This is a genomic window from Rhodospirillaceae bacterium (genome assembly GCA_016722635.1).
GTDB lineage: Bacteria > Pseudomonadota > Alphaproteobacteria > JAEUKQ01 > JAEUKQ01 > JAEUKQ01.
This window is the reverse complement of record JADKIX010000011.1, coordinates 113227-228569: the sequence shown is the minus strand read 5'-3', so window position 1 is coordinate 228569 and position 115343 is coordinate 113227. Positions and strand designations below refer to the sequence as shown.

Annotated in this window: 109 protein-coding genes, 1 tRNA gene and 1 pseudogene (1 of these 111 running past the window's edge); 49 read left to right on the top strand and 62 right to left on the bottom strand. The window is 45.6% G+C overall.

The annotated features are described in order from the left end of the window. Together IPP67_08465 and IPP67_08460 are read right to left on the bottom strand one after the other, a co-directional pair. Window positions 1-1419 carry the 5' portion of a 2,3-bisphosphoglycerate-independent phosphoglycerate mutase gene (locus IPP67_08465; GenBank protein MBL0339172.1) on the bottom strand. Its footprint begins 123 nt before the window's first position, so the window shows 1419 of its 1542 coding nt (coding positions 1-1419); the start codon lies at window positions 1417-1419; its stop codon lies off the left edge, out of view. Between the two features lie 109 nt (window positions 1420-1528). Continuing rightward, complete coding sequence (locus IPP67_08460; protein ID MBL0339171.1) at window positions 1529-2002, bottom strand: 23S rRNA (pseudouridine(1915)-N(3))-methyltransferase RlmH; 474 nt, start codon at window positions 2000-2002, stop codon at window positions 1529-1531. Between the two features lie 318 nt (window positions 2003-2320). Here IPP67_08460 and mtaB point away from each other — a divergent pair, with 318 nt between their 5' ends. Continuing rightward, window positions 2321-3637: a tRNA (N(6)-L-threonylcarbamoyladenosine(37)-C(2))-methylthiotransferase MtaB gene (gene mtaB, locus IPP67_08455; protein ID MBL0339170.1), complete on the top strand. Its 1317-nt coding sequence runs from the start codon at window positions 2321-2323 to the stop codon at window positions 3635-3637. Further along, window positions 3634-4587 carry a signal recognition particle-docking protein FtsY gene (ftsY, locus tag IPP67_08450; GenBank protein ID MBL0339169.1) on the top strand — a complete coding sequence of 318 codons (954 nt, stop codon included), beginning with the start codon at window positions 3634-3636 and terminating at the stop codon, window positions 4585-4587. The genes mtaB and ftsY overlap by 4 nt, the downstream gene beginning before the upstream one ends. 98 nt (window positions 4588-4685) lie before the next feature. Here the strand turns inward: ftsY and IPP67_08445 are convergent, their stop codons facing one another. The 12 genes from IPP67_08445 to IPP67_08390 all read right to left on the bottom strand — a co-directional run bounded on the left by IPP67_08445 (window position 4686) and on the right by IPP67_08390 (window position 14047). Further along, on the bottom strand, window positions 4686-5027 hold the full coding sequence (locus IPP67_08445) for a hypothetical protein (protein ID MBL0339168.1): 342 nt from the start codon (window positions 5025-5027) through the stop codon (window positions 4686-4688). Window positions 5028-5207: 180 nt separating this feature from the next. Further along, on the bottom strand, window positions 5208-5603 hold the full coding sequence (locus IPP67_08440) for a hypothetical protein (GenBank protein ID MBL0339167.1): 396 nt from the start codon (window positions 5601-5603) through the stop codon (window positions 5208-5210). 26 nt (window positions 5604-5629) lie between these two features. Then, complete coding sequence (cydX, locus tag IPP67_08435; GenBank protein ID MBL0339166.1) at window positions 5630-5779, bottom strand: cytochrome bd-I oxidase subunit CydX; 150 nt, start codon at window positions 5777-5779, stop codon at window positions 5630-5632. 73 nt (window positions 5780-5852) lie between these two features. Continuing rightward, window positions 5853-6980 (bottom strand): cytochrome d ubiquinol oxidase subunit II, encoded by a 1128-nt coding sequence (cydB, locus tag IPP67_08430; protein ID MBL0339165.1) that lies wholly within the window; start codon window positions 6978-6980, stop codon window positions 5853-5855. A 7-nt stretch (window positions 6981-6987) separates the two neighbouring features. Next, window positions 6988-8541 carry a cytochrome ubiquinol oxidase subunit I gene (locus tag IPP67_08425; protein MBL0339164.1) on the bottom strand — a complete coding sequence of 518 codons (1554 nt, stop codon included), beginning with the start codon at window positions 8539-8541 and terminating at the stop codon, window positions 6988-6990. Next, window positions 8538-8738 (bottom strand): hypothetical protein, encoded by a 201-nt coding sequence (locus tag IPP67_08420; GenBank protein MBL0339163.1) that lies wholly within the window; start codon window positions 8736-8738, stop codon window positions 8538-8540. The genes IPP67_08425 and IPP67_08420 overlap by 4 nt, the downstream gene beginning before the upstream one ends. A gap of 232 nt (window positions 8739-8970) precedes the next feature. Further along, a complete protein-coding gene (locus IPP67_08415; protein MBL0339162.1) occupies window positions 8971-9174 on the bottom strand; it encodes a cold-shock protein in 204 nt (67 codons plus the stop codon). 269 nt (window positions 9175-9443) lie between these two features. Next, window positions 9444-10430, bottom strand: a complete 987-nt coding sequence (locus IPP67_08410) for a fumarylacetoacetate hydrolase family protein (GenBank protein MBL0339161.1) — start codon at window positions 10428-10430, stop codon at window positions 9444-9446. 21 nt (window positions 10431-10451) lie between these two features. Next, window positions 10452-11579: a homogentisate 1,2-dioxygenase gene (locus tag IPP67_08405; protein MBL0339160.1), complete on the bottom strand. Its 1128-nt coding sequence runs from the start codon at window positions 11577-11579 to the stop codon at window positions 10452-10454. Window positions 11580-11674: 95 nt separating this feature from the next. Next, window positions 11675-12055, bottom strand: a complete 381-nt coding sequence (locus IPP67_08400) for a VOC family protein (protein MBL0339159.1) — start codon at window positions 12053-12055, stop codon at window positions 11675-11677. Window positions 12056-12201: 146 nt separating this feature from the next. Continuing rightward, window positions 12202-13356 (bottom strand): 23S rRNA (adenine(2503)-C(2))-methyltransferase RlmN, encoded by a 1155-nt coding sequence (gene rlmN / locus IPP67_08395; GenBank protein MBL0339158.1) that lies wholly within the window; start codon window positions 13354-13356, stop codon window positions 12202-12204. A 142-nt stretch (window positions 13357-13498) separates the two neighbouring features. Continuing rightward, window positions 13499-14047 carry an invasion associated locus B family protein gene (locus IPP67_08390; protein MBL0339157.1) on the bottom strand — a complete coding sequence of 183 codons (549 nt, stop codon included), beginning with the start codon at window positions 14045-14047 and terminating at the stop codon, window positions 13499-13501. A gap of 250 nt (window positions 14048-14297) precedes the next feature. Between IPP67_08390 and IPP67_08385 the strand changes: the two genes are divergently transcribed. Next, window positions 14298-15308 carry an asparaginase gene (locus tag IPP67_08385; protein ID MBL0339156.1) on the top strand — a complete coding sequence of 337 codons (1011 nt, stop codon included), beginning with the start codon at window positions 14298-14300 and terminating at the stop codon, window positions 15306-15308. Window positions 15309-15568: 260 nt separating this feature from the next. Continuing rightward, window positions 15569-16135 carry a methyltransferase gene (locus tag IPP67_08380; GenBank protein MBL0339155.1) on the top strand — a complete coding sequence of 189 codons (567 nt, stop codon included), beginning with the start codon at window positions 15569-15571 and terminating at the stop codon, window positions 16133-16135. Window positions 16136-16185: 50 nt separating this feature from the next. Here the strand turns inward: IPP67_08380 and IPP67_08375 are convergent, their stop codons facing one another. After that, window positions 16186-17553 (bottom strand): TldD/PmbA family protein, encoded by a 1368-nt coding sequence (locus tag IPP67_08375; protein ID MBL0339154.1) that lies wholly within the window; start codon window positions 17551-17553, stop codon window positions 16186-16188. 199 nt (window positions 17554-17752) lie between these two features. Here IPP67_08375 and IPP67_08370 point away from each other — a divergent pair, with 199 nt between their 5' ends. Continuing rightward, entirely contained in the window at window positions 17753-18421 is a 669-nt protein-coding gene (locus IPP67_08370) for a pyrimidine 5'-nucleotidase (GenBank protein MBL0339153.1), read from the top strand. Next, the gene (locus IPP67_08365; protein MBL0339152.1) at window positions 18418-18975 is read left to right on the top strand and encodes a hypothetical protein; all 558 of its coding nucleotides are present in this window, start codon (window positions 18418-18420) and stop codon (window positions 18973-18975) included. Before IPP67_08370 ends, IPP67_08365 begins: the two co-directional genes overlap by 4 nt. A gap of 52 nt (window positions 18976-19027) precedes the next feature. On the opposite strand, the gene IPP67_08360 is transcribed toward IPP67_08365, so the two are convergent. Further along, a complete protein-coding gene (locus IPP67_08360; protein MBL0339151.1) occupies window positions 19028-20239 on the bottom strand; it encodes a phosphoglycerate kinase in 1212 nt (403 codons plus the stop codon). 91 nt (window positions 20240-20330) lie between these two features. Here IPP67_08360 and IPP67_08355 point away from each other — a divergent pair, with 91 nt between their 5' ends. Then, window positions 20331-21131, top strand: coding sequence for an SDR family NAD(P)-dependent oxidoreductase (locus tag IPP67_08355; protein MBL0339150.1), 801 nt, complete (start codon window positions 20331-20333; stop codon window positions 21129-21131). 33 nt (window positions 21132-21164) lie between these two features. On the opposite strand, the gene IPP67_08350 is transcribed toward IPP67_08355, so the two are convergent. The 7 genes from IPP67_08350 to IPP67_08320 all read right to left on the bottom strand — a co-directional run bounded on the left by IPP67_08350 (window position 21165) and on the right by IPP67_08320 (window position 25208). Next, window positions 21165-21659, bottom strand: coding sequence for a hypothetical protein (locus tag IPP67_08350; protein ID MBL0339149.1), 495 nt, complete (start codon window positions 21657-21659; stop codon window positions 21165-21167). A gap of 4 nt (window positions 21660-21663) precedes the next feature. Further along, complete coding sequence (locus tag IPP67_08345) at window positions 21664-22146, bottom strand: hypothetical protein (GenBank protein ID MBL0339148.1); 483 nt, start codon at window positions 22144-22146, stop codon at window positions 21664-21666. A 110-nt stretch (window positions 22147-22256) separates the two neighbouring features. After that, window positions 22257-22484, bottom strand: coding sequence for a F0F1 ATP synthase subunit C (locus tag IPP67_08340; GenBank protein ID MBL0339147.1), 228 nt, complete (start codon window positions 22482-22484; stop codon window positions 22257-22259). Between the two features lie 55 nt (window positions 22485-22539). Further along, window positions 22540-23292 carry a F0F1 ATP synthase subunit A gene (locus IPP67_08335; protein MBL0339146.1) on the bottom strand — a complete coding sequence of 251 codons (753 nt, stop codon included), beginning with the start codon at window positions 23290-23292 and terminating at the stop codon, window positions 22540-22542. Window positions 23293-23347: 55 nt separating this feature from the next. Then, window positions 23348-23665 (bottom strand): AtpZ/AtpI family protein, encoded by a 318-nt coding sequence (locus IPP67_08330; protein MBL0339145.1) that lies wholly within the window; start codon window positions 23663-23665, stop codon window positions 23348-23350. Window positions 23666-23931: 266 nt separating this feature from the next. Then, a complete protein-coding gene (locus IPP67_08325; protein ID MBL0339144.1) occupies window positions 23932-24612 on the bottom strand; it encodes a DsbA family protein in 681 nt (226 codons plus the stop codon). Window positions 24613-24686: 74 nt separating this feature from the next. Further along, entirely contained in the window at window positions 24687-25208 is a 522-nt protein-coding gene (locus IPP67_08320) for a DUF721 domain-containing protein (GenBank protein MBL0339143.1), read from the bottom strand. A 202-nt stretch (window positions 25209-25410) separates the two neighbouring features. Between IPP67_08320 and mutY the strand changes: the two genes are divergently transcribed. Then, a complete protein-coding gene (gene mutY, locus IPP67_08315; protein MBL0339142.1) occupies window positions 25411-26520 on the top strand; it encodes an A/G-specific adenine glycosylase in 1110 nt (369 codons plus the stop codon). Here the strand turns inward: mutY and IPP67_08310 are convergent, their stop codons facing one another. From IPP67_08310 to IPP67_08285, 6 genes are all read right to left on the bottom strand, one after another. Then, window positions 26521-27162 carry a ribonuclease HII gene (locus tag IPP67_08310; protein ID MBL0339141.1) on the bottom strand — a complete coding sequence of 214 codons (642 nt, stop codon included), beginning with the start codon at window positions 27160-27162 and terminating at the stop codon, window positions 26521-26523. A 22-nt stretch (window positions 27163-27184) separates the two neighbouring features. Next, window positions 27185-28255 carry a PA0069 family radical SAM protein gene (locus IPP67_08305; GenBank protein ID MBL0339140.1) on the bottom strand — a complete coding sequence of 357 codons (1071 nt, stop codon included), beginning with the start codon at window positions 28253-28255 and terminating at the stop codon, window positions 27185-27187. A 44-nt stretch (window positions 28256-28299) separates the two neighbouring features. Further along, entirely contained in the window at window positions 28300-29334 is a 1035-nt protein-coding gene (locus IPP67_08300) for a phosphotransferase (protein MBL0339139.1), read from the bottom strand. A 29-nt stretch (window positions 29335-29363) separates the two neighbouring features. Further along, window positions 29364-29894: a molybdenum cofactor biosynthesis protein gene (locus IPP67_08295; GenBank protein MBL0339138.1), complete on the bottom strand. Its 531-nt coding sequence runs from the start codon at window positions 29892-29894 to the stop codon at window positions 29364-29366. Window positions 29895-29897: 3 nt separating this feature from the next. Continuing rightward, window positions 29898-31457, bottom strand: coding sequence for a lytic transglycosylase domain-containing protein (locus IPP67_08290; protein MBL0339137.1), 1560 nt, complete (start codon window positions 31455-31457; stop codon window positions 29898-29900). A 350-nt stretch (window positions 31458-31807) separates the two neighbouring features. Continuing rightward, window positions 31808-32533, bottom strand: a complete 726-nt coding sequence (locus tag IPP67_08285) for a uracil-DNA glycosylase (GenBank protein ID MBL0339136.1) — start codon at window positions 32531-32533, stop codon at window positions 31808-31810. A gap of 302 nt (window positions 32534-32835) precedes the next feature. Between IPP67_08285 and IPP67_08280 the strand changes: the two genes are divergently transcribed. The 3 genes from IPP67_08280 to IPP67_08270 all read left to right on the top strand — a co-directional run bounded on the left by IPP67_08280 (window position 32836) and on the right by IPP67_08270 (window position 35576). Then, complete coding sequence (locus tag IPP67_08280) at window positions 32836-34482, top strand: electron transfer flavoprotein-ubiquinone oxidoreductase (GenBank protein MBL0339135.1); 1647 nt, start codon at window positions 32836-32838, stop codon at window positions 34480-34482. A gap of 167 nt (window positions 34483-34649) precedes the next feature. Beyond that, entirely contained in the window at window positions 34650-34775 is a 126-nt protein-coding gene (gene rpmJ / locus IPP67_08275) for a 50S ribosomal protein L36 (GenBank protein MBL0339134.1), read from the top strand. Between the two features lie 249 nt (window positions 34776-35024). After that, window positions 35025-35576 (top strand): tetratricopeptide repeat protein, encoded by a 552-nt coding sequence (locus IPP67_08270; protein ID MBL0339133.1) that lies wholly within the window; start codon window positions 35025-35027, stop codon window positions 35574-35576. Window positions 35577-35620: 44 nt separating this feature from the next. On the opposite strand, the gene IPP67_08265 is transcribed toward IPP67_08270, so the two are convergent. The 4 genes from IPP67_08265 to IPP67_08250 form a co-directional block, all read right to left on the bottom strand. Further along, window positions 35621-36613: a membrane dipeptidase gene (locus IPP67_08265; protein ID MBL0339132.1), complete on the bottom strand. Its 993-nt coding sequence runs from the start codon at window positions 36611-36613 to the stop codon at window positions 35621-35623. Next, a protein-coding gene (gene prfB / locus IPP67_08260; GenBank protein MBL0339131.1) for a peptide chain release factor 2 occupies window positions 36610-37720 on the bottom strand; the annotation gives its coding sequence in 2 pieces (ribosomal slippage) (window positions 36610-37650 and window positions 37652-37720; 1110 coding nt in all). The genes IPP67_08265 and prfB overlap by 4 nt, the downstream gene beginning before the upstream one ends. An 82-nt stretch (window positions 37721-37802) precedes the next feature. Then, a complete protein-coding gene (locus IPP67_08255; protein MBL0339130.1) occupies window positions 37803-40280 on the bottom strand; it encodes a penicillin-binding protein 1A in 2478 nt (825 codons plus the stop codon). A gap of 65 nt (window positions 40281-40345) precedes the next feature. After that, window positions 40346-41728: an N-acetylmuramoyl-L-alanine amidase gene (locus IPP67_08250; protein MBL0339129.1), complete on the bottom strand. Its 1383-nt coding sequence runs from the start codon at window positions 41726-41728 to the stop codon at window positions 40346-40348. Window positions 41729-42259: 531 nt separating this feature from the next. On the opposite strand from IPP67_08250, the gene IPP67_08245 reads away from it, so the two are divergent. From IPP67_08245 to IPP67_08230, 4 genes are all read left to right on the top strand, one after another. After that, window positions 42260-45067 (top strand): ribonuclease E/G, encoded by a 2808-nt coding sequence (locus IPP67_08245; protein MBL0339128.1) that lies wholly within the window; start codon window positions 42260-42262, stop codon window positions 45065-45067. Between the two features lie 41 nt (window positions 45068-45108). Beyond that, a complete protein-coding gene (locus IPP67_08240; GenBank protein MBL0339127.1) occupies window positions 45109-46578 on the top strand; it encodes an AMP nucleosidase in 1470 nt (489 codons plus the stop codon). Between the two features lie 143 nt (window positions 46579-46721). Further along, window positions 46722-48011, top strand: coding sequence for an MFS transporter (locus tag IPP67_08235; GenBank protein MBL0339126.1), 1290 nt, complete (start codon window positions 46722-46724; stop codon window positions 48009-48011). Between the two features lie 86 nt (window positions 48012-48097). Next, complete coding sequence (locus IPP67_08230; GenBank protein ID MBL0339125.1) at window positions 48098-49600, top strand: aldehyde dehydrogenase family protein; 1503 nt, start codon at window positions 48098-48100, stop codon at window positions 49598-49600. 428 nt (window positions 49601-50028) lie between these two features. Here the strand turns inward: IPP67_08230 and IPP67_08225 are convergent, their stop codons facing one another. Next, on the bottom strand, window positions 50029-51783 hold the full coding sequence (locus tag IPP67_08225; protein MBL0339124.1) for an ABC transporter ATP-binding protein: 1755 nt from the start codon (window positions 51781-51783) through the stop codon (window positions 50029-50031). A 326-nt stretch (window positions 51784-52109) separates the two neighbouring features. Here IPP67_08225 and IPP67_08220 point away from each other — a divergent pair, with 326 nt between their 5' ends. The 3 genes from IPP67_08220 (at window position 52110) to pgeF (ending at window position 54745) form a co-directional block, all read left to right on the top strand. After that, on the top strand, window positions 52110-52922 hold the full coding sequence (locus IPP67_08220) for a prolipoprotein diacylglyceryl transferase (protein MBL0339123.1): 813 nt from the start codon (window positions 52110-52112) through the stop codon (window positions 52920-52922). Between the two features lie 61 nt (window positions 52923-52983). Beyond that, complete coding sequence (locus IPP67_08215; GenBank protein MBL0339122.1) at window positions 52984-54003, top strand: SAM-dependent methyltransferase; 1020 nt, start codon at window positions 52984-52986, stop codon at window positions 54001-54003. Then, window positions 53987-54745, top strand: coding sequence for a peptidoglycan editing factor PgeF (pgeF, locus tag IPP67_08210; protein MBL0339121.1), 759 nt, complete (start codon window positions 53987-53989; stop codon window positions 54743-54745). The genes IPP67_08215 and pgeF overlap by 17 nt, the downstream gene beginning before the upstream one ends. Before the next feature lie 62 nt (window positions 54746-54807). On the opposite strand, the gene bcp is transcribed toward pgeF, so the two are convergent. Beyond that, window positions 54808-55269 carry a thioredoxin-dependent thiol peroxidase gene (gene bcp, locus IPP67_08205; GenBank protein ID MBL0339120.1) on the bottom strand — a complete coding sequence of 154 codons (462 nt, stop codon included), beginning with the start codon at window positions 55267-55269 and terminating at the stop codon, window positions 54808-54810. Window positions 55270-55618: 349 nt separating this feature from the next. On the opposite strand from bcp, the gene IPP67_08200 reads away from it, so the two are divergent. After that, entirely contained in the window at window positions 55619-58753 is a 3135-nt protein-coding gene (locus tag IPP67_08200) for an AsmA-like C-terminal domain-containing protein (protein ID MBL0339119.1), read from the top strand. 68 nt (window positions 58754-58821) lie between these two features. On the opposite strand, the gene IPP67_08195 is transcribed toward IPP67_08200, so the two are convergent. Further along, a complete protein-coding gene (locus IPP67_08195) occupies window positions 58822-60087 on the bottom strand; it encodes a tyrosine--tRNA ligase (protein ID MBL0339118.1) in 1266 nt (421 codons plus the stop codon). 183 nt (window positions 60088-60270) lie between these two features. On the opposite strand from IPP67_08195, the gene IPP67_08190 reads away from it, so the two are divergent. From IPP67_08190 to IPP67_08180, 3 genes are all read left to right on the top strand, one after another. Continuing rightward, window positions 60271-61368: an anhydro-N-acetylmuramic acid kinase gene (locus IPP67_08190; GenBank protein MBL0339117.1), complete on the top strand. Its 1098-nt coding sequence runs from the start codon at window positions 60271-60273 to the stop codon at window positions 61366-61368. Between the two features lie 72 nt (window positions 61369-61440). Next, window positions 61441-62130, top strand: coding sequence for a ComF family protein (locus IPP67_08185; GenBank protein MBL0339116.1), 690 nt, complete (start codon window positions 61441-61443; stop codon window positions 62128-62130). 122 nt (window positions 62131-62252) lie between these two features. Next, window positions 62253-63947: an exodeoxyribonuclease VII large subunit gene (locus tag IPP67_08180; GenBank protein MBL0339115.1), complete on the top strand. Its 1695-nt coding sequence runs from the start codon at window positions 62253-62255 to the stop codon at window positions 63945-63947. An 86-nt stretch (window positions 63948-64033) separates the two neighbouring features. On the opposite strand, the gene IPP67_08175 is transcribed toward IPP67_08180, so the two are convergent. Continuing rightward, a complete protein-coding gene (locus IPP67_08175; protein MBL0339114.1) occupies window positions 64034-64324 on the bottom strand; it encodes a hypothetical protein in 291 nt (96 codons plus the stop codon). Between the two features lie 153 nt (window positions 64325-64477). Continuing rightward, complete coding sequence (locus IPP67_08170) at window positions 64478-66283, bottom strand: long-chain fatty acid--CoA ligase (protein ID MBL0339113.1); 1806 nt, start codon at window positions 66281-66283, stop codon at window positions 64478-64480. Window positions 66284-66410: 127 nt separating this feature from the next. Between IPP67_08170 and IPP67_08165 the strand changes: the two genes are divergently transcribed. Genes IPP67_08165 through IPP67_08155 form a run of 3 tightly spaced genes read left to right on the top strand, consistent with a single transcriptional unit; the run spans window position 66411 to window position 70123 of the window. Next, window positions 66411-68219 carry a M3 family oligoendopeptidase gene (locus IPP67_08165; protein MBL0339112.1) on the top strand — a complete coding sequence of 603 codons (1809 nt, stop codon included), beginning with the start codon at window positions 66411-66413 and terminating at the stop codon, window positions 68217-68219. Next, complete coding sequence (locus IPP67_08160; protein ID MBL0339111.1) at window positions 68212-69555, top strand: AarF/ABC1/UbiB kinase family protein; 1344 nt, start codon at window positions 68212-68214, stop codon at window positions 69553-69555. The genes IPP67_08165 and IPP67_08160 overlap by 8 nt, the downstream gene beginning before the upstream one ends. A 46-nt stretch (window positions 69556-69601) precedes the next feature. Then, window positions 69602-70123 (top strand): N-acetyltransferase, encoded by a 522-nt coding sequence (locus IPP67_08155; GenBank protein ID MBL0339110.1) that lies wholly within the window; start codon window positions 69602-69604, stop codon window positions 70121-70123. A gap of 75 nt (window positions 70124-70198) precedes the next feature. On the opposite strand, the gene IPP67_08150 is transcribed toward IPP67_08155, so the two are convergent. Continuing rightward, window positions 70199-71695, bottom strand: a complete 1497-nt coding sequence (locus tag IPP67_08150) for a CoA-acylating methylmalonate-semialdehyde dehydrogenase (GenBank protein MBL0339109.1) — start codon at window positions 71693-71695, stop codon at window positions 70199-70201. 25 nt (window positions 71696-71720) lie between these two features. Further along, entirely contained in the window at window positions 71721-73817 is a 2097-nt protein-coding gene (locus IPP67_08145; GenBank protein MBL0339108.1) for an LPS-assembly protein LptD, read from the bottom strand. A 366-nt stretch (window positions 73818-74183) separates the two neighbouring features. On the opposite strand from IPP67_08145, the gene IPP67_08140 reads away from it, so the two are divergent. Together IPP67_08140 and IPP67_08135 are read left to right on the top strand one after the other, a co-directional pair. Continuing rightward, entirely contained in the window at window positions 74184-74798 is a 615-nt protein-coding gene (locus tag IPP67_08140; GenBank protein MBL0339107.1) for a HupE/UreJ family protein, read from the top strand. 38 nt (window positions 74799-74836) lie between these two features. Next, window positions 74837-76129 (top strand): nucleotide sugar dehydrogenase, encoded by a 1293-nt coding sequence (locus tag IPP67_08135; protein MBL0339106.1) that lies wholly within the window; start codon window positions 74837-74839, stop codon window positions 76127-76129. Between the two features lie 131 nt (window positions 76130-76260). Here the strand turns inward: IPP67_08135 and IPP67_08130 are convergent, their stop codons facing one another. Further along, a complete protein-coding gene (locus IPP67_08130; GenBank protein ID MBL0339105.1) occupies window positions 76261-76773 on the bottom strand; it encodes an adenine phosphoribosyltransferase in 513 nt (170 codons plus the stop codon). A 123-nt stretch (window positions 76774-76896) separates the two neighbouring features. Here IPP67_08130 and IPP67_08125 point away from each other — a divergent pair, with 123 nt between their 5' ends. The 5 genes from IPP67_08125 (at window position 76897) to IPP67_08105 (ending at window position 81573) form a co-directional block, all read left to right on the top strand. Continuing rightward, complete coding sequence (locus IPP67_08125; protein ID MBL0339104.1) at window positions 76897-78063, top strand: MlaE family lipid ABC transporter permease subunit; 1167 nt, start codon at window positions 76897-76899, stop codon at window positions 78061-78063. A gap of 25 nt (window positions 78064-78088) precedes the next feature. Then, the gene (locus tag IPP67_08120; protein MBL0339103.1) at window positions 78089-78853 is read left to right on the top strand and encodes an ATP-binding cassette domain-containing protein; all 765 of its coding nucleotides are present in this window, start codon (window positions 78089-78091) and stop codon (window positions 78851-78853) included. 41 nt (window positions 78854-78894) lie between these two features. Next, the gene (locus IPP67_08115; GenBank protein ID MBL0339102.1) at window positions 78895-79719 is read left to right on the top strand and encodes an MCE family protein; all 825 of its coding nucleotides are present in this window, start codon (window positions 78895-78897) and stop codon (window positions 79717-79719) included. A 20-nt stretch (window positions 79720-79739) separates the two neighbouring features. Then, window positions 79740-80366 (top strand): membrane integrity-associated transporter subunit PqiC, encoded by a 627-nt coding sequence (locus tag IPP67_08110; protein MBL0339101.1) that lies wholly within the window; start codon window positions 79740-79742, stop codon window positions 80364-80366. 178 nt (window positions 80367-80544) lie between these two features. Then, window positions 80545-81573, top strand: coding sequence for a Tat pathway signal protein (locus tag IPP67_08105; protein ID MBL0339100.1), 1029 nt, complete (start codon window positions 80545-80547; stop codon window positions 81571-81573). 80 nt (window positions 81574-81653) lie between these two features. On the opposite strand, the gene IPP67_08100 is transcribed toward IPP67_08105, so the two are convergent. After that, a tRNA-Pro gene (locus IPP67_08100) sits at window positions 81654-81730 on the bottom strand. 147 nt (window positions 81731-81877) lie between these two features. Beyond that, window positions 81878-82906, bottom strand: a complete 1029-nt coding sequence (locus tag IPP67_08095; protein MBL0339099.1) for a polyprenyl synthetase family protein — start codon at window positions 82904-82906, stop codon at window positions 81878-81880. Between the two features lie 114 nt (window positions 82907-83020). Here IPP67_08095 and IPP67_08090 point away from each other — a divergent pair, with 114 nt between their 5' ends. After that, window positions 83021-83797: a methyltransferase gene (locus IPP67_08090; GenBank protein MBL0339098.1), complete on the top strand. Its 777-nt coding sequence runs from the start codon at window positions 83021-83023 to the stop codon at window positions 83795-83797. 113 nt (window positions 83798-83910) lie between these two features. Beyond that, window positions 83911-84735: a S49 family peptidase gene (locus tag IPP67_08085; protein ID MBL0339097.1), complete on the top strand. Its 825-nt coding sequence runs from the start codon at window positions 83911-83913 to the stop codon at window positions 84733-84735. 61 nt (window positions 84736-84796) lie between these two features. On the opposite strand, the gene IPP67_08080 is transcribed toward IPP67_08085, so the two are convergent. The 6 genes from IPP67_08080 to IPP67_08055 form a co-directional block, all read right to left on the bottom strand. Further along, the gene (locus IPP67_08080) at window positions 84797-85483 is read right to left on the bottom strand and encodes an orotate phosphoribosyltransferase (GenBank protein ID MBL0339096.1); all 687 of its coding nucleotides are present in this window, start codon (window positions 85481-85483) and stop codon (window positions 84797-84799) included. A gap of 84 nt (window positions 85484-85567) precedes the next feature. Then, on the bottom strand, window positions 85568-86227 hold the full coding sequence (locus IPP67_08075) for an ATP-binding cassette domain-containing protein (protein ID MBL0339095.1): 660 nt from the start codon (window positions 86225-86227) through the stop codon (window positions 85568-85570). Continuing rightward, window positions 86224-88032, bottom strand: a complete 1809-nt coding sequence (locus IPP67_08070) for a branched-chain amino acid ABC transporter ATP-binding protein/permease (GenBank protein ID MBL0339094.1) — start codon at window positions 88030-88032, stop codon at window positions 86224-86226. Before IPP67_08070 ends, IPP67_08075 begins: the two co-directional genes overlap by 4 nt. Next, the gene (locus tag IPP67_08065; protein MBL0339093.1) at window positions 88032-88907 is read right to left on the bottom strand and encodes a branched-chain amino acid ABC transporter permease; all 876 of its coding nucleotides are present in this window, start codon (window positions 88905-88907) and stop codon (window positions 88032-88034) included. The genes IPP67_08070 and IPP67_08065 overlap by 1 nt, the downstream gene beginning before the upstream one ends. Window positions 88908-88949: 42 nt before the next feature. Next, window positions 88950-89678 (bottom strand): ABC transporter substrate-binding protein, encoded by a 729-nt coding sequence (locus IPP67_08060; protein MBL0339092.1) that lies wholly within the window; start codon window positions 89676-89678, stop codon window positions 88950-88952. After that, window positions 89657-90181 (bottom strand): ABC transporter substrate-binding protein, encoded by a 525-nt coding sequence (locus IPP67_08055; protein MBL0339091.1) that lies wholly within the window; start codon window positions 90179-90181, stop codon window positions 89657-89659. Before IPP67_08055 ends, IPP67_08060 begins: the two co-directional genes overlap by 22 nt. A gap of 447 nt (window positions 90182-90628) precedes the next feature. On the opposite strand from IPP67_08055, the gene IPP67_08050 reads away from it, so the two are divergent. Beyond that, window positions 90629-91663, top strand: coding sequence for a patatin-like phospholipase family protein (locus IPP67_08050; protein MBL0339090.1), 1035 nt, complete (start codon window positions 90629-90631; stop codon window positions 91661-91663). Window positions 91664-91833: 170 nt separating this feature from the next. Here IPP67_08050 and IPP67_08045 read toward each other — a convergent pair whose 3' ends face one another. From IPP67_08045 to IPP67_08025, 5 genes are read right to left on the bottom strand one after another with little or no spacing between them, the layout of a single operon-like run. Then, on the bottom strand, window positions 91834-92223 hold the full coding sequence (locus tag IPP67_08045) for a PaaI family thioesterase (GenBank protein ID MBL0339089.1): 390 nt from the start codon (window positions 92221-92223) through the stop codon (window positions 91834-91836). 41 nt (window positions 92224-92264) lie between these two features. Further along, on the bottom strand, window positions 92265-93365 hold the full coding sequence (lptG, locus tag IPP67_08040) for an LPS export ABC transporter permease LptG (protein MBL0339088.1): 1101 nt from the start codon (window positions 93363-93365) through the stop codon (window positions 92265-92267). A 13-nt stretch (window positions 93366-93378) separates the two neighbouring features. After that, window positions 93379-94620 (bottom strand): LptF/LptG family permease, encoded by a 1242-nt coding sequence (locus tag IPP67_08035; GenBank protein MBL0339087.1) that lies wholly within the window; start codon window positions 94618-94620, stop codon window positions 93379-93381. A 2-nt stretch (window positions 94621-94622) separates the two neighbouring features. Then, the gene (locus IPP67_08030) at window positions 94623-95051 is read right to left on the bottom strand and encodes an HIT family protein (protein ID MBL0339086.1); all 429 of its coding nucleotides are present in this window, start codon (window positions 95049-95051) and stop codon (window positions 94623-94625) included. 54 nt (window positions 95052-95105) lie between these two features. Beyond that, entirely contained in the window at window positions 95106-96026 is a 921-nt protein-coding gene (locus IPP67_08025; protein ID MBL0339085.1) for a metallophosphoesterase, read from the bottom strand. A gap of 560 nt (window positions 96027-96586) precedes the next feature. Between IPP67_08025 and IPP67_08020 the strand changes: the two genes are divergently transcribed. The 5 genes from IPP67_08020 (at window position 96587) to IPP67_08000 (ending at window position 101389) form a co-directional block, all read left to right on the top strand. Continuing rightward, window positions 96587-97711, top strand: coding sequence for a CDP-alcohol phosphatidyltransferase family protein (locus tag IPP67_08020; protein ID MBL0339084.1), 1125 nt, complete (start codon window positions 96587-96589; stop codon window positions 97709-97711). After that, entirely contained in the window at window positions 97708-98691 is a 984-nt protein-coding gene (locus IPP67_08015; protein MBL0339083.1) for an acylglycerol kinase family protein, read from the top strand. Before IPP67_08020 ends, IPP67_08015 begins: the two co-directional genes overlap by 4 nt. Further along, window positions 98681-99697 carry a hypothetical protein gene (locus IPP67_08010; GenBank protein ID MBL0339082.1) on the top strand — a complete coding sequence of 339 codons (1017 nt, stop codon included), beginning with the start codon at window positions 98681-98683 and terminating at the stop codon, window positions 99695-99697. Before IPP67_08015 ends, IPP67_08010 begins: the two co-directional genes overlap by 11 nt. A gap of 221 nt (window positions 99698-99918) precedes the next feature. Continuing rightward, window positions 99919-100152: an acyl carrier protein gene (locus IPP67_08005; protein ID MBL0339081.1), complete on the top strand. Its 234-nt coding sequence runs from the start codon at window positions 99919-99921 to the stop codon at window positions 100150-100152. Window positions 100153-100162: 10 nt separating this feature from the next. Continuing rightward, complete coding sequence (locus tag IPP67_08000) at window positions 100163-101389, top strand: aminotransferase class I/II-fold pyridoxal phosphate-dependent enzyme (GenBank protein ID MBL0339080.1); 1227 nt, start codon at window positions 100163-100165, stop codon at window positions 101387-101389. Window positions 101390-101594: 205 nt separating this feature from the next. Here IPP67_08000 and IPP67_07995 read toward each other — a convergent pair whose 3' ends face one another. Beyond that, window positions 101595-102374 (bottom strand): NAD-dependent epimerase/dehydratase family protein, encoded by a 780-nt coding sequence (locus IPP67_07995; protein MBL0339079.1) that lies wholly within the window; start codon window positions 102372-102374, stop codon window positions 101595-101597. After that, a complete protein-coding gene (locus IPP67_07990; protein ID MBL0339078.1) occupies window positions 102371-104101 on the bottom strand; it encodes a fatty acyl-AMP ligase in 1731 nt (576 codons plus the stop codon). Before IPP67_07990 ends, IPP67_07995 begins: the two co-directional genes overlap by 4 nt. A 283-nt stretch (window positions 104102-104384) precedes the next feature. On the opposite strand from IPP67_07990, the gene IPP67_07985 reads away from it, so the two are divergent. The 4 genes from IPP67_07985 (at window position 104385) to IPP67_07970 (ending at window position 107609) form a co-directional block, all read left to right on the top strand. Then, window positions 104385-105113, top strand: coding sequence for an SEL1-like repeat protein (locus IPP67_07985; protein ID MBL0339077.1), 729 nt, complete (start codon window positions 104385-104387; stop codon window positions 105111-105113). 150 nt (window positions 105114-105263) lie between these two features. Beyond that, on the top strand, window positions 105264-105953 hold the full coding sequence (locus tag IPP67_07980) for an SEL1-like repeat protein (GenBank protein MBL0339076.1): 690 nt from the start codon (window positions 105264-105266) through the stop codon (window positions 105951-105953). Window positions 105954-105981: 28 nt separating this feature from the next. Beyond that, complete coding sequence (locus IPP67_07975) at window positions 105982-106707, top strand: hypothetical protein (protein ID MBL0339075.1); 726 nt, start codon at window positions 105982-105984, stop codon at window positions 106705-106707. A gap of 29 nt (window positions 106708-106736) precedes the next feature. Next, the gene (locus tag IPP67_07970) at window positions 106737-107609 is read left to right on the top strand and encodes an SEL1-like repeat protein (protein MBL0339074.1); all 873 of its coding nucleotides are present in this window, start codon (window positions 106737-106739) and stop codon (window positions 107607-107609) included. Window positions 107610-107638: 29 nt separating this feature from the next. On the opposite strand, the pseudogene IPP67_07965 reads toward IPP67_07970, so the two are convergent. Then, a pseudogene (locus IPP67_07965) lies at window positions 107639-108068 on the bottom strand (RidA family protein). Window positions 108069-108372: 304 nt separating this feature from the next. On the opposite strand from IPP67_07965, the gene IPP67_07960 reads away from it, so the two are divergent. Genes IPP67_07960 through IPP67_07940 form a run of 5 tightly spaced genes read left to right on the top strand, consistent with a single transcriptional unit; the run spans window position 108373 to window position 110409 of the window. Further along, window positions 108373-108744: an NADH:ubiquinone oxidoreductase subunit NDUFA12 gene (locus IPP67_07960; GenBank protein MBL0339073.1), complete on the top strand. Its 372-nt coding sequence runs from the start codon at window positions 108373-108375 to the stop codon at window positions 108742-108744. Between the two features lie 9 nt (window positions 108745-108753). Further along, complete coding sequence (locus IPP67_07955; GenBank protein ID MBL0339072.1) at window positions 108754-109221, top strand: MCE family protein; 468 nt, start codon at window positions 108754-108756, stop codon at window positions 109219-109221. 9 nt (window positions 109222-109230) lie between these two features. Beyond that, the gene (locus IPP67_07950) at window positions 109231-109734 is read left to right on the top strand and encodes an MCE family protein (protein ID MBL0339071.1); all 504 of its coding nucleotides are present in this window, start codon (window positions 109231-109233) and stop codon (window positions 109732-109734) included. Window positions 109735-109793: 59 nt separating this feature from the next. Next, window positions 109794-110000, top strand: a complete 207-nt coding sequence (locus IPP67_07945) for a hypothetical protein (GenBank protein ID MBL0339070.1) — start codon at window positions 109794-109796, stop codon at window positions 109998-110000. A gap of 7 nt (window positions 110001-110007) precedes the next feature. Continuing rightward, window positions 110008-110409: a DUF2155 domain-containing protein gene (locus IPP67_07940; GenBank protein MBL0339069.1), complete on the top strand. Its 402-nt coding sequence runs from the start codon at window positions 110008-110010 to the stop codon at window positions 110407-110409. On the opposite strand, the gene IPP67_07935 is transcribed toward IPP67_07940, so the two are convergent. The 5 genes from IPP67_07935 to IPP67_07915 all read right to left on the bottom strand — a co-directional run bounded on the left by IPP67_07935 (window position 110349) and on the right by IPP67_07915 (window position 115210). Beyond that, window positions 110349-111002, bottom strand: coding sequence for a leucyl/phenylalanyl-tRNA--protein transferase (locus tag IPP67_07935; protein ID MBL0339068.1), 654 nt, complete (start codon window positions 111000-111002; stop codon window positions 110349-110351). The genes IPP67_07940 and IPP67_07935 overlap by 61 nt on opposite strands. 16 nt (window positions 111003-111018) lie before the next feature. Continuing rightward, window positions 111019-112329 carry an acetyl-CoA carboxylase biotin carboxylase subunit gene (gene accC / locus IPP67_07930; protein MBL0339067.1) on the bottom strand — a complete coding sequence of 437 codons (1311 nt, stop codon included), beginning with the start codon at window positions 112327-112329 and terminating at the stop codon, window positions 111019-111021. Window positions 112330-112340: 11 nt separating this feature from the next. Then, complete coding sequence (locus IPP67_07925; protein MBL0339066.1) at window positions 112341-112787, bottom strand: biotin/lipoyl-binding protein; 447 nt, start codon at window positions 112785-112787, stop codon at window positions 112341-112343. Window positions 112788-112923: 136 nt separating this feature from the next. Further along, a complete protein-coding gene (locus IPP67_07920; protein ID MBL0339065.1) occupies window positions 112924-113697 on the bottom strand; it encodes a DsbA family protein in 774 nt (257 codons plus the stop codon). Between the two features lie 145 nt (window positions 113698-113842). Then, on the bottom strand, window positions 113843-115210 hold the full coding sequence (locus IPP67_07915; GenBank protein ID MBL0339064.1) for a M48 family metallopeptidase: 1368 nt from the start codon (window positions 115208-115210) through the stop codon (window positions 113843-113845). Between the last annotated feature and the right edge of the window lie 133 nt (window positions 115211-115343).

Genomic DNA, 115343 nt, shown 5'->3' with positions numbered 1-115343 from the left:
GATTAAAACGACCGGCACCGGATTTAACGTATGGGCCGTATGGGGTTGGCCAGTCTTGGTATCGCTCATCATTTCTGCGTTGCCGTGATCGGCGGTGATTAGCATGGCGCCGTTTAATTTTTCAATCGCGGTTTTGATCCGCCCCAAACAGCGGTCAACGGCCTCCACTGCTAAAATGGTGGCAGCCAAATTGCCGGAATGGCCGACCATATCGGTATTGGCATAATTGACGACCAAAAAATCAAACTTTTTACTTTCAATAGCCTCCACCAACCTGTTTGTCACTTCATAGGCTGACATCTCCGGCTGCAAATCATAGGTGGCCACTTTGGGAGAGGGGATTAAAATCCGTTCCTCCCCCTTGAATAACTTTTCCTCGCCACCGTTAAAAAAGAAAGTGACATGCGGGTATTTTTCCGTTTCGGCAATACGCAGCTGTTTTAAGCCAGCTTTGGCAACCACTTCCCCCAACGTATTGACCAAAGGTTCACTAGGGAAAAGACAGGACATCATTTGGGCTAATTCCTCCGAATATTCGGTCATGCCTAAGGCGGTCGTAAAACGGATTTGGCGTGAGCGCGGGAAAGCCTTGAAGTTCTTGTCCAGGAGGGCCGCTAATATTTGCCGGACGCGGTCGGATCGAAAATTGCCCATCAACACGCCATCGCCGTCTTTCATGCCCTCATAGCCTGCAAGCACGGTCGGTTTAACAAATTCGTCGCTTTCACCACGCTTGTACGCCTCTTCAATGGCTGTCAACCAATGGTCGGCCCGTTGTCCTTGGGCATTGACCATGCATTCATAGGCCAGATTAATGCGCTCCCACCTTTTGTCGCGGTCCATGGCATAGTACCGCCCGCCAATGGTGGCGATCCGGAAAGAATGCAATGATTGAGTGACGGCAATTAATTGCTGCATAAATTCCTGGGCGCTTTTGGGAGGGGTATCGCGCCCGTCGAGAAAGGCATGAAAAGCAATAGGAATACCAGCGTGGCTGATGATTTGCGCCAAAGCCGCCAATTGGTCTTGGTGGGAATGGATGCCGCCCGGTGAGACCAAGCCCATCAAATGGCAAGTTCCACCGTTTTGGCGCAGGTTTTCAATGAATTGTTGTAAAACAGGGTTTCTAGGCAAGCTGCCATCGCGTACTGCTTGATTTATTTTTGGCAAATCCTGCATGATGACCCGGCCTGCCCCCATATTCATATGGCCAACTTCTGAATTTCCCATCTGCCCCTCCGGCAAGCCTACATATAATTCCGAAGCTTCGACCAAGGCATGCGGGTATTTTTCAATGATTTGCCGCCAATTCGGTGCGTTCGCTTGTAAAACAGCGTTATCGGTCCGCTCCTCCCGGTATCCCCAGCCGTCCAAAATGCATAAAACTACTGGGCGGCGCTGTAGGGACTGGGTTTTCATCATATTTTTGACGGTATTAAAAGTTATTTTAGGCATGCGGGTTCTTTCAAAAAAATGTCCCCAATTATATACAGCAAAATTGCTGAAATGAAAACAGGAACAAAATCATCTAGCTTGAGCGGTGATAGGGATGACCGGCCAAAATTTGCTGCGTCCGGTACAGCTGTTCGGAAAGCAACCCCAACACCAATAAATGTGGCCATGTCACTTTGCCGAAAGATAAAGTTAAATGGGCGTTTTTAACGATATCGTGCCGTAAGCCGTGATCACCACCAATTAAAAAAGTGGGGATCAAGGATTGGTTGAAGCATTGCTGGAATTGCCCAGCCAGTTGCAGGCTAGATAGCTGTTGGCCTTTTTCATCCAAGGCAATCCGGTAAGCAAGCGGGGTTTTGGCAAGTAAAGGCAACAATTTTTCCGCCTGGTTGTCCCTCACCTGATCAGGCGTTAGGAAAGAAGCAGCCTTGTCATCCATCTGATGTAATACTATCTGCCATTTCATACGGGCATGAAAATGGTCATATAAGTCCTTTTCCGGGCCTTTTTTCCACTTTCCGACGCTGAAGATGTGAATCTGGGTCATCTAATCCTGGCAAATAAAATGATCTTTTTTTAAACACTTTTCATCATAGGAAAATATCCTGGGAAAAACAGTTTTTTTTCTCCGTTAGTTGCAAATTTGGCCGGAAAAATAGCTGTGTCCATGACCAAACTGGCATTTCATCAGCCATGTAATTTCTGTCAATTGATGGATCATAGGTGATACCGGGTTATTTTTTGAAGTTTATGGTAAGATAAAATTAAGGCAAAATTATGCCACAGCCAATAGCACAAACAAATAAAAGAAAAGACCAACAAAAAACTTAACAACTGTCAAAAGCTTGCGTATATATGAAAGCTTATGAAAAGCGAGGATATTGTGGCCGAGCCGAAAATTGTTACCTTTGGCTGTCGTTTAAACAGTTATGAATCGGGTGTCATGCGCCAGCATTTAAGCAAGCTGCCCGCTGATGATGTCATTGTGATCAACAGCTGCGCGGTGACGGGCGAGGCCGAACGCCAGGTCAAACAAAGCATCCGCAAATTGCGCCGGGAAAATCCAGCCGCCAAAATATTGGTGACGGGATGTGCCGCCCAATTGCACCCGGGTGATTATGCCAACATGCCCGAGGTGAACGGCGTTTTTGGCAACCGCGAGAAACTGGATCCCATCCGGTTGGCTGAGTTTGTAGGGGTAAAACTTCAAGAATTGCCCGTGACACCAACCCCGGTCGCTGTTCAAAACATCATGGAGGTGCGGGAAACCGCCCATCATCTGCTGAGCGGGGTTGACCAGCGCACCCGTGCCTTCCTGCAAATTCAGCAGGGCTGCGATCACCGCTGCACCTTCTGCATCATTCCCTATGCCCGCGGCAACAGCCGCAGCACGCCCGCGGATCAGATCATCCACCAAATCCAGCATTTAATGGAAGCGGGGGTCGGGGAAGTGGTATTGACGGGGGTTGACATCACCTCCTACGGCCCAGATTTGGCCAACCCATTGACCTTGGGCGAGCTGACCCAACAGATTTTGCGGCAGGTGCCGGAACTCAAGCGCCTGCGCTTATCCTCGATCGACCCGATTGAAATGGATTCGGCCTTATGGGAAGCGGTGAAAAGCGAACCCCGGCTGATGCCCCATCTGCATTTAAGCCTGCAGGCGGGCGACACCATGATTTTAAAGCGCATGAAACGCCGCCATTCCGCCGAACAGGCCGTGAAACTGTGTGATGATTTGCGCGGCATGCGATCCGATATCGCCTTGGGGGCGGATATCATTGCCGGATTCCCAACCGAGGATGAGGCGATGTTCCAAAACAGCCTGCGCCATGTGCAGGAATGCGGCATCAGTTTCCTGCATGTGTTCCCTTATTCCTCGCGTACGGGAACGCCAGCTGCTAAAATGCCGCAAGTACCGGTTGAGGTGCGGCGGGAACGGGCAGGGCGTTTGCGGGAAATGGGGGACCTACAGCGGCAATTATTCTTCCAAAGCCAACAGGGCAAAATCCAACAGATATTGGTTGAAAAAACCGAAAGTGATTATGCAACCGGCCACAGCCAACATTTCGCCCCGGTGCGGTTAAGCATGCCCGCCAAAATCGGCAGCATTGTGCAAGCCACCGCCACCGGTTGGCAACCTACCAATTTGCTGGCGGATATCCAAGGGCATGCCGCATGAAAAAAGAAATTGGCAAACGCCTGGGATGGTTCCGAAGGCTTGGCAAGGGGTTGCGCCGCACCTCCACGCGTTTGGTTGACGGCATTTCTGGTGTTTTCACGGGCAAACGTCCACTTGATGCGGCCTCCCTCCAAGATATTGAAGAAACATTGATTGCTGCCGATTTGGGGCCGCAATTGGCCGCTCGTCTGGTGCAGGATTTGGAGCGGTATAAATTCGATAAAGCGGTTGATGCCACTGAGGTTCGCGAGTTTCTAGCAAATGAGGTGGCCAAGATTTTAGAACCCGTGGCTCAAACCTTGCCTTTGGCCGAACATCACCCCAATGTGATCCTGGTGATCGGGGTGAATGGCAGCGGTAAAACCACGACCATCGGCAAATTGGCGGCGCAATTTAAGGAAGACGGGAAAAAGGTTTTAATGGCGGCGGGTGATACGTTCCGCGCCGCGGCGATTGAACAATTGACAGTGTGGAGCCAGCGCGCGGGTGTTGCGATCATCACGCCGATGGCTGGCAGCAGCGATGCTGCGGGGTTGGCGTTTGATGCCCTGACTAAAGCCAAAATGCAGAAAGATGATGTGTTGCTGATCGATACCGCCGGGCGCTTGCATAACAAAGCTGATTTGATGGCGGAGCTGCAGAAAATCATCCGTGTCTTGAAAAAAATTGATCCGCAAGCCCCCCACCAAACTATTTTAGTGCTGGATGCTACCATCGGTCAAAATGCGGTCACCCAGGTGGAAACTTTTAAATCCATTGTTCCCTTAACCGGATTGGTGGTGACCAAGCTGGATGGCACCGCCCGGGGTGGGGTGGTGGTGGCCTTGGCCGAAAAATTCCGCTTGCCCATTTATGCGATTGGCGTGGGTGAGACCATTGACGATTTGCGGCCGTTTGAGGCGAAGAATTTTGCCAATTCCCTGATGGGGCTTGAGGAAGTTGAGGACTGATCCGTGCCCTTTCAAGCCCGCTCATTCAACAGGTGGCAATAAAAAACCCCGGTTCTTTTGCAAGAAACCAGGGTTTTCTTTAACTTAAAGCGCAGGAATTAGTACTTGGATTCCTGTAAGGCGCCCAACAAGGCCAGGATGCCTCCAACCAGGATAATGGTTAACAAATAACTGATGCCATAGCTGACGGCCAAACCAAAATACAAATAGGCCGCGGCCCCGCCGCTGACGACGACCAGCAGGCTGGCGAAGGTTTTGGCTGACTCGCCAAATGTTTTGATGGCCAGATAAACGGAAACCAAACAAGCGACCGGCAACACCCAAACCGAGAAATGAACAGCTGGAAAGCCGTCAATAATGTAATTAATTAACCAAATCAACCCCTTTACTGTGCCGACAATGGCGGTAATAAATGCGATCAACGCCCCAATAATCCGCATAATCTTTCCCTTTCTTATTGCTTTGTATATCAAAAACCCGGAATACCCATTTAAATACTAGGATATATCAGAAATTACAAGGAAATTTATCGAAACTCAATGGGGTAAAGAAAATAACCACAAAGGAAAGGAAATTTTTATAGAATTGAATGGTGCCTTAAGGTGTGCATTATTGCCCGGTTAATTTTTATCGAAAATTCCTGAGATTTTGGTTTCCCAGAATACCCACTCTGTCCAAAGACCTGTTGTTGGACAAAAACCACGAAAAGTGATAAGTTTCTGGTTTATGATAAATTCACAAATATTTTTCAAGAGATATTTGGATAATGAAGGAACTAGAAGCCATTTATGAGCACGGTGATCATAGCTATGCACAATTACCTGATGCCAGTCATATAGTTTCAGATAGCCTTTACCAAGCTGACCTTTTTGATTGCCGCTGTTAAGATAAGAGCCATCCAAATGAATGATCAATTGGCGCAGAGATGGACTGTCTGAAAATTTTTGCTGTAAAATTTGAGCATCTGGAAAGGACAAATGCTCTAGCTCTTCAGGTTGTACTTCATATGAACTCATGTTTTCCTTTAAATGGTTAAATGAGCCTAGGGCTGCAGAAAAATAGAACTACCCTCTTTCTGCTTTTCTTGTTCCTCCTCAATGTCCCTATAGGCTTTCATTTCCAGCCACATGGCGTTCAGGATGGAAAAGCTGCAGGCCAGGCCCAGTCCTAAAATCCAGCTAAAATACCACATGGGTGCCTCCTTTTATAACTTTGTAAAACCGTTGTCTTGATTAATATGATCCCTTGTCATCCTCGCGGATATGTTAAATCGTCACCGGCCCACGCAGCACGCGGAATACCCAGGCGGTATAGGTCAGGACGATTGGTAAAAACACCACCACCGCAATCAGCATCCACCACAAGGTCAAATGCGAGGAAGAGGCATCCCATACCAACAGGCTAGAGGCTGGGTCAAGTGAGGATGGCAGGATAAAGGGGAACATACTAAGCCCCACGGTGCCGATAATGCCCGCAATAGCTAAGCCACTGCAGATAAAACCCAGCCACACGAAGCGCCGCCACAAGGCCATAGCTGCCAACAGTGACCCTAAAATCCCCACTATGGGTGCAGCCATCATCCAAGGATGTAATTGATAATTACCCAGCCAAGCGCCCATTTCCCGTCCCACTGTTTTGGCAAGAGGGTTCGAGGCTGCCTGTGGGTCAATCGCCTGGGTAATTTGATACCCATCCAATCCCCAATATCCCGACAGCATCCATAGTCCCGTTGCCGTAAACAGCAAGGCGCTGAGGATGGCTGCCCATTGGCCTGCCTTGGCGGCGCGATTGCGGACAATTCCGGTGGTTTTAAATTGTAAAAAGGCCGCCCCATGCATGACCAGCATGCCAACGCTAATCAACCCTGCAACCAGGGGAAGCGGGGTTAAAAGAGAGAATAACCCGCCCTCCAGACTTAAGCGCATATCGCCGTCAAAACGGAAAGGCAGCCCCAGTAGCACATTGCCCGTGGCAACGCCAAACAGCAAAGCAGGTAAAAACCCGCCCAGGAAAATCACCCGGTCCCACCATTTCCGCCAAGTGGGGCTCAGCAGTTTGGAGCGGTATTTGAAGCCAACCGGGCGTAAAATCAACGCGCCCAATACCGCCAGCATCGCCAAATAAAGCCCCGAGAAAGCCACCGCATAAACGGCAGGCCAGGCTGCAAAAAGTGCGCCGCCGCCTAAGATAAACCATACTTGGTTGCCTTCCCACACCGGGCCAATGGTATTCAGTAGTACGCGGCGTTCATCATCATTTTTGGCGATAAAAGGCAATAAGGTTGCTACCCCCAAATCAAAGCCGTCCATCACGGCAAAGCCGATCAGTAAAACCCCCAGCAACACCCACCAAATCAAGCGCAAGGTTTCGTAATCGAGTAAAATCGGCATGATGGCCTCCTTAATTAGGGGTGACAGGCAAGGCGGATGGAGGTGCCAGGGTTTGATCCGGCCCCAGGCGCACATATTTAAACATCAGGAATAAATCAACCACCGCCAAGGCCGTATAAAACACGGCAAACCCAACTAAACTGATCCACACCTGGCCGCTGCTGACCGAGGACGCGCCCAGGAAAGTTGGCAGGATCCCCTCAATAATCCAGGGTTGGCGCCCATATTCCGCCACTATCCACCCAAGTTCCGATGCAATCCAAGGCAAGGGTAGGCTGCAGAAGGCCAGGCGTAAAAACCAACGACGCTGAAAATGCCGTTTGGCTGAAAGGTAAAAGGCCACTGTGAATAAGAAAATGAAAAACATCCCCAGTCCTACCATCACCCGAAACGACCAAAACATCACCAGCACATCCGGTACCAGGGTTTTGGCGGCTGTCGCAATATGATCGGGGGTGGCGGTGGTGATGTCGCTTAAAAAGCGCTGCAGCAATAAGGCATAACCCATATCTTGGCCATGTTCTTCAAAATCCTGAAGTGCCGTTTGATTACCGCGGTCTTGCTTTAAAATTTGCAGCGCACGGTAAGCAATCAGGCCTGAGGCAATGCGTTTTTCGCCATGCTGCACCAACTGGTTAATCCCGGGCAGTTCTGTATCAAAAGAGCGGGTCGTAATCAACCCCAGTATCCACGGCACTTTCACTTCAAAATGGGTTTTACCTGTGGCTTGATCCGGCCAACCGAACAGGGTGAATCCGGCAGGCGCCGCCTCCGTATCCCACATCGCCTCAATCGCCGCAATCTTCATCTTTTGATGTTCGGTTGCCACATAGCCGCTTTCATCGCCGAGCACCACAACCGATAGGGCGGATGCCAGGCCGAAACTGGCGGCTACGGTAAAGGAACGTTTGGCAAATTCGGTATGGCGTCCCTTCAGCAAATACCAGCAACTGATCGCCAATACAAAAATCGCCCCCGTCACATAACCTGCGCTGACGGTATGGACGAATTTAGCTTGTGCAACCGGATTAAAAAACACCTCGGACAACGAAGTCAATTCCATCCGCATCGTATCCATGTTAAAGGCGGCACCTACCGGATTTTGCATCCAGCCATTGGCAATCAAAATCCACAGCGCCGAAAAATTAGCGCCAATCGCCATCAGCCAAGTCGCAACTAGGTGCCCCCGTTTGGATAAACGTTTCCAACCAAAGAAAAATAAGCCAATAAAGGTAGATTCTAAGAAAAAAGCCATTAATCCTTCAACCGCCAACGGCACGCCAAAAATATCCCCCACATAGTGGGAATAGTAGGCCCAGTTGGTGCCAAACTGAAATTCCATGGTAATGCCGGTGGCAACACCCATGGCCACGTTAATGCCAAATAAAACGCCCCAGAATTTGGTCATCTGCCGCCAAATTTCCTTGCCCGTCATGACATACACGCTTTCCATGATAGCAAGTAAGATTGACAGCCCCAAAGTCAGCGGTACAAACAGAAAATGATATAGCGCGGTTAAAGCGAATTGAATCCTGGAAAGGTTGACTACTTCCATATCAATCATGGGGCACCTGCGGGGGTTAAAAGGAATTGCTGTTCAACGCGTTCCGGGCTGATCTGGGGGCGATGTTCGCCGCTAAACCACCAAAAGCGCATCACCATTAGGATAGCCATTTTTAAAACTAAAACCACCCATATTTTCCGCCACAATCGTTGCAGGGGGGAAGGGTCGGTTAAGGTATGAAGGTTATTGGGGGTCATTGGATTACCTATCACAAAACCAGCAATGGATCACCAGAATTACCGAATATTCTAGAAAATATAAAAGGATGAATGAGATAGCTGCAAGTAGAAAAAGCAAGTCGGCGGATATATTTTGCCGCAGATAATTAAACCAGGCAAAAGAAAAGCGGCCTTCCGAAAAAGACCGCCCAGTCAATAGAAGCCTGGCCAATAGAAGCCTGGCCAATCGAAGTTGGAAATGTGATGTGAATTAAAGCAATTTCAAAGTTACGGCCGACGTTTTGCCGCGGTTATTAGCTAATTCATAGGTGATTTTCTGACCTTCCGGCAAGGTGCTGATCCCGGATTGCTCTAACGCCGAAATATGCACGAAAACATCTTGCGAGTTGTCTTCGGGTTGGATGAAGCCATAACCTTTTTTGAAATTAAACCATTTAACGGTACCAATTGCCAATGAAGCCTCCTGAATTAAATAACAGTGCCCAAGACCGCAGCCATGAGATCAATTCTATCCGTTGACCGGATAAGAAAAAACGTAACAAAAACAAAGGCTCATCCTCTCAAGGATTTGCCATCACTTCTGATCAGGTTCCCTACCTTTCAAACCGGATAGACCTTGCATTGTAGGATAAAAGCTTTGCCTCCGCAAGCAAAATTCCCCTGCGGCACATCTCATCCATGCAGGTTACCCCGATGATATGCTTAAAAGCGATCTTTAGCCTGTTAAGGAGCAGGGGAATAAGCAACAATTTTTTGATCGATGGCACCGAAAATGGACTGGCCTTGCACATCATACATTTCAATCCGCACCTGGTCACCAAAACGCAAAAACGGTGTGCTTGGTTTGCCTGAAGCGATGGTTTCCAGCACTCTGCGTTCGGCAATACAGGAGGAGCCGACGCTTTGATCTTTATTGGAAACCGTGCCGGAGCCGATGATAGAACCAGCCGCCAACGATCGGGTTTTAGCCGCATGGGCAATCAGTTGGGCGAAATCAAAAGTCATATCCACACCTGCATTCGGCTTGCCAAATAAGCTGTTATTGAGGTAGCTGTAAAGAGGCAGATGCAGTTTTTTTCCGTCCCAGGCTTGGCCCAATTCATCTGGGGTCACTGCCACCGGGGAGAAAGACGAAGAAGGCTTGCTTTGAAAAAAGCCAAAATTCTTGGCAAGTTCCCCGGGGATCAAATTTCGCAGTGACATATCATTGACCAGCAGCAGTAATTGGATATGCTGCGCGGCTTTGGCAGCTTTAACCCCCATCGGCACATCATTGGTGATGACAGCCACTTCTGCCTCAAAATCAATTCCCCAATCCTCCTGGGCCAACCGGACATCTTCACAAGGACCTAAAAACGTATCCGAGCCACCCTGATACATCAAGGGGTCCGTCCAGAAGCTGGTGGGCATATCCGCGCCGCGCGCTTTGCGTACCAATTCAACATGGGTGACATAAGCCGATCCATCCGCCCATTGGAACGCCCGTGGCAAAGGTGACGCGCAGTCTTTGGCCACAAATGGTTGCGCCCCCTTCATTCGTCCTTGATTGAGTTGCTGGGACAGTCTTTGCAAGAGGGGGCTGGCCTTTTGCCAGTCATCCAACGCCTGTTGCAGGGTGGGAATCTCGGAAACAGCATATGATTGCAAATCGGTGCTGACCACGATCAATTGCCCGTCACGCCGGTGGTTTTTAAGGGTTGCCAGTTTCATGTTAATTCACTGTATGTTGCATTAAGATTTTTTCCAGCTATTCACGTAAGCCAAGTTTTCTATATCTCTAGTTGATGCGCCTGTTTCCAGGGCATCACGCGTATCGATCATCACGGCGTATTCGTCGGTTGCCGGTTTTTTCTGCACCAACATATTCTGCAAAGCCTTGGGATGTGGCCCATGCGTGAAGCCGCAGGGATGGAAGGTTATCATACCCGCTTTGATGTTATCACGGCTGAAAAAATCACCGGCATGATAAAACAGCACTTCATCATAATCATCATTATTATGGAAGAAGGGGATCTTAATGGCATCCGGTGCGCTTTCAAAGGGACGTGGTGCAAAGGTGCAAATGACAAAGCGGTTGGCTACAAAAGTGGTATGGGCGGAGGGGGGCAAATGATAGCGGTGGCTTATCAGGGGACGGATATCCGCTACATTGATCCGCACCGGTGCCAAATCACCTTTCCAACCCATCGCGTCCAAGGGGTTGAAGGGATAGGTAACGGTTGAAATCAATTGCTGCCGTTTAATCCGCACTTGCCATTTTTTTTCATCTTGCTGTGCTAGGAAAGCCTCATCAATGGCTGGTACATCCAGCATCGCCGGATCAAAGATAGCATGTGCGCCAACCAAGCCTTTTTCAGGTAACTGATAACTACTGTTGGTGGCTTCAATCAGCAATAATTTTATCCCACTGCCCTGAGGTTCCAGCCGCCACATGGTGCTGCGGGGGATCATCACATAATCGCCAGCCCGGACGCTTAAATGGCCGAAATCACAATATAATTCACCATTACCTTCGTGGATGAACAGCAACTCATCGCCATCACCATTCCGTACCAAATGGTCCATTTTTTGGGATAAATGCCAAAAACGCAGGCGCACATTGGCATTGAATAAAATATCAGGTGCTTGCCACGGGCAGGAAATTGAGCCTGATAATTTATTCAGATCAAAAGCCCTTGGGCGTAGCGGCCCTTCCCAATCAATCCAACCGGTCGGGGGGTGTTTATGATACATATGACTGGCGGGGCCGAAGAAACCTTCTTTGCCGATTTCCCGCTCATAAGAGCCTTCGGGCAAATTCGCATGGGCTTGGCGGGAGGTGGTACCGGCACGTACCGGAAAAGGGATATAATTTTTCATTGATCAACTCAGGAATGAAAGGGGTGAATATAGGGGCGGTTGCTTGACCATCATCCGCCCCTATCTTTAGGGATCAGTATAAGAATAGGTCAGGGTTATTTCTTGATCGCTTCCCATAAACCTATTGTGTTGTCCTCCGTATCTTTAATGCGGGCATAATAGCCAAAATCACCGACATTTTGTTTCGGCAGCACAACTTTACCGCCGCTTTTTGCCACTTTTTTCAAGGTTGCGTCAATCGATTTGACATCGATCACGACCAAGGGGTAAGCGGCGGTTGTATCTCTGGCCATCAGGCCGCCATTGATCTTGCCTGGTTCCTTCGGGCATCCTTTTTGGTCGCCCTCCGCCGTCATGGCCATGACATAGTCCATTCCCGGCACTTCCTGGAATTGCCAACCAAACATGGTTTGATAAAATTTCTTTGCCCGTTCTTTATTATCGAACACTACTTCAAAATGCGAGACTGAATCCATTATTTCCTCCAATTATGCCAATGATTTTTTTGAATATTGACTTAAGATTTTGACATTATAGCACCGGAGAGTGAGAGATCAAACCCAATTCGTATTAAAAATTGGAAAACTTATATTTGGATGTCATAAACATAAGGGCAGTTATATTAATGGGTAACCACAGCGGCTTGCAACGCTTGTTGAACCAGCTGTTCCCGCTTTTGGCGCACGCTATCCGATTTCAGCTGTCCGCAAGCAGCCATGATATCTTCCCCCCTGGGGGTGCGGACAGGGGAGGCATAACCGGCATCAAAAACGATGTGGCTGAAACGCTGGATGGCTTCATCGGTTGAACGTTCAAACGGCGCGCCAGGCCATGGGTTGAAAGGGATCAAATTGACCTTGGCCGGAATGCCGCGGATCAGGCGCACCAATTCCTTTGCCTCAGCTGCCGAGTCATTGACATCCTTCAGCATCACATATTCAAAGGTAATCCGCCGGGCATTGCTGAGGCTTGGATAATTCCGGCAGGCATTCAACAATTCCTTGATAGGATATTTTTTATTGATGGGGACCAAATGATCGCGCAACTCATCATTCACGGCGTGCAACGAAATGGCCAAATTCACATTCAATTCTGCTCCGCACCGTTCAATCAACGGTACAACCCCTGCGGTTGATAAGGTAATGCGCCGCCGCGATAAAGAAATGCCCTCGCCATCCATCACGATCAATAGGGCTTTGGCAACATTTTCATAATTATATAAGGGCTCGCCCATCCCCATCATGACTATATTGGATAACAAACGTCCCTCGGCGGGTGAAGGCCATTCCTGCAATTGGTCGCGAGCATTAAGGATCTGGCCGACGATCTCCGCGGTTGAAAGGTTGCGGACCAGCCGCTGCGTTCCCGTGTGGCAGAATTTACAAGTCAAGGTGCAGCCGACCTGGGATGAAACACATAAGGTGCCTCGGTCTTCCTCCGGGATGTAAACCGATTCAATTTCCTGGCCGTCCGCCATTTTCAGCAACCATTTGCGGGTGCCATCTTTTGAATCCAGGGATCTGCTGACGGCTGGTCTGCTGATAACAAAATGTTGCAGCAGAAGCGTACGCACCTCCTTGGATAGGTTGTTCATCCCGCTAAAATCGGTTAACCCTTGATGATAAATCCAATGCCATAATTGTTTGGCACGAAAAGCGGGTAAGCCAATTGCCGCAACCGCTGCAATCATTTCATCCCGGTTGAGGCCCACCAGATTCACCAACCCATCCGGTGTCCGGGCGGGGGCGAATTGAGCGGCGTGACTGGTTGTACCCATGATATATCCAATAATTAAGGGATGACGGCTTGATGGCAGCCGCTTGCTTTTCATTAACATAGGTATCTTACCATAAAAGAACAGGCCATATCAATATGGCCTGCTACGTAATGAAAAATATAATAGATAAATGTCGATCAGCTTAGCGGTTAACGTTGCAAGCTGTATTGATGGCGGCGTAGGCCTTTGAAAAACCCGTTAACGAAAAAGTATCGCGGGTTTTGGTGTTGCGTGATGAAATGCCTAAAACAGTTAAATTTTTACCTTTGCGCATATTATCCACCAAAATTTTGTCGCCAGCGGCATCTTTCACCCAGGCTTTATCATCTTGGGTAAATAAAATATGCTTAGACCCACCATCCACTTGGATGGTTACTTCACTGCTTAGTTTATAAGGGTAACCCGCAAACATCGTGACGGTATCTATGCTATTGGCCGCGGGTCGGTGAGTGATCATTAAATACACCCGGCCACGGTTGCTGTAGGTGCCTTCAATTGCCTCTGATTTGGTAGCGTCGCTGATCATAAAACAGCCAATTTTGCCATTTTCATCAAAGGAAGCTGCTTGCCAATTGTCAAATTTGCCTAAATCAGTCATCGTCGGTTTGCCTGTTGGTTGCTGCGCAACCACGGCCAAAGAAAACAAAAGAGCAGATAATCCGGCCAGTGATGCGAATCCAAATTTTTTCATAACAGATATACTCCTGGGTTATTCTATTCCTCAAGTCTCAAGGCAAGTCAGGCATCATGTTGATAAAATCAACTCATACCCAATTTAGTCCGATGAGACTAAGGTTTTCTCAAATGATAAAAAACGATAATAAGATTCCGTGGTAAAAGCAACTTGTTCGCAGTATAAATTATTTTATTTTTGCAAACCAGCGCGTTACAATAACCAACGACGCGATAAAGAAACGGAATTTTCTTATAAAGGACGCCGCATGAAAGTTGAGAAGCACAAAACCAGCCATCATCCCTTATCGATTGAAGTGACCCGAGGAGATATGGTTGAAAGCCTGCATCAGGTTGATGCGGCTGTTGTTGATTGGCAAGGTAAATGGGTGAAGGGCTGGGGTGATGTCCATAAGATGGTGTATGCGCGTTCATCCTTGAAGCCGTTGCAAGCAATCCCGTTGGTTGAAAGTGGGGCGGCTGCCCATTATGCCTTGCAGGATAAGGAAATTGCCTTGGCTTGTGCCTCGCATGAAGGGGAAGACATCCATGTGGAAACGGTGGCCAGTTGGTTGCGAAAAATCGACTGTCAGGAAAATGATCTATGTTGTGGCATTCACGCCCCTTATTATCCGGCGGCGGCCGAAAAATTGATCAGGGAAAACCGTAAACCCAGTCCAATGCACAATAATTGCTCCGGCAAACATACAGGATTTTTGTCAACTGCTCGTTTTTATCTGGAACCTTTAAAAGGGTATGTTGATTACAACCATCCCGTTCAGCAACGAATCGTGCAAGTTTTGGAGGACATGACAGGTGTTTCGCTCAAGCAAGCACCCAAAGGCATTGATGGCTGCGGTATCCCCGTTATCGGCATCCCTTTGTTTGAAACGGCTTACGCCATGGCGCGGATGGCTAATCCGGCTGGCTTGCCGCCCGCCCGCCAACAAGCCATCAAAAGGATCGTGCAAGCGATCAAAAAAAATCCCTTGATGATTGGCGGACATGGGCGTTTCTGCAGCATTTTGACTGAGCAGCTGCAAGAACGCGGTTTTGCCAAAGTGGGGGCGGAAGGGGTTTATATTGCTGTGCTACCGCAAAAGGGCTTAGGTATTGCCTTGAAAGCGGCGGATGGGGCCATCAGGGCTGCAGAAATGGCGTTGGTTAAAATTTTGCTGGATTTGCAGATTTTAAATGAGAAAGATATAGAACCGCTTGAAAAATTCATCCATCCAACCATCAAAAACCGCGCAGGCCTTAAAGTCGGTGAGATTAGGTAAGATATTATATATCAAACAAAATGGATACAAGATAACAGGTGATTAAGCCGTTGGTCTTGCAATATCAACAATTCGGTTACGATGATACAGGGATTATCCAAGACATATCAACCTTCGCCAAGCCATTAGAATTTTAGAGGGTTCCAAAGCTTACGCTAGACATTTTGGCAAAGGGCGCTATGGTAAGAAAAATTGGTTCCGATCAATTATTTTTTAAATTATTTTTAGGGTTGTTGGCCCTAACTACAGGAATAGAATAGATGTTTAGAAAATCCGGTCTTTTTTTTAGGCACTGGTTAAAGACACCGAAAAGCGTCGGCGCCATTGTTCCCAGCAGCGACGCGTTGGCGGCCGCCATGGCGCGCGGCGTTCCTAAAAGAGACGGTTATGTAATTGAATTAGGCGGTGGGACAGGGGTTATCACGCAAGGGTTATTAAACAGTGGCATTAAACCAGAAAAATTAATTGTAGTGGAACGTGATCCCTTATTTCACGATTTGCTGGTTAAGCGTTTTCCAAAACTCAACATCATCAAAGGAAATGCCACGGATTTGCAAAGCTTAGTCCGTCCTTTAGGGGTTAATGAGGCGATTGCAATTATTTCCGGACTGCCGTTGATTGGTATGCCGAAACCCGTTCAGCACCAAATCATGAATGAATCGAAGGCGTTGATGGGCGCCGAATCGCCGTTTATCCAATTCACCTACAGTCTTTTCTGCCCGCTGGACCGCGAGGGTTTCAAAATCCACGGCCGCCGCTTAGAGCGGGTTTTCAACAACATTCCGCCAGCATCGGTATGGGCTTATTATAAAAATCCGAGCGCCTAAGGCAATTACCAGGTTCTATCAGCTGCCTAGCATGAAAGCGCCTGGTTTTTTTAACTTCCGGCAACCATTAAACTGTCAACTAGCAGGGTCGGTGAGTTGACGCGGTAAGTAAAGCTTAAATCATTGGCGACGATAAGATTACGGAAGATTTCCTGCAAATTGCCAGCGATGGTCAATTCACTAACGGGATAGGCAATAGATCCGTTTTCAATCCAAAAACCAGTTGCACCCCTACTGTAATCGCCCGTGATCAAATTAACGCCGTCACCGATTAATTCCGTCACATATAACCCGCTTTTTATGCCTTTAATCAGGCTTTCCGGGGTTACGGTTCCAGCTTCCAGATAAAAGTTGCTGATACCCGCGCTAGGCAGGGAAGAGGGGCCGCGCACCGCGTGGCCGTTGGGCATCATTTTTAATTGCCGTGCCGAACGTAGATCCAGGAGCCAATCTGTCAGCACCCCTTTGTCAATCATCGCTTGGGGTTTGCAGGGCAATCCTTCCGCATCAAACGGACGGGAGGCCAAGCCTTTTTCCAGCAACGGGTGATCCATGACCGTAACCGAGCTTGGGAAAATCTGCTGATGCAACTGGTTTTTTAAAAAACTGGTGCCGCGTGCAACGGAAGCGCCATGAATGGCTGCGGCCAAATGTCCTAGAAAGCTGTTGGCGATTCGAGGGTGAAAAATCACTGGCATTTTGCCGGAATTGATCCGTTGTGGATTTAAGCGGCGAACCGCCTGTTCTGCCCCTTTTTGTCCGATACCTGCAGGATCTTTTAAATCTTTGCCAAAAACAGTGGAGCTAAAATCATAATCTCGCTCCATCCCCTGATCGCTTTTGGCGATGACGGCAACACTTAAAGAATGGCGGGTATTGCTGTAGGATTGCTGAAACCCGTTGCTGGCAGCAAAGTGGGTGTTGGATTTGACCCAAGCACTTTCGGCCCCTTCGGAATTATTAATTCCCTGAACAGACAAAGCCGCTTCTTCACAAATTTGGGCGCGCTCCTGAAGCTTGGAAATATCCGGCTCGACCGGGTCAGCCATCAACAAATTGGGTATTTTGGTAATCAACTGGGTGCTTTCGGCAAGCCCGCAATACGGATCTTCGGGTACCAGGTCAACCATGGCTAATCCTTGGTCAATTAGTTTTTTGATGTTAGGGGTCGATATATCTGAAGTTGAAACGATCACCTGGCGCTTACCCTTAAACAAGCGGATCCCCAAATCCATAGCTTCGGCGCGTTCCAGTTTTTCCAGCTTATTCATTCTTTGGCTGTACTGGATGGCGGTTGCCTCCACCAGCAAAAGATCCATATGATCAGCCCCTGATTTTTTACCGTATTCCAAAGCTTCCGATAAAATATTGGGAAAAGACGGGGAGGGAAGATCAGTTTTTTTCGGTAATTTTGTCATGAAATAAAGCCAATTAAAAGAGAGGTGAATAAAAGTTGTCCGGCGATATCCTTGTCTCTAAGATATAACAGATAAATTGGTAGATAGGTTACCATAGTTGACGTCATAAAAGATATATAAGAAGAGACAGTGATGTTTTCTAGGAAAGCCACCCTATTTTATTATCGGTAACAACCTAATTTTCATGTATAAGGTAAAAATGAGTTGGCAAAAAATGAAGTGTTGGATTTTTGACTTGGATAATACGTTATATCCTGCAAATTTGCAGGTTATGCCAAGCATTGCTGGCCGCATCCAAGAGTTTATCAGCCAGCATTTACAAGTGCCTATCGATGAAGCTGTAAAGCTGCAGGATCATTACCGGCAGCAATATGGCACGTCGTTGCGAGGCTTGATGTTGCACCAGAACGTATCCCCCCAGGATTTCTTGGACTATGTGCACCGGGTTGATTTATCGGAACTTGATCCCACCCCCTCCTTACATAAAATTTTGCAGCAATTGCCAGGCCCCAAATATGTTTTTACCAATAGTTCCGCACAACATGCCCAAGATGTTTTAGGAAAGTTAGCAATTGCGGATTGTTTCCAAGGGGTTTTTGATGTGAAACAAGCCAATTTTATCCCCAAACCCCACCCGGAAGCCTATCAAATTTTTCTGAATAAATATAACATTCCCAGTCATCAATCAGTTTTTTTCGAAGATACGGCAATTAACTTGCAACCAGCCGCGGGTCACGGTATGAAAACAGTTCTGATCACTGCGTCCAAAGCGAAGGATAAGATGCCTATCCCCTATGTCCATCATTACATGCCGGATCTAGTGGACGGGTTGCAGGGAATCTTAGAAATGATATCAGGAAAAAAATGAAAAATTATTTAAAGGGATTGCTTTTAATGCTGCAGGGGCGGGCAGAAGGAACGGTGTTTTTTCCGCAAAACTTGATGGCTGCAAAACATTCTTTCCTTTTAGCCTTGTGGCTGATGCCGCTATACATTTATATGATGTACCGGTTGCAGATAGAGGACGGTGCTGTTATCCCTGAGCTTGTTCCCTTTCTGATTATCCAGGCCAGTGTCTATACCCTTTATTGGGTTTTATACCCGCTGGTTGTGTATTATTTGGCAAGATATTTAGATCGCCCAGCCGCTTATCCATCCTATATCATTATGTATAATTGGGTAAAAGCCACACAGATAATATTGCTTTCCTTGTTATGGGCAGTTGGCGAAACCGGTTGGGTGAATGAATCCACTTTTATGGTGTTAAACACTGCCCTAATGGTTATCCTAGTGGTAGCAGAATGGAATATCATCCGTTTTGGCTTGCGGCTGGGCGGCCTCATGCCACTAAATTTCCTGTTCTTAGAGGGTATCATCGGCCTATTAATTGCCGCAGTGGCCGAATCATTGCTACCTAAATAAAAACAGCCGTAACCAATGCTGAATGAGTGTTTCCAACAGGGAAGAGTGGTGCCTATAAATGTTTGGGGTTTAGTAACGCCTGGATCCCTGGCAAGGTTTTGCCTTCCAGCCACTCCAGAAAAGCACCCCCAGCGCTGGACACATAAGATAATTTTTCTTCAACACCTGCTTGAATAAGGGCTGAAACTGTATCACCGCCCCCGGCAACGCTAACCAGTTTTTTCTGTTGGGTGGCGCTTGCGATCATAGCAGCCACTTTCTTGGTTCCCTGATCAAAAGGGGGAATTTCAAAAGCCCCTAAAGGCCCATTCCAAACCACACTTTTACTGTTTTTTAGGGTATCGTTAATCAATTGGACGGTTTTAGGGCCGATATCCAATATCATATCTTTAACACCTATCTCTTTCAATGAGACCGTGCGGCTGGCCACATTCGCTTGCAACGCTTCTGCCACCACGGCATCTACCGGCAATATCAGTGATTTTTTCGATTTCTTGGCAAGTTCGGTGATGTGGGCGGCGGTTGCCACCATATTGGCTTCTGTTAAAGACTTACCCACCTGGCACCCTTGTGCCTGCAGGAAGGTGTTGGCCATCGCCCCGCCAATTACCAAATGATCAACTTTTGATAATAAGTTTTGTAATAAGTCCAATTTGGTTGATATTTTAGCACCTCCGACAATAGCTGTCAGCGGTCGTTTAGGGGTGGACAGGATATGGTCTAAAGCGGCTACTTCCTCGGCCATCAATAAACCTGCGAAAGACGGCAGGAAGTGGGTGATTTTATCAATTGAGGCATGCGCCCGGTGGGAACAGGAGAAAGCATCGTTCACGTAAAAATCGCCCCCTTGGGAAAGTTTTTGGGCAAAAACGGAATCATTTTGTTCCTCACCCGCATGGAACCTTAGATTTTCGAGCAATAAAATTTGGCCATTCTGTAACTGGCGAATTTTATCTTGGGCGGTGTTCCCCACACAATCTTCGGCAAAAAAAACTTTGTAACCAGCCAAAGCTTTTTCAAGTGTCGGTAAAATTTGCCGCAAGGAATAAGCAGGGATGACCTTACCATCCGGCCGTCCTAAATGGGACAGGACGATAACTTTAGCTTTTTGATCGGCCAATTTTTTTAGCGTAGCGCATGCCCGGGTGATTCGGGTAGGATCGGTCACTTGGCCATTGTGTAAAGGCACGTTAAAATCAGTGCGCACCAGAATTTTCTTGCCCGTAATTTCTGTCAATTCCTTGATTGTTGGTATTTTTTGCATAGGATCCCCTCTTGCGCTAGAAATGGCCGTCACTCATATTAGGAATTTATATATAACATGTTATTGTTATTTTGGTATGGGAAAATTGATCATGAAACGGTATCGTTCGGTTTTAATTACCGGTGCAAACGGTGGGATTGGTTCCGCTTTTGCCCGTTTGTTGGCGCCTTTCATGGAGAGCATGCTGATTACGGGTCGTAACTTACAAGCGTTGCAAAAACTGGCTGAGGAAATCAAATCACCGGCATCCAACAACATACATATAAAGATAGCAGATTTAACCAAGCAAGAAGATGTCAACCAATTGGCTGTTTTGGCTGGCGAGAAGAAAATTGACTTGTTCATCAATAATGCGGGCTTTGGCCACTTTAATCATTTTTTGGCGACTTCTACGAAGGAAACAATTGATATGCTGCAAGTCAACGTGCTGGCAGCCACGCAATTGTTACACGTATTATTGCCGGGTATGATTGAACGGGCAACGGCAGGGAAGCGGGCAGGGGTCATTTGCGTAGCCAGTATGGCGGCCTTCATGCCTCTGCCTTATTTTTCAGCGTATGCGGCCAGCAAAAATTATTTACATGCCTTAGTTTTAGGCTTGCAGCAGGAACTGTGCCAACAACCGATTGATCTGTTGTCTTTATGTCCGGGATTAGTTGAAACGGCCTTTATCGCTAAAGCCAACATGCCTCGGAAGTTATTAAAGCGGGCAGCCAATCCCCAGGTTATCGCGCAAACGGCGATGCAAAAATTGGGAAAACGCCATCAATATACTTATGGATTTGGTAATCAAGTGGCCATAATGGCGGGTCATCTTCTCCCGTCCAAAATGAAGCGCAAGCTTCTCTATTATTATTGTAAAAAATGGCTGTTACCTAAAAATTCCGTATAAAAAAGAGAAAAACGGGCGGCAGAAAACAAGGGGTTATGCCACGTTGATTTTCGCTTTAACCTCTTTTAAAGACCGTTCAAAAAAGATGGCAGACAGTTCTTTATTGTTTTTTTCAAGCAACAAAGACCTGATGATTTGGGTGGCCAAAACACCAATTTCCGCTTGCATTTCCTGCAGTAACTGCTGCTGGCTTTGCTCAATTTTGGACACGGCATCTTGCCCACGCCGCTCTAAGGTCAGTTCTAAATTCTTTAAAGATTGTTCCTGGAGCAATGTTGCCTCGGTTTGCGCCTGGAGCAGCAATTCGCGTGCTTCCTGCTCTGCTTGGCCAAATTTCTCTTGGTATTCTTTCAAGATTTTTTCTGCCTGCATACGCAATTCTTTGGATTCTGCTATATTGGACGTAATCTTGGCAATCCGTTGATCCAGCATAGCGGCGATCATTTTATATAAGCGTTTGCCAAGCAGGGAAACAAACAGAAGAAAAGAAACGCCAACCCAAAGGGCTGGATCAGAAAAAATTTCCATTATATCATCCCTTCACGCGTTTATAATGGGCAGCAATTTCTTGATCACTAACCGGCAAATCAGCCAACCGCTGCAAAATTTCCTTCACTGCCTCAGGTACTAGCGTGGCAATATCCCCATGCAAACGAGCTCGTAAATTGGCAATGCGGGCTTCCGCATCTTGAATTGTTTTGCTTAATTGACGGTTCATAACCTGTTCCCGTTCCCCTAATTCCTTTTTGAGTGATAGGGCGGTTTGCTGCAATTGTTCATGGGCTTTTTGCCGTGCTTGGGCAATCAATTGCTGATAATGCTTTTGCATCTTTTCCGCGTCCGTCCGCATGGATTGTGCTGCGTCCAACTGGTCTTGGATTAATTTCTGTCTTTTATCTAACGTTGCCGAAACTTTAGGTAAGGTTAGGCGTGACATCAACAGATAGAAGAGCGCAAAAATAATAAAAAGCCAAAATATCTGTGGCAGAAAATCAGCAACAACGAGCTGTGGCATTCGATCACATCCCTTGTAAAGGCCAACCGGCTGTCAACAAGAATTGATCCCTAAATGTGGGAACAACCCTTAACAAAGGTTGGCCATATTCCATTTAATAGGCAAAAACCTTAAACAGCGAACAGCAATAACAAGGCAATGAGCAAAGCAAACAATGCGACTGCTTCGGTTAAGGCAAAGCTGATCAGCAAGGCGCCAAAAACTTTCGGGGCAGCGGCTGGATTACGTAAGGCACCTGATAAATAGCTGGCAAACAAATTACCCAAACCGATACCTACGCCCCAAAGGGCTAAAGTTGCAATACCCACTGCAATGTATTTTGCGGCTAACGGATCCATCGATAATATTCCTTTCGTAGATTATAAAGTTATATCAAGCTAAAAATATCAGCAATTATTCATGGTGCAGATTAATGGCATCATTCAAATAAATGCAAGTCAAAACTGTAAAAACATAAGCCTGTAAAAATGCAATTAATAGTTCAAGACCAGTCAAGGCGGTCAAGAATAACAGAGGAGCCCACCCGCCCACTATCCCTAAACTAATCACAAATCCGGCAATGACCTTAAGCATGGTATGGCCAGCCATCATATTGACAAAAAGACGCAAAGATAAACTGATGGGCCTAGTAAAATAAGATAAAACTTCAATCGGGATGATCAACGGCAACAGCCAAGCAGGCATCCCTTGCGGCACAAACAAAGAAAGGAAATGAAACCCGTGACGGATAAAACCGACAATTGTTACCATCAAGAAAATGGCAAATGCTAAGCTAAACGTTACAATAATATGGCTGGTTGGGGTAAAAGAAAACGGCAACATGCCCGTCAAATTGCAAAACAAGATAAAAAAGAAAAGGCTAAAAACCAAGGGGAAAAAATTCAATCCCTGTTTGCCAACGTTATCGCGCAACAAATTGGCAATAAACTCATAAGCCATTTCCACAAACGCCTGCCAACGGCTAGGAATTAAGGATTTCCTGGAGGCGCCCACGGTGATGAAAACAGTGGCCAGGGCCACAGCTACCAGCATCCATAGGGCAGAATTGGTTAAAGATAGGTCAAAATCCCCCATTTTGATCGGAATAATCCGATCGATTTTAAATTGTTCTAAAGGGCTATGGCCATGTTCAATTTCGGTCGCCATGATTATCTTCCTACCATTAATGACAACAACGGGCTACGATCTAAAGAGATGCCTGTCATTCGTTTGTTTCCATTTGTTTTTGCGTTTTTTTTATCAATCTTGCAATATTTAAAGCAGCAGCTCCAATCCCCATCAACAATAAAATAATTATAAATACCGGCTTTGTCCCCGCCCAACGGTCGATCAACCAACCCAACACGGTACTTCCAGCCAAAGATGCGATCAGTTCAATAGCCATGCGGATAGCTAAGCTGAATTGCCGCATAGATTTGCGGCGCAATTGTTCCGCCTCCCTATTGCTTTCGTCATCGGCATTTGTTTCTTTCCTTAATTCCGCCAATTTCTGATCAAATTTTTTAAGATCGGGTGACAAGGGGGAACCATACCTTCTACAAGAATTTATGCAATAACGTCCACAGAGCAGTCTAGCGCTCGAAAAATAAGGGCAACGCGCTCATCTGTCAAGTCTGCCGAAGAATAATTTGAGGAGGATGGGGTAAAGTCTATCTGTCATGGATGACGCGGTAACATCCAAAACCAAGCAAAAGGGAAAACAGGCCCCTAGGCAATACCAGGAGGAGTTAAAGAAAAACAGCCATCTGATTTATCCAGGTAGTTTCAGACGGCTGCAGGTGGTAATTAGTTGGTTAGAGAATTTAAATATTTCTGCAAATCTTCATATCCACGTATATTTTTTTGCAGTTGGCCATTCACGATAATACTTGGGGTGCTTTGGATCTGATAGACGTTGACCGCTTCCTTATACAAGCGAATGACACGATCAATCAGGGTTTGGTTATTATAGCATTGTTGTAACTGCTCAGCGTTCAGGCCAACAGTTTTGGCAAAACTCTCTAAGGCAGTGGCAGGGTTTTCGGCAGTGACCCAAGCCTTTTGATTACCGTATAACTGGTCAATAATGCCAAAATAACGCTCTCGCGGGGCACATTGGGCGATCAGGGCTGCTTGGTAGGCATATTGATCAAGCGGAAAATCCCGGTAAACATATAAAATTTTACCGGTATCAATAAAATCTTTTTTGAGTGATGGGAAAATATTTGTGTTAAAATTAGCGCAATGCGGACAGGTTAAGGACGCATATTCAATCACAACGATCTTCGCGTCGGGATTGCCTAAATAATAATCATCTTTGTAAACCTGGGCCGCTGGGGCATTGGGCAACACCCATGCCTCTCCCTCCGCTGGGGTTGCCGCGGGTTGCTGCGCATAGCTTGGGACTTGCGCTCCCACCACCAACAAACCAGCCAAACTAAAGAATCGACTAACCTGCTTTAATGTATTTTTCAACAAATGAACCATGTGGTGCTAAACCTCCTCTGCCTCAATTTTACCCTAATTTGTTCTGGCATTATACCTGGAAAAGACCAGAAACATCAATCAATTTTTTGTTTATTATCTTTAGGATCCTGATCCTTGCTCTTATGCGAACCCACGGGATCGATGTAGGCTGCCAGGCGCAACAGATTCTGCTGCAATTCTTCATCCGCAATCTCCGCAATTTTTAGTTGCCATTCTTCCTGGATAGGGAAGTGGGGAGCGGCGGACAAAGGATTGGTTGGCTGTGTCTTGATAATATCCCTAGGCAAGGGATGGAAACGGATGTTGGCAATTGCTTCATATCCAAGAAAACGGTTGACTTTCTCACGTAAAATCGTGACTTGATGCTGCAGTTCCGTGGCATAGGCATGCAACACCCCTAAATGCAGATTGCCTTGCCTGTTTTCAGGGGTGGGATAGGAGATTTGGATGGGTAAGCACTGGCTTGATAAATGGGTGCCGACGACTTCTTCCCAATTGCTTAAAAGGCGCCGTTCGGTAAAGCCACGTTTGGCAAGCATTGGGTCAATTAACCGTTGAATGAATTGCTGCAGTTTTTTTTGTTCTGAAATTCTCATGAGCGAAAATTTAAACCTTTCAAGATCAGCAGGAAAACGGAATCAGGGATATAAACGAGGCGTTCAAAGCCAGTTATTTTCCAAATAGAGCCAAATTGTTGGCGTAAGTAATTATTATTACAGACTTTCTAGGATTATAGCCATTGAAATGGGCTTTTCCAATAGCTATTATTCCCATTAAATCAAGTATAGAAAGTCACTGATGATCAGGCCACGCAATTCTTCAATCCAATTGTCAAATGCACAAGTTGTTCCAGCAAAACTATTGGCGTGGTTTGAACGGCATGGGCGGACATTGCCGTGGCGGAATCCCGAAATTTCTGACCCTTACCGTACTTGGTTAAGTGAGGTCATGTTGCAGCAGACAACGGTGGCAACCGTCAAAAAATATTTTATCGATTTTACTGAGCGGTGGCCAACCGTTGATGATTTAGCGAAGGCCAATATAAACGAGGTATTTCATGCCTGGCAGGGGCTTGGATATTATGCGCGTGCTCGGCATTTACATGCTTGCGCTAATAAAATAGTGGGCGATTATCAAGGGCGGTTCCCAAGCAATGAAATAGAATTACGTACATTACCAGGGATTGGACCTTATACGGCAGCGGCGATTGCCAGCATTGCCTTTAACCAACCAGCGGCGGCGGTTGACACCAATATTGAAAGGGTTGTCGCCCGCTTAGAGGGTATTCGGGAAAGCGGCCACAAACTTCGACGGTCGGTCCAGGCTTTGATGGGCCGGATGGTGCCCGACCATCGACCGGGTGATTATGTTCAGGCCATGATGGATTTAGGTTCTGCTATCTGCACACCTAAACAGCCACTTTGTGTGGATTGCCCGTTATCTGCCAATTGCTTTGCTTATCTGAACAACCAAACGGATCAATTGCCGATGAAGCCTGTAAAATCCGTTAAACCTAAGCGTTATGGGGTGATATTTTGGCTGGAAAACAAAGAAAATAACGCGGTATTTTTACGTCAACGCCCGTTAAAAGGGTTATTAGCGGGCATGATTGAAATCCCTTCAACCCCATGGCGGGAGAAAGATTGGCGCGGCGCGGCAATAGGGGAATATGCCCCCCATCCCATCAAATGGCGTGATCACAGCGGATTGGTTAAGCATAGTTTTACCCATTTTGACTTGGAACTGCATATGGTCACGGCACGAATATCCCAATCAACGGTCATTGACCCTAAAGCCGGTTTTTGGTGTTTGCCTGCGGAATTTGCCAAACAGGCTTTTCCTACCTTGATGAAAAAAGTGATTAAAGCCATTAACCCCAGTTTATTGCAACTGCCAGCAACCAAGTGATTAGTTTGTATGTTGCAACCTGCCAAGCGCTGATGGATGATTCTCTAACAATTGTCGCACCGGGCGAAAACTGCGGCGGTGATGGATAGTTATTCCATGAGTTTGCATCGCCAGGTGGTGGTGGCTAGTCCCATATCCAGCATTTTTTTGCCAGCCATATACCGGAAAGTGACACGACAATGCTTGCATGATCCGGTCACGCGTCACTTTGGCAATAATAGAAGCGGCGGCAATGCTATAGCTTTTACTATCACCTTGGATAATTAGTTGGGTGGGGATGGCAAAGTTTTTTGTTTGGTTGCCGTCAATCAGCAAAGTTTGCGGCGAGACTGGTAAATCATCAATGGCCCGCTGCATGGCCAGAAAAGTGGCCTGCAAGATATTTATTTGGTCAATTTCTTCAACACTGGCAAGGCCTACCCCGACTTTCCCCCATTGCATGATTTCAGGGAAAAGCTGTTCCCGTTTTTTGGCGGACAGTTTTTTAGAATCATCCAACTCATCCAAAAGCATTGGATTTAGGGACTGTCTTGGAAAAATAACGGCCGCGGCTACCACAGGCCCTGCCCAAGGGCCGCGCCCGGCTTCATCAATGCCTGCCACCAATCCTGAATATTGTTGTTCATAAAAAAAATCAGGCATCATTTCCATTTCCGTTGTTTTATTAAATCAGCGGCAGTTGACAAGGACCTGGAACCCGAAAAAGATCCGTTCGTTGTTTAAGCACTTTCTGGTTTAATCCAACCCGCTCTATAGCCAAGCGGAAGCGTTGTCCGATCAATTGGGCATAGACCCCTTGGCCAGTCATCCGCTGGCTAAAATCACTGTTGTTCAGATTACCCTTGCGGGTTTCGCGAATCAAGGAAAGTATTTTTGCCTGACGGTCAGGATAATGCTGGCTTAACCATTCTTGGAATAAATCCTTAATTTCATAAGGCAGCCGCAATAAATTATAACCGGCATATGTAGCACCTGATTCGGCAATTACTTGCGTGATTTGGTCGAGCTCCGAATCATTCAGGCCGGGAATGATAGGGGCAATCAGAACCCCTACGGGGATTCGCTGGGCTGATAATTGTTGAAGCGCAAATAACCGTTTTCTGGGTTGTGCCGCCCTGGGCTCCATCAGTCGCGCCAAGGTGGCGTCTAAAGTACCTATGGATAGAAAAATCCGCAACAAATCATGGGTTGCTAGCTCCTTGAGAATATCGAGATCGCGTAGCAGCAAAGCGGATTTGGTGATAATCGTGACCGGATGTTGGAATTCCAAAAGGACCGAGAGGATTTGACGGGTGATTTGGTATTTTTTTTCAATGGGTTGATAAGGATCGGTGTTAGACCCCAATATCAAGGGGGCTGGGCGATAAGAGGGGCGAGATAATTCCTGCCGTAACAGGGCAGCGGCATCTAATTTAGCGTATAATTTTGTTTCAAAATCAATCCCTGGCGACAATCCCAACCAAGCGTGACTGGGCCGGGCATAACAATAAATGCACCCATGTTCGCAACCCCGGTAAGGGTTAACCGAGCGATCGAATGGAATATCAGGTGAATCATTATAACTAATAACGCTTTTACTAGCGTCGGGGTAAACACTGGTTGCAACAGGCGCAGGCTCAGGATCCGACGTTTCCCAACCGTCTTGGGATTTTTCATAGGTAAAACGTTCAAAACGCCCGCTATGGTTACTGACCGCGCCCCGACCTTTTATTTTTGATATGTTTAAAGTATCCATCTCCGCCTGCCCATGGAAATAAAAAAGAACATAGAGTGAACATATCAGGTTATATACAAATTGGCAAGACCATTAATCAACCTATGATTTTGCAACTGCTGCTGCATTTTTATAAACACTTCTGCTTCAAACCACATCCTTAAACGTTGCTGCACCGCTTGTTGGAAAATGCAGATGGCCGGGTCAGGGGAAAATGAAATAGTAGCCAGCCAATCCCAAGCCCAAGAAAGCGTCCGTATCCAGATAAGACGGCGGACGGGTAATAGAAGTTTTTGGATTCCCTCATAATGGGAAGGCGGAAAATGTGAAAAATAAAATCGGTGAAAATGGAGGATATCATCCAGGGACAACAAAGCGGTTAAGGAAGGATGCCAGGACAAAGAAGTCATCAAGCTTGCATGCGCCAAATCGATGGCAGGATGACCGATGATGATTTTTTCAAGATCGACAAACCAGGCTTTTCCCCAATGATCCACCAGGAAATTAGCAGGGTGGCAATCATATAGATTGAAGCATCGCTGGTATTTGTTTAACGGCGCCGATACACAAAATGATTGCGCCCATTTGATTTCCTCAAGGATTTGTTGCTTGATGATGGGGGAAAGCGATATCTGATCCAGGGATGAGAATCGTTTAGTAATTGTTTGGCCGATTGCCGCCCATATGTTTTCTGGGGCAGGGATGGTGGGTGGTAATGGGTTGACAGGCAACTGATGGATTGCGGCCAAACAAGCGGCAATTCCTTGCCAATCGGTAAATTGGCTAGGGATGCGCCCGGTAATCTCTTGGATCAGTAATCCTCCATGTGGCCAAGCCACACTGGGTTGGACCATTGTGTGTAAGGTGGGTGTGTGGCCGCTAGGCAAAAGTGCAGCGTAACATTCCTGTTGATACTCCAAATATTGGCGGCTATCCCGAAAGCCTGATGGGACTGTCACCGGAACCCGCCAAATTAGTTTTTGTCTGTTAATCTTGCTTCCCACCCGCCAATGTTGATGGGTTACCCCTTGGGCGGGCATTTTTTCCATTAGGGAAAAAGATGACAAAGGGGAGGGAGGAGGAATGTTGGTATTTGCCATTTGATCACACCGGATAAATGCCCGGAAAGCTATTTTTTCGGGGATGGTCGCAATTTATCTTCTTGTAACCTTGGCATTAATTGCACCAGGTTGCAAGGCCGACATTGATCATTCAATTGATGTTTTAAAATAAATTCCCAGGCATCTTGGCAGGCGCTTGGGGAACCTGGTAAAGCAAACAGGTACTTGCCTTGAGCCACCCCGCCCGTTGCCCGTGATTGTAAAGCGGATGTACCAATTTTTTGATAACTAAGCCAGCGGAACATCTCGCCAAAACCGTCGATTTCCTTTTCATAAACGGCACGGAAAGCTTCTGGGGTGACATCCCGACCAGTCAAACCGGTACCTCCCGTTGCAATAATGACATCAATCCATTTGGATGAAAGCCATTTTAGGAGTGTTTCTTGAATCAAGTGCTGATCGTCTGGGATGATTTGGCGTTCGATCACTTGGTGGCCATCACGGACGATTAATTCCGCCAACTTAGCGCCGGATTTATCGTCATGGATGGTGCGCGTATCAGAGACGGTCAATATGGCAATGGCAATCGAGGCGCCCAAATGTTATTGTCCTTTGAAAGCGACTTGAGGATTTTGTACCCGGTGATCCTGGCTGACATAAACCGGCGAGAACCCCGATGCTAAAGCCTGCAAGGAAGGGATGTTTTGGTCTAATCGGTCGCCATAAATCCAAAGATTGGTTAAGACCCGCTGGACATAGAGGCGGGTTTCCCGAAAAGGGATACGTTCAATAAAAAGCAGGGGATCTTGATCATATGAAAACCGTCTTTTCCATTTGGCTACCCTGGTTGGTCCTGCATTATAAGCAATTGTCATTAAAATTAAATCGCCCCTGACATCTTCATTGCCTAACAGTTGAAAGATATAATCTTGAGCGATCGAGAGGTTAACTTCGGGAATTAACAATTCACGCTGATTATTGCGTAATGGGCGGTTATTGGTTATGTGATAGGCGGTATCAGGCATTAACTGCATCAAACCGCTAGCCCCTTTGCGGCTGAGGGCGTTTGGGTTGAAGCTTGATTCTTGCCGCATGACAGCATACAGCAAGGCTGGATCAATTTTAAAACCCCCTTGAGGCGACCAATTGGGAATCGGATAAAGGCCAGTCATCAAGTTATTATTATTTAAAATCAAATGTTGATTCCGGGCACTGGTTTGGAAGCTTAGGTTAGTAAAATTAAGTTGTTGGGAGAGGGTAAGCAAGGCTTCAATCGTTGGTGCATCCGCTTGTTGGCGCAGCACATGCAACTCATCTTCTGCCAAGGCGGCTTGGTTAACCTGTAAAAGAGCCAAGGCGCGCTGTCCACTGGGGTAACGCTGGATATGGGCAACGTCTTTTGCGCTGAAATCGGGATGTGACCAATCAACCGTTGGCGATATCCCCAAAATCTTAACGGCCAATTGCCCATAAAAAGTACGGGGATAATGGGTGGCAATCGTCATCCATTCGGAATATTTTTGCGGGTTGCCGATTTTCAAATACCCTCTGGCTGCCCAGAATGCTCCGGCTGAAGCAACCCAGGGAACGTTCTGGAATTTTGTTCCCACTTTCTCAAAATTTTTAATGGCTAAGGGATAGTTGCCATTCACCCATGCTTGTAAACCCTGTTTCCATTCAGGACCAGCAGCGATCATGTTCATGTCGGGGTTGCCGTCCTTGAACAGTTTAAATTGTGGTTTAGGGATTGAACCGGTGCTGTTGGTCGCAGGCTTACGGTGAACAGCCAAATTATAAATGGCTTCTGCCTGTGGATGATTACTATATTGTTTGAGCCATCCCACAAGTTCCAGGTAACTCGATTTGTACGCAACATGCAATAAACGCTGCGCTTTGATATGGCCCATTAAAAGCGGATCGGTTAATTTTTTAATCAGTAAATCTGCTTTTGCCCAATCACCCTGTTGTTGTAATGTAAATATTTGCTCATAAAACTGGGCATTGGTATGATCCAACATCCCAATAGGGGACAACCCCTCTAATCCTAGGCTGGATAGGGGTGTCTGTGCTTTTAAGGAAGGGGAAGCCACTGCTAAAAATAAAATCAACCCAACAGCAATTTGGAACCAACGGTCTTTTGTACGTGCTGGGTACAGGATCATTCGGGTATTCTCCAAAGAAACATCTGATTGAAGCCACTGTTTCATAGCGGTTTTTTCAGGGATTGGCAAGCAGGTATAAAAATAACTTATAAATTTGACCTAGGTGTTGGAACAAAAACCTTCTGCCTGCAATCAAAAGATGGAGGGTGTTTTTTAACGGGGGAAAACTATCTGAGTTTACGCGAATGACCAAAAATGCGCCCAAAAAATATCGGGTTTTTAGGGGAAAATGGGTGATGGATTGATGAATGATTCTCTAGTTTTTTCTAGTATCTAATTGAAACAAAGGCCATGATTGCAAACGCTTCATCTTGCTGCTAAGCTGTTGCAACTGATTCGTTTGAAATATATCAGGGAAGTATTTTTTCTTTAATCAGCCGGTCTTCAATAGTTAATAAATCGCGCCATATCATACGCTTCTGGCCGGGCTGACGCAATAAAAAAGCCGGATGGTAAATGGGCATGGCTGGGATGGGACTGCTTAAGAAATTATTTTGATAAGGGAACCATTGCCCGCGGATTTTCATGATCCCATCCGGCTTTTGCAACAGGGCCTTGGCGGCAATCCCGCCCACCAAAATCAGCATGGAGGGGTTAATTAAAGCAATCTGCTTCTCAACAAAAGGCAAACACGCGGCAATTTCGGAGGTGGTGGGTGCGCGGTTTCCCGGTGGGCGCCAGTAAATCACATTGCTGATATAGATATTTTCCCGGTCGAGCTTGATCCATTTAATCATGCTGTCTAGTAATTGACCGCTCATGCCGACAAAGGGCTTACCCAGCCGGTCTTCATCCGCACCCGGTGCTTCGCCGATAAACATGATACGGGCATTGGGGTTTCCGTCACAAAACACTAGGTTGGTCGCGGTATCTTTAAGGGGGCAACCATCAAAATGCAGCAACAACTGCCGCAATTGCTCAAGGTCGGAAACTTTAGAGACGGATTGATAGGTATCTTGGAAAACTTCTTGGCTTGAAATGTCAGCAGAAGCCATTTGCGGCCCAATAGCAGATTTAGCAGGCTGAAGTGAGATTGGTTGGTTGGTGGAAACAGGTTTTTCTTGTTTTTTTTTCATGATTTTCCCTGGTATATTTGATGTAAAATTTTCAACCCCTGCCAATTGCCATTGGGTGATTAGCAATTGCCAAAGATGGGAAGGGGATTTTTGGTCAGTCATTATCTCAATCTTTCAGCCACCTGATTAGGTTCCTACAGGGTCGTTAATGAATAAAAATGGAGTATGGCAGAAAAAAACTTTTATCAAAATAGATTTTTCTTGCTATGAAAAAATATTAGGATGGGAATATGTTAGAACATATTAAGGAAAAATATGGCTATTAAATATTCTATTAAGGGATGATAGGACGGGGAGCAGGGATGAAACAAGAGGAATTGGCCTATGATATCGTGATTGTAGGGGCGGGTCCTGCCGGATTGTCAGCAGCCATCCGTTTAAAACAATTAGCGCAACAGGCTAGCAAAGAAATTTCGGTATGTGTGGTTGAGAAAGCGTCCGAGGTGGGTGGCCATATTCTTTCAGGTGCCGTGCTTCAGCCTAGTGCCCTCAACGAATTATTACCAGATTGGTTGACCTCGCCTCCACCTTTAACAACGGCGGTTACGCAAGATGCCTTTTATTTCTTAACTAATAAAAAATCTCTCCGCTTGCCGACCCCAAGGCCTATGAAGAACCACGGGAATTACATTATCAGTCTGTCCCAATTTTGCCGCTGGTTAGGGCAAAAAGCTGAAAGCTTAGGGGTTGAAATCTATCCCGGTTTTGCTGCCGCGGAAGCCATCATTGGGGAAGATGGACAGGTCGGCGGCATTATTACCAATGCTCAGGGCGTGGATAAAGGTGGTAACCCGACTAACCAATATCAAGCAGGGGTGATGATTCACGCGACCTATACCCTTTTTGCAGAAGGTTGCCGAGGTTCTTTAAGTGAACAATTGATGCAGAAATTTCAATTACGTACGCCTGCTAACCCGCAAACCTACGGCATCGGCTTAAAAGAATTATGGGAGATTCCTGAAAATTTGCACCAAGCGGGCAAGGTTGTCCATACCATCGGTTGGCCGCTTGACCAAGGAACTTATGGCGGATCTTTTGTCTATCATTTGGATAAAAAATTACTGGCGGTGGGTTTTGTTATTGGTTTGGATTACCGTAATCCTTACTTAAATCCCTATCAAGAGCTGCAGCGGTTTAAAAACCATCCCTTCCTGCGCCCCTTGCTTGAAAATGGCAAACGCCTCTCTTATGGTGCCCGAGCGTTGAATGAGGGTGGCTTTCAATCCATTCCCAAACTTATTTTTCCTGGAGGCGCCATTATTGGTTGTGCGGCGGGTTTTCTGAATGTGCCAAAAATTAAAGGTACGCACACCGCGATGAAATCTGGCATGATTGCTGCTGAAGCTGCTTTTGGGGCGGTTACCAACACAGTTCCTGCTCAAAACCAAACGGCCAAAAAATTGTTGGTACAATATCCTAAAGAGCTTAGAAAATCATGGGTTTGGCAGGAATTAAAACGCGTCCGTAATATCCGGCCATCTTTCCGCTTAGGCTTATGGGGCGGACTTTTATATTCTGCCCTTGACACTTACATCTTGCGCGGGCGTTCGCTTTGGACTTTTAGCCATCATGCTGATCATGAAAGCTTACTGTTAGCGTCGCAAGCACCTAAAATAAACTATCCCAAACCCGACGGTCGGATCAGTTTTGACTTGATGTCATCAGTCTTTTTATCCAATAGCTTGCATGAGGAAAATCAACCCTGCCATCTGAGGCTGAAAGACCCTTCGATCCCCATCCAATATAATTTGCCCTTATATGATGCGCCGGAACAGCGTTATTGCCCAGCTGGCGTTTATGAGATAATCGAGGAGCAGGGGCAGCCGAAATTGCAAATCAATGCCCAAAATTGCATCCATTGCAAAACCTGTGATATCAAAGACCCTAAGCAAAATATTGTGTGGACCACCCCGCAGGGTGGAGGTGGGCCAGGATATTCGGAGATGTGATTGTTTTGATGGCTGACCATGGCATATTTTCCTGAAATAACTTCCGAAACCACCAGGAATTTATTTTCAGGGATAGAAATCCTGATATAAGAGTTGACAGGATTTTAATAATATTCTACAAAACCTGATCTGTTTTATAAGGTATTGGGTATAGAAGGTAGGTCGTGATGAGAGTTGCAAATTCCTTAAAGGCCGCCAAGGCGCGCCATAAAGATTGTTTGGTTGTCCGCCGTCGTGGGCGCACCTATGTTATCAACAAGACAAACCCGCGCTATAAGGTTCGTCAAGGTTAGGTTTATCAAGGCTATAGAACCTGGATGATAAGGCTTAAAAATCTTAAGTTTTAAAAAGGAAGAAATTAATTTCTTCCTTTTTTCATTTGGGCGTGCCTTAAAATTCCATCAACAGGACGATAAATCTGCTGCAGTCCATTTTGGGTTTTAGGGGTTGACCATCTACTCTTTCCTTTCTGGGGAATATTTGATATCTTTCGCGTATTGTAGACGTCAAATTATAGGTTAGTAGATGCTGGGAGCAAAAACATGTTGAAAAAACTATATATTGGATTATTAACCAGCTTTCTAAGCATGGGGGCTGCCCAAGCGGATCAATATGACAAACGTTTGCCAGAACTATTTAATAAATTAAAAACTGCCCAAAACCCAACTGATGCCAAAGTTGCTGAAAAACTCATTTGGGAAATTTGGTATCATGCCCCCAATGCAACGGCTGGGAATTTATTATCAAACGGTATGCATGCTATGGTTACCCACGATTATGCGGGTGCGTTGGACAATTTTAATCAGGTGATTGCCTTAATCCCTGATTTTGCCGAAGCTTGGCATAAGCGGGCAACCATTTTGATGATGATGCAAGAATATGACCAAGCGAAAACCGACTTGGAGAAGGCATTGGAATTAGAGCCCCACCATTTCTCCGCGCTAACCCGGTTGGCTTACGTGTATTTGTTTCAAGGACAGGAAAGACAAGCCTTGTCTATTTTCCGCCAAGCCTTGGAAATTAATCCTTATTTAACATCCGTGCGCCAAACAATTGACGATTTGCAATTAAAATTGGAAGACCGGCCTTTATAGGCTCCTTGATACAAGCAAGGTGTTATAGTTTATATTACAATTGTTTAAGTGGCCCAAGTTTGGCCAGCAACACGCAAAAAGTTTTCCCCAAGAATCCCCAGAATATCTTTTTCCTTATACCCTTTTTTTAGCAAAGCTTCTGCAATTTGAATGAAAGATTCAGGTGGGGCATAGGTCATGCCGGAGCCGTATCCAGCTTCTGGCGGCCACCACAACGCTGCTTCAAAATTGGGCGGGTTATCATCAATGCCTTTGATAAAACTGAAATCCAAGCCCAACCCAACATGCTTGGCACCCACCCGTTGTACCAAATAATCGATATGGGGGATCATGGTTGTAGCGTTGGCCGGTTGGTCGCTTAAGAAAATGCCAATCCCATTAACCCCGATGACGCCACCGGTTGCAACACACCGATCGATTTGATCATTGCGGATATTGCGGGGATGATCCTTTAAAGCGGCACAATTGGCATGGGAGAAGATAACGGGTTTTGTTGATATTTCCATGATTTCCATACTGCTGCGATAACCCGTATGCGAGCAATCCATGAGCAATCCCAAGCGGTTGACTTCATTTACCAAACGCCGTCCGTAATTACTTAGGCCGATGTCGCGGCCATGACAGCCGCCAGCAGCCTCATTGTCACGGTTATAGGCAAAATGGATTTGCCGCACCCCTAAATCATGGAACAGGCCCAGCATATCTAAATCTTGGTCCAGCATAACCGAACCTTCAAGATCAAATGTAATCCCTAATTTGCCTAGTGATTTGGCATGCCTGACATCATCGATGGCGTTAACCAGCATAAATTCATCGGAATGTTGTCTGATCCAACTGCGGAAATAAGCCAACACCCGGATACAATCAGTCCAAGGGTTAAAATCCATGCCCACATTGATGGAAACGTAGTCAATTCCCGCTTTTTTGTGGCGCGATAGGGGTGATAAATCAATCCCCGTTTTTAAAGGCAGGCAGCTATGGGCATCCCAAACCAAAGCTTTTTGGTAAAGAAGGGGTGTTTTAACAAGTTGGTTCATGGGCGCGGTTCTCCTAAACGTTGGGCGAGGGAGGCATATAAAAACCGATCAATGTCGCCGTTTAATACGGCCAAGCTATCGGTTGTTTCTTCTTCCGTACGTAAATCTTTAATCATTTGATAGGGATGTAAAACGTACGAGCGGATTTGGTACCCCCAGCCGATCTCCGTTTTCTTAGCTTGTTCAGCGGCAGCCTTGTCTTCCCGGATTTGCAACTCCCGTTCATACAGGCGCGAGCGCAACATATCCATCGCGGTGGCCCGGTTGCGGTGCTGGGAACGGTCTGATTGGCATTGGACGACTATGTTGGTGGGAATATGGGTAATCCGGATCGCGCTGTCAGTTTTATTAACATGTTGACCGCCAGCCCCTGAAGAGCGATAGGTATCAACCCGCAAATCCTTTTCCTGGATATCGATATTGATGGTGTCGTCGATCACGGGATAGACCCAAACCGAACAAAAACTAGTGTGTCGGCGGGATTGGCTATCAAAAGGCGAGATCCGCACTAGGCGGTGGACGCCGCTTTCAGATTTCAGCCAGCCGTAAGCCCGAAACCCAAGGATTTTTACCGTGGCTGATTTCAAGCCTACTTCCTCGCCTTGGCTTTCCTCTAAAATTTCGGTTTTATAGCCATGCTGTTCTGCCCATCTTAAATACATGCGCAATACCAATTCCGCCCAATCTTGTGCCTCGGTACCGCCCGCACCTGCATGAACCTCGAGATAACTGTCATTGCCGTCTGCCTCGCCCGATAACAAGCTTTCCAATTTACGTTTACGGGCAATGTCTTGTAAATCAGCCAAAGACTTTTCAGCTTCCTGCAAAATATCTGCTTCGTTTTCTTGTTCAGCCAATTCAATCAAGCCAATATTATCGGCCAGTTGATTCTTTAACTGCTGATAATTGTTGAGGGCTTGCTGTAATTTGTTGCGTTCTTTTAAAATCTTTTGGGCTTGTCCCGGCTGCTCCCACAAAGTGGGATTTTCGGCCATTGCGTTCAGTTCATCCAAGCGTAGGGTCGATTTTTCAAGGTCAAAGATACCTCCCAAGCAGATCAATTGCCCGGTTGATATCGTCGACCACAGTCATTAATTCGGCACGCATTTTAACTGGCCTTTATAATTTAAATAAAACTTTTAATGGCTTGATTCGCCTGTATCAAAAGATCATCAGGATACCTAATATGTTAGTAGATACCGTCATCCGAATTGTCAATCCCATCCGTCCCGGGCTGCTGCGGTGAATCTGGCGTGGTGGAGTCTTCACCAAAGACATTTGGCTGCTGGTCACCTGCTTTTGGCTCGGTACCTAGCTTAAAAACTTCTAAAATAGAATCGGGATTGGCAGGGGTTGCTAATTTACCGGTTTTACTGTCGATCCTTACAAATCGAATGCCTGGGGGTACGCGAAAAGGACTGGCTGGCTTATCTTTTAATGCTTCTAGCATAAAATTTTTAAAGATGGGGGCTGCCAAAGTGCCCCCTTCTTCCCGCCCACCCAGACTTAACGGCTGGTCGTAGCCTATATAAACACCAACGACCAAATCAGGGGAAAAACCAACAAACCAGGCGTCATGGTGATCATTGGTAGTGCCGGTTTTGCCAGCCAAGGGTTTACCAACGGACTTGACGACGATTCCCGTGCCATTTTGGACAACACCTTCAAGCAGCGAAACCATTTGGTAGGCGGTCGTGGGTTCAACCAGTTGTTCACGATTATCGGCAATCACTGGCATCTCAAGGATTTTCAAAGGTTGGCAATCGCTGCAATCCCTTTGGTCATGGCGATAAATGGTCTGGCCATAGCGGTTTTGAATGCGGTCGATGGTTGAAGGAATGATTTGATGGCCGCCATTGACGATCATCCCATAAGCGGTTGTTAATTTCAGCAAGGTTGTTTCACCGGCTCCCAGGGACATTGCCAAAATGGAGGGCAGTTTGTCGCTGACACCGAATTTTGTTGCATATTCTACCACTTTATCCATGCCAATGGCCTGGGCTAAACGGATCGTCATCAAATTACGGGATTTGGTGATCCCCAGCCGCATGGTGCCAGACCCGTAATATTGCTGGGTATAATTTTCCGGTCGCCATGGCGGCAAACCGTGCCCTTGGTCGATCAGGATAGGGGCATCTAACAGGATTGTAGCTGGTGTATAGCCACTATCCAAAGCCGCCATATAAACAAATGGCTTAAAAGCAGAACCCGGTTGCCGCTGCGCTTGGGTGGCCCGGTTGAATTGACTGCTTTTGAAATCCCAGCCACCGGTCATCGCCAACACACGCCCGGTATGTGGATCTAATGCTACGATCGCACCGCTGACCTTCGGCACCTGACGCAGTTGATAGGTTTGTACAACAGGTGTAGCAATAGGCGTGAGTGAATTTGTTGCTGGTGTCGCGGCTGTTTTTAAGGGTTCCACCAGAATAACATCCCCCCTTTTTAAGGCATCAGCAGTTTTTTGAACAGTCGGGGATAGATTGCCGTTATCGAGGATACGGCGGGCCCATTTCAATTCATCCAGACTAATCTGGCCTTTTTGGCCACTATTTAATCCGATAATTGCCAATTTGTCTTGGGTTTCCAAAACCACAGCCAATTGCCATTGATGATAGGCTGGATTTGTAGGGACTTTCTTTAACTCTTGACTCCAATTTTGGTCGGTGATGGCAATATTGGTGATTGGGCCACGATAGCCATGGCGCCGGTCATAATCCACCAATCCTGCCCACAATGTTTGATTGGCAATTTCTTGCAATTGTGGATCTAGTGAGGTTTTAATAGATAGCCCACCCTGGTACACTTCCTTTTCACCGAATTGGGCAATGGCGGTACGCCTTACCTCTTCCGTGAAATAATCAGCCTCGAACTGCTGTCTGGCTTGCGGCTGTCTTGGCACTAAAGGTTGCTGGATGGCCAATTTGGCCTCTTCCGCGGAAATATAGCCATCATCCATCATCCGGCCAATCACCCAATCGCGGCGTTCTTTGGCGGCTTTGGCTTGACGGATGGGTTGATAATTCTCAGGCCCCTTAGCCAAGGCTGCCAAATAGGCAGCTTCGGCAATGGTTAATTCATCAAGCGATTTATCAAAATAGTTCAAGGCCGCTGCCGCAATCCCATAACTGCGCGGTCCTAAATAGATTTCATTCAAATATAATTCCAAGATCCGGTCCTTGGAATAGGTTTGCTCAATCCGAAAGGCCAATATCATTTCTTTGATTTTGCGGCTGAGTGCTACTTCATTGGTTAAAAAAAAGTTTTTAGCGACCTGTTGCGTGATGGTGGAGGCACCGATGGGTCGCCGATCGCTGCCTTGAAACAGATTTAACGCATTGATCAAGGCAGCCCGAACTAATCCTGGGACATCAATGCCTGAATGGCTGTAAAAAGTCTTATCTTCAGCTGATAAGTAGGCATAAACCACGCGTTTAGGGATCGAAGTTATAGGTACGAAGATGCGCTTTTCAGAGGCGTATTCAGCCAATAAACTGCCATTGCCAGCGTAGATACGGCTAACCACCGCTGGGTAATATTCCTGTAATGCCTGGTAATCCGGGATATCTTTCGAATAATGCTGATAAAGGGCAAATACAGTCAAACCGCTGGTGGTTAAAGCCATCATGATCAGAAAAGAAAATACAGTCCATAATTTACGAAACATTATCAACCTTTACAAAAAAAGATGAACCAATCAAATTTTCTATTTTATAGAAAGCATTTTTATCCTTAGTGTCCCGGGAACGAATTATTTTTCCACTTCCTATATTTTTGAATAGCACGCTTTAGCGCCTGCACCAATTTATCTTGATGGGATGGCGAATTCAGCAGCGCCTCTTCCTGGATATGCGATAAATACCCCGCTTCAAGCAAAATGGATGGCACTTCTACTGCCTTTAAAACCATAAAGCCTGCGGAGCGGTGGCTATTCCTCAGGAGTGTAGTCTCTTTACCAATTTCTTTCAATACCAAAGAGGCAAAAACTACCGACCGGGTATTGGTTTCATGTTGCAACAAATCAATTAAAATGGCACTAACTTGCCGATCTTGTTCTTCCCATATGACCCCCCCAATAATATCCGCCTTATTTTCTTTATTGGCCAGTGCCTGGGCTTCGGCGTCTGAAGATTTTTCGGATAAAGTATAAACTGACATGCCCCTTAGAGATGAGTCGGCATGGGAATCGGCATGGAAGGAAATAAACAAATCTGCTTTCATGGAACGGGCGAAATGAACGCGTTGGCTGAGAGATAAAAAGCGATCATCTTCACGGGTCATATAGACCATATAGTTACCTTCTGCTTCCAACAAAGATTTTAATTTTTTGGCAAGCGATAGGGTAATTTGTTTTTCTTGGGTGCCGTGGATACCAACTGCTCCCGAATCAATGCCGCCATGCCCTGCATCAATCACAACAATCATTTTGGGGTGGTTATCGGCAATCTGAGAACTTATTAATGGCTTGAGTGGCGGAATAGGGGGGAAGTCTATGGAATCTGCAGATGTAGCCAAGCTTATACCGGCATGATTTAACTCCTGCCAGCTATTGATACCTATGATAGTAGGGGCAGAAGGAGAGGTTAGAGTGGCCCGAGCCATGACTTGCTGCTGGAAACGCTCGGGTGAGACCGGAATTAAATCAATCACCACCCGGACATTACCATTGCCTGGGTTAGAAATAATTTCTGGTTGCTTGGCCCAAGCGGCAGATGTTAGTTCAATCACCACATAAAGTCCGGTTTTGGTATCCCCTTGATAGGTAAGGCTTTTAACCAACCCTCGATTCTCAACGGTGGGATTCAGGCGGCTATTGGTTTTTTCCAAGCCGACAATCAACCGTTGGGGTGTGCTGGAGGCAAAAATGACGAAGGCAGGTTGGCTAGATAACTCAAAAACCATCCGTGTTTTATCGGTATGCTCACCAATCCGTATTGCTTTTAATTCATGGAGAGCTTGCCCAAAACTGGGAGCCGCAGAAAACGGGCAAAAAACGGCAATATAGAGAAATACCCGCTGCAACCATAAAAGACATTGGCATAAAATATGAACCCTTGCAGGCGCAGGGGAGTGAACCAATAATCCGACAGTTTCTTTTTTTAAAACCCCAATCATTTTTTAAGTAACGAACTTTCTCATTTATACAAACAACCCATAAAAGACTTGAAATATTGGCCAAACTAGCACTATTTAGGACAGATCGCAAACGGACTTTTGTAATTTTTTTTAAATCGAACTTGCTATATCAATGATTTATAGGTATTCCTAACGAAGAATAAAATCTTTTAAAAAAAAGATGATCCTTAAGCCCGGCACCATTTGCGATTGTTGTATTTATTAATATTCTCGATTATTTACCTAGCATGTTTAAAATAAGTTTACCTACCGCTCAGCCAACCACTTCTTCCCATTTTTATCATGATAAATGTGGCAGAAAAAAGGCTTTGCTTGGATGGTTCCTTTTAAGTACAGGCGCGATCAGCCGTTTATTATTGACCATAGGGAATAGCCGATTTTTACCGGACTTTCAGTACTCTCAACACACAAAACACTTACATTCACGAGCGCTCATAACTTATAGGCTTCGGTCCCCATTAAAATGGCTGACGGAGGATAAGCGCTACCGTTGTCAAGGAAAAGAATTAAATGAGCAAAAAAATGTTAATCGATGCCTCCCATCCGGAGGAAACACGGGTCGTTGTTCTTGATGGAAAAAAACTAGAAGACTTTGATGTCGAAACGACGCATAAAAAACTTGTTAAAGGTAATATTTATCTTGCCAAGATTGTCCGTATAGAACCATCGCTGCAGGCAGCCTTCGTTGAATATGGCGGTAATCGCCACGGTTTTTTACCCTTTAGTGAAATACATCCCGATTATTACCGTATCCCGATTGAAGATAAGATTGCCTTAGAAAAAGAGCTGGAGGCAGAAAGATTTAGTGACTCCTCTATGTCCGTCGCTGCTGGTGGTAAGGGTGAACAGGGTGAGGATATAGGTTCTGAAAATAGTCTTTCGGATGAAAAATACCAAAAACATCCCGAAGATATTGCAAAAATGAATCAAGAAGGGCAGGACCTAAGCCAACAACCTGAAATTTTGGCATCAGATCCGAATAATTCTCAGACTCCGCCGGATCCAGTTGAAGGCAATGTATCTAGGTATCCGCAAGAAATTCTATATGGGGACGATACGCCGAAGAATAATGAAGGATCAGCCACGCCTGGGATAATTGCTAATGAATCTGCGGTGAATGCTTTGGAATCCCTGGATGCTTCAGATCATCATGCACACCAGTCAGCGGAATCAAACACATCTACAGAGCAGTTGCGTGCTGAAGACGAGAATGCTCAGGGGGCAAATACCACGTCTGACGAATCATCGGATGTCGAAATTATCGGCGGGGTAGAAGAAATTGAGGCAAATAGACGGTTAATTTATCAACGTTTATTGCGGCGCTATAAAATCCAAGAAGTCATTAAACGCCGCCAGGTGATGTTGATTCAGGTGACTAAGGAAGAAAAGGCCAATAAAGGGGCCGCTATTACCACCTATATTTCTCTGGCGGGACGTTATTGCGTATTAATGCCGAATTCCGGCAGAAGTGGCGGGGGGGTTAGCCGCAAGATCACGTCAGCTGCAGATCGCAAAAGGTTAAAAGCCATTATTGATGAGCTCGAAATGCCCAAGGGAATGGCGGTTATTATCCGCACGGCTGGCAGTGAGCGTTCCAAATCAGAAATTAAGCGTGATTGTGAATATCTAACGAGGTTGTGGGGGGAAATACGTGAATTAACCATCCATTCTTCTGCCCCTAGTTTGGTTTATGAAGAAGCGAATTTGATCAAGCGGGCGGTGCGGGATTTATATACGAAGGAAATTGAGGAAATCATTGTTTCCGGCGACGAAGCCTACAAAACAGCGAAAGCTTTCATGCGGGTATTGGTACCGAGCCATGCTAGGCGCGTCCAGCAAGATCGCAATGAAACCATCCCCTTATTTCAGCAATATGAGGTGGAAAGCCTATTATTGGCCTTGTTGAATCCACGGGTGCAATTGCGCTCCGGTGGATATATCGTCATTGACCACACGGAAGCTTTAGTGGCAATTGATGTGAATTCAGGACGTGCCACTCGGGAGCGCCACATTGAGGAAACGGCTTTAAAAACCAATTTAGAGGCAGCGGATGAAATCGCCCGTCAAATTCGTTTGCGCGACTTATCAGGGTTGATCGTCATTGATTTTATCGACATGGAGAGCGCTAGTAATAACCAGGCGGTCGAACGGCGTTTAAAGGATGCGATGAAGATTGATCGGGCCCGGATCCAAATCGGGCGGATCAGTACGTTTGGTTTGCTTGAATTGTCCCGGCAGCGCTTGAGGCCTAGCTTGCTTGAGAGTAATTCGCAGGTTTGCCATTTCTGTGGCGGTAGCGGCCACTTGCGTTCAACCGAATCAATTTGTCTTGATATTATACGCCAAATTGAATCGGACGGCTTTAAAAAACCCGGCTTCGAGATCCAAGTGGTAGTGGCTCCGGTTGTTGCTACCTATATCCTGAATTATAAGCGTCATGTATTGGCTGATATTGAGAAACGCCATCATTTGGCGGTTGTCTGGATGATTGATGAAAAGGCTTCCCCGATTGACTTTAAAATCAATTATCTGGGCGAAATCGTTGTTATTCCGAAAAACGTTAAAGTATCAGCCCCAGCTATTGAGCAAGAGACATTGCCCGGGAAGGATATTTTTGCCCATATTCGCGGTGATGAGGAGAATGAAGAGGAACAGCCCAAGCAACGCGAACGTCACCACCAAGTGAAAGCAAGCGCAGAAAGCGGCTTGCAAGAAAAAATGGAAACTACCGAATTACCTGATCTTGAAAACGTGGCATCAGCTGAATCGGTTCATGAAAAAATTGCCGAACAAACCCCGCCTGCTGAAGGGGAAAACTCGCTTTTTCAGGAAAAACGCAGAAGGGGCGATCGTCGTAACGATTATGGGCGTGGCAATAAACCAAAAGGCGAACTGCGTCATCCGCGAAACAAACAGCGCGGGCAGGGACCTTTCCCTCGTCCACCCCGGAATCAGGCACAAATTGACCAAACTTCATCCGCTATTTCACCCGAAAATGTAGGCGAATCGGCGGTGTTAACTAACCCGCAGCCGATAATACCGCCGAAAAAAGAGGAAGTGATGAAAGTTCTTTACTCCTCCGATGGCAGGGCAGGGCAAGACATCCAGACGAAAACGCCAGACAGGGAACAATCAACACCGGTTTATACCGCTCGGGAATCATCGGTATCATCACCCCCATTGTTTTCAGACAAAGAAAGTGATGGCAACCGTCATTCCCAAAACAGGCAAAAACAAGGGCCGGATGCTGAGGCATCCAATAACCCGGCAACTGCAGAAAAGCAGCGCAAAGGTTGGTGGCGTCGGTTAATCAGCTAAAGGTGCTGGCTCAATTTATTATTACGTTTTAAGGGACATGAATGATAGAACCGGAGAAAATATCCCCAATCTTTGCCAATGATGCCGACAAAGCATTGGAACATATATTGAATATTTATGAACAGCACACCAATTTTTTACGCGATGCTTTTAGAAAATTTTCAACTAAGGGACTTAAGGAACGCCACCGCGCCTATTATCCCTATGTGCGGTTGCGCAATGAACATTTTGCCCAACATGACACCCGTTTAAGCTACGGGTTTGTTTATAACCCTGGGGTCTATTATACCACGTTAACGCGTCCGCAATTGTTTAAAAGATATTTGCATCACCAAATGTCGCTGTTACTCCGCAACCATGGACTACCATTGGAAATTGGCGTCAGCACTACGCCCATTCCCATCCATTTTGCTTTTGAGGAAGGCATCCATCTAGAGAAAGGCTTGCCGGTTGAAAGCTTGCAATTGCTGCGGGAGATTTTTGACGTTCCGGATTTAGCCGTCATGAACGATAACATAGCCAATGGTACTTTCACCGTTGGTGAAGATTTTAGCAAGCCGTTAGCCTTGTTTACGGCACCGCGTGTCGATTATTCCTTGTTTCGGCTGAAACATTATACCGCCACTTCTTGCGAACATTTCCAAAATTTTGTGCTTTTTACCAATTATCAGTTTTATGTGGATGAATTTGTCAAATATGGTCATGAATTAATGCGGCAGGGGAAAAGCCGCTATATCGCTTTCGTTGAACCTGGCGATATTCGTACGCAAGCCAATAGTCGCTTTGCCGATCAAAATACCCCCAAACCATTGCCCCGTATGCCGCAAATGCCAGCTTATCACCTTGTGGCTCCGAACGACCAGGGGTTGACATTGGTTAATATAGGGGTTGGGCCATCCAATGCCAAAACCATTACCGACCATATTGCGGTGTTGCGTCCGCATGCTTGGATTATGTTGGGCCATTGTGCCGGGTTACGCAACAGCCAGCGCTTGGGCGATTACGTACTGGCTCATGGCTATGTTCGGATGGATCATGTTTTAGATGCGGATTTGCCACCTTGGGTACCATTGCCACCGCTCGCTGAAATCCAAGTTGCTTTGCAGCAGGCCGTTGGATCCATCACCGGGTTGCGTGGCTATGAATTGAAAAAGATTATGCGTACTGGTACGGTTGCGACGGTTGCGGACAGAAATTGGGAAATTCGTCCCCAACATGAACAAATGCAGCGTTTTAGTCAAAGCCGTGCGATTGCCTTGGACATGGAAAGTGCAACGATTGCAGCCAACGGCTTCCGCTTCCGGGTTCCTTATGGAACGTTATTATGTGTTTCTGATAAACCTCTTCATGGAGAAATGAAGTTGCCGGGGATGGCGAGTGCTTTTTATACCCAACAAGTTTCCCAACATCTGAAAATTGGCATCCATACCATGGAACTACTGGCTGATTTGGGCCTAGAAAGCCTTCATAGCAGGAAGTTACGTAGTTTTTCAGAAACAGCTTTCCAGTAACACACGCGATAGAATCTGGATGGCTTGTAAGGGGGCTACAGGGAAATAGTTATTCTTCATGCACCCATAAGTATAGGCGGCAAAAATCGTGTTTTATCGAGGGTGAGGGAAATGGTGAAGATAACAACGGATAGGAGAGTTGGGTGGCAGGCAATAAAAGTCGGTTAACAAATGTGGAGTGGAAAATCGTCCTGCTGATGGCAGCAGTACAATTTGTAAATATTTTAGATTTTATGATGGTGATGCCGCTGGGCGAAGATATTGCTAAAGCGATGATATTTTCCAGCAGCCATATCGGTTATTTAGGTGGTAGTTATACGGCGGCTGCTTGTATTGCAGGGTTGGTCACTAGCCTGTTTTTGGACCGTTTTGATCGTCGCCGGGCTTTATCGGTGGCTTTACTGGGATTGGTGACAACCACGGCGCTTGGCGGGCTGACCGAAAATTTATGGCAATTAGTTGTTACTAGGGTTTGTGCAGGTTTTTTTGGTGGACCTGCGGCTGCTTTGGCCATTTCCTGTGTGGCTGACAATGTCCATGAAAGCCGGCGTGGCCGGGCTTTAGGTGTGGTAATGGGTTCTTTTTCCATAGCCTCCATTTTAGGGGTACCAATCGGGCTGGAACTAGCGTTGTTGGGTAGTTGGCGTATCCCTTTTTTCGCGGTGGCAGGATTGGGGGCAACCATTGTTCTTGGGGTGATATCTCTTCTGCCCCCACAAAGGGCACATATGGATAAGACAATGCCAACATCATTTAAAGTGAGCAAAGCTTTCTGGAATATTTTGAATGTGTTAAAATATCCAGGGGCATTAGGCGGCCTTGGCATCGCTTTGTTCACGATGTTGACGATGTTTATGATCATTCCCAACATTGCCACCTATGTGCAGCATAACATTTCGTTTCCACGGGAATATATGAGTTTATTATATTTAATTGGGGGTGGATTAAGTTTTATCAGCATGGGAATTGCGGGCCGCATGGTGGATAGGTTCGGTTCAACATCTGTCACGTCGATCACCACACTATGTATAGCTGTTGTTTTATATTTGTGTTTCATTAATTATACCTTCCTGGCCTTGCCGGTTTTAGTGTTATTTCCACTGTTTATGCTTTTTAGTTCTGCGCGAATGGTCAGTAACGGAACGATTTTATCCAAGATAACTCCAGCCCGTGACCGGGCGGGATATCTGTCACTTGTTTCCGCTGTCCAGCATTTGGCAGGAGCATGCGGTGCCTTCTTTTCATCGATGATTTTGAGCAATGATGACCAAGGTCATTTCGTTGGAATGGACAAGGTAACAACCATTGCTATCGTCCTTAGCCTGTTGTTGCCTTTTATCATGTGGTCTGTTGAAAAAAAGGTCAGCCAACAGCGGGCATTGGCAGCTGCAGCTTCTGCGGCGCCGGATCCCGTGGCGATCATGGAACATTAGTCGTGCTTGCCTAATATGGGATCGTCATGGTAAACAAAAAATTGCGGGTAGATTCTTAACCTTTTAATATAGGGCAATACATCATCATGCGTTTACAGGAAATGTTAGCAAAACTGGGAATTGATCCTGCCGAATTATCAACCGGTATCCTATTGGTACACTCACCTATCGATGGGCAACTCATGGGACGTGTAACTCCTCATACGGCTGAACAAGCATCGCAGATTATTAAGAATGCCCAAATTGCTTTTCAGGCGTGCCGGCAACTGCCTGCGCCGAAAAGGGGTGAATTAATCCAGCTTTTTGGGCAAGAATTAAAGAATTCAAAAGAAATTCTTGGACGATTGATCACGATGGAAACGGGTAAGATCTTGGAAGAAGGTCGTGGGGAAGTGCAAGAAATGATTGATATTTGTGATTTTGCAACAGGTTTATCCCGGCAATTGTACGGGTTGACGATCGCGTCAGAAAGGCCTGGACACCGGATGATGGAAACCTGGCATCCCTTAGGGATTGTTGGCGTTATCAGCGCTTTTAATTTTCCAGCGGCGGTATGGGCTTGGAATTTTGCATTGGCGATTGTCTGCGGTAACAGTGTTGTGTGGAAGCCATCGGAAAAAACGCCTTTGACCGCTTTGGCCTGTCAAAGATTATGGGAACGGACGATCAAAAAATTCCAACCACAAATTCCGCATCTATCGCAACTATTGATGGGTGATGCCAAAGTTGGGGAAATATTGGTTGATCATCCTCAGGTTGCATTGGTAAGTGCCACCGGCAGCACCCGCATGGGAAAAGCCATAGCGCCCAAAGTGGCTGGCAGGTTTGGGCGCTTATTGCTGGAACTTGGCGGAAACAACGGCATGATCCTAACCTCTTCCGCTGATCTGAATTTAGCCATGCGTGCCATTTTGTTCAGTGCGGTTGGAACGGCTGGCCAGCGCTGTACCAGCCTTCGTCGCTTAATTGTCGATCAAGCCATGATGCCTACGGTCCTCAGCAAATTAAAATCCCTATATCAACAAATCCCGGTTGGTAACCCGGTTACAGAGAAAGTACTGGTAGGCCCCATGATTGACCAACAAGCATTCCAGGGGATGCAACGGGCGCTGGAACAAGCCAAGAAAGACGGTGGCAAGGTTTGGGGTGGCGAACGCTTATATGAAAAAGAATATCCGCAAGCCTATTATGTGAAACCTGCCTTGGTGGAAATGCTTAAACAAACAGATATTGTTCGGCATGAAACCTTTGCGCCTATTCTTTACATATTGCCTTATCAAAACTTCGACGACGCGATTGCCATCCATAATGACGTCCCTCAAGGCCTTTCTTCTTGTATTTTCACGAATGATATCCGGCAAGCGGAACGCTTTTTATCGGCCCAGGGAAGCGATTGCGGGATTGCCAATGTCAATATCGGCCCTAGCGGGGCAGAGATAGGAGGGGCATTTGGGGGTGAGAAGGAGACTGGCGGTGGCCGTGAATCTGGGTCTGACAGTTGGCGAAATTATATGCGGCGAGCAACCAATACGATTAATTATTCCAACGACTTACCGTTAGCGCAAGGGATACAATTTAACCTGGCCTAGAAGCTTAATAAAGGTTAACTATAGCATTTAGACTGATTTATTTTATAACACAATGAACTTTATGGAGGTAATGATGCCAATCGTAAGCAATCAGAAACCTTGGTTAAGGTTAAAACCCATGGCTTGGGAGCATATCCGGTGAGTTGGCAGGGATGGCTTTGTTGATTGGTTCTTATTGTCATATATGTGGCGGGTGTTATTTGGCTATTAAATTTGGATCAGATCAGATTCTAGGATGCTTTAGCGGTTGTTACAATTTTTGCGTTATTGCTTGGAAAAAATCTGACCAGCCATGGGGATGGCACTGGCAACGAAAGAAATAAGCTGGCTTTTCAAGTAAAATTCTAGCTTAAATTTAAAAGCGCTGTAAATTTTTGTACCTTCTGTGTGTTAGCGCCAAGATTGCAGATCATTGTTGATCAAGATTATTACCCTTTGACCAAATTGGCGTGTCCACGAGTCAACTCATAGACCTTGGCCGCTTTTTCTTTCCATAAAGGTTGGTGGGAAATGGCGATAATGGTCAAATGAGGGGTAAGGGAGGCGATATGCTGATAAATTTCTTGCTCCGTTTGGGGATCAAGGGCGCTGGTGGCTTCATCCAAAATTAATAATTTGGGGTGATGGATCAGGGCCCGGGCAATAGCCATCCGTTGGCGTTGCCCACCCGATAATAACCCCCCCCGTTCACCGACAATCGTGTCCAAGCCGTCCGGCAAAGAATCCAGTAGGGTTTTCAACCCAGCTGCTTGCAGCGCCGCTTCAGCGTCTTGAAGGGTTAAACTTGGATCCGCCAATGTTAGGTTTTTTAAAATTGTATCATTGAGTAAAATAATTTCTTGTGGGACATATCCCACTAATTGGCGCCAGGCAGCTAAATTGATGTCTTGCAAATTAACGTGATCAATCTTTATTGTGCCTTCCTGCGGCAAATAAAATCCTAACAACAGATCAATCAGGGTTGTTTTCCCTGAACCTGAAGTGCCGATTAAGGTGGTAATTTTACCGGTTGGGATTTCGAGCGACACATTTTTTAAAACATTGGCGCGACGGCTGTAAGAAAAAACAACATTTTCAAAATTGATCACTTGGTCCAAAGTCGGGATTTTTTCGCCAGTCCATACTTCTTTTTCTTTTTTCAAATCAGCCATTAACTGGCGGACGTGGATATAAAAAGGTTCTAAATTGGCAAAATATTGCAACGCTTGCTGGGCTTTTCCGATCGCGCTGATAACGGATTCCATGAGCAGCCCCATGATGATCGTTTCAGCGACAGAGGTTTGCCAGACGGCCAAAGAAATATAAAAGAAAATTGCTAAGAATAAGGCGGTCATAGGCTCTTGCAGCGTTCTGCGTAATTCCTTGAGCAAGATGATTTTACGCAATCCCTTGTTGATACGGACAATGGTTTTTGCAAATAAATGGCTGAAATGTGCGTGCCGTTGCATGGCTTTGAGGGGTTTAATGTTCAGTAAGAAATTGGTCATTTCCCGACCCATGCGGATATTGGTTGCATTTTGTTTGGCGCTAAGTTTCCTGCTCATGCGCACAAATTTGTTTAAAACCAAGGAAATCAGTAAGCCTATGCCTAAAGACATCAACGCCACTTGCCAAGAAATAAGCATAACAATACAAAAATAAGCCAAGAACTGTAGGATAAAACCAAAAAACTCTACCGAAACCCGATAAGCTGCCCCGGCTCGTTCTGTATCTTTATCAAGAGCTGCTACGACCACATTTAAGGGGCGAATATTGTAATATTGCCAACGTGCTTGTTGGATTCCTAAAGATAAAGCCAAACGCCATTTGGTGGATAGCGCCGCGACAGCTTGTCCCAAATAACTCGTAGAAATGCAGGACAAAATTGCTTTTATGAAAGTGGCAATGATAAAAATGCCCAGGATATAAGATATTTCAAGAGGAATTCCTAAAAATTCAAAAATTCCCTGAACCATTTCATGGGCATTGGAGGGATTTGAATTGCTGCCTTGGTAATCCAAAGCGTTGAAAGCTGGAATTAAGCTGGCAATCCCGAACCCCCCCACAATATTGCCGATGACCAGGCATATTGTGATAGCGAGAACCCGTTTCCAACCGGATTTCCAAAATATTTTAAACGCGCTGGATATCAGGTTCTTCGAGTGTCCGATTGTTAGGGCAGAAGATTTATTTTTTTTTGTCATCGATCTAATGGTACCAATGTTGCTGTTGTAGTGTTCCCATTCTATTTTTATAGATGGGAAGCAGTAGGGTAAAAGAAGCTACATCAAGATATTCTTATATAATTTAAATGATAAATCTTATCAATTGGAAACAGTCGATATCTTGTTGTATCTGATTCCGATTTGGCTCATTACATAAATAATCTGTTTTACATTTGTAAATTCTATTATAATTTTACATTAGATTTATACGTGGTGTGCGTCTGACAATCAATCCGTAATCCTGATCGCAGCCTGGCTGCTTATAGATTGTTTATTGTGGGGATTATTTATTTTATGGGCCGTATATGACATATCTATTAGCTTTTCCCAATATTGACCCCGTTCTTTTAGAGTTTGGGCCTCTGGTTATCCGTTGGTACTCATTGGCTTATATCATCGGTATCTTAGCAGGTTGGCGATATGGGATTTATTTGATTTCCCTGCCGTTCAGCAAGCTTAGCAAGCCACAATTTGAAAATATTGTTTTGTGGGTAACGCTGGGGATCATCCTGGGGGGGCGGCTTGGATATGTATTGTTCTACAATTTCGCTTATTTTAGGGAAAATCCATCGGATATTTTTAAATTATGGCGAGGGGGAATGTCTTTCCACGGCGGATTGATAGGCGTGATTATTGTTACGTTGATATATGCCCGCTTCCAGCGCCTTAAAAGCATCTATTTATTTGATATTCTTGCCTGTGCTGCACCGATCGGTTTATTTCTGGGGCGCATGGCCAATTTTGTTAACGGGGAATTATATGGGCGGGTTACTGATGTGTCTTGGGGGATGATATTTCCAAATGGGGGCGGGCTGCCACGTCATCCCAGCCAACTATATGAAGCTTTTTTGGAAGGTATTGTCTTGTTTCTCCTATTATATTTGTTGGTTCGCGCCACGTCGTTTCGTTTGCGTGGAGGCCTCTTAAGCGGGATTTTTATTGCTGGATATGCGCTTGCTAGATTCGCTGTGGAATTTTTCCGTGAACCCGATCAGCAATTGGGGTATTTCGCTGATATATTAACGATGGGTCAGTTGTTGTGTATCCCAATGATGGTATTAGGTATCAGCTTGATCATTATGGCTAGCCGCCAACCTCTTTTGCTTAAACATGAATGAATTACAAGGGCAGCTGATTAATTGTATCCGAAAAGAAGGCCCGATCAGCTTAGCATCCTTCATGCAGATCTGTTCATTTGAGCGCCAGGGATATTACCGCCAAAAACTGCCAATCGGCCCCGGCGCTGATTTCATCACGGCTCCAGAAATTAGCCAAATATTTAATGAAATGATTGCTTTTTGGCTGATTAATAGCTGGCAGCAAATGGGCGAACCTTTTACTTTCTGCCTGCTGGAGTTAGGGGCCGGACGTGGGACATTGCTCCAAGATATTTGGCGAGTTGCAAAATTACGGCCATCTTTTCAACAAGCCCTACGGATTCATATTGTTGAAACGAACCAATCCCTAAAAAATATCCAACAACAATGTTTGCAAGGTTTACCGGTAACATGGCATACCCACTTGCCGGACTTGCAAGGAAATCCTGTATTAGTTGTTGCTAACGAGTTTTTTGATGTTTTTCCCATCCATCAATTTAAAAAGATGCCCGAAGGTTGGTTGGAAAGAATGGTGTCATTAAATGATCGGGGAGAATTAGATTGGCAGTTTAGGCAGTCTGAAAAAAGCAGAATGCTGATGGTCGATCCTTATCCTCTAGGGACGGTATTAGAATACTCGACGGCGGCCACCAGCTATATGAAAGTTTTAGCACAATTGGTTAGCCGAAATAACGGGGTGATATTAGTTATTGATTATGGGCGGAATGGATCGATTGGAGAAAGTTTCCAGGCCGTTAGGCGTCATCAGGCTGTTGATCCGCTCCAGTTAGTGGGTGAGTGTGATGTCACAGCCTGGGTGGATTTTTCTGCCCTGGCTCAGGCAGGAATCCAACAGGGAATGTCGGTTTGGGGGCCTTTGAAGCAAACTGTTTGGTTAGAGCGGATGGGATTTAAACTCCGCATGGGAAATTTACTAAAAAGGGCGGATCCTCTTCAAGCAGAAACCCTTAAGGCAACGGCAGATCGATTGTTATCAGCTGATCAAATGGGGGATGCTTTTAAAGTGGCTGCTTTTAGCAACCTGGCCCATTTTAATCCGGCAGGATTTATCAAGGAAGAAAAAAATGTTGATCCAAAATAAAACGCTCGATTTCCCTTTTCTGCGTCATGCTTTTTTTACCCGGCAGGGGGGAGTCAGTGAGGGTGAATATCAATCGTTGAATTGCCGCTTAAGCTCGACTGACAAAGTGGAAAATATCCGCAAAAACCGGGCAATTGCGTTGCAAAAAGCCAACATGCCCGAAAATTCCTTGATCACCCTTGAGCAAAGTCACAGTGCTACAGTCATATTAATCGAGAATCCGCCTGCGGCACCAATCGTTGCTGATGCAATGGTCACGAAAACGCAGGGGCTAACTTTGGGCATCTTGACGGCTGATTGTGTACCGATTTTACTGGTAGAGCCCAAACATCACATTATTGCAGCTATTCACGCGGGTTGGCGGGGGGCATGTCACGGGATCATCCAAAATACGCTCAACTTAATGCAGCAGCAAGGTGGGCAAAGCGAAAATATAGTGGCGGTGATAGGCCCTTGCATTCAGCAATCAAGTTATGAGGTAGGACCCGAATTTCCAAACAACTTCACCCAATCTTTGGTAATGGTAAAACCTTTTTTGATGCGCGCTTTACGGGCAGGGCATTATTTATTTGATTTGCCAGCTTACGTGGCGGCCTGTCTTAAAAGGACAGGGATTCAAAAAGTCCAGTGGGAGAAGCGCGATACGTTTAACGAAGACGCGTATTTTTTTAGTTACCGCCGATCTTTTTTGCGCCAACAAAAAGCATATGGCTGCCAGTTATCCGCCATATGCTTGCTTTGAAGTAAGCTTGTAAGCAACGGTTGCGTAAGGAATTTTGGTCTGTCTTGAGGCAAAGCTGAAAATTAGATTTTTGTCAATTGCAGGACTTCTTCAATATGGCCTGGCACCTTCACTTTATGCCAGATTTTGCTGATTTTCCCTTTTTCGTTAATCAGGAAAGTCGTCCGTTCGATTCCCAAATAAGTTTTGCCATACATCGATTTTTCTGCCATTACCCCGTAAGCATCACAAACTTTCCCTTCGGTATCGGCAAGCAGGGCAAAATTCAGACTGAATTTCTTTTTAAACTTGCCGTGACTTGTGGCATCATCTTTAGAAACGCCCAAAACCACTGTGGAAGTTTTATGAAAATCGGGTAGTTTATCGCGAAAATCACAGGCTTGTTGGGTGCAGCCGGGGGTATCATCTTTCGGATAGAAATAAAGTATAATCTTCTTGCCGCGCAATTTTGATAGGGTAATTTGGAGGTTGTCATCGGTTCCCAAAGTAAAATCGGGGGCATTATCACCAACTTGTAAAGGCATGTTCCTTCCTTTCAATAAGCTTGCGGGTTGAGATGGTTCCATGATTATATAATCGATAATCCGTGCATTGTTCACAATTTAAAAATGTCATTTTGCATTTTCAACAAAATTTTGGTAGGATGGGATGGTTGTTTCTTCAAGAAACGGTTAGATACGAGGTTAAGGCTGCCCAGGATAAAGCTCATTTTATCATGTCATGATCATAAGGATAGCTGGTATGGATCAATGCAGCAAGTACTAATCATTCGTATAAAAGATATATTGGCGAATATGGGTTCAACGAATTTTTCCCATAAATGGATGATTGCGATTTTCAATCATTACCTTATCTCATAGGGAAGGAAATGGGTTGTTGCTAACTCGAATTGGCAAAGTTTTTCGGTCAATTTTAACATTCGCACTCAGTACTTTGCTGATTGTGGTGGGGGCTGTGGCCTGGCGTTTGTCAACAGGCGAACGGATCAATACGGACTTCCTTGGCCCCTATATCCGAGAATTATTGGGTTCTAGTGAGCAGCAAGTTGACATTAGGATTGGCCAAATCCAAGCGGGATGGGACGTTAAGGCGGGCGGGAGGTTGTTGGTTCAGGCATCGGAGACAAAAATTTATGGCCGCAACGGGAAATTATTGGGAATCATTCCTGATTTTTCGTTAGAGATTGCGGCCAAAAGTTTTTTTTACGGGGTGATGGGACCTGAAAAAGTTGTTTTCAAACAACCGAAATTATTCTTATACCGGCACAGGGATGGATCAATCGATTTAGGCGAGGCGCCCGCTGCCGCGAGTCATGAAGAAAAGGGTGTTTCAGGGGTGATTGGCAAATTCATCCGGCAGTTATTAGCGCCGCCCGATTATCGCAACCCAACCGGATTTTTAAGGTATGTGGAAGCAATTGAAGCAGAGGTCGCAATTTTTGACGAAAATACCCAAGAATGGTGGAATATCCCTAAGGCAGATATTGTTATTGAACGGTTTACAGATGGCCTTCAAGGGCATTTGTCTGCAGAAATGCAGTATCACAGCCAAAAAAGCCTTTTTGATTTAACCTTTACGTACCATAAAAAGAACCAGCAAATAGAAATGGTTGGTCAAATTAAAGAAATGCCCGTGCAATTCTTAGGTAGCTTTGATGAAAAAATTGACTTTTTCCAACAGACCAGTCTTTTGGTTAGCGGCTGGATTAAATTATCACTTAATTTGCAAGGTAAGGCAGAAAAAGGTGTTTTTAATATTGCTTTATCCCCCGGTACCATCAAAATTCCCTCAGATCCTACCCAACAAGAAATATTTGTCGAATATGGTTCTGTCGTGGGTGAGCTGATGGATCGGGGGAATAAGCTGATTATTTCGTCTTTCCAATTAGCTACCACCGAGGGAATGGTTGAAGGGATGATAGAACTGGACGGCCTGCGTAAAGCTAATAACCCCTCCCGGGTTATTCAAGTCCAGGCTGAATTGTCTCTGCAAGACGTTTCTCTATCCTCCGTCATCAGGTTTTGGCCCTCAAAGATTTTTCCGAATGTGCGGCCATGGGTGACAAAAAATGTTCATAGCGGCCATATTGATTCGCTAGATTTTCAAACCAATTTGGAAATTCCCATGACTCATGTGGAAGGCAGTCAATTAAAGTTTTTGGAAGGAAAGGCCCAAGCCAGCAAATTATTAATCAATTATATGCCGAATTTGCCGTTGCTGCAGGCCGAAACAGCTGTTGCCCATTTTGACAGCCAATCTTTGCAGATTGATTTCTTTAATGGCATCAGTGATACCAACCGCCTGAGCGCCGGGAATGTATTAATAACAGGTTTATCAAAGCTTGATCAGATGATAAAGATTGACGTGATTGTCGATGCATCCTTGTCCAAAGTGCTGCTGTTGCTGCAGGCCCTTATGCCAGATACAACGCTTAAGACACTGACCAGTAGTTCTTTAACCAGTGGCGATGTCCGTGGTCATTTGCATATAGAGTTTCCTCTCATTAAAAATTTGACATGGAAAAACGTCGAAGTCTCGGCCGAAACGCACCTGGAGAAGGTGGTTATCAATAATATTATTCCTGGCATCCATTTAAAAGATGGCCAATTTCGTCTGCAAGTGAAATCCAGCCATGTGGCCTTGGAAGGAAAGGGCCAAATCGATCAACAAGTTGTTCAGCTAACCTGGCAAAAAGATTTCAATATCCCTTCTTCCTCAGAAGAGATAACAGCAAAATTTGATGTATCAACCACAACTTTAAAGCGATGGTTACATCTGCCCGTTGCAGCGATGAGCGGGTCTCAGATACCTATCCAACTGTATTTAAATAAAGCACCTACTGGGATTGTGAAAATAGAATTGCGTTCCAATCTGCAGAATATTGGGATTTTTGCAACTTTAACCCAACCGCTTAAACAAGCGGGCGTGAAAACGGACTTGCTAATCAGAGCTACTCTGCAACCAGGTAAATTATTAACAATTGAAGAATTACTGCTGCAAGGACAGCCCATCCAAATCCAGGCAAAAGGCAATTTTACTTTAAATGCCTCTTCCTTCTCCACGGGGGTTATTGCTTTTTCAAAGTTTAAGGTGGGGATAACTAATTTACCATCGTTGCAACTAGAATTCGGGCCAAAAGAAACTGTTATAGTCATGAAAGGTGGTCAAATTGATACGGCGCAACTTCTTCAAATAAGTGAAGCGTTTGCAGGAAGCGACATCCTTTCCTTAAAAAATCAAAACATCCGCCTTTTGAATGAACAGCCGATTGGGTTACTGTTCGGGCCTGACCGCCAGCTCGTGAATGCTTACATCAATTTATCCTATGCTGGTCAGCATTGGCGTGTTCTGTCCGTTGAGGCTGGCATGGGGCGGACAAAAAAGGTGTCTTTCCGGTACGGGCCGGGGCAAAGCACAGGGGATGCTTCTTATATGTTGGATATATTTACTGACGATGCCGGTGAATTATTAAGGATTATAAAGGGTGTGGAGGGAATGAAGGGGGGTAATTTACGGGTTAAGGCGTTGAGTGTTACGAATGGTGGTCAAGACAAATTACAAGGCAAAATTTCTATTGACCGGTTTACGCTAGATCCTAAGGTGACCTTTGGTCCAAGTTCATCTTCCATATTACAAGCATTTGCGGGAGCGGAAGGGATCATCATGACCAGATTTTCCGGTCAATTCGATTTAAGCGACGGAAGAATGACGATCAGCAATCTGCGCACCAATGGTGCAACGCTTGGGGTGACAGCGGAAGGATGGGTCGATATGAGGCAAAGCCAAATCAACATCCGCGGCGATTTTGTGCCTTTCTATGCGATCAACGGCGTTCTGAGCGATATTCCTATTATTGGGCATATCTTAACCGGCGGTCCTGGAAAAGGAATTTTTGCGGCCAAATATAGTGTCCAAGGGCCTTTAGATAAACCATCTATTCAATTCTCAGCTTTAAGTGCGCTAGCGCCAGGATTTCTAAGAGAACTATTCAGTGCTAACGAACCCTAAGTTTTAAATAATTGTTATCTGCTGAACGGGATAGGCCGCCGTATCAAAAGTTTTTTGTCATGGGGTGGTTATTTGGGGATATGATCCAATTTGACAATGGTATGGCGTTTGCGACCTGCAGAAATCTTGATCACTTGCTGATGCTGGTAATCCTGCCAATTGACCATATACAAATCATCGGTAATCGGTTGATCATTGAGGCGTGCCCCCCCGGCTTTAATCAAACGGCGAGCTTCACTGTTACTGGCGGCCATTCCTGCACGCCGCAACAAATCATAAAGGGCAATCCCTTGTTGCAGTTCTTTGCTTGAAATGACCAGTGCAGGCAGTTCTTCCCCTAACCCACCTTGCTCAAAAGTCTTTTTTGCACTTAGGGCAGCTTTTTTAGCCTCATCCTTGCCATGAGCCAGGGAGGTTGTGGCATCCGCAAGAATAATTTTGGCTTCATTTAATTCCGAACCTTGCAATGCCTCCAATCGCTTGATCTCATCCATAGGAAGTTCGGTAAAAAGCTTTAAAAAGCGACCGACATCCTGGTCACTGCAATTCCGCCAATATTGCCAGTAATCGTAAGGAGTTAATTTTGTTTTATCCAGCCATATGGCGCCGCTGACGGTTTTACCCATTTTAGCGCCGGAAGAATTGGTGATCAGGGGGTTACAAAGGCCAAAAAGTTCGCGGTTGTCCACCCGTCTTGCCAGTTCAATACCGCTGATGATATTGCCCCATTGGTCTGAACCACCCAACTGCAATAGACAATTCTGATGCCGGGACAAATGTAAAAAATCATAGGCTTGTAGAATCATATAGTTAAATTCAAGGAAACTAAGGGTTTGTTCCCGTTCCAGGCGCAAGCGCACCGAATCGAAAGATAGCATACGGTTAATCGAAAAATGGCGACCAAAATCCCTAAGGAAATCGATATAGCTCAAGGGATCTAGCCATTCTGCATTGTTAACGATTGCGGCTTGGTTTTTTTGACTGCCGACCTCCAAAAACTGATAAAAGATTTTGCTGATCTGCCCAATATTATGTTGGATATCCGTTGCGGAAAGCAGCTTACGGCTTTCATCTTTGCCGGACGGATCACCTATTTTAGTGGTGCCGCCCCCTAATAAAACCACCGGACGGTGCCCAAAATGTTGCAAATGTCGTAACATCATAATACCTACTAAATTGCCAATATGTAGGCTGTTACTAGTGGCATCAAATCCCATATAGGCACTGACCATGCTTGTGCATAAACGCTGATCCAGCCCTTCCAAATCTGTGGCTTGGTGGATATAGCCCCGTTCCTGAAGGACGTTAAGGAAGGGTGATTTAATCTGGCCCATGATAAATTAACCCAGTCTAAGAATTGATTAAAAAATGACACCTAATCATTTGACCGCAATCGATAGCAAAATGTGCTATCAGGCGGGCAAGTATTGACAATTTATTCTCTAGTATTTTTCCAGTTGATTGCAATATTTGAGACTGTCATAACAATATGAAGTTATCAAGAGAGATTTACCGGTATGTGGGTTGAACCAAGTTATGTGATTGGGCTGATGAGCGGAACCAGCTGTGATGGCGTGGATGCAGCCTTGCTTTTGACAGATGGCGAGACGCATCTCAAATCCTGTGGAGGTATGGCACACTCCTATCCGATTGCTTTCCAAAAAGGCTTGCGCCAAATCATGGGTCGACGGCAAATGACTAAAGAAATTGCCGCAATCGAAAGGCGTTTAACCGATTACCACATCCAAATTGTCCAAGACCTTTTAAAAAAACATTCTTTACACTCTTCCCAAATCCGTTTGATTGGTTTTCATGGCCAGACCATTGCCCACCATCCGCGGGAGGGATTTACTTGGCAAATCGGCGATGCTTCTTTATTGGCCACTCGTACGCAAATCGATGTGGTTCATAATTTTCGCGAGCAGGATGTGGTGAAAGGCGGGCAGGGGGCGCCCCTAGTGCCTATTTATCATGCGGCGTTAACGGCATCTTTGCCAAAACCATTGGTGGTGGTCAATATCGGCGGTGTTGCAAACGTTACTTGGGTTGGCCATCAAGCAGAAGATCTTTTAGCTTTCGATACGGGGCCTGGGAATGGCCTGATTAATGATTGGTGTTTAGAGAAAACAGGTATTCCCTTAGACCAAGATGGCAGGTTGGCTAGCAAGGGTACTCCTGCTCTCAGCCATATACAACAAATGTTAAGGCATCCTTATTTTTTGCAAAAACCTCCGAAATCTCTGGATCGCTTAAGTTTATCCATCCAGGCATTAGAGGGGTTGTCAATCGAGGATGGGGCGGCCACCTTAACGGATTTTACCGCCCTTACCATTGCCCGCGCGGCAATGTTTTTCCCAGGGCCACCAAAATCTTGGCTGATAGCGGGCGGCGGGCGTCACAATCCCGCGCTGATGGCAAGATTACGGCAGCATTTATCTGGTAAAATGATGGCGGTGGATGAATTGGGATGGGCCGGTGATTTGTTAGAGGCTGAGGCTTTTGCCTATTTGGCGGCAAGATCGGTGCGGAGACTACCCCTAAGTTATCCTGGCACTACAGGCGTTCCTTATCCGTTATCAGGTGGGGAATTGGTATCGTGGAGAAGGAATACATGATTCCTATATCTTTTTTAATTAACCTTATTTTTATATAAACCGATGCTGGCTATACCAGGGTTTTTTAATTTTTTGATCCCCGCGCGCTGCCTGCACTGCCGGGTGATGGTGACGGCGGATTATTCCCTATGCGGCTCTTGTTTCTGTCAATTGGTTTTTCTGGAGGGGCGCCAATGTAAGCGTTGCGGCAGACCCTTTGTCGATAAAGAGGGTCAAATTGGCCAACAGATATGTGGTGCTTGCATCCTAAACCCGCCCCTGTATCAACAAACCCGCAGTGCTATTCTATATGATCAGCACAGCAAAAAATTAATCTTATCTTTTAAACATTATGACCGCATTGATTTTGTCCAATTATTTGCCAAATGGCTGACACGAGCTGGGAAAGATATCATACCCTTTACGGATGTGATTATCCCGGTTCCTCTGCATTGGCGGCGATTAATGGCCAGACAATATAACCAGGCGGGATTGTTGGCGGCCGCGGTTAGCCAGCAAAGTAACCGCCCCCTGCTATTGCGTGGATTACACCGCAAACGTGCCACCCTCAGCCAAGGAAAAATGACCGCTCGGCAACGGCGGTTGAATGTCCAGCGTGTTTTTGTCGTGCCAAAAAAATATGATCCAAGCATTGCCCAAAAAAATATTTTATTGATTGATGATGTGATGACCACGGGCGCTACGGTCGCCGCCTGTACCAAAGCCTTATTGCAGGCAGGTGCGAGATCCGTCTATGTATTGGTGTTAGCCAGGGTTGGATAACTGGGGGTTGGATAATTTTGTTTTGTATCTAGCCTTTATCTTCTGGTAAAGTCCAAGCGTTTCCTACCCAGATCAATAGAGTCGGTTGATGCTTAGGCAATTTTAATGATAAAGGTGGTTTAGTGAAAATTCCTGATTTGTTTGAAAATATTCCTGCTATCACCCAAGAATATAGTGTTAGTGAAATCAGCACTTTAATTAAAAACAAGCTTGAAGATGGTTTTGGCCGATTGCGGATCCGCGGCGAGGTCAGCAATTTTAGTCGGCATGGCTCCGGGCATATTTATTTTGATTTAAAAGATAATATGGCGGTTTTAAATGTAGTGTGTTGGCGGCCCGTTGCAAGCAAACTACCTTTTGGGATAGCGGATGGGTTGCAGCTGGTTATCACGGGCAAAATCACCTCTTACCCGGGCCGATCCCGTTACCAATTGGTAACGGAAACAGTGGAATTGGCCGGTCAAGGGGAATTGCTGCAATTATTGTTAGAACGCAAAGAAAAACTACTGGCGGAAGGGTTATTTGCCCTAGAGCGGAAAAAGAAATTGCCTTTCCTGCCTACTCTCATTGGCTTAATTACTTCGCCGACTGGTTCGGTGTTGCAAGATATCCTTCACCGGTTGCAAGACCGGATGCCAACACCTGTTCTTCTTTGGCCGGTGGCGGTACAAGGGGCAATGGCTGCTGGCCAAATCAGAAAAGCCATCGAAGGCTTTAATCATTTACCGCTTTCCTTATGGCCCAAACCAGATGTGATTATCGTGGCACGAGGAGGGGGAAGTCTCGAAGATTTATGGCCGTTTAATGAAGAAGGGGTGGTACGGGCCGTGGCCGCCAGTAAAATCCCAATTATTTCCGCGGTTGGGCATGAAACCGATACCACCTTAATTGATTTTGTAGCCGATAGGCGTGCTGCAACCCCGTCTGCTGCTGCCGAAATGGTGGTGCCAGTCAAAGCGGATTTATTAAGGCAGTTACAGGAAACCCAATCCCACCTTGATCTTTTATTTCAGCAAAAAATGGAAAGCCGCTTATCCTTGGTTGGGGCATTAGCCCGCCTGTTCAGGCGGCCACAAAGCCTTTATGAACCATCTTTGCAACGCTTTGATGAATTAAGTGAAAGGCTCGCACGTTCGATGCAGCAGATCTTGCAAACTAAAACCGGGTGCCTAGCGAATTTTACAGAAATCTTGCGTTATAACCAGCAACGATATCTATCGCTGCATTTGTTTCATCAGCAAGTGGTGGGTCGTTTCCAGCAAGCCGTTAAATCCTATCAAGAACAGCAGGCCCAGCGCTTACATTCTGTTTTTAAAGGACTGGGGCCGGTTTCTTGGCGATTTAACCGACACCGGGATTCCATCACAATCTTGACGGGGCAATTGCAAACCAATTGGTTAAAGAATAAAGAGTTTTTAAACCGGCATTTTGTTGCTCTTGGCAACCGCATTGTGTCTCCCGCCCAACAGGTAAAAATTTGGGATCAAAAATTGGGTGGCCAATATCAGATATTGCAGCAATTGACCAAACAGCAATTGCGGTATAGCCAGGAAAACTGGCAACGTTCGGCAGAATGGCTGGTTATTCAAAGGTTACAGCAGCAACTGGCTATAGCCAAGACCAATGCCGATAATTTAGCGGAAAGTTTAGAAGGCTTATCAGTTACCCGTTTATTAAAAAGGGGTTTTTTATTGGCCTATGCGGGGGATGAAGAAATCATCGCCCGGGTAGAGCAGCTGAAGGTGGGCGATAGGATAAACCTGCGTTTCCAGGATGGTTTGGCGGTGGCGCAAATCGAGAAAAAAATTGAAAATTAAAGGGCCTATTTCATAAATAAGCCCCGCATGAAACACTCCCATGCAGGGCTTGACAGTCTCAATCAATCAAAAAATGCGATCAGGGATTATTGGGAGCTTAATTTTTGAATGGCATCAAAAAGTTTTTGGGATGGGTTTTGGGCGCATTGTCTCCCTAACGCTTCTGCGACGCGGAAAATGCCATCAATATCAATGACTGTTTCATCGGTAAGATGTCCATCCAGCCAAAACACCACCGCACCGGCCTCTTCATCCCTTAAATCCAGTAACTGCTGGCAGGTCATGGTGGCTAAGTCAACCTTGCCAGCTAATTCGGCCGCATGGACGTTTGTGGATAGCAGGGCAGCAAACCCTGTCAGCAAAAGCAATTTTTTCATGTTATGTATTCCCTAAAAATTATTTGTACCAGCATGATCAATCATCAGACCTATAAAAACCTTTATACAATATTTCCCCCAGCCTTTTCAATCAAAAAATGGTGCTATTAATGACCTAATTTAACAGCCTATAAACATGTCCTTAAAGCAGCTTCAGTCATTGGCGGTACCATTATATAATTTCTCCAAAAGTGGCTGATATCTTGCCAAGATTGTATGTCGGCGAATTTTAAAAGAAGGTGTTAACATCCCGTTCTCAATCGTGAACGGTTCCGGGGCCAAAATAAAACGGCGAATTTTTTCAATCGGTGACAAGTGCTGGTTAACCTGGTTAATGACGGTTCTATAAATTCGGTTAAAATCAGGGTTTTTAACCAAGGCTGCCGGATCAAGCGGTAGCCCCTTTGGGTTGGCATACTCGGCCATAAAATCGGGATGGGGAACAATAACCGCTACGATATGGGGATGCTGGTCCCCATAAACCATGGCTTGAGTAATTTCCGGTGCTAGTACTAAAAACCCTTCAACACGGGCCGGGGCAACATTATCGCCACCAGATAATACAATAATGTCTTTTTTCCTATCGGTAATTTTTAAATATCCCTCTTGATCAATATGTCCAATATCACCGGTGTGCAGCCATCCATCTTTCAAGGCATGTGCGGTGGCTGCAGGATCTTGCCAGTAGCCTTGCATCACGCATTCCCCCTGAATCAAAATTTCCCCATCATCTGCAATATGGGCGGTAACACCCGGCAAAACGGGACCTACCGTGTCCATTTTTACTTTATGGGGTATATTTACACTGACTACAGGTGCGGCTTCGGTCTGGCCATATCCTTGTAAAATGGGGATACCCAAAGATTGGAAAAAAATACCAACATCATAATTAAGGGGCGCCCCCCCTGAAACCAGGGCCTTTAATTGCCCTCCAAACCTAGCCTTAGTCTTTCGCCTGACCAGCCAATCATACAAGTAATTTTTGAACTTGTCTGGGATCGTCATTGCGGAAGGGGTTTCATAGGATTTACGGCCTAACTGAAGGGTTTTATGGATCAGGCGCCGTTTCCAGGGTTTTTCTTTGGCAATTGAGCGCAAGATGCGCTGATGCATGAGTTCGAAAAAACGAGGGACAGCGGTCATAATCGTTGGACGGGTTTCTTTTAAATTATCGCTAATTTTTTCAACGCTTTCGGCGTAATAAATCTGGGCGCCGATTAAAATCGGCAAACATTGTCCGGCGGTATGTTCATAAGCGTGGGATAAAGGCAGGAAACTGAGGAATTTTTCTTTTTTGAGGCCGAAAGTTGATAAAACCTGGGCTGCCCCCTCACAATTGGCCAAAATAGCTCCGTGCGATAACATCACGCCTTTGGGCGTACCACCTGTGCCTGATGTATAAATCAAACAACAAATATCCGAACGTTTAAGTGCTGCCAGCCGCTTATCAATCAATTGCAAGTTTGGTTGATGATCCGTTTTATGGATAAGATCTGGCCACAGGAAGAAGGGCAGTGGCAACTGCTGATCGATTGTCACGGGGTCAATGAAAATAACGGTTTTCAGCTCTGGTGCTTGCAATGCAGCGGGTAAGAATTTGGTGGCAACCGCCTGGGTCGAAACAATGGCCACATGGGCGCCGCTGTGCCGCAGGATATGTAAATGATCTGGGGTGGTATTGGTGGTAAAAGAAGGGACGGTGATGGCGCCTATACTCATAATAGCCATGTCGGCAATCAGCCATTCAGGCCGGCTCTCCGCAATCAGCATGACCCGGTCACCCGGCTTAACTGATAAATCAATCAATCCGGCTGCCAATTTTCTGGCTTGATGCGCCACCTGTTGCCAATCAAGGGCAGCCCATTGGCCTTGTTGTTTTCGCCACAGGAACGGTTGGCCTGAATATTTTTGTGCATTCCCAAAAAACATGGCTGGCAAGCTTGACCATTTTTCCCACATTGTACCTTACCCTTCCGAAAAATTTATTTTTAAAATTATTGATGGTGACGTTCACCAACATCAATTATATTAACACTAATCTACAAAAATTCCTGATATAAACAAGTCTGACGCATATGAGGTTTCCATGAAAAAAACTTTTGCCCACTCGTCCGCCAATACCTTGGCGCCCAAATGGGATTTAGCGGATTTATATCCCGGTATGCACCATCCAGATATCGCCAGGGATTGGAATAAATTATTGCAACAGGCGCAATTATTCCAGCGCACCTATGAAGGGCGGGTTGCGCAATTATCAGCGGGTGATTTGTTGAAGGCAATTGAAGAATATCAGCAAAATGAAGAACTGGCAGGGAAATTGATGAGTTATGCTTATCTATTGCATGCAACCCATGTAGGTGATGCGGAAATTGGCGGTTTTTTACAAAATATTCAGGAAAAGACCACGCAAGCAGCTGGCCACACGCTTTTTTTCACTTTGGAGATCAACAAAATTCCCGTGCCGCAACTGCAAGAATTATTAAAGGATCAAGCCTTGCAAAAATTTCAAGGCTGGTTAAGGGTCATTCGTGCTTTTCGGGCCCACCAATTGTCAGATGAATTAGAAAAATTTAACTTGGAAAAATCCACGAGCGGCCGCAGTTCCTGGATTCGCTTATATGATGAAACATTGGCCAAACTCCGGTTCAATTTGGATCATCAGCAAGTAACCATCAGCCAAGCTTTACATGTGTTAGAAGAGCCTGATGCTTTGAAACGGGAGCAAGCGGCTAAAGAAATCGCGCGTGTCTTGAAAGAAAATGTGGCCTTGTTTAGCTTGGTAACCAATACGTTAGCCAAGGAAAAAGAAACCGAAGACCGTTGGCGCAAATTTACGTATCCGGCAGCGGCCAGGCATTTGGCAAACCAGGTTGAAGGAAAAGTTGTGGAGACCTTAGTTCACACTGTGCGCCAGGCATATCCAGGTCTTTCCCACCGTTATTACCGCTTGAAAGCTAAATATATGGGTCAAACGCGGCTTCATTACTGGGATCGCAATGCGCCCTATTTATCGGGGGGCCAGCGGAAATTTACTTGGAAGGAGGCTTGTGATATTGTTTTAAGGTCTTACCAACAATTTTCACCAATTTTTGCCAAAATCGCCCGGCAATTTATCGACCAGGGTTGGATTGACGCCGCCATGTCAACCGGCAAAGATTCCGGGGCTTTTGCACATCCAACGGTACCAAGTGTGCATCCTTATATCCTGTTAAACTTTCAAGGCAGCATGCGCGATGTCATGACGTTGGCTCATGAACTGGGCCACGGCGTTCATCAAACACTATCTGCCAAACAAGGGGCGCTGATGGCGGAGGCACCACTGCCGCTGGCCGAAACGGCCTCAGTTTTTGGGGAAATGCTAACCTTCCAAAATTTGTTGGGCTTGGCAACTGATCCGCAAGAAAAGGGGGCATTGCTGGCCCGTAAAATTGAAGATATGTTAAATACGGTGGTACGGCAGATTGCTTTCCATCAATTTGAAACCCTGGTCCACCAAGAGCGTCGGCAACAAGAATTATCCCCACAGCGGCTGGGAGAGATATGGATGCAAGTGCAGAAAGAAAGTTTGGGCGATGCTTTTGATTTTGCAGATGAATATCAGTATTATTGGGCCTACATCCCTCATTTCATCCACTCGCCTTTTTACGTTTATGCCTATGCTTTTGCTGATTGTCTGGTCAATTCGCTCTATGGCATTTATCAGAAAAAAGATCCGTCTTTTATGGATAATTACATGAATTTGCTGGCAGCGGGGGGTTCCGCTCCTTACCAACAATTGCTAGCGCCTTTCGGCATGAATATCGAGAAAAGCGATTTCTGGCAGCAAGGTATAAGCCTGCTTGAAAGTATGATTAACCAATTAGACCAGCACTTAAAGGCACATCATCATGGATGAGGAAGATAAAGGGGGATGGATTGCCAAATTTGGGCGTGTCACCAAAATGGGGTTGGCAACCGGCGGCATTGCAGCCCGTATGGCCGGTAGTAAACTGGGGTTGGCTATCGATACCAAATCCCATGCGGAACAATTGGTCAAAGTGATCGGTAATTTGAAGGGGCCTGCCGTGAAGGCAGCTCAGATCCTTGCGATGGTTCCGGATTTATTGCCGACAGATTACAGCCAGAAATTATCCGAATTGCAAGCCAATGCCCCGGCTATGGGGTGGTCATTTGTGCAACGGCGGATGGCAGGTGAATTGGGTGCGGATTGGCAAGCGCATTTTCTGTCATTTTCTGAAACCGCTCTTAATGCAGCTTCACTCGGGCAGGTGCATCAGGCGCGGGCTAAGGACGGTCGATTATTGGCCTGTAAATTGCAGTATCCGGATATGCAATCCGTTGTTGATACGGATTTGCGTCAATTGAAAATGATGTTGGGCATTTTTGAAAAAATTGATGGCAGCATCAATACAGAAGAGGCTTGGCTTGAATTACAAGAAAGATTAAAGGAAGAGTTAGATTATCAGCGCGAAGCGCGCCATATCCTTCTATACCGGCATCTTCTAGCGACACATCCGGAAATCCATGTGCCCGAGGTGATCGCGTCTTTATCAACCCGCCGCCTTTTGACGATGAGTTGGCTGACCGGCAAGCCTATTAAAGCATTTTTTCAACAAGGCGATCAGACACATTTGTTAGAATCTGTTGCCAGAAGCTTGTTTTATGCCTGGTACTTACCTTTATACCAATATGGGATCCTGCATGGTGATCCGCACCCGGGAAATTACACCGTGCGTGAGGACGGAGAATTAAATTTGCTGGATTACGGATGTGTCCGCGTTTTTTCGCCCCAGTTTGTGGAAGCGGTGATCGATCTTTATCACGCGTTGCAACAAAATGACACGGAGATGGCGGTTGCCGCCTACCAAAAATGGGGTTTCAAGAATTTAAGCAAAGAGCTTGTATCCATTCTTAATCAATGGGCAAAATTCGTGTATGGGCCGATTTTGGAAGACCGGGAACAGGTTATTTCCGAGAATTTAGGCAATTCCTATACGCGCGATTTAGCGCTTAAAGTGCGCGCGCAATTGCGTGCGTATGGTGCCATTACTTTGCCGCGGGAATTTGTTATGATGGACCGGGCGGCGGTTGGCCTTGGATCGATATTTATTTATTTGCGCGTGCGGATGAATTGGTATAGACTGTTCCACGAATTAATTGATGGGTTCCAAGGATCGCAGCTAGCACAGCGGCAACAGCAGGCTTTATGTGTGGCTGGTATTAATCCTTAAAGCGATAGGTAGCAACGCGCCCATTTTATACAAATTTCAGGTGTATATGACAGATAAAATTGAGATGATATCGGAAAAAGCCGAACATCAAAGACAGATTGAGCAGATTCTTGATCAAGCTTTTGGGGTGAATCGCACCAGCAAAATTTCCTACCGTTATCGTCACCATATCTCTGCGATCAAGCAGTTATGCTGGGTTGTAGAAAAGAATAAAGAGGTAATCGGCACCATCCGCTACTGGCCGGTTACCGTCAATCACATGACAGATGCCTTGTTGTTAGGCCCTTTGGCTATATCAGGCAGTTACCGGGGCCAAGGATTAGGGCAACGATTGGCTGCGCATACCATGAATGTGGCTAAAGACCTTGGCTATAAGATTATTTTTTTGGTTGGAGATCACGCCTATTACCACCGGCTGGGGTTTAAGCCTACGGTTCCTTACGGCCTTTATATGCCGGATGAAAAACCAGAAAGGTTATTAATCCATGAATTAGTGCCTGAAGCTGCCAAAGGCATTCAGGGATCCCTATGCCAAGCGCGACCATCATCCTTAAAAGTGGCTGGTTAATCAACCATCTTTCCCAAAACTCCCTAGACAGTCAGACAAGGCTAGTCCTCGCATCCATGAAGACCAGCCTCATAGCTATTTCACGGTGGGAATATTGAATTCTGTTCCTTGCCGGTTGCCGGTTGGCCAACGTCCGGTAATCGTTTTCAATTTTGTATAAAACCGCACTCCTTCCATCCCATGCATATGATGGTCGCCATATAGGGATTGCTTCCACCCCCCAAAGCTATGAAAAGCCATCGGGACAGGAATGGGGACATTCACCCCCACCAAGCCTACTTTAATCCGGCTAGAAAAATCGCGGGCGGCATCCCCATCCCTAGTAAAAATAGCGGTGCCGTTCCCATAAGGATGGTTGTTAATAAGGGTTACAGCACTTTCATAATTAGGCACCCGTACCACTGCGAGTACAGGGCCAAAGATTTCTTCTTGGTAAATCCGCATAGAGGGTTGGACATGGTCAAATAGGCATCCCCCCATAAAATAACCGTTTTCATATCCTTGTAAGCGTAAATTGCGTCCATCCACCACTAGTTTAGCGCCTTCTTTAATACCGGTTTCCACATAATTTTCCACTTTGCTTAAATGCTGTTTGGAAATCAATGGCCCCATCTCCACCTCAGGATCATTGCCTGGACCGATTTTTAACGAACGTATGCGGGGTGCTAGTTTTTCAACTAATTTGTCTGCAACCTTATCCACGGCAACAACCACGGAAATAGCCATGCAACGCTCGCCTGCCGATCCGTAGGCGGCACCGATCAAACTATCAGTCGTCATATCCAAATCCGCATCGGGCATGACCAACATGTGATTCTTGGCCCCCCCTAAGGCTTGTACCCGTTTGAAATTGCTGGAAGCTTGGGTGTAAATATGTTGGGCAACAGTTGTTGAACCGACGAAGCTGATGGCGGCGATGCCTGGATGGCCCAAAAGTAAATCCACCGCATTCTTATCACCCTGGACCACGTTTAATACCCCATCTGGTAAGCCCGCTTCTTTCATCCATCCGGCCAACAGCAACGCAGCGGACGGATCGCGTTCCGATGGCTTCAGGATAAAACAATTGCCGCAAGCAATCGATAACGGGAACATCCATAAAGCAATCATCACGGGAAAATTAAAGGGGGTAATGCCAGCACACACCCCTAACGCCTGGCGTGTGGACCAACTGTCAATCCCTTTTCCAATATTTTCGCTGAATTCACCTTTAAGTAAATGCGGGATACCACAGGCAAACTCAACGACTTCAAGACCCCGCATGCAAGATCCTTTTGCATCGCTGACGGTTTTACCATGTTCTTCACTGACAACCGCTGCAAGCTTATCTAAGTTGGCTTCCAGAATCGTTTTGAAACGAAAAAGAACGCGGGAACGTTGCAGGGCAGGGGTGGCACTCCAAGCGGGCCATGCGGCTGTTGCAGCAGCTACCGCCTGGTCAACTTCTTTGCTGGTTGCCAAAAATACCTTGCTAATTTCTTCGCCGGTTGCAGGGTTAAAAACACCAGACATCGTATTCTTGGAACCCTCAACCAATTTTCCGTTAATAAAATGGGAAATATATTTGGACATGGTCTCTCCGTTACGTTAGGGGTGGTTATTTGAAGGTGACACTTGGGTTGATGCCGCCGATATTGGTTAAAGACAAGGTAATACCAATTAAAATATCATTTTTCTTAGTGGCTCCCACAAAATCTCGTTTTTTGATGCTCAAGCCAAAAATAAAGCATTCATCATTATATTCAATAGATCCGCCATAAGAATATAATTTTTTTCTATCGATATCATAAGAGGTAAAGGTTTTAAGGGTCCAATAATCACCTAATTGGGTTGTCAAAGTGCCGTTGACGGACTGGTAAGCAGGTGTATCAAGGTTTGCGATATGATATTCCCCCAGCCAACTATAAGCGGCGTCCAAACGAAAGATATCAAATTTTCCATTCAGGCTGATTTCTTGGCGGCGGAATTTTTTGTTGTAAGGATCAAATTGAAAACGATACCCTAAATCCAATCGATCGTTAACCCGAACATTTGCCTGACCAACCACATCAGTCATATGTTTGGACAAGCCAGTGTTATCTGGGAACAATCCCCTATACAATTGATAGGATTGGCCAATGGTAAAGGAAAATTCCCGGTTGTTAAGCGAATCATGATAACTTAATTTTAACCCATAATTGATCCTGGAGCCTCGATCTAGGCGATCGCCCCCCCCTAAGCGATCTGGCAAGAAGATATTGGTGTCATCCAGGATGATATCTTGGCTATCTTCGTTGGGTATTTTTGAAGACGTGCTTGATTTTGGTGCTGCCACCACGGAAAATATAGGCTCAATCACAAAATTTTCCGCATTGGAAATGCTTTTGATTAAGGGATATCGCCACTCAAGAAAGGCTTGGGGGAAAACGCGCCCTTGCCATCCGCTAAAGCGGTTATTGGGGGGATTAAAAATGTCGGAATTTGGATCAACATGGCGCACATGATAAAGATCCGTTGTTAAAGACAAACGGCTAGTCCAGACCCCTCCAGATGGGTCGATGCTCGACCAATTCCACCCGCCTACAAAAGATAGTTTTTGGCTTTCCCGGCCTTCCAGGCGGTGCAGAGCCGCAAATTCGCCTCTAAGATCCCAATAACCAGTACTTTGCCGATGATCCTGTTGGTAATAATAGAGGAGGCGGGGAAGGGCAAAGGCTTGTTCTTTATTAATGTCCAAATCCCTTGTGCCTAGGAATTGTAGGCCACTTGCTTGAAAATAACTGCGGTTGGAGATGAAGTCTTCAGCAAATATTTTACTGGTAACCAAATCATCGCCATTAAAATTCAGGTCGGACAAGTAAGATTTGTCGCTTGCCGTTGTGATATCCATTCCCCAGCGCCACTGGCGGTTGATATCAAACGATCCTTGAAGATAGAAATGCCCGCGCATATCATTTTGATAATTTTTCGTATTGTTACCGATGGTTTCCGCATAATCGCCCCATCCGATACTGCCGCCCACATTTAAAATACCGTTTGCAAAATGTTGCCGGTAATCCAGCGCCAGAACTTTGGTACCCTTTAAGCTAATATAAGGGGTAAGGGTTAAATCACGGCTACGATCAATATTAATAAACACCGGCAAACCGAAGGTTAACCCAATATTACTGCTTTTAAAAAGTTTAGGGCCTAATAAGCCACTTTGCTTTTTTAATGTACCATCGGGAATGGAAAAATAGGGCAGATAAAAAACGGGGATATCGAATAATTCTAACCACGCCTCTTTGAGGATAAGGCGGTGGTTGTCTTTATCCCGGATCACGGTTACGGATTTTATTTGCCAGATCAACGGTTTTTCAGGGTTTTTTAGGCAGGATTGGCATGGGGAGTAAACGGCACCTTCAAACCGGCTGTCACCTTCAAGATCAACATCCCCCCTAGCAACCGCTATCCGTGAACCATCTTCTAGGGCCACTAGGAAATTTTCAATAACCCCTTTTTTTAGATCACCGCTAACATCGATATATTCGGCATAAATATAATTGCCACTTTCTTCTGTAATACGCACTTGGCCGCGGGCTATTACTTGGTTGGTTTTTTGGTAATAAATAACTTTTTCTGCTTGTAGGGTTCGTCCTCGATACCAAATTTCCACATGGCCTTCGGCCGTCAACACTTTGTCATGTTGGTTAAATTCCAATTGATCAGCCTTCATCAATATTTCTTGGGATCTCAGGACATTTGAGAAAATGGTATTTCCCAACGCAAATAAAATGATACAGATAACCCGAAACCGGATAGCCATTCGCCTATGTCCTATAAAACAGCTAATGATGTGATCATAAGTTTGGTACATCCTTGCCAAAATTACTCGATAGATCAAGCGTTCTTTCATAAGCCATGCTAAAAACATGGTGGTATAGAAGGACCAAAGTCTTATCATCAGCAATTTTTAAGGCCATCAATTTTATGTTAATTTGGTGTCTCCCTGTAAATACATGGGCGAATAACATTTTACTTTCCAATTTTATGGTTTCTTGCTAAAGCTTTAAAGCCTGGTCAGCCTGCTTTAGGAGGAAAAATGTTACATAACGGTTTGACAAAACTGTCCATCGCTTTGCTAGTGTTCATGATGTTGGCGGCAGAGGCTGCTGCCCATCCCATGCGTGGCTGGCATCCCGATCATAGTTTTGTCAATGGATTTTTGCATCCTTGGCAAGGAATTGACCATCTAGTCACCATGATAGGAATTGGGATCTGGGCGAGTCAATCTTCCCGGGACCACCCTCGCTGGTTGCAGGTGGCGGGTATATTTTCAGGGACGATGGCGGCTGCATTTTTCATCAGTTATAAGTATGAGCTGGACTTGGGTAATATGGTGGAAAGCAGTATCGGCATTGGTCTCCATGATTCTTGGGGTTATCCTAGTATTTACACCTCATTTTTCTTTTGCGTTCATGTTGCCTGTGATTGCTGTCATGGCGGTTTTTCATGGGGCTGCCCATGCCGAAGAAATGGCACACAATCTTTCCACCCTGTGGTTTGTGGCAGGCTTTATAAGCGCTACTTTGGTGTTACAATATATCGGCTTTGCTTGCGGGCGGGCGTGGCAGGAGCAAGCTTACCGGCAATTTTTCTTACGTTGCTTAACAGGTATCAGCGTTTTATTCATTGGCGGGATGAAAGTTTTTTTTAGTTAAACATTGAGTTGGTCATTTTCTGAAGGGGTGTTCTGTGCAGAAGCAATTTCAACGTCATGTATCAGTTACAGGCTTAGGGTATGTAGGGCTACCACTAGCAACTGCCTTTGGGTGCCATGGGTATCCGGTAGTGGCTTTTGATATAGACAAAAAAAGGATTGAACAAATCAGCCAAGGACAAGATCACTCTGGGGAGGTGGAAAGCCAAAAGCTTATGCAGGCGAAATTGCATTTGACCGCCGATCCCAAGGATTTGAAACTGGCCGATTTTCATATTATCACTGTTCCCACCCCTATTAATGACACCTATCGCCCGGATTTGGGGGCCGTTTTATCGGCGACCCGCACGTTAGCCCAGCAGCTAAAAAAAGGGGATATTGTTGTCTATGAATCAACCGTTTACCCTGGTTTAACAGAAGAAGAATGCCAGCCGGTACTTGAAAAACTGTCAGGGTTGAAGGTGGGTAAAGATTTCGGCCTGGCTTATTCGCCGGAACGCATCAATCCTGGTGATAAAGAGCATCGTTTTGAAAGCATACAGAAAATTGTATCCGCCAGTGACCCCAAAACGCTTGAAATTGTTGCATATGTTTATGGTCAGGTGGTTAAGGCTGGTATTTATCAAGCTGCCAATATCCGTACAGCTGAGGCTGCCAAGGTTTTAGAAAACACCCAGCGCGATATCAATATCGCTTTGATGAATGAGTTGGCGTTGATTTGCCACCGGGTGGGGATCGATACCCACGATGTGTTAACAGCTGCTGGTACCAAATGGAATTTTTTGAAATTCACACCGGGCTTGGTTGGCGGTCATTGTATTAGCGTTGACCCTTATTATTTGACCCATAAGGCTGAACAGATGGGGTATATCCCGGAAGTTATTTTGGCAGGCAGGCGTGTCAATAATAGCATGGCGCGTTTTGTTGCAACCGAAGTTGTCAAATACCTCACCAAAAATGCTTGGAAAAGTAAGCCGGTGGTCACGATTTTAGGGCTAACTTTCAAGGAAAATGTACCCGATATCCGCAACAGCAAGGTGGTTGACATCATCCAGGAGTTACAATCATTCGGAGTTGACGTACAGATTACCGATCCCTATGCGGATCCGCAAGCTGTGATGCATGAATATCGGTTTTCCTTAACACCGCTTAACCAATTAAAGCCCGCGCAAGCAGTAATCCTGGCGGTTGCCCACCAATCCTATAAACAACAGGGCTGGCAGCTGATCCAACAATTATTGGCGAATGGCAAGGGACTAGCTGCAGATGTCAAAGCGGTGCTTGACCGCTCCAAATGCCCCATCGGTATCGATCTATGGCGATTATAGAAAGGCTTCCAGTTTAAGTTAAAAAAGATATCGACGGCTGGGTTATCCCGCAAAACCTAGCTTAAAGCCAACTCTATCAACAGGCCGGGTGACGCACAGGGCAGAGCAATCGACAAAAAGCGAAACGATTATTAAGGAAAGTTGATTAAGGAGTGGAAGGGAGTCACAATTTTTGACCGTCCTTTTAAAAAACCCAGCTCAATAATACAGGCGGTGGCTGCCACTTCTATCCCCACCTGCTGCAATAACTTAGTGGTTGCCTCCACGGTACCGCCTGTAGCCAACAGATCATCCACGATAATCGCTTTTTTACCTGCCTTAAAGGCATTTTGCTGAATTTCTAAGGTATCGGTGCCATATTCTAAAGCATATTCATGACGAACTGTTTTCCCGGGCAATTTGCCCTTTTTCCGGACCATGGCAAAGCCAAGTTTCAAGGTGATCGCCAAGGGTGCAGCGAGTAAAAAGCCGCGTGACTCAATGCCAATTAATAAATCGGCCCGATAGGGTTGAAGTTGTTTGGTTAATTGGTCGATGGCGTATTGCCAGGCTATGGGGGATGCGAGCAAGGGGGATATATCATAAAACAAAATTCCCGGTTTAGGGAAATCCGGGACACGACCAATATATTGGGTTAAATCCATTCACACAACCGCTGATAAAAAATGAATTAGCAGTTGTTTAATACATCACGTTTGCGGTACAATGTCCACCACCATATTTATTCAGACTGGCGATGATTCCGCAGATAGAAAGACAATTCTTTGATGACAGATCAACCAATTTTCTCTCGTCCGGCCAGTTTTGAAATTGACGGGCATAGCCATACCGCCAAACTTGCAGGTTCTTGGACAATGCTGGGTCTTTCCCAAAGTGTCCGCCACCAAATTGACACGAAAATGTCGGAAGTTTTAAATTCGGAAGACATCATTGCTATTGACTGCACGGGGATCGAACAGATTGATACGGCCGGGGTCTTACTCATCCAAAACTTTCAAAGGAATCTTGAAAAGAAAGGGAAAACTGCTGTCCTTAACGGGCTTGCGGAAACAAAGAAAAATTTGTTTGAGCAATTGGATAAAATCCAACCCCTTGCTTTAGAACCGACAATTGCCCGGAAACACAGGCTGCCACCTTTTATGATTTTAGCCAACCAGGCTGGTTATCAAATATTCAGGCTGGGGAAACAAAGCCTTAGCTTGGTATCATTTTTCGGCTATGTGCTCATTCGGATGGGCGTGATGATCGTCCACCCGTCCCGACTGCGCTGGACTGCTTTAGCCAGCCACCTCGACCGTACCGGTTTTCAGGCTTTGCCGATTGTCGGCTTGTTATCGTTTCTTATCGGTATCGTCCTGTCTTTTCAAGGCGTTGACCAACTAAGCCAATGGGGAGCGGCCATCTTTACCGTTAATTTAGTTGCCCTATCTATGACCCGGGAAATGGGGGTGCTGATTACGGCGATTTTAGTTGCAGGGCGTTCGGGAAGTTCGTTCACGGCCGAAATTGGGGCAATGAAAATCAATGAAGAGGTGGATGCCATAAAGACCTTAGGCTTAAACCCGATTGATGTATTGGTCTTACCCCGCTTGCTTGCACTGGTGATCGTGCTGCCACTTCTGACTTTTTTTGCTAATTTCATGGGGATTATGGGTGGAGGAGTGATGCTGTGGGTTCTTTTAGGGATCGAACCTGCCAATTATATCAACCTGGTCAGGGGTGCCATTTCGCACACGGGTTTTTGGTTGGGGATCATCAAAGCGCCGGTTTTCGCGTTTTTTATTGGCCTAATCAGCTGCTTTCATGGCATGTTGGTTAAGGGCAGTACAGAAGAAGTTGGCAGCAGTACCACCCGTGCTGTTGTCGAAAGTATTTTTTATGTGATTATGTTAGATGCGGTTTTTTCCATTATTTTCTCCATTTTGAAGATTTAGAATCAGGGGTGATCGGTTGGGTGCTTTGGTAAAAAATAATCACACTGTTGTCATTGATGTCGAAGGGCTTTGCACGGGTTTTGGGGGCCGTTTGATCCATGACCATCTGGATTTACAGGTATATCTTGGGGAAATTATAGGGATCGTCGGGGGATCTGGGTCGGGTAAATCGGTATTGTTGCGTACGTTAATTGGGCTGCAACCGGCAAAGTCGGGCACTATAAAGATTTTAGGTCAGCCACTTTCTGTATTGCTTCAAAGCCGGGATCGGTTGCCTTGGGGGGTTATGTTCCAAAACGGCGCATTATTTAGTTCCTTAAATTTATTGGAAAATGTTGAAACCCCCTTACGGGAACATTCAAATCTCCCCAAATCTATGATCCACGAGATTGCTCAATTGAAGTTATTGATGGTGGGATTAAACCCAGAGGATCTTTTGAAATTCCCTTCTGAAATTTCTGGGGGGATGCGGAAGCGGGCAGCGTTAGCCAGGGCATTGGCTTTAGATCCGCCCATCCTGTTTCTTGATGAACCGACGGCAGGTTTGGACCCGATCAGTGCCTCCTTATTTGACCGATTGATTGTTGATCTGCAAAAAAGCTTAGGACTGACAGTTTTTATGGTCACACATGATTTAGACACGTTGCAGACAGTTTGTGATCGGATCGGGGTGTTAGTTGATCAAAAAATAAAAACCGGTACATTAAACGAAATGCTGCATGATCCCCATCCCTGGATCAAAAGTTATTTTCATGGCGATAGGGCAAGAATTTTGCAGAACGGAAGGTAATTTTGGAAATAAGGGCAAGATATATCCTGGTAGGGTTATTTGTGAGTGGTTTTACACTGGCTTTGCTGGTGGGTTTTTTATGGCTGGCCAGCGGGCAGGGTAATAAAGATAATGCCTATTACGATATTCTGTTTTCAGAAGATGTGACGGGCTTACAAGTGGGTGGGGTCGTTCGTTACCGGGGGGTTGAAGTGGGAAGAGTGGATAGCGTCCAACTGGATCCCCAACAAATTGACAAGGTGCGGGTGACAATTAAAATTTTGGCTACCACCCGACTTTATGAAGATGCCACGGCATCCCTTGAAAGCCAAGGAATAACAGGCATTCCCTATGTCCTGCTGCAAGGGGGCTCAGCCGATAAAAAATTGTTGCAGGTGGTTAGCGTCAAGCCATATCCCCCAATTAACCCCAAACCTGGGAAATTGCAGGAAGTGTTGCAAGTATTGACCGATGTCAGTTTGGTGGTGGATGACTTGCGGGTTATTTCCAAGCAATTTCGTGAAGTGGTGCCAACCATTATTAACCAGGAAAATGCTGCGCTGTTAAGCAATATGGTCGCTGATTTGCAGACATCAGTTGCCAATTTAAAGGAAATATCGAATGGTCTGCGTCAAGCAACTGAAGGCGATTATATCGTCAATGCCCTGCAATCCCTACAAAAAACCTTGCAGTCCTTTGAACAAACCAGTGCGAATTTAAATAATTTATTGACCAATATAACTGAACCGGTACAGACTTTTCTTTCGCCCACCCTCCGGCAAATCAATTCGCTGGTGACCGAGGCAAAAGATTTTATGGTTTTGATGAAAAGGTTTGCAGAAAAATTAGAGCGTGATCCATCACAACTGATTTTGGGGCCACGCTAAACATTTAATCGGAGATAAAAATGACAAAAATAAAAAAATATGTGAGTTTTTTCAGCATAGCCCTGATTTTAGGTAGCTTCTTAACGGCTTGTTCTATTTTAAAAAAACCGGAACCAGAAAAACAATATTTTTTGACAGTGTTGGCACCGCAATCAAGCAGTTTATCTCCTAACCTGCCGATCATGGTGGTTGACCGGCCGACGGCCAATGCCCCGTTCAACACCAATAGGATTTTAGTTACTCAACCGTTTCAGGAAATCGTGCCGTTGCCCGGTATCAGCTGGTCAGAAGCTATCCCTCAAATGTTACAACAATTATTGGTTGAACATCTCCAAGCCGGTAAATTGGTTGTGCCTTTAAGCCGGGAAAATGGCGGATTACGGGCAGCTTATGTTTTGCAAACGGAAATCAGGGATTTCCAGGTGGCTGATTGGCAGGGAAAGCCGACCGTTACGCTTACTCTTCAAGCCAATGACATAGATTTAGAAAGCCGCAAGCTGGTTTTTAGCCGTGTTTTCAAACAACAAATTCCTATTACCAACAACGATATAGCAACAGTTATTGAGGGGTTTCAACGGGCCATTACCTGGATATTAAAGGATATATCGACAACCATTGGGCAAAGCAAGGTAACAAACGCTCGCTAATGGGTGAAATGTAGCTTCAAAAACAGGAACTTAAAACAGGTGTGCCGTTGCTATCAGGGGCCACTAAATATACCAAGAATGAAAGTAACTTTAAAGCTGTTCAGCGTCCATATTGTGATTGGTCAGAGTGCTAACTGACAGCTGGCTATACTCAAAAATTAGCTCAAAAGGAATAGGTGTGAATAAAAAGTTACGTTATGAGCAAGTGGCAAGCGACCAAAGGCAACTGAAAAATTTTCTGCCACCTCAAGAACTCGATTTATATTTTATTGCTAGGTGTGGGACGCTAGCAGCTTCCAGCCACAACACCCAGCCGTGGTTTTTCCAAATTCAACAGAATGCCATTAAAATTATCCCCGATTATACGCGCCGGTGCCCAATTGTTGATCCTGATGACAGCCATCTTTATAAAAGCCTTGGTTGTGCTGCGGAAAATATGGTATATGCGGCCTCGGCATCTGGGTATGCTACAGAAATTATTTTTAATGGTCGTGAAAACGCGGCATCGCTGACATTTAAAAAATCTTCGAACTTATCTGTCGATGACAGTCTTTTTGACGCAATTTTTGAGCGTCAATCAACCCACAGTCATTTTGAAGCACGCTTCATTTCCAATATTGACATGGAATGGCTTGTGAAGCATTCGCAGGGTTTAAGGGTACAAGCAGTTTTTTTGCAAGATAAGCAGAAAATAACAATGATTGCCGATCTTGTGGCCCAAGGGGATATGATCCAATTAAAGGATTATGGTTTTCGCCAGGAATTAATCAAATGGATCAGATATAACCCATTGATGGCGCTTAAAACAGGTGATAGGTTATCAACCCTATCTATGCAAAAACCATCATTGCCGGCATGGCTTGCAAAATTACTGCTGCCGTTTGTTCTTTCTGGAAAATCTCAAGCTAAGACTGATCGAGATCTTATTTTACAATCACCGATGGTGGGGGCAATTTTTGTGGATGAAGAAAATCCCCAAAATTGGTTTGAGGCAGGCCGTTTATATGAGCGTATTGCGCTGGCGGGTACGGCAAGAAAAATTCGCAATTCCCCCATTAACCAACCTATTGAAGTGCGCTTACTACGACCACTGTTACAAACAGCGGTTGCTCACGGCAAGGGCACACCGACCATGTTGTTTCGAATGGGATATGCGGGGCTTATGCCTTATAGCTTGCGCAGGCCATGGATGAGTGTGATCAAATAACAACTAGCGATGTTTGCCCTAAGCTCGCCCTTAGGTTAATAACGCGATCTATAAAATCTTCTGAAAAGCCTTGTTACAACTGGTCGGAGTGACAGGATTTGAACCTGCGGCCCCTACGTCCCGAACGTAGTGCTCTACCAGGCTGAGCTACACTCCGCTAACCACGGGCATTATAAGAACAGGAAGTGTTGTTTGGCAAGCAAAGAATCAAAGGATTTGGGAATTTCTTTACATGCTCATTGGATTTGTATAATGGAAGGGCAATAAAACAAAATAGGGTAGAAAAGCGCTTGATTGCTTGTACTTATCCTTCCATCCCGGGGCGTGCCAAACAATATCCAATTAAATCATTGAGAATGGTTTTCCAAGCAGATTCCTTGAATATGCTTAAGGCATTTCGGGCTTTTGTGGCGTAATCCTTAGCCAAAATAAGGGTATTAGCTAAACATTGATGCTGATGTAACAACTGGATTGCTTTCTGCAAGTCTTCTGTTTTTTGCCGATTGCCTGCCATCGTCCGCTGCCAAAATTTATTCTCCGCTGGGCTAGCTTTTTGAAGGGCCAAGATTACGGGCATCGTTAGTTTCCCCTCCCGGAAATCATCCCCGGTGATTTTCCCTAAATGCTCCGAGCGGTCGGGAGAATAATCCAACACATCATCAATCAATTGGAACAAAATCCCTAAATTTAGCCCATAATTTTGTAAGGCTTTGGTTTCGGCCTCCTCTTTACCAGCGATAACCCCGCCGATTTCACAGGCGGCAGCAAACAGGGCAGCGGTTTTGGATTGGATAACCTCCAGGTACGAAGCTTTGGTTGTGCCTAAGTCATGAATATTGAGCAGTTGTAAAACTTCGCCCTCCGCAATCGTTGCGGCAGCCGAAGAAAGGATGCGCAGCACGTCCAGACTGCCGTCTTTGACCATTAATTGGAAAGACCGGCTGAATAGGAAATCCCCAACCAAAACGCTTGCTTGGTTACCCCATAGGCTGTTGGCAGTTGATCGGCCACGACGCAATTTGCTGTCATCCACCACGTCATCATGAAGCAAAGTTGCGGTATGGATAAATTCAACACAAGCAGCAAGCGACAAATGGCGTTGTCCTTGATAACCACAAAGATGGCTGCAGGCTAAGGTCAACATGGGGCGTAACCTTTTGCCCCCGGCGCCAATAATGTGCCCAGCCAATTGGGGGATTAAAGCAACCCGGTTTTGCAATTGTTCAATGATCAATTGATTGATCAAGGCCAATTCGGGTTTAAGGAGATGTTGCAATTTTTCTAACGCATTGGGCCCTTGAATCGAAGATTGAATGATGGAAGAACTGCCCATTCCTGGTTCCTTATTTTTCTTGACGGATATCACATATTATCCCAGCATAAAGTGAAAAGCTTCAGGGTCAAGCATCCTGTTGCCGCATTCTTTTGGAAAGATGATCATCCGTTTATGATGCCTAAAACCAAACCTTCAAAGAATATTTTCCCCGACGTTCGTGAAAATACATTGTTAGGAGGCCGGGTGCGTTTGTTGCAGCCGAAAACCGGCTACCGTACTGCCATCGACGGGGTGTTGCTGGCGGCTGCGGTTGATAATAAAGTGGATGATGTAGTCATCGATGTTGGGGCAGGGGTTGGTACGGCTTCTTTATGTCTGCAGGCCTGCAGGCCTGCAGCCAAAATCATCGGTTTGGAACTACATCAAGGTTTGGTTGATTTGGCCAATCAAAATGCCTGCTTAAACGGCTGGCACCCGTTTGTCCATTCCATCCAGGGGGATTTGAAAACGCCCCCTGCCTATTTCCAGGGGTTGTTGGTTGATCATGTGATGATGAACCCCCCTTATTACCGTTCTAACGAATTGGGAAAAAAAACCGAAAATCTGTTACGCGGTCAAGCATTGTATGAAGGTGATAGCCAGCTAATCGATTGGCTAGGGTTTGCTTGGCGGCATGTCAAAAGCAAGGGGGTCATTACCCTGATCCATGTGGCGCATAGACTACCTGAAATTTTGGCTTTCTTTCAGGAAAAAACCTGCGCAATAAAGGTTTTTCCCTTATGGCCTGATCAACAAAAATCTGCGAACCGGGTTTTGGTACAAATCATGAAAGGGGCGAAAACGCCCTTTAGCCTTTATCCTGGCTTGGTCTTGCATACAGAAGATGGTTCCTACACCCTCCAAGCCGAAGGGGTTTTAAGGCACAGCCAAAAAATTGATTGGTTATAAAAATAAGCTTTGAAGCGTAATTTTACGAAAACAAAACTTGATTATCAAGGGCTTGCTGACTACTTGATACATCATTAGGTATTTTAGGTGAAACGAAATGGAAGGAACAATTAATGGCAAAAATTCTTTTTTGGCAATCGCAACCAGCGGAAATTCCCCTGTTGGTATTATCCGGTGTAATTGGCAGAATGGGACGTTTCCAGCAAGGGTTATCCTATTTGGGATTGCACCATTTAATTGAAAAAGCATTTTGTAACCCGAAAATACCGGCGGTGGCGTTGCTGGTGAATTCCCCCGGCGGGTCACCCGCACAATCAGCGCTGATTGCCCGCGCCATTCGCCAAAGGGCAGAGAAGCATAAAATCCCTGTACTGACTTTTATCGAGGATGTGGCGGCATCCGGTGGTTATTGGCTGGCCTGTGCCGGGGATGAGATTTATGCCGAGGCCTCTTCTTTAATCGGTTCCATTGGGGTGATCAGCGCGGGTTTTGGTTTTACGGAATTGATTGCTAAAATCGGCGTCGAGCGCCGCGTTTATACAGCGGGCGAGCGGAAAATGATGCTTGATTCCTTCTCACCAGTTAAAGCGGAAGATGAAGAAAGAATTAAATCCTTGCAACAAAGTATCCATGAAGAATTCAAAACCTATGTCCAAGAGCGACGCGGCGCAAAAATCCCAGCGGATAAGGCTGGTGTTTTTAACGGTGATATCTGGACGGGCAAACAAGCCCTGGAAAAGGGGCTGATCGATGGCATTGGCTCATTAGAGGAAGTGCTGCAACAAAAATTTGGCAAGAAAGCCAAATTTGTCCGCATGGAAGCCAAGAGGGGACTGATCCAACGTTTGGTATCCGGGAATACGGCTAAAACCAATTTAGGCCATGGGTTCATTGAGGCGGTTGAGGAACAATGGTGGTGGAACAGGTTGGGCCTATAGGGTTTTTAAAAAATCCCTGTTCCTACGCCTAGCCCAAATATTTTTGGGCGGTGATGGCCTGTTATTTAGGCAGGGTTTTGCTGCTGTTCGGTGCCTTCCAACCTTCCGGGTTTTCTAAAAATGCCCGGACAATCTTGCTGTCTTCCCCAACCAGGCGCCCGTCTTTTTCAGCCACGGCCAAAATATCCCACCAGGTTGCTAGTTCATGCAGCTGGACATGCAAATTGGCCAGTACAGAACGGCTTTCAGGAAATATGCCGTAATGGAACACGACGAAAGTATGTTGAATGTTGGCTTCAACTGCTTTGAGGGCTTCGATGAAGTTAACCTTGCTTCTACCATCGGTTGCTAAATCCTCAACCAGCAGACAACGGTTGCCCGGCCTTATGACTCCTTCAATCTGTGATTGGCGACCGAAACCTTTCGGTTGCTTGCGGATATAAGCCATCGGTAAGGATAAAGCATCGGCAATCCAGGCGGCGTAAGGGATGCCTGCCGTTTCACCGCCCGCGATGACATCCAGGCTCTCAAGCCCTATTTTTTCTGCAATCAGCTGCACGGCCATTTCGGTAATCTTGCGCCGTGCTCTTGGGAAAGCAATGACTTTGCGGCAATCTACGTAAACTGGGCTCGCGCGTCCAGATGTTAAAATAAAAGGTTGTTGCGGGCGTAAATACACCGCCTCAATCTCCAACAATAAGCGGGCGGTTGTTTGGTTGATATCAAGGATCAAGCTACTAGGTTGCATGAAATTTCTCCGATTTTAAGCAATTGTTTACAGGGCAAAGGCTTTTTTGTCCAGATGTTATAGGAAATAAAGGCTTGATTGTCTTTACCCCAATTGTAAGGGATCCGTTAATGACCATTGTTGAAAAGAGATGGTGGGGAAGTCGGATGAGTCTTGTGGATAAAGGGCTTGCATCGATGACAAAATGACCAAAGCCTGTTTCTGTTGAACGTGGGAAAGCAGCAATTGCCATACTTGCTGCTGCAAGGGGATACTTAATCCTGCCAGGGGATCCTCCAGCAAAAGCAGTTGTGCATGGCCAATCAAACAGCAGGCGATTGCCAAAATTTGCTGTTGGCCGCCGGATAGTTGCCAAACCTGGCGTTGCCTATTGGCAGCCAAGATGGGTAATTGCGCATAAATTTCCTGAAGGGCGTCGAGATGGCTATCAATTTTGGGGAGGATCGCCAATTTCAGAGATTGTTCAACCGACAATCCGCGGAATATTTGCCTGGGGCTTGGCAAATAGCGGATACCCAGACGTGATCTTTGCCAAATGCTTTGATGGATTTGGCGATCTTGGGATAAAAGCGTATTGTTCCAAGTAATCGAGCCTTGAGAAGGGGCAATCAACCCCATGATGGCTTGGAAAAACAAAGAGACGTTGACACCAACTGCATGGATAATAGCGGGGCGGGTGCAAAAAACTGGGGCCAAGGGGGGAATGGCTGGATCTAAACGCAGATTCTGGATATCTAACTTCATGGGGATGCGCTACCAATCGGGGAGATAGCAAAAAACTGCTGGAACAGCTCATTTCGTTGCAATTCCAGTGGGCTGGGGAGTGGCGCTTGCTGCAAGCGGGACGGGCTTGGTTCACCCAACCATAGAATTTGATCGGCTAAGCCAAACAACCAGGGGATATGGTGATCGGCAATGATAATGATACAATCTTGCCGTTGCTGTTCTTTAAGATAAAGCTGCAATACCAATTGTTCTGGTTCCGCAAGATTCCCCATGGGTTCATCCAGCAATAGCAACCGCGGCTTAAAAATGGCCGTGCGTAAGATTTCAAGCAGACGGGCTTGGCTGGAATTAAGATCGGTAACAGGCATAGTTTGCCAGGGGCTAAGGCCCCATTTCTCAAGAAAGGTTAAGGCTTTTGAAAGATCACGACTGTCCCGGTTCCTGTTATACCAAGGATTCAAGACCGAGGGCCACCGCAAGCTGGTGGGCTCGGCTATCCGGTAGGCCAAAGCAATATATTCAAGTACATTGATGCCTGAGAGTCGTTGGGTGGATTGGAAATTACGGACAATCCCCGTTTTTATCCTGTGGAGCAAAGGCAAGGCGGCTAAATTTTTGCCGTTCCAGCGAATGTTGCCTTGGTATTGATGTTCTGCTCCGCTCAAAATATTAATAAGGGTGGTTTTGCCTGATCCATTGGCGCCAATAATCCCCAATATATGTCCACCCTGAAGGGTAAAAGACAAATGTTCCAGGACATGCACCCCTCCGAATCTTTTACCCACATTCTGTAAGGATAAAGAAGGAAAGCTGGTGGTTGGTTGTGGGGCTGAAGCGGCAAGGAGCAAAGGAGGGGTTTCAGGTGTAGGGATGGCAGCTTTGGCTTTCCTATCTGCCACCAATCCATTCGGCAACAGTAGAATACAAAGTACTAATAACAACCCATAAAAACCAAGATGATACTCTTCAAAATCGCGCAACCACTCATTGGCAAAAGACAAAACCAGTACCCCGATAACGCTGCCAACACTACTTTTTTTGCCGCCCAGTACCACACAAACCAAGCAAAATATCATTCCCGGCAACTGCAATAATTGGGGCGATATCACTTTCACGCTTTGGCTTTGCAAAAGGCCGCCGACAGCTGCAAGAACAGCAGCCGTTGTGAAAGCAATCACCCGTAAGGAATGATAGGGGACACCCAAATTCTCTGACCCCATCCGGTCTTTTTCCAACCATTGCCAAAGAAAACCTTTCAAGCCGCTTTTTAACCCCATTGCCACCATTAGGGCTATGCTGACCAGTAGCCATACTAAAACCAGCAAGGGCAACCCATCATCAATCGTCCACTCCAGCAAGGTCAGGGAAGGTAAGTTGTATAGGCCATTGGCGCCACCTGTCCAGGATTGCAGGTGAATAGCTAAAAGGTACAGCAATTCGCTAAAAGCCAGGGTTGCCAAGGCAAAGCTGTGGGATGAAAAAGAAGAAAATAGCAAGATCAGCAGGTAAGACAGCGGCACAACAACCAGGCTGATCAATAAAAAATGCAAGACTAAATCTGTGGAAAGATACAGGCTGATGAAAGCGGAAAGGTAGGAGCCGAGGCCGAAAAAACCAACCTGCGCTAAAGAAAGCATGCCAGCCATGCCGTAGGTAAGCTGAAAACTGATGGCCAATAGGGATTGGCAACCGGCGATTATCAGGATTAAAAAAAGATAATCTCCCCAGCCGACCATCACCGCAGAAAAAATCAAATATAAGCTGATGAGGCCGCCGCCGATCAACTGATAAAGCCTGGTGGATTTTTTGGAATTAACCTGCATTACATCCGCTGTCCTTGCTTTTCCTGCAATACTCCGCCCGGACGGCAGACCAGGAGGATAATGAGGGAAGCATAAATAACAATGGGCGTTAAAGGATAGGAAAGCCAAAAAGCTAAGATTGTTTCAAGGAAAGCCAATAAAAAAGCACCCAGCCATAATCCGTATACACGGCCCCAACCGCCGATGATCGTCAGCATATAGGCTTTTAATAGCAAATCGTTGCCTTGCTCAGGTGCCAAGAAAGAGTTTTGGCTGAGGAATATAGCGGCAATAGCGGTTAGCAACCCTGCAATTATAAAACTGGCAATAGCGGTGTGTAACGGACGGATGCCAAATATCATGGCCAGGTCTGGGTTTTGGGTAACGGCTTGGACACCCAAGCCCAAACGGCTGTAGGATAAAAAATAATAAAGCGCACCAATAATCAGGAAGGTGGTCAGGAACAGCATAATAAAATGCAGGGGCAAGATAAACCCGCCCATTGACCAAGATTGGACAAAACTATCAATATATAAACGTCTGGGGGCAGCACCAAGCCCTGTCACCAAGAGGTTCTGGATCACCATGCCGATCCCGATGCTGCTGAGGAAAATCGCCTCTGGGGGACGGTTTCTGAGGGGAAAATAAAAAACAGCGGCTAATCCTACCAAAGCTAGGGTCACAAAAACTGTAATCGATATCACGAGCAGCGGCCAAGGAAAATTTTCGGTTGATCCGAGCAAAGCAGCCACCAGGCCTGCCGCTACCAACATTTCGCCATAAGCAAAATTGATGCTGCGGGTGCTGTTTAACAAAAACACAAAAGCAATTCCTGCCAATGTATAAATACAGCCAAGGCTGAGGAAATGAAGGATCAACGTTTGGGCTATTCCCATACCATGCCCATCATGTCGAAGTTAAGAAAAATAGAATATCTTTTATTCATAACGTTGAACCACTATGGGCAACCGGCTGTTCCCATCGTAACAAATAATTAACCCCGAATGGGCCATATTTCCTTGATTGTCTGCCACATAGCGCATGCCGACCCCTTGAAAAGGGGTGGTCGTTAAAAAATGTTGAATTTGCCGCCTTACCCTCACAATGGATTGGCTTGGATCGCCCAGATGGGTTTCAGAAGCCGTTGCGGCCAATGCCTGCATCAGCATTTGGAGAGCGTCATATTGAGCCAAGGCGAAAGCATCGGGTTGGCGGTTAAAACGTTTTTGGTAGGCAGTAACAAAGGCTTGCACGTCAGGGCGCTGATCTGCAAGCGGCGCCGTACCGGTTTCTGCGCAAACATTGGCCAATTCTTTGGGTGATAGAAGCGCTGCCGTGCTTGGCTGGTGCATTGCTGATCCTGCAATGATTGGCAGTCCAATGCCCATTTGTCTTGCTTGTTGGATCAGCAAAGCATTAGAGGCTGCATGTAACTGCACAATAAAACTGTCGGGATGCTTTTCCATCAAGCGCAACAAAATGGGGGTTAAATCCCGTGTGTTGGGGTCGATTGCCACGGCTTCCAAAACCGCAATATTTTTTGCTTGAAAATATTGTTGTAAATACCCAAGCCCGCTTTGACCGTAAGCAGTGGTTTGATAAAGGATGACCGGTTCCGTTAATTTTCTTTCTTCAACCGCATATCTTACTTGGATGTTTTTGACCAAGCTATCGCCCGGAAAAAACCGGAAGACCCAAGGGTTCCCTTGTTGGGTAAGGAGGCAGTGCCTGAAATAGTCAACAGGGGGATGGCCGCGTCGCGGGCAAGGGGCAAGATCGCCAACATCTGCGTACCCAAAATTGGCCCACTGATTGCTACCAAATTTTTATGGCGAAGCAAGCGGTTGAAAGCCAGGGTTGCCCCTTCGGGGTTGGATCCGGTATCAAAAACTTCATAATCAAGGGCGATGCCTGCCTGCTTAAGGGCTGCTGGCGGGTTTTCGAGAGCCAATAACGCGCCGTTGCGTTGGCTTTCCCCCTCTAACGCCAAAAAACCGGTTAAGGGCACCAAAATACCAACCCGGTATGTTTGCGCTTGCTGGGCCTGGGCTGCAGGTAAAACAAAAATAAAGGCCAGGAGAAAAAAGACCAGAAAGAAAAAGACCAGGGAAAGCCCAAATTCTTTTCTTGGTTTTTGCGGGTAGGCAAGGTGTGGAAACGATATTGGCATGATCCATATTCCTTTATGTAACAAGTATAAAATTGCCTATAATCTGGATATCAGTTTAAAATTGCTGCGGTGAAATTGACTAATCCTTTATCACTTACTGTACGTAATACGGGAAAAAAATATTTCCCTAAACAATTTTAATGACGGCTAATTTATTTGATTTTTTGTATTTCGCTAAAAAAACATCACTTAAAAAACACTAGTTTATTATTTCAATTAATTATATTAATATCACGTAGAATAATAGTGCCAATAGCTTCAAGAATAAATAGGATCGCAATTGTTACCCAAATATAAATTTGTAACAATTATTCCAACAATTAGCAGGTTATAAGATTTATGCCTATAGACGCCCTGTTACACAAAACATATCAGGATACGGAAGGATCTGGTTTGCGCTCTGCCAATTCGCCAAATCCCCCGTCGGCAGGGTCTTCACCTATTCACATGCTACCAGAAAACAGGCCTGTGCGTATCTTATCGATTGACGGGGGGGGGATTCGCGGCATTATCCCTGCTTTGATTTTGTCTGAAATTGAACAACGCACCGGCAAACCAATTTCTGACCTTTTCGATTTGGTTGCTGGAACTTCAACGGGTGCTATTTTAGCAACCGCCCTAAGCCTGCCGTCTGGGGATATCTCTGGGAAAAAGAACAAGTATACCGCGCGCGATATCGTCCAACTTTATGAGGCTGACGGCAGAAGGGTTTTTTCAAGGACCCTTTGGAAAAAAATCCGTGCCGTTGGGAATTTGGCTGAGGGTAAATATTCAGCCGTTGGCTTGGAAAGCGTGTTAGAAGATTATTTTGGAGACTCAAAATTAAGCGAATCTTTAACGGATTTGATGATCGCTTCTTATGAAATAGAGCGACGCTTGCCGCTTTTTTTCAAAAGTAGCGCGGCGCGGCAAAATCCCCAATATGATTTCGCGGTCAAACACATTATCCGTGCAGCGACTGCGGCTCCCACCTATTTTGAGCCAGCCTTATTGCAGGTAGATGGGCCAAGCGATTATTATGCCTTGATTGATGGCGGGGTTTTTGCCAATAATCCAGCCATGTGCGCCTATATTGAAGCAAAACAGCGATATCCTAATAATAATAATTTCTTGTTGGTTTCTTTAGGCACCGGGGAGCTTACTAGGCGATTGCCCTATGATAAAGCCAAAGATTGGGGCGCTGCTCATTGGGGCCAGCAGGTTTTTACCTTGATGTGTGATGGCACCAGCGATATGGTTGATCATCAGTTAAGTATCTTGTTGCACACTCCAGCCCACGGAAGGCGGCAATATTACCGTTTCCAGGCCAGATTGGATAATAATGAAGAATTAGATGATGCCAGTGCCGAAAATATCCGCGAATTAAAGTTATTAGGGGAGCATATGATCCAAACCAACCGCTCTGCCTTGCGTCATTTATGCCAGCAATTACTTGACTGTGCCCAGCCTACCGTTGAGGTTGCGACTGTTTCTTCATCTTAACCGGTCGCCGATTTTATCATCAAAAATCAAGGCACTTATTACTAACCTTGGCAGGTGCTAGGTTCCTTAAAGTCAATCGCTTGGCCGTTCGAGCAAATACTTACCTATCAAGATTGAAAAGCGCTAGGGTGCCATTGGGCTGTTTTGTGCTGTCGTTGTTGTAACCACCATTAGATAGTCTCAAGATATCTAAAGGTGCCATCGCCTTTGGCGACTAGCTGTTGTTCCTGATCAAATATATGGGCACAGGCAAAGAAAATTCTTTTGCCACCACCCAATTGCTGGCCAATGACGCTGAGCGTACCGGTTGAAGGTGCTTGGCGGATGAACTGGCTGGTCAATGCAATCGTCAAGGCTCGCCGGTTCTTGTTTGGCAGACCTTCTGCTTGAAAAATGCCCGATAACCCAGCACCTATATCCAGCAACGAACATAAAATGCCGCCATGGGGAATATCCAAAGCATTCAAATGGTTCGGGCGCAAAGGCAGCAAAATTTTAATAAAACCTAAGCGCCATTCTTCAATTTTATACCCTAGCCAATCATTATAATTAGCGGCCATCGTAAACCGTCCCTGACATTTAAAAAATACAAGATAACATGTTATGCATCATTGCGCATAAGACCCCAAAGACCGATAGCCCCAAAAATACCCAAAGGGCTGATGGCGGCTATTAAGGGCGATAAAATGCCGGATTGCCCAAAAGTCAACATAATTCCGTCAATGACAAAATAAGAAAATCCTAATCCAACCCCAATGATCAAATTCTGAGCGATATTCGTTTTCCGGGGTAATAGTTGGGCGGCGGTGGAAGCCAATAAGATCATGATCAAACACATAAATGGACTGGATAAACGGCGATAAAACCAACTTTCATAATAATAAAGGGGATTAAACCCGATTGAGGTAGGCTGGCTGAAACGATAAAGTTCGGAAAGGGTCAAGTCGCTGCCGGTTTTAGAAATTTCCTTAATATTGCTTGGTTTTAAGGTGGTGGACCAGGCCATTTCTGTAAATGGATCTGCTTTGTAGCCAATATTCTGGCTGCGGATCTCTGTATTAAAAACTTGCCCGTTTTGCAATATCCACCCTTGATGCGGTTGCCATGAGGCGGTTGCAGCAGTTATTTGTTGTAAAAGCCTGCTGTCTTTGTCACGCTTAAAAATCGTAATGTCTGTTAAGTAAGTCCCCTCAGCGTACACATTTTCTATCGAAATAAAATCATTGCCTTCTTTGAGCCACAAACTTTTGACAAGGGGAACCTCAAAAATCAACTTATCGCTTGACTCAAAAGATTGTTGCTCCCAAGAAGTTAGTTCTTGCGCGGTATAGGGTACTAATTTATCTGCGCCTAAGAAAAATAAAACCATCATCAAAATGCCTGCAGGCATTAAAGATAGAAAAAATTGGTGGAAAGCAATCCCACATGCTTTGGCAGCCATAATTTCGCGGTTCTGCGATAAACGTGATAAAAACAACAAACTGGCAAGCAAGATAGAAAAAGGCATCATCAGCATTCCGATATTGGGAATGGTGAGCAGGATATATTTTCCCAAAGCTGATATATGATGTTGATGCTGGCTTAAAACCCTGTCAGCATTATTGGAAATATCCAATAACAAAAATAAGCTAGTCAGAAAAATTAAAGCTACAGCAATATATGTAAGGTGCAGTTTAAATAGATACCAACGCAGCGTTTTCATCCCGTATCCTTTATCAATGAGCCAAGAAACGTTTTATGAAAGGTGTGCGATCAACCAAAACACTGATAATACTAAATCCCGGGCGGTAGGCGCTTAAATAAAAAATCCACATCCCCAGCGATCCAAAAATTAAAAACGGCAGCCACAACCCCAAGATGGGCGATAGCCCCGATGTGCCAACCAGGTTATACCCTAATTCAATCAATTGGTTATAAAGTACGATCACAACCAACCCTAATATAACCCCGATTCCGGGTTTTCGGCGATGTGATGTCATCCCGAAGGACAGGGCCCAAAAAGGCAATATTAAAATGCTGAGGTTGCGGATAATCTGCCCATGAATTTCAGCAATTATTTTGTTCTTTGATAAGGGTGCAGGTGGGGATGGCAATAAATCAATTAACTCAATAAGGGTTAGCTCACGCTCCCCGCCTTTACTACCCCGATCACGGAATTCTTCCCCAACTGCTGAGAAATTAAGCGGTAACCGGAAAGTGGAAAAAGATGATAAATCCATTTGTCCCTGGCTGCCTGTAGTCAAACGCAGGCCGTTTTCCAACCGGATGATCAGTTGATCTCCAGATGCCGTACGAAGCACTTGGGCTTTCTCAGCTGTAATAGTAGTTTTGTTTTGATGGGGGGGGGTCTCGCGGATGAAAATCCCTACAATTTCCTGCCCATCCCCCTGTTCATCATGAAAAATACGCGTGTTATCGATCGTAATGACGGTGTTTGGTAACCCGAAGAAAAAGCTACCTCGTTCTAGGGCGGCATTCCAAGCGCTTTGATTAATCAGATAAACGAGCGACCGGTAGCCGTAGCGTGTATGAGGTTGCAAATAACCTGTCACGATAAAAGTGATGATTGTTAGAATGACTGCAATGCCCATGAGAGGTTTTAGCAATTGCGATAATCCAACCCCTAATGATTGGATTGCGTCCCATTCCCCATAATGGGTTAATTTCATGCTGACAAACATTAAGCTTATAAAAAAAGCGGCAGGAATGGCGATGCCTAAATAATGTGGGATTAAATTGCCAAGCATCTGGGCAACCACATAAAAAGGCCCAGCTTTGCTAATGACCATGTCCATCAACCGCAACAGTCTTTCTAATAGTAAGGCAATTAAGGCAATACTAATCGAACCAGTCAGCGGCCAAAACAGATCACGTAAAATCTGTTTATTCAAGATTAGGGAAGAACGAACGGGCCTTTTTTGAAAGTCAGTGGCAAGCGAGACAGATTGATCCGACATTATCAACACCAAGAGTTCTGAAATTTAAAAATTAATTCTTGTTCTATTTCAGTCGTCAGGACCAAAGATAAGGAAAGGTCGGGCGGCCTTGGCCAGGAAGTGTCTAAAAAACTTTGGCCAAGCCATTGGAGGGGTTTTTGATATCTCGGGATGACATGCCAATGGACGTGGGGATCAACCATCATCAACATCAGATAATTCAATTTATCATAATTCCATAGTTTTTTTAAAGTGGTCTCTATAGCCTTGATAACGGTTGATAATTCGCTAAAAGCATCATGGGGCATTTCTGATAACTGGGTCTGGTCACTGCGGGCAGCGATGACCAAGCTGCCAAGGGTTATTTGGGGCCGCCTTAATAAAACCAGCCAATAATGATAAGCTATAATGGTTGTATCCGGGTAACCGAACTTAAGCAAAGTTGCATTCATATATACTGTTTTTATCCATTATAGTGTTTGTAAAGGTTACCCATTCATGGGGTGTCAGTGTGATACCGGGACGACAATATCAAAATTGCCTTCCTTTATAAAGGGGGATAATAAGTTCTGGGATAAGCCGCGGACATGCACATGGATATTCCAACCCTCGGGCGACTTTGAAATTTCGTATAGATGATACCGTGCATAACCTTTGGGGTTTTTAAGGCTGGCGGAGGCAGAGGGCACGCCAATGACAGGCACGTCACCAGCAGGGCCATCGACCGTCCGCAACGAAGAAACATGCATATGGCCATGCAAGATCAATTCAGCCCCATGCCTACGGACTATTTCAAGAAAGGGCTGAATATCTTTTAATTGTTTGCGTTTATGGCGGTCACTGGAAAAGGGGGGATGGTGCATTAAAATAATCCGGCAATAATCTTGCCCTGATAAACCTGATAAAATCTGCTCAAGCTTTTCCAATTGACAGCCGCCGATCAGGCCTGCAGCACTGAAAGGTGGCATGGGGCAAGCGGTCGATATGCCGATGATCGTCAAAGGCCCCCGTTGGCGCACATAAGGGAAAGTCACCGCTTGATCGGTTGCATGATTGTGGCCTATGTCACCCTGCATATAGCTTCTCCAGCAATTGAACGATTGATCAGGGGGGACGTGCGTGTAAAAATCATGATTGCCCGGTATAACACTTAAATGTTCGGGATCTTGCAATTGTTCTAACCAGCTGGCAGCATTTTCATATTCTTTTGGCAAGGAAATATTGACGATATCACCTGTGATCACCACATGATCCGGCCGTTGTTGGTGCAGGTCGGTTTTCAAGCTTTCCAGGACAGTGTTTAAATGGATATGCCGACGGTTGAATTGCCAGGATAGGAAGCCGATTAACCTTTTATTCAATAAAGAAAAAGGGTTTGAGAGATGAAGAGGCAAATGAAGGTCGGATAAATGAGCCAAGCGATACATATCTGAATCATCTAATAATTACGCCTTTAACGCAAGATATTATTTGATTATAAACGCCTGGCTTATCATTAGCTCCGGATAGGGTAATGTTAACGTTAGTTATGTCTTGGGCATGTCATTTTTCGGATGAACACGCTAGCTTGAAAACACACCAGGGTGAGCTCGTTTCGATTTTATCTTATGATGTAAAGAAAGGATATTTTTGAGACAAAATAAGTTTTCATGGCGATCAGGTGGAGTTAGCAATGATCAGAAAAGGGTTTACAAAAGTGTTTATTCACGTACCAGGTCTCCGGTAAGCGCTCAGATTCAGATTACACCGAGACCAATTTCATGAGTATCTTGAGGAAGATAAGCTTTGTCCTGGATCTTAATCCAGATGTGTTACCTAAAAAATTGATTGAATAATCATAAATTTCCGGTATGTTTGGCGAAATGCTTGTTATCAAGTTTTTGATTTTTTTCTGTGATTTATGGGAAGATTTTTATTGATGGATGATCTATCTGCGTCAACGATTTCTGCATGTGTTTTTCATAGTTCTTCGCTTAAGGTTTGGGGATTGACCCCTAAAGATCGTTGGCAACGCTTAATGAAACCAGTTGGCAAGGCCGAAATGCGTATGGTTGGAGATAAAAGCCAGTTGGTAGAATATTTTGGCGGGTTGTCAACAGTGCCGGGTGAGGTGCTTTTGATGAACGGACAATATATTATTGACCAGGTCACTTTTGACGCGTTGGTAGGTAAGCCCAATACAGTTTTGATAGCGCAAGAGGAAATGGGTTTTGTCATAGTCGCCGCTTACCTCAAAAGCTGCAGTCTTGAAGAATTACAAGCGTTGCTATTAAAAAGAGATATTCACCTAGGCCAGCATGGTGAAATGCGCTTTTGTCAAGCCGTTGAGATGGCACAACAATATCATCGGAAATTGCGGAAAAAATACGTTCCCTATGTTTTAAAAGTTGGTGTGGTACCAAAGCATGAAATTGAAAAGATCATGTTTGATGGTTCTTATAAAGGGATAACTGATATTGTTACCAAGTATATTTGGCCGCCCATTGCTTTACCATTAACCCGATTATCAGCTTTTTTAAGATTAACCCCAAATAGTATCACCAGTATTGGTTTTTTACTTATGCTGCTGGCCACATGGCTGTTTTATAAGGGGTTATTTGCTGAAGGACTGATTGCTGGATGGATCATGACTCTATTGGATACGGTTGACGGGAAGCTGGCGCGCGTCACCTTAACTTCTTCGCGGCTAGGCGACATTTTTGATCATGGCATTGATTTAATCCATCCTCCTTTCTGGTGGTGGGCTTGGTGGTACGGGGTACTTAACGTTTATCAATTAAATTTCCCCTGGGTTGGAGCCGACCTGCTGCTATTCTGCATTTTGGGTGGTTACTTGGTGCAACGCCTAATTGAGGGGTACTTTGTCCGGGTTTTTGGGATGCATATTCATGTTTGGCAACGGGCTGATTCTTTTTTCCGTTTGATAACGGCACGCCGCAACCCCAATCTTCTGATTTTAACGGCTTTCATGATATTCGACCGGCCTGAATGGGGCTTAGTCTGGGTTGGTATATGGACTGTATTTTCTTTGCTGTTCCATTTGGTGCGGCTGGTACAGGCGCAGTTAGCAAAAAACAAAAAGAATCCTTTGTCATCATGGCTAACCGAGTGAGTCCGGAGGTTGCGGTTATCAGTAACCCGCATAGCTGGCGCAACCGGTCATCCAACCATTTGGCGGAATTGTGCCATATTTTGCGTTTTTATCCGGGTGTTACCCACTATATCCCACCCCATCTTCGCGAATTAAAAGATATCATTAATCAGATCATCCAAGACAAGCCTGATCTAATTATTTTAAATGGTGGTGATGGCACAATCCACCATATCTTGAGCCTTTTATACCAGAAAACCGGCTTTTCTAAGCTGCCTTTATTGGCCTTAATGACTGGGGGCACGACGAATCTCATTGCCGGTGAATTAGGTCTCAAAATATCTGTGACCCAATTGCTTGAAAAAATCTATCAACAGGGGTTAACAAAACTCAATGTCCTAGCAAAGCCTGCTATGGTTTTAACCCATGCCGCCATTGCTGTTCCTAAAATAGGGTTCTTTTTTGGTACGGCTACCTTTACAAGTGCCACCATCAGCAGCCGCCAACATATGCGTACCAAAACCATAAAATCAACGCTATCTGTCCTTTTACCCCTGGTGCGAAGTGTATGGCAGGCGGTCAAAATGACTATCGGGTGGGGTTCAACCATTGATCAGGAACAACCTTTGTATCAAGGATATCCAGCAAAAATTACCCTTGAAGATCAGTTGCCTATCCTATCAAACCAGACCCTTTTTCTGGCAACCACTTTAAGCCGGATGAGTTTTGGCTTGAAAGTTTTTTGGGGGAAGGGGGAAGGGGCTATCCGTTATTTATCGGTGCCCTTTCCGGCCTTTCGTTGGCTTTTTGCTATATGGCCAATTTTGCGTGGACGGCCAACAGCATGGATGATTAAGCATGATTATCAGAGTGGTAGAACCGGCAAAATAGTCGTGGGGATTAATTGCCCTAGTTTTTTTGATGGCGAAGAGATACCTGTTTCAGATGTTCATCCAATTGAACTGGTAACTTCACCCATGATCCCGTTTGTTGTTTCATAAATCCATGAAAGATCCTACCCAAAAAACCGAATTATATTCCTTGATCCAGCAAGAGATGGAAAAGCCATCTCATCCGGCGGTTGGAGTTTTTAGGGACTATTTAAAAGAATATTATCCGAGCGTCCTGGGGATTTTATTTTACGGATCCTGCCTTTGGAATATCGACCAGCAAAGCCAAAATTTAGGCGACAATTTATTCGACTTTTACGTCTTGGTACCAGGCTATACAGGGATGTACCAAAATAAAGTTCAGGCTTTTGCTAACTGGTTGTTACCGCCCAATGTATATTATATCGAGTTAAAGTGGGAGGGGCAATTAATAAGGGCTAAATACGCCGTCATCAGCCTAGAACAATTTCGTCGGGGCAATGCTGGCTATAGCCTGCAATCCGCTTTATGGGCACGTTTTTGCCAGCCTGTACGCTTGGTTTTTGCTGTTGATGAAACTGTCAGGCAAAAGATTATCGCGATTTTATCGCAAGCGGTTATCGCGATGATTGGTCATAGCTTGCCGCTGGTGCCGCAAGTCTTTTCCCCTGCACTTCTTTGGGTTTCGGGGTTCCAGCAAACTTATAAAGCGGAAATCCGCGTTGAAAAGAATAATCGTACTACGCAGTTATATCAACGATCACAAGAATATTATGACTTGTTAACCACGGCCGCCTTTAAAGGCTTCCCCACTATTATCGCCCATAACAGGGAAGAAAATTATTTTGTGAAAGCTGGATCTTCGACAAGCCAGCAATATCTGAAACGTTCTGTGAATAAATTGGGTTGGTTCAGCCGGCGTTTGGTGGGGAAAGCGCTAAATGTTCTGCGCCTGATTAAGGCTTTGTTTACATTTCAAGGGGCACTTCCTTATGCGTTATGGAAAATAAAAAGGCATAGCGGTATTGATATCCCAGTGTCCGCTTGGAACATACGTCATCCTCTTTTATCACTGCCGGTGTTACTAACCCGTTTTTATGGTAGGCACCGCAAACAAAAAAAAATGGAGAAAGAATGAACTTTATTCTGGCCGCAATGATGTTCGTGGCATCCAAAAAAGCTTCTGTTTTTGGGGTAAATAAGGCTTTGTAATAAATTGTCATAAATTGTGATTTTTATTCATTAGTCTATTGGCATAAGATGAAGGACGTAAAATATTATAATGCCAACGTAATAATTAATTTAGAAACGATGTAGAGTAAGAAATTGTCCCGTCCGGCACTGCTTATAGATCAGATATTGCCACAAATTGTCGATATTTTGGCGTGTTATGACAAATCATCAATAGCTCAAAGCATCACACTTGAAACTGATTTATCAGCTGATTTGAACCTCGATTCTTTAGGGGTTATGGATTTGATGATGGATTTAGAAGAGAAATTTGACATTACCATACCGCTTAACCTGATGCCGGAGATTAAAACGGTGGATGATTTGGCGAATGTTATAATTAAACTGGCCGCAGAAGGCTAAGGGGTTGAACATGGGGTTATTTGACAGGTTCCAAAATATACAGCAGCAATTCCAGCGGTTGAAGGCTTCGGGCGATAGTCCATTCACCGTAAAAATGCAACAAATATTGTCACAAACGGAAGCGATAATTGAAGGTCGGCATACGATTTTGATGGGAACCAACAATTATTTGGGGTTGACCTTTGATAAGCGTTGCCAAGAGGCATCCATTAAAGCGGTACGGGAATCAGGGACGGGTACTACCGGTTCCAGGATTGCCAACGGCAGCTATGCTGACCATCAGGGCTTGGAAGATGATTTGGCCAAGTTTTACGATAAAAAACATTGCATGGTTTTTTCAACCGGATACCAGGCTAATTTAGGCATTATTTCAACCCTGGCAGGCCCGGATGATTTCTTGTTGCTTGATGCTGATTCACATGCCAGCATTTACGATGGAGCAAAACTGGGGAGTGCTACGGTCATTCGTTTCCGCCATAATGATGCGAAAGATCTGAACCGCCGGTTGCTTTCCCTGCAGGACAAACCTGGCAATAAGATTATTGTTATTGAGGGTATTTATAGCATGCTCGGGGATAAGGCCCCGTTGGCTGATTTTGTGGCAGTGAAGAAAAAATATGCTAATACCTACATTATAGTGGATGAAGCCCATTCCATGGGTGTGCTGGGCAAAACTGGTCGTGGCCTATGCCAAGAGGATGGGGTTGAGGCCGATATTGATTTTGTGGTTGGGACATTTAGTAAAAGTTTGGGAGCCGTTGGGGGGTTTTGCGTATCCGACCATCCCCAATTTGAATATTTGCGCTTGGCATGCCGTCCTTATATGTTTACTGCGTCCTTGCCGCCAGCAACGATGGCTTCTGTACGGGCGGCACTAAAAATTGTAGAACAAGAGCCTGCGCTAAGGCTTCGTCTGTGGCAGAATGTTGAATTTTTCTATCATCATCTGCAGCAATTGGGGTTCCGTTTAGGTACCACCAAAAGTCCGGTTGTTCCAATCTATATGCCTGATCCGGAAACGGGGTTCCGTTTCTGGCAAATGTTGTTGCGCAGTGGCGTTTATGCAAATATGGCTTTACCACCGGCAACCCCTATGGGAACGGCTTTACTGCGTTTTAGCATTTGCAGCGCTCACCAGCAGGATCAGTTGCAAAAAGTCGTGGAAATTGTCAAGCAGGTCGCAGATAAAATCAGTTATTTTACGGGTCAGCCTCTTGCTAGAATGGCGGTAGCTTGATCGAACCCCTCTGCGCTTATTGAGGTAGATTTTTATAGCCAGCCCATCTGCCGGTAGGCTGTGATTGTACGGGTTAATCCCTCAGAAAGAGGGATGTGGGGTTGCCACCCTTTCGGCCAACTTGTTTCCGGAAAATGGCAAACCCAATCGGGATGCAGAATTTCACGGATTTTTCCATGCCCTAAGATATTGATTGATGTCAGGTTTAATCCCTTGCATCATGGCTGCAAGGACAGCGTAACTTTTCAGCAACCAGGCTGGGATTCGTAAAACAGACAGATGTTTTTTGATGCAAAATTCGGGCTATTTCACGGATCATGTCAATCCACAAATATCCCCCTTTTTTGCCGTCATCTGGCTCAAAGCTTTTGTGGACTGCTTCGGGATCATTCGCAATATGGGCAATAAAACGAGCCAGGTCATGCACATGAATGAGGGAAAACCTAGATTTTGTGCTGCCTAAGATTAGCCCAAAACCTTTGTTTACTAACTTGATTAGGGGTAAAATTTCTTGGTCAAATTCGCCATATACGGCCGGTGGCCGGATAATGGTTGTTTGAAGCCCGGTTATTTTTTTCAAATCTTCCTCAGCATAAAATTTACTAAGACCGTAAACAGATAATTTTTCCCGTGCCGCTAGGGAAGAAATAAAGATAAAGCGACCTTCCAGACATTCATGCTGGACGATTTCTGCAAAAGCCTTGGTCTGCTGGTGGTTGACCCGAAAAAAATCCTCAGCTTTAGCTGCCTTGACTAAACCTGCGGCATGGATGACCAGTGAACAGCCTTTAACCAATTGGTGGAGGGAGCGTTGGTTTCCCATATCCCCAATCACCACTTCAAACCGGCTATTGGCCAGTAAGGGATGAAGGGGTAAGCGTCGGCTAAGAATCCTGATTCGCCAACCCTGCTCATGTAGTAAACGGACTAAATGACTGCCGATAAAACCGGTGCCGCCGGTCACGGCTACTAAACGGCCGGTCACGAAGATCGACTAGTCGGTTGATAATGGCCTGCTAAATAATTGGCTTTAGCCTTTGACCGGCTTAGTTTCCCTGATGATGTGTGCGGCAGGCTGCGGGGCGGGACCAATACTACCAGGCCATCAGCCGCGCAGGTGCGGCGGAGAACCGCTGTGGCCTCATGGACCAATTGCTGCATCAGAAGTGGGTCTTGCAGACGGCATTCCACCAAAACAACAATTTTTTCTTCGTTATTTTCCATTTGAATGGCAAAGGCTGCGGTATCGCCTTTTTTAATATCCGGTAACGTTTCAAGAGCCCATTCAATATCTTTGGGCCAAATATTGCGCCCATGGATAATAATGAGATCCTTGCTGCGTCCCGTGATGACAATTTCATCACCAAGTCTATATCCCAAATCACCTGTATCCAGCCAACCGTCGGCCGATAGAACAGCTTTGGTTTCCAAAGGTTTTTGAAAATAACTGTGCATGACGCTTGGGCCTTTGGCGAATATTTTGCCTAATTGGCGGTCTTTTAACCGTTCGCCTTGTTCATTGCGGATATGAATTTCATGAAGGGGTAAGGCCCGCCCACAAATAATAAAAGCCCTTTTGTTGGGATGTGATTGAGGAACCGCTTTGGCCACCGAATGATCTGCCAAGGCCAAACGATCCACATAATCTGTTTTAGCGCCTTGCCCCAAGGGGCTGAAAGATAAGGCTAAGGTAGTTTCTGCCATGCCGTAACTAGGGACAAAAGATGTTTTTTGAAAACCATAGGGGGCAAAAAAACTGCCAAATTCTTCCAAAACAGCCGGTTGCACCATATCCCCCCCTATGCCAGCTGCTTTCCAGGAACGCAGGTCTAAACCAGTTAAATTGGCAGTCATCGCCCGGCGTAAACATAAATCATAGCCAAAGCTTGGGCTGTAAGAGATTGTTGCCTGGTTACGCGCCATTAATTCAGGCCATAATAAAGGGCGTTTGGCAAAATCGCGGGTGGCAATAAAATCGGCTGATAATTGATTGGCCAACGAACTTAAAAGCATACCAACTAACCCCATATCATGATATAAAGGTAGCCAGGAGCAGGAGCGGTCATCCGCTTTTACTTGCAGCCCATGAGCGCTGATGGCAAACATATTTGCCATAACGTTTGATTGGCGTAAATCAACGCCGCAAGGAAAACGCGTGCTGCCGGAAGAATATTGGAGATAACAAGGATCATCTTTTCCCAACCACGGGCGAATATTTTCTTGATTGTTGGGCAAAGAGATAAAGTCTTGATAAGCACCGACCATTTTGACATCTAAATCTTGGGTGGCTAGTTTTAGAAATTCGATGAGTTCTTGAGGGCTTGCTGCCCCATAAGCTCCGCAATCCTGTATCTGTCGGCGTAGGCCAGCAATATAACTGTCTTTACCGCCTAACCCTACGGGTAAATTAACTGGCACGGCAATTAAAGAGGCGTATTGGCATGCGAAGAATAAAATGGTAAAATCGGGTACAGTATCGGCGATTATAAGAATCCGAGAGCCAATCGGGATTTTTTTGGCAACCATTCCTTTTGCAGTTTTTACCGCTGCCGCTTGTAAGGCTTGATAGGGAAGGGTTGAATATAATTCCCCCCGGCCATTATAAAAATTGAACCCAGTGATTCCTTGAGCCGCATAATCAAGGGCTTGGCAAAGGCTTGAAAAATCAGCAATGCGATGGGGCAAAGAACTCTTGGTAGGCGTGGGGTTCATTTAGATATTTTTCTGCTCAAAAGTTTGGCGGATACGTTCCAAGGATCATCCTTCCCTGAACCCACCCATAATATTTTCGATTTCATTATATCAGCTGCTCTGACATATGCTAAGGGATCTAAGCAAAGCTTAACACCCAAAATCTAGGAGAAAATTATTTTATTGTCAAACAGATGTGCGCACCACAAACCTATTTTATCCGGGTGATTTTTGTGATATAAGCTTATAGGGAAATGGGATAGGAAAAATGATATGAATCCTTATAACACCAGAGGTAGGTAAGATGAAGAAGATAATCGGCCTTTTTGCATGTTGGCTGATGATGGCCGTTTCGTACCCTGCATTTGCTGGATATGATGAGGCGCAGAAGGCTTATGAGAACGGTGATTACGTCACAGCTTTTAAGGGATTTTTGCCATTGGCAGAACAGGGCGATGTGGAGGCTCAATTTAAGCTTGGTTATATGTACGATTTTGCCTTAGGGATGCCACAAGATCTGGAAAAGGGAGAATATTGGTATCAAAAAGCTGCAGAAAACGGTCATATTGTTGCCATGAATAATTTGGCTTATAGCTGGAGCCAGCGAGGGATAAAGCTTGGGGAAGCTAACAGATTGATGCGCGAGGTGTTGGCGGTTTATCCAGATGAGGCTTCTTATATCGATACGCTGGGCTGGATATATTACCAGCAACAAGATTACGAAAAAGCCTTTACTTATATCTGTGAAGCAGCCTTAAAAGAGCCAGGTGCTATTGAAGTGCGCGAGCATCTGGGAGATGTATACGCTCAGTTTGGTTTATTTGATCAAGCGATCATGGAATGGCAACAAGTGCTGGATTTAGAACAAAATCGGCAATTTTTAAGCGACGGCGCATCAAAAGATTATTTGCAGATGCAGAATCTGAAAATCTGGCAACAAGGGCTTCAAGCTAAAATTGCTAAAGCACAGGCTGGCAAACAGCAAGGAACAGCGCCTAGCAAAGAATTTTCTTGTCTGAAGCCTATTTCTTAAATTTGGCCGCCGATCTTAATCGCTGGTCTGACCGCAAAGATTCGAGGGAACAATAAAATACTGCATTCTTGAACCTAATGAAAGAGGCGTTAATGATTAGATATATCAAAAAAGATATGTTGAAAAGCGCAATTGCCATACTAGCGTTATTTGTGTACTCCTGCCTGGGCCGATTGGGACAGTTGGAGTGCGGCGTCCGAGCGCGGTGACTACGTTACTGCTTACCAAGAAGTGTTGAAAATAGCAGATCAGGGCGACACCGAAGCCCAATATATGGTTGGCTATTATTTAACCTATGGGCTTGGGGTCGCCCGTGACCCGGTGAAGGGCAGGGAATGGATTCAAGAGGCCGCTGATAACGGTAGCGCGTCTGCCATGAACAGCATGGCTTATGCATGGGCGGTAAACGATGAACGATTGGATGAGGCGTTAGCCCTTATCCAGGAAGCACTCGCACGGGATCCCAATAACCCCTATTTTTTGGATACGCTCGCTTGGGTTTTTTATAAACTTCAGCAATATGAAAAGGCCTTGGAACCTATGTGCCAATCGATGCGCGCCTTGCCTGGACACCCGGAATCCCGTACCCATTTAGCCCAAATATATTTTCAATTGGGCTTATATAAGGAAGCCAAAAATGAATGGTTGGCAGCAATTGACTTGGAAGAACGGCGTTTTTTACTGGCAAAGGGCAATCCGGCCCATTATTTGTCGGTACTGGATTTAGATCAATGGCGTGCGGAGTTACAAAAATTAATTGGAGAAGCAGATCAGAAATTACAATTGCATGAGTTGCCAACCAACCCGGCTATTAAACCCTGTTTAAACCCAATTTCTTAGATTGCAGCCAATTGATGGGAAAACCCAAATGACCAAATATCTAAAACATTTTCTTTTTCAAACGGGCATGGGTTTGTTGACGATATTGATTTGCGCCCCGGCCTGGGCCGATTGGGATCAATGGAGGCAGGCGGTTAAAAATAGGGATGAGGGTAGCGCTTACCGCGAAGTTTTGCAAATGGCTCAACAAGGAGATTCTAAAGCCAAGTACATCGTTGGTTATTATTTGAATTACGGGATCGGTGTTGTTCGTAACCCGGCAAAAGGGGAAGAATGGATCAAACAGATTACTGATGACGACAAAGCTTCGGGCATGAACAAATTAGCCTATAACTGGGCTGTAAACAGCCAGTACCTGGATGAAGCGTTGATCCTTGTCCGAGAAGCTTTGGTGATTAAGCCTGACAACCCCTATTATTTGGATACATTGGCTTGGGTTTTTTATCAACAGGAGCATTATGAAGAGGCATTAAATCCCAGCTGCCGGTCGGTGCGCGCTTTACCTCAGGATGCTGAAGTCCGTATTCATTTAGCTCAAATATATTTTCAATTGGGCCTATATGAGGAAGCGAAAAATGAAGGGTTAACAGCAATTGACTTGCTGGCGAAGAGCAATCCCTCTGATTATTTCTTTGACTTTAATCAATGGCGCGCCGAATTGCAGGAAATGATGGGACAAGCAGACAAGGAATTGCGGTTACAGACATTGCCTCTCAACCTATTGATCCAATCTTGTTTTAACCTGATTTCTTAATGCCATCTCCTATGTAAAGGAAAAATAAGTTGAAAAAAACCTCATTCTTTAAAACACAATTACGGTTATTGTTGTTGAGCATTACCGCTTTATTGCTTTTTCCTGCCCCTGCAACTTTTGCCCAAAATCCGGATCAGGCTTGGCAAGCGATTGACAATAAAGATTATGGCACAGCTATCCGCATTTTCCAACAATTGGCAAATAAAGGTGATCCAGATGGGGAATATGGCTTGGGCTATATGTTTTGGCGCGGTTTGGGGGAAGAACGGGATATGCCAAAAGCTCTGGATCAATTGACCCGTGCGGCCAAACAGGGCCATACGGCTGCTAAAATGGGATTGGGTTATATTCATTTATATGGGCTGGGGGTACCGGTTGATTTGGCACTGGCTGAGTATTGGTATCAACAGGGGGTAGATGTGGGTTCGGCCTATGGTTATAACGGCGTTGCCTATGTTTGGGCGTTGCAGGGAAGAAATTTACCTCAAGCCTTAGAGTTTATTGATAAGGCGCTAACCGCTGATCCGCAAGATCCAGAAATGTTAGATACCAAAGGCTGGATCTTATATCAAATGCATGAATATGACCAGGCTTTCCATTTTGTCTGCCCGGCCGTCCTAGGAAAACCAGGAGATCCGGAGCTGCGCTTGCATTTGGGCGATATCTATTGGGCCTTGGGTTTAAATGAAAAAGCCAAAGAGGAATGGTCGCAGGGCCTGTCATTTGCCGAATCACGCTATTTAATGACCGATGAATCCAAGGAATATATCGATGGTCAAGGCAGTGCAAACTGGCAGCAATCCTTACAAGGACGGTTGCAGCAATTGGCAATTCCTAATCCCCCGATTAAACTGCCGCCGGAAAATGCAGCAGCTTATGACTGCCTGCGGCCAATATCTTAGTCTAAAGTGGGCTTGAGGAAAAGCGTCGGTTAATGGGTGATTTCAAAAAAACCGTCAACTTCAACCGCTACATTTAAGGGTAAAGCATTAACACCAACGGCCGAACGGGCATGCTTGCCAGCTTCGCCCAGTACAGCAACCATAAAATCGGAAACACCATTAGCGACTTTGGGTTGATCGGCAAAACCATCTGGGCACTGGACAAATACGCCTAATTTCAAACAACGTTTCACCCGGCTTAAATCGCCACCTAGTGCTGTCTTCAATTGTGCGATCATATTAAGCCCACACAATTTGGCGGCTTGCTGGCCCTGTTCAATTGTTAAATCCTTACCAATCATGCCAGCAAACTTAACTTCCCCGGCTGTCATGGGTATCTGCCCGGCTACATAAGCGCAATTGCCACTGATGACTACCGGTACGTAATTGGCAACGGGGGGCAGCTTTAGGTAATTGCAACCCTAAGCGTGCTAGGTTTTTTCAATGATGCTTTCGGACAAGATACCTCCTAAGTGTGATTCATCAGCTCACCATACAAAATTTATCAGGTAAAAATCAAGATGATCTGGCGTAAATTTTTAAAGTGATACCCACTCATCCATAGAATGGGGTGTTTTTAACGATTCTGATTAGGTAGGGTATCTTGCTTTATTGCTGGACGTTGCGGCTTGTTTCTGCAACAATAACCTACTTATTGCATCGAATTGATCGGATGGCTTTTAATAAGAAAAATTTTGTTATCAAGATCGTTTGAGGGGTTTGAATGAATAGAAGATTAGGGATTTTATCAAGATTTTTTGCCAAAAAAGCCGGAACGGACTCTTTAGGCAACCGGTATTTTTATAGATCTAAGGGTAAAGGAAAAGGGGAAAAGCGTTGGGTGGTGTATCAAGGGATCGTTGAAGCTTCCAAGGTGCCGCCAGTATGGCATGCGTGGCTGCATCATGTACATAACAATATACCCGTTCAAGCTGATCAATCTTTATACGCCTGGCAACAGCCGCATATGCCGAATTTAACCGGCACGCCTTACGCTTATCAACCTGTAAGTAATGAGCAACTGGTGGCTAAAGCCATGGATGGTTATCAAGCCTGGCAGCCCAGCCCAGATAATTCCATAACCTCTAAATATTAACGGATGGTCATGAACCGAAATATTATTGAAACAATCACCGGGGTTTTGGTCCTGGCCATTGCCGTTATTTTTGTGGTTTTTGTTTATGAGGGGACGCGGGGTTCTGCGGGCAAGGGATATAGCGTGGTTGCCCGTTTTACGAAAGTAGACGGCGTTAATATTGGCAGTGATGTCCGTTTGGCAGGCATCAAAATCGGCAGTGTAACCGATAAATTTCTCGATCCCCAAAATTTTGATGCGGTCTTGCGTTTAACGATTGAGGAGAAATTTCACCTGCCGGTTGATAGTTTGCTGCGCATCACCAGCGACGGTATTTTTGGCAATTCTTACATTAATATTGACCCCGGTCAGAAAGCAGAGTTTGTGGCAGAGGGGCAAGAACTGACTAACACCCAGGCGGGCATTAATTTCATTGATCTGGTTGGCCAAGCAATTTTTAAAGCGGCAGAAAATAACCAACAAGAAAAAAACAAATAGGGTTCTGATATGACGGTCAAGCGCGATTGGTCAAATATAGGGATTGGGTTACTGACCTTAGCGGGGGCTGCCGTTTTTTTGCTATTGGTTAATGGGCAGCTGCGTTTTAAGTCTGGGCAAGATCCAGAAATATACGGAAATTTCCGTCAAGCCAACGGCATCAACATAGGCTCTGAAGTCCGTTTGGCAGGATTGACCATTGGCAAAGTCAGCTCAGTTTTGCTGAGTCCAGACAGTTTTCAAGTGCAAATAGGGTTTACCGTGCATGAAAAGCTCAAACTGCCAGCGGACTCAAATGCCCGTATTTTAACCGACGGGTTGGGCGGCAAGGCTTATATTGACCTACAAGCTGGGTCGGATGAGAATTTCTTGAAGCCAGGTGACTACATATCCTACACGCAAGGCTCGATTGACCTATTGGATTTACTCTCTAAAGCTATTTTAACAGGACAGGAGCGGGCGACTTTATATGGCAAACCGTCGCCCGTACCGCTGCCACCAGCTCACCCTTAGGGATAGGCAGTGCCTATCAGGGGATATGTTTTTAAGGACAAGATGAAAGGCAAACAATGATGACAAAGCAGCAATTGCCGCAATGGGTACAAAATGATGGCCAGCCAGTATCTTGCCGGGAAAAGCTTAAAGTACTGAATGAAAATTACCAGGAATTGCACCAAATGATGGAAGATGCTTGGCAAGATGCCCTGGTCATGCGGTGTGACCCGGGGTCTGTACGCCAGATATTCCATGATTTAATCGATCACCTGATAACGGCTTGAGGTTGGCATGATAAAAATACTGGTTCCGGGTATCTGTGTATTTGGGTTTTGTGTGGGCTTGATTATACCGGCAATTGGGCAAGAAACGTATAATGGGGCGACCATCCAGGCATTGGATAAGGTTACTACCCGTATTTCCACTTTATCTTTGGTGATTGATAAGCCGGTCCAATTCGGGACATTGCAAATCACCCTTAAAAAATGCCAAAAGAAACCGCCCGAGGAAACCCCTGAAAGCGCTGCCTATGTAGAAATTGATGAATTATTCGGCTCCTCGCAGCCAACCAAGCGCTTTAGCGGCTGGTTTTTCGCTTCAAGTCCGGCTTTATCTGCCCTTGATCATCCGGTTTATGATTTCTGGTTGATTGACTGTATCCAGCCTAATAATTCTGCCCCTGTAACCAAATAAGGGAATTGGGCGGTTTTTTGTAGGCTTTCTGATAAAAGTTTTAAATATGCAGCTTGGGCAATTTCAATGCCACCGAATTGCTTTAAATGGTTGGTCAAGAATTGCGTATCAAGTAAGCTATACCCCCCTAGCCTTAGTCGTAAAGCTAAATGGCAGAGGGCCACTTTGCTGCTGTTGGGCACTAAACTGAACATGCTTTCACCGAAAAAAGCACTGCCTAAACTAACCCCATACACCCCGCCGACCAATTGGCCGTTTTGCCAGCATTCCACCGAATAGGCGTGACCGGCTTCATATAATTGCTGATAAGCCTCCTTAATAACCTTGTTAATCCAGGTTTCAGGACGTTTGGGGGTGGGTGCTGCACAGGCCTTGATCACGCCTGCAAAATCTCGGTTGCAGAAAATATCAAAGGGTTGTTGCCTTAAAAGGCTTTGAAGCCGGCGTGGGATATGAAAACCGTTCAGGGGGATAATACCCCGCCATTCGGGCTCTACCCAATAAAAGTTGCGGCTGTGCCGCGTATCCGCCATCGGGAAAATGCCTGCCGCATAAGCAGAGAGTAATTGTTCAACAGATAAAGCCGAATTCAATCTTTTAACCGATTATTTAGGCACTGGTTTCTGCAACAAAATTCTCCAGCCAACGAATATCATAATTGCCGCTGACAATATCGGCTGCGGCAACCAATCGCCGGTGCAGGGCAGCAGTGGTTTTGATGCCGCCGATATGCAGCTCTTCCAAAGCACGCCTTAACCGCATAATGGCCTCTTGGCGGTTGCGGCCATGGACAATGACTTTGGCAATCAAACTATCGTAATGGGGGGGTACACCTAAGCCCCCGGGCGCGTGGAAATCCTTGACAAATCCTGGTGATGGTTGGAAGGTTTCAGGATCTTCCGCGTTAATCCGGCATTCAATGGCGTGGCCGTAAAAGCGGATATCTTTCTGGCTGAAAGATAATTTTTCCCCAGCCGCTGCCAGGATTTGTTCCCGCACCAAATCAATGCCGGTGATCATCTCACTAACCGGATGCTCAACCTGCAAACGGGTGTTCATTTCAATAAAATAGAATTTACCATCCTGATACAGGAATTCAACAGTGCCAACACTGCGGTAACCCATTTTGCGGATGGCTTTACAAACCAGCTCGCCTAATTGGTCGCGTTGAGCGGTGGTAAGACAAGGGGAAGGGCCTTCTTCCAGTACTTTTTGGTGACGCCGTTGCAAGGAACAATCCCGTTCCCCCAAATGAACAACGTGCCCATGATTATCAGCCAACACCTGGATTTCAATATGACGAGGGTGAGATAGGTATTTTTCCAAATAAACCGTATCATCGCCGAAACTGGCCTTGGCTTCTGAACGTGCAAGGCTTAGGGCCATAACCATATCTTGAGCGGAATGTGCAACTTTCATGCCTTTACCGCCACCACCGGCTGATGCCTTAACCAGAACCGGGAAACCAATTTTTTCAGCAATTTTAATGGCTTCGGCATCATTGGTAACGGCCCCTGCCGATCCCGGCACAACCGGCAAGCCAAGTTTTTGGGCTGCCTCTTTTGCGCGCACTTTATCTCCCATCAGCGCTAAATGCTCGGGTGAGGGACCTATAAAAACAAAACCGTGTTCTTCAACCATTTGGGCGAATTTGGCGTTTTGGGATAAAAAACCGATTCCGGGATGGATGGCATCTGCGCCTGTTATGATGGCTGCAGAAATAATAGCTGGCATATTCAAATAGCTATCCTTGGCCAAAGCCGGTCCAACACAAACGGATTCGTCCGCCAGCAACACATGTTTTGCATGGGCATCAGCGGTCGAGTGGATGGCCACCACCTGGATGCCCATTTCCCGGCAGGCACGCAAGATACGCAAGGCAATTTCCCCACGGTTGGCAATAAGAATTTTTTTTAACATCATCATGCCTTTTAGGTTATGGTGATCAGGATTTGCCCGAATTCCACCGGTTGCCCGTCAGTGACTAAGATCGACTTGACGATGCCCGCTTGCGGGGCTGGGATGGGGTTCATCACTTTCATCGCCTCAATAATCAAAATGGTTTGGCCCTTATTGACCCGGTCACCTACCGTGACCAAAGGGGCAGACCCGGGCTGTGAGGATAAATAGGCTGTCCCCACCATCGGTGAGGGGATACCCCCGGTTTGGACGGCTGGCTCTATTGTGATATTGGTGGTACTAGCAGGGGCTACAGGGGGTGGGAAAGAGGGCTGTGTGTTGACAAAAGGATTGCCTCTGCTTAATCGGATCCTTTCATCACCCTTTTCGTATTCGATTTCCCCCAAGTTGCTGTCATCGAGTAGTTTTGCTAGTTTTTTAACCAAAGAAACGTCAACATCAAATTTTTTCGCCACCATGGCAAACCCTTCTTCCAAAAAATCAAAACAATATTGTTACACGTAATCATCAAGAATAAAAAATAAAGAATCTATAAATACTGCAAGTTGATATGACAAGCAAGTTTTCTCAGAGTAAAAAAAGTAACTCTCATCTCTAGCGAGAACCGGGCTGTTTTGCCAGCTGCCGCAAAGCGGCCACCAAATCCTCGGGATCGGGGGCGCCCACCACCACCTGACGGCCTACAACAAAGGCGGGGGTGCCGTGAATGTTCAGCAATTCCGCAAGCGAGCGGTTTTTATCCAATTCCTGCAACACGTCGGTACTTTGCATGTCTTGGCTTAATTGTTTAAGGTTGATCCCCAGGCTTTCGGCAATTTTCTGCACTTGCTGGGTTGTCAAATGGGTATGGCTGGCCATCAACGCCAGATGGAAAGATTCGTATTTTCCTTGTTTGCGGGCGGCTAAGGCAGCTTGGGCCATCATAAAAGATTCAGGACCCAAAATCGGGAATTCTTTCATCACAATGCGGACATTGCGTTCATTTTTCAAGCGTTCAACCAGCATGCCAGCCATTTGCTTGCAGTATGTGCATTGGTAGTCAAAGAAAAAAACTAAATTAACCGTACCCTTGGGGTTACCCAAAATGGGCGAGCCGCTGCTATAAAATAATTCATTCGATAAACGTTGGATTTCCCCGGCAACCCGCTGCTCTTCTTCCTGCTGTTGCCGCCTTTTCATCGTCTCCAGCGCTTTGACCACTACCTCAGGATGCTCGGTAATATATTGCTCGATTAGGGCCTGGATTTCTTGTTTCTGGGGTTTGCTTAAGGTATCCGCGGCGACTGGTTGGAAACTAGACGCCATCAACAACAATATACTGACAGCAAAAGCAAGTGGGCGCCAGACAGGGAGGCATTTCATCATCATTACATCCTTTAAAATAAAAAACACCAGGATCATCCTGATCACAATATATTTCGGCGAAGAACTAGCACATATAGCAAGCCACCACAACAAAAATGCCGATTCTCTAGGAAAAAGCGGGGCGTCTAAAAAACAACCATCCCGGCTGTTAGCGTTTTAAAGAATTATGTGCATAATTCTGGATATCATCGGCACGCCGCCACCCAGGTGAACCATAAGCCAATAGCTTCATGGCGCGTTCGGCTTGTAAAATCGCTTCTTTATAAAGGCCGCGATTCACGGCGGTTTCAGCTAAGGCTAGGGCCGTCATGCCCATATCGCCCTTTTTCCCGTAGGCAATGGCCAATTGCCGCCAGCCGGAAGCGTTGGTTGGTTCAACCCGCAAGAAAGATTCCAAATTCTTAATGGCTTCCGGCAATAATTTACTGTCATTGGTTGCCAAGATCACGCGAGCTAAATCAAATTGCAATAAATAGGAAGAAGGATCCAGCCTGATGGCCTGCCGGTAATAGGGAAGTGCAAGGCCAGGGTTGCCGGTTTCTAGCAAAATTTGTCCTTTGAATTCGGTAAAGAAAGGATCGTCCGGGTAATCTTTTAACAGGCTGTCCAATATAACCAAGGCGTGGTCTATCTGGGTAGCGCGGTAGTAGGCAAAAACCCGGGCGTATCTGGCAACCATCCGCTGATCTTGTTCGGGATAAATCACCAACACTTGAGACAGGCTGTAGAAATAGCCGATCAATTTGGCACGCATCCGCTCATGGGCTAATTGTAAAAGTGGTGGGTCTATTCGGTTGGCGAAGGGAGACTTTTCCAAATGTTCCTGCACTGTACGTATGCGCTCAGCGGTTAGGGGATGAGTGCTGAAATAGGGGCCGATGGAGAAACCGCCCAACCGCTCTTGTTGCTGCATGATTTTAAAAAAATCGAGCAAGCCACGGGATGATTGCCCCGTGCGGTCCAGCAAACTAAGGGCGGCTTGGTCAGCTGATGCTTCTTGACCTCGACTGAACGACAATAAAGAAAGTTGGCCAATGCTATCGATAAAAGAAATAACCGAGGCGGTGACATTCGGGTCATTGGCAGCAAATCCGGCGGCAACCCCCAAGATGAATCCCAAAATCTGCTCAAAGGTGGCTTTCTTTAATTTATCCTGCAAGCGGGCGTAATGGCCGCCCATAATATGCCCGGTTTCATGGGCAATCACGCCGATCAATTGATTGGGCGTTTGGCTGCGGATCAACAAACCCATATTGATAAAAACCCCCCGGTCGGGGGTAACAAAAGCATTCACCGTGTCATCTGCGATAATATAAACTTGGATGTCGTCGGCAGGCAAACCAGCCGCCCTGAAGATGGTTTTTGCATAAGAAGCGATCAGTTTTTCAATTTCTGAATCACGGATAAAGGAAGCCCCCGACGATTGCGCGGAAGCAGGGGAAGCAAAACATAAAAACAGACAGATCAATAACGCTTCAACATAGGAAAAGGGAAGGGAAGGAACAAAACGCTTCATGAGATTCCTATGATTTTTTTATGCTTGTTTTGAGGTTGTAAACACTTATTTTTATTAACATAATTCATCAAGGCAGTAAATCTATTTATCGTATGGGGTTAAGGGCTTATAAAAGTGGGTATCTGGAGATATT

What these genes read in the sequence shown, in the direction of transcription:
- IPP67_08410 (MBL0339161.1), bottom strand. Translation starts at nt 10,430, where the DNA reads ATGAAACTGGCAACCCTTAAAAACCACCGGCGTGACGGGCAATTGATC.
- IPP67_08255 (MBL0339130.1), bottom strand. Translation starts at nt 40,280, where the DNA reads ATGTTTCGTAAATTATGGACTGTATTTTCTTTTCTGATCATGATGGCT.
- IPP67_08385 (MBL0339156.1), top strand. Translation starts at nt 14,298, where the DNA reads ATGAAAGTTGAGAAGCACAAAACCAGCCATCATCCCTTATCGATTGAA.
- IPP67_07920 (MBL0339065.1), bottom strand. Translation starts at nt 113,697, where the DNA reads ATGATGATGAAATGCCTCCCTGTCTGGCGCCCACTTGCTTTTGCTGTC.
- IPP67_08080 (MBL0339096.1), bottom strand. Translation starts at nt 85,483, where the DNA reads ATGCAACCTAGTAGCTTGATCCTTGATATCAACCAAACAACCGCCCGC.
- IPP67_08215 (MBL0339122.1), top strand. Translation starts at nt 52,984, where the DNA reads ATGCAGATCTGTTCATTTGAGCGCCAGGGATATTACCGCCAAAAACTG.
- IPP67_08165 (MBL0339112.1), top strand. Translation starts at nt 66,411, where the DNA reads ATGAAAAAAACTTTTGCCCACTCGTCCGCCAATACCTTGGCGCCCAAA.
- pgeF (MBL0339121.1), top strand. Translation starts at nt 53,987, where the DNA reads ATGTTGATCCAAAATAAAACGCTCGATTTCCCTTTTCTGCGTCATGCT.
- IPP67_08285 (MBL0339136.1), bottom strand. Translation starts at nt 32,533, where the DNA reads ATGAAAAAAAAACAAGAAAAACCTGTTTCCACCAACCAACCAATCTCA.
- IPP67_08305 (MBL0339140.1), bottom strand. Translation starts at nt 28,255, where the DNA reads ATGGATACTTTAAACATATCAAAAATAAAAGGTCGGGGCGCGGTCAGT.
- IPP67_08070 (MBL0339094.1), bottom strand. Translation starts at nt 88,032, where the DNA reads ATGCAGGTTAATTCCAAAAAATCCACCAGGCTTTATCAGTTGATCGGC.
- IPP67_08025 (MBL0339085.1), bottom strand. Translation starts at nt 96,026, where the DNA reads ATGTATCGCTTGGCTCATTTATCCGACCTTCATTTGCCTCTTCATCTC.
- IPP67_08150 (MBL0339109.1), bottom strand. Translation starts at nt 71,695, where the DNA reads ATGTCCAAATATATTTCCCATTTTATTAACGGAAAATTGGTTGAGGGT.
- IPP67_08265 (MBL0339132.1), bottom strand. Translation starts at nt 36,613, where the DNA reads ATGAACCAACTTGTTAAAACACCCCTTCTTTACCAAAAAGCTTTGGTT.
- accC (MBL0339067.1), bottom strand. Translation starts at nt 112,329, where the DNA reads ATGTTAAAAAAAATTCTTATTGCCAACCGTGGGGAAATTGCCTTGCGT.
- IPP67_08140 (MBL0339107.1), top strand. Translation starts at nt 74,184, where the DNA reads ATGTTACATAACGGTTTGACAAAACTGTCCATCGCTTTGCTAGTGTTC.
- rpmJ (MBL0339134.1), top strand. Translation starts at nt 34,650, where the DNA reads ATGAGAGTTGCAAATTCCTTAAAGGCCGCCAAGGCGCGCCATAAAGAT.
- IPP67_07950 (MBL0339071.1), top strand. Translation starts at nt 109,231, where the DNA reads ATGACGGTCAAGCGCGATTGGTCAAATATAGGGATTGGGTTACTGACC.
- IPP67_08460 (MBL0339171.1), bottom strand. Translation starts at nt 2,002, where the DNA reads ATGACCCAGATTCACATCTTCAGCGTCGGAAAGTGGAAAAAAGGCCCG.
- mutY (MBL0339142.1), top strand. Translation starts at nt 25,411, where the DNA reads ATGATCAGGCCACGCAATTCTTCAATCCAATTGTCAAATGCACAAGTT.
- IPP67_08085 (MBL0339097.1), top strand. Translation starts at nt 83,911, where the DNA reads ATGGCAAAAATTCTTTTTTGGCAATCGCAACCAGCGGAAATTCCCCTG.
- rlmN (MBL0339158.1), bottom strand. Translation starts at nt 13,356, where the DNA reads ATGGGTACAACCAGTCACGCCGCTCAATTCGCCCCCGCCCGGACACCG.
- IPP67_08340 (MBL0339147.1), bottom strand. Translation starts at nt 22,484, where the DNA reads ATGGATCCGTTAGCCGCAAAATACATTGCAGTGGGTATTGCAACTTTA.
- IPP67_08365 (MBL0339152.1), top strand. Translation starts at nt 18,418, where the DNA reads ATGAAAAATTATTTAAAGGGATTGCTTTTAATGCTGCAGGGGCGGGCA.
- IPP67_08380 (MBL0339155.1), top strand. Translation starts at nt 15,569, where the DNA reads ATGTTTAGAAAATCCGGTCTTTTTTTTAGGCACTGGTTAAAGACACCG.
- IPP67_08405 (MBL0339160.1), bottom strand. Translation starts at nt 11,579, where the DNA reads ATGAAAAATTATATCCCTTTTCCGGTACGTGCCGGTACCACCTCCCGC.
- IPP67_08230 (MBL0339125.1), top strand. Translation starts at nt 48,098, where the DNA reads ATGCGTTTACAGGAAATGTTAGCAAAACTGGGAATTGATCCTGCCGAA.
- IPP67_08090 (MBL0339098.1), top strand. Translation starts at nt 83,021, where the DNA reads ATGATGCCTAAAACCAAACCTTCAAAGAATATTTTCCCCGACGTTCGT.
- IPP67_08250 (MBL0339129.1), bottom strand. Translation starts at nt 41,728, where the DNA reads ATGATTGGGGTTTTAAAAAAAGAAACTGTCGGATTATTGGTTCACTCC.
- bcp (MBL0339120.1), bottom strand. Translation starts at nt 55,269, where the DNA reads ATGCCTTTACAAGTTGGTGATAATGCCCCCGATTTTACTTTGGGAACC.
- IPP67_08310 (MBL0339141.1), bottom strand. Translation starts at nt 27,162, where the DNA reads ATGCCTGATTTTTTTTATGAACAACAATATTCAGGATTGGTGGCAGGC.
- IPP67_08400 (MBL0339159.1), bottom strand. Translation starts at nt 12,055, where the DNA reads ATGGATTCAGTCTCGCATTTTGAAGTAGTGTTCGATAATAAAGAACGG.
- IPP67_08390 (MBL0339157.1), bottom strand. Translation starts at nt 14,047, where the DNA reads ATGAAAAAATTTGGATTCGCATCACTGGCCGGATTATCTGCTCTTTTG.
- IPP67_08065 (MBL0339093.1), bottom strand. Translation starts at nt 88,907, where the DNA reads ATGGGAATAGCCCAAACGTTGATCCTTCATTTCCTCAGCCTTGGCTGT.
- IPP67_08055 (MBL0339091.1), bottom strand. Translation starts at nt 90,181, where the DNA reads ATGCCAATATCGTTTCCACACCTTGCCTACCCGCAAAAACCAAGAAAA.
- IPP67_07985 (MBL0339077.1), top strand. Translation starts at nt 104,385, where the DNA reads ATGAAGAAGATAATCGGCCTTTTTGCATGTTGGCTGATGATGGCCGTT.
- IPP67_07955 (MBL0339072.1), top strand. Translation starts at nt 108,754, where the DNA reads ATGAACCGAAATATTATTGAAACAATCACCGGGGTTTTGGTCCTGGCC.
- IPP67_08335 (MBL0339146.1), bottom strand. Translation starts at nt 23,292, where the DNA reads ATGGCGACCGAAATTGAACATGGCCATAGCCCTTTAGAACAATTTAAA.
- IPP67_08350 (MBL0339149.1), bottom strand. Translation starts at nt 21,659, where the DNA reads ATGGAAATTTTTTCTGATCCAGCCCTTTGGGTTGGCGTTTCTTTTCTT.
- IPP67_08155 (MBL0339110.1), top strand. Translation starts at nt 69,602, where the DNA reads ATGACAGATAAAATTGAGATGATATCGGAAAAAGCCGAACATCAAAGA.
- IPP67_07960 (MBL0339073.1), top strand. Translation starts at nt 108,373, where the DNA reads ATGAATAGAAGATTAGGGATTTTATCAAGATTTTTTGCCAAAAAAGCC.
- IPP67_08270 (MBL0339133.1), top strand. Translation starts at nt 35,025, where the DNA reads ATGTTGAAAAAACTATATATTGGATTATTAACCAGCTTTCTAAGCATG.
- IPP67_08030 (MBL0339086.1), bottom strand. Translation starts at nt 95,051, where the DNA reads ATGAATGCAACTTTGCTTAAGTTCGGTTACCCGGATACAACCATTATA.
- IPP67_08125 (MBL0339104.1), top strand. Translation starts at nt 76,897, where the DNA reads ATGACAGATCAACCAATTTTCTCTCGTCCGGCCAGTTTTGAAATTGAC.
- IPP67_08110 (MBL0339101.1), top strand. Translation starts at nt 79,740, where the DNA reads ATGACAAAAATAAAAAAATATGTGAGTTTTTTCAGCATAGCCCTGATT.
- IPP67_08290 (MBL0339137.1), bottom strand. Translation starts at nt 31,457, where the DNA reads ATGATCCTGTACCCAGCACGTACAAAAGACCGTTGGTTCCAAATTGCT.
- IPP67_08095 (MBL0339099.1), bottom strand. Translation starts at nt 82,906, where the DNA reads ATGGGCAGTTCTTCCATCATTCAATCTTCGATTCAAGGGCCCAATGCG.
- IPP67_08375 (MBL0339154.1), bottom strand. Translation starts at nt 17,553, where the DNA reads ATGACAAAATTACCGAAAAAAACTGATCTTCCCTCCCCGTCTTTTCCC.
- mtaB (MBL0339170.1), top strand. Translation starts at nt 2,321, where the DNA reads ATGAAAAGCGAGGATATTGTGGCCGAGCCGAAAATTGTTACCTTTGGC.
- IPP67_08440 (MBL0339167.1), bottom strand. Translation starts at nt 5,603, where the DNA reads ATGAGTTCATATGAAGTACAACCTGAAGAGCTAGAGCATTTGTCCTTT.
- IPP67_08325 (MBL0339144.1), bottom strand. Translation starts at nt 24,612, where the DNA reads ATGGTTCATTTGTTGAAAAATACATTAAAGCAGGTTAGTCGATTCTTT.
- IPP67_08425 (MBL0339164.1), bottom strand. Translation starts at nt 8,541, where the DNA reads ATGATTGATATGGAAGTAGTCAACCTTTCCAGGATTCAATTCGCTTTA.
- IPP67_08195 (MBL0339118.1), bottom strand. Translation starts at nt 60,087, where the DNA reads ATGGGCCAGATTAAATCACCCTTCCTTAACGTCCTTCAGGAACGGGGC.
- IPP67_07940 (MBL0339069.1), top strand. Translation starts at nt 110,008, where the DNA reads ATGATAAAAATACTGGTTCCGGGTATCTGTGTATTTGGGTTTTGTGTG.
- IPP67_08000 (MBL0339080.1), top strand. Translation starts at nt 100,163, where the DNA reads ATGGGGTTATTTGACAGGTTCCAAAATATACAGCAGCAATTCCAGCGG.
- IPP67_08170 (MBL0339113.1), bottom strand. Translation starts at nt 66,283, where the DNA reads ATGTGGGAAAAATGGTCAAGCTTGCCAGCCATGTTTTTTGGGAATGCA.
- IPP67_08445 (MBL0339168.1), bottom strand. Translation starts at nt 5,027, where the DNA reads ATGCGGATTATTGGGGCGTTGATCGCATTTATTACCGCCATTGTCGGC.
- IPP67_08145 (MBL0339108.1), bottom strand. Translation starts at nt 73,817, where the DNA reads ATGAAGGCTGATCAATTGGAATTTAACCAACATGACAAAGTGTTGACG.
- IPP67_07925 (MBL0339066.1), bottom strand. Translation starts at nt 112,787, where the DNA reads ATGGTGGCGAAAAAATTTGATGTTGACGTTTCTTTGGTTAAAAAACTA.
- IPP67_08225 (MBL0339124.1), bottom strand. Translation starts at nt 51,783, where the DNA reads ATGACAAAAAAAAATAAATCTTCTGCCCTAACAATCGGACACTCGAAG.
- IPP67_08370 (MBL0339153.1), top strand. Translation starts at nt 17,753, where the DNA reads ATGAGTTGGCAAAAAATGAAGTGTTGGATTTTTGACTTGGATAATACG.
- IPP67_08220 (MBL0339123.1), top strand. Translation starts at nt 52,110, where the DNA reads ATGACATATCTATTAGCTTTTCCCAATATTGACCCCGTTCTTTTAGAG.
- IPP67_08355 (MBL0339150.1), top strand. Translation starts at nt 20,331, where the DNA reads ATGAAACGGTATCGTTCGGTTTTAATTACCGGTGCAAACGGTGGGATT.
- IPP67_08320 (MBL0339143.1), bottom strand. Translation starts at nt 25,208, where the DNA reads ATGAGAATTTCAGAACAAAAAAAACTGCAGCAATTCATTCAACGGTTA.
- IPP67_08280 (MBL0339135.1), top strand. Translation starts at nt 32,836, where the DNA reads ATGAAACAAGAGGAATTGGCCTATGATATCGTGATTGTAGGGGCGGGT.
- IPP67_08160 (MBL0339111.1), top strand. Translation starts at nt 68,212, where the DNA reads ATGGATGAGGAAGATAAAGGGGGATGGATTGCCAAATTTGGGCGTGTC.
- IPP67_07975 (MBL0339075.1), top strand. Translation starts at nt 105,982, where the DNA reads ATGACCAAATATCTAAAACATTTTCTTTTTCAAACGGGCATGGGTTTG.
- IPP67_08240 (MBL0339127.1), top strand. Translation starts at nt 45,109, where the DNA reads ATGATAGAACCGGAGAAAATATCCCCAATCTTTGCCAATGATGCCGAC.
- IPP67_07945 (MBL0339070.1), top strand. Translation starts at nt 109,794, where the DNA reads ATGACAAAGCAGCAATTGCCGCAATGGGTACAAAATGATGGCCAGCCA.
- IPP67_08075 (MBL0339095.1), bottom strand. Translation starts at nt 86,227, where the DNA reads ATGAAGTTAGATATCCAGAATCTGCGTTTAGATCCAGCCATTCCCCCC.
- IPP67_08035 (MBL0339087.1), bottom strand. Translation starts at nt 94,620, where the DNA reads ATGTCGGATCAATCTGTCTCGCTTGCCACTGACTTTCAAAAAAGGCCC.
- lptG (MBL0339088.1), bottom strand. Translation starts at nt 93,365, where the DNA reads ATGAAAACGCTGCGTTGGTATCTATTTAAACTGCACCTTACATATATT.
- IPP67_08045 (MBL0339089.1), bottom strand. Translation starts at nt 92,223, where the DNA reads ATGGCCGCTAATTATAATGATTGGCTAGGGTATAAAATTGAAGAATGG.
- IPP67_08130 (MBL0339105.1), bottom strand. Translation starts at nt 76,773, where the DNA reads ATGGATTTAACCCAATATATTGGTCGTGTCCCGGATTTCCCTAAACCG.
- cydX (MBL0339166.1), bottom strand. Translation starts at nt 5,779, where the DNA reads ATGTGGTATTTTAGCTGGATTTTAGGACTGGGCCTGGCCTGCAGCTTT.
- IPP67_08190 (MBL0339117.1), top strand. Translation starts at nt 60,271, where the DNA reads ATGTGGGTTGAACCAAGTTATGTGATTGGGCTGATGAGCGGAACCAGC.
- ftsY (MBL0339169.1), top strand. Translation starts at nt 3,634, where the DNA reads ATGAAAAAAGAAATTGGCAAACGCCTGGGATGGTTCCGAAGGCTTGGC.
- IPP67_08050 (MBL0339090.1), top strand. Translation starts at nt 90,629, where the DNA reads ATGCTACCAGAAAACAGGCCTGTGCGTATCTTATCGATTGACGGGGGG.
- IPP67_08420 (MBL0339163.1), bottom strand. Translation starts at nt 8,738, where the DNA reads ATGACCCCCAATAACCTTCATACCTTAACCGACCCTTCCCCCCTGCAA.
- IPP67_08345 (MBL0339148.1), bottom strand. Translation starts at nt 22,146, where the DNA reads ATGCCACAGCTCGTTGTTGCTGATTTTCTGCCACAGATATTTTGGCTT.
- IPP67_07915 (MBL0339064.1), bottom strand. Translation starts at nt 115,210, where the DNA reads ATGAAGCGTTTTGTTCCTTCCCTTCCCTTTTCCTATGTTGAAGCGTTA.
- IPP67_08360 (MBL0339151.1), bottom strand. Translation starts at nt 20,239, where the DNA reads ATGCAAAAAATACCAACAATCAAGGAATTGACAGAAATTACGGGCAAG.
- IPP67_07990 (MBL0339078.1), bottom strand. Translation starts at nt 104,101, where the DNA reads ATGAACCCCACGCCTACCAAGAGTTCTTTGCCCCATCGCATTGCTGAT.
- IPP67_08175 (MBL0339114.1), bottom strand. Translation starts at nt 64,324, where the DNA reads ATGAAAAAATTGCTTTTGCTGACAGGGTTTGCTGCCCTGCTATCCACA.
- IPP67_08245 (MBL0339128.1), top strand. Translation starts at nt 42,260, where the DNA reads ATGAGCAAAAAAATGTTAATCGATGCCTCCCATCCGGAGGAAACACGG.
- IPP67_08300 (MBL0339139.1), bottom strand. Translation starts at nt 29,334, where the DNA reads ATGGCAAATACCAACATTCCTCCTCCCTCCCCTTTGTCATCTTTTTCC.